Origin of the sequence: uncultured Microbacterium sp., assembly GCF_963528945.1 — a bacterium.
Lineage (GTDB): Bacteria > Actinomycetota > Actinomycetes > Actinomycetales > Microbacteriaceae > Microbacterium.
This window is the reverse complement of record NZ_CAURWX010000001.1, coordinates 115,344-230,686: the sequence shown is the minus strand read 5'-3', so window position 1 is coordinate 230,686 and position 115,343 is coordinate 115,344. Positions and strand designations below refer to the sequence as shown.

The 115,343-nt window shown below is 70.7% G+C and carries 95 protein-coding genes and 3 tRNA genes (1 of these 98 only partly in view); 35 read left to right on the top strand and 63 right to left on the bottom strand.

Going from position 1 to position 115,343, the window contains the following annotated elements; translation table 11 throughout:
• Nucleotides 1-140: 140 nt before the first annotated feature.
• The 7 genes from RWS82_RS00990 to RWS82_RS00960 form a co-directional block, all read right to left on the bottom strand.
• Nucleotides 141-214: transfer RNA gene (locus RWS82_RS00990), tRNA-Met, on the bottom strand.
• A 34-nt stretch (nt 215-248) separates the two neighbouring features.
• A tRNA-Thr gene (locus RWS82_RS00985) sits at nt 249-320 on the bottom strand.
• A gap of 68 nt (nt 321-388) precedes the next feature.
• A complete protein-coding gene (locus tag RWS82_RS00980) occupies nt 389-1,636 on the bottom strand; it encodes a M23 family metallopeptidase (RefSeq protein ID WP_314645940.1) in 1,248 nt (415 codons plus the stop codon).
• Between the two features lie 122 nt (nt 1,637-1,758).
• Entirely contained in the window at nt 1,759-2,556 is a 798-nt protein-coding gene (locus tag RWS82_RS00975; RefSeq protein ID WP_314645938.1) for an inositol monophosphatase family protein, read from the bottom strand.
• Nucleotides 2,553-3,596, bottom strand: a complete 1,044-nt coding sequence (locus RWS82_RS00970; protein ID WP_314645937.1) for a hypothetical protein — start codon at nt 3,594-3,596, stop codon at nt 2,553-2,555. Before RWS82_RS00970 ends, RWS82_RS00975 begins: the two co-directional genes overlap by 4 nt.
• A 115-nt stretch (nt 3,597-3,711) precedes the next feature.
• Complete coding sequence (locus RWS82_RS00965) at nt 3,712-4,509, bottom strand: enoyl-CoA hydratase/isomerase family protein (RefSeq protein WP_314645935.1); 798 nt, start codon at nt 4,507-4,509, stop codon at nt 3,712-3,714.
• A 45-nt stretch (nt 4,510-4,554) separates the two neighbouring features.
• Nucleotides 4,555-5,046, bottom strand: a complete 492-nt coding sequence (locus tag RWS82_RS00960) for an FBP domain-containing protein (RefSeq protein WP_314645934.1) — start codon at nt 5,044-5,046, stop codon at nt 4,555-4,557.
• Between the two features lie 99 nt (nt 5,047-5,145).
• Here RWS82_RS00960 and RWS82_RS00955 point away from each other — a divergent pair, with 99 nt between their 5' ends.
• The gene (locus RWS82_RS00955) at nt 5,146-5,904 is read left to right on the top strand and encodes an SDR family oxidoreductase (protein ID WP_314645932.1); all 759 of its coding nucleotides are present in this window, start codon (nt 5,146-5,148) and stop codon (nt 5,902-5,904) included.
• Between the two features lie 40 nt (nt 5,905-5,944).
• On the opposite strand, the gene RWS82_RS00950 is transcribed toward RWS82_RS00955, so the two are convergent.
• The 12 genes from RWS82_RS00950 to RWS82_RS00895 form a co-directional block, all read right to left on the bottom strand.
• A tRNA-Tyr gene (locus RWS82_RS00950) sits at nt 5,945-6,029 on the bottom strand.
• Between the two features lie 86 nt (nt 6,030-6,115).
• Nucleotides 6,116-7,042 (bottom strand): PfkB family carbohydrate kinase, encoded by a 927-nt coding sequence (locus tag RWS82_RS00945; protein ID WP_314645931.1) that lies wholly within the window; start codon nt 7,040-7,042, stop codon nt 6,116-6,118.
• 96 nt (nt 7,043-7,138) lie between these two features.
• Nucleotides 7,139-11,014: a DNA-directed RNA polymerase subunit beta' gene (gene rpoC / locus RWS82_RS00940; RefSeq protein WP_314645929.1), complete on the bottom strand. Its 3,876-nt coding sequence runs from the start codon at nt 11,012-11,014 to the stop codon at nt 7,139-7,141.
• Nucleotides 11,015-11,092: 78 nt separating this feature from the next.
• The gene (locus RWS82_RS00935; protein ID WP_314645927.1) at nt 11,093-14,593 is read right to left on the bottom strand and encodes a DNA-directed RNA polymerase subunit beta; all 3,501 of its coding nucleotides are present in this window, start codon (nt 14,591-14,593) and stop codon (nt 11,093-11,095) included.
• 231 nt (nt 14,594-14,824) lie between these two features.
• Nucleotides 14,825-16,495 (bottom strand): ABC transporter ATP-binding protein, encoded by a 1,671-nt coding sequence (locus RWS82_RS00930; RefSeq protein ID WP_314645925.1) that lies wholly within the window; start codon nt 16,493-16,495, stop codon nt 14,825-14,827.
• Nucleotides 16,492-17,442 (bottom strand): ABC transporter permease, encoded by a 951-nt coding sequence (locus RWS82_RS00925; protein ID WP_314645922.1) that lies wholly within the window; start codon nt 17,440-17,442, stop codon nt 16,492-16,494. Before RWS82_RS00925 ends, RWS82_RS00930 begins: the two co-directional genes overlap by 4 nt.
• A gap of 34 nt (nt 17,443-17,476) precedes the next feature.
• Nucleotides 17,477-18,481, bottom strand: coding sequence for an ABC transporter permease (locus RWS82_RS00920; RefSeq protein WP_314645920.1), 1,005 nt, complete (start codon nt 18,479-18,481; stop codon nt 17,477-17,479).
• Nucleotides 18,482-18,562: 81 nt separating this feature from the next.
• Nucleotides 18,563-20,236: an ABC transporter substrate-binding protein gene (locus tag RWS82_RS00915; protein WP_314645919.1), complete on the bottom strand. Its 1,674-nt coding sequence runs from the start codon at nt 20,234-20,236 to the stop codon at nt 18,563-18,565.
• A gap of 218 nt (nt 20,237-20,454) precedes the next feature.
• Entirely contained in the window at nt 20,455-21,939 is a 1,485-nt protein-coding gene (locus RWS82_RS00910; RefSeq protein WP_314645918.1) for a glycoside hydrolase family 3 N-terminal domain-containing protein, read from the bottom strand.
• Entirely contained in the window at nt 21,936-22,769 is an 834-nt protein-coding gene (locus tag RWS82_RS00905; protein WP_314645916.1) for a carbohydrate ABC transporter permease, read from the bottom strand. Before RWS82_RS00905 ends, RWS82_RS00910 begins: the two co-directional genes overlap by 4 nt.
• Nucleotides 22,766-23,740, bottom strand: coding sequence for a sugar ABC transporter permease (locus tag RWS82_RS00900; RefSeq protein ID WP_314645913.1), 975 nt, complete (start codon nt 23,738-23,740; stop codon nt 22,766-22,768). Before RWS82_RS00900 ends, RWS82_RS00905 begins: the two co-directional genes overlap by 4 nt.
• A gap of 19 nt (nt 23,741-23,759) precedes the next feature.
• On the bottom strand, nt 23,760-25,055 hold the full coding sequence (locus RWS82_RS00895) for a sugar ABC transporter substrate-binding protein (protein WP_314645911.1): 1,296 nt from the start codon (nt 25,053-25,055) through the stop codon (nt 23,760-23,762).
• A gap of 182 nt (nt 25,056-25,237) precedes the next feature.
• On the opposite strand from RWS82_RS00895, the gene RWS82_RS00890 reads away from it, so the two are divergent.
• The 4 genes from RWS82_RS00890 to RWS82_RS00875 all read left to right on the top strand — a co-directional run bounded on the left by RWS82_RS00890 (nt 25,238) and on the right by RWS82_RS00875 (nt 28,581).
• Complete coding sequence (locus RWS82_RS00890; RefSeq protein WP_314645909.1) at nt 25,238-26,515, top strand: LCP family protein; 1,278 nt, start codon at nt 25,238-25,240, stop codon at nt 26,513-26,515.
• Nucleotides 26,516-26,545: 30 nt separating this feature from the next.
• The gene (locus RWS82_RS00885) at nt 26,546-27,406 is read left to right on the top strand and encodes a fused MFS/spermidine synthase (RefSeq protein WP_314645908.1); all 861 of its coding nucleotides are present in this window, start codon (nt 26,546-26,548) and stop codon (nt 27,404-27,406) included.
• Nucleotides 27,407-27,499: 93 nt separating this feature from the next.
• The gene (locus RWS82_RS00880; protein WP_314645907.1) at nt 27,500-28,027 is read left to right on the top strand and encodes a hypothetical protein; all 528 of its coding nucleotides are present in this window, start codon (nt 27,500-27,502) and stop codon (nt 28,025-28,027) included.
• Nucleotides 28,028-28,092: 65 nt separating this feature from the next.
• Nucleotides 28,093-28,581, top strand: a complete 489-nt coding sequence (locus RWS82_RS00875; RefSeq protein ID WP_314645905.1) for a SprT-like domain-containing protein — start codon at nt 28,093-28,095, stop codon at nt 28,579-28,581.
• Here the strand turns inward: RWS82_RS00875 and RWS82_RS00870 are convergent.
• The 11 genes from RWS82_RS00870 to RWS82_RS00820 all read right to left on the bottom strand — a co-directional run bounded on the left by RWS82_RS00870 (nt 28,566) and on the right by RWS82_RS00820 (nt 38,396).
• Nucleotides 28,566-29,057, bottom strand: a complete 492-nt coding sequence (locus RWS82_RS00870) for a DUF3054 domain-containing protein (RefSeq protein ID WP_314645902.1) — start codon at nt 29,055-29,057, stop codon at nt 28,566-28,568. The two genes, RWS82_RS00875 and RWS82_RS00870, sit on opposite strands and share 16 nt — an antisense overlap.
• 108 nt (nt 29,058-29,165) lie before the next feature.
• A complete protein-coding gene (locus tag RWS82_RS00865; protein WP_314645901.1) occupies nt 29,166-29,792 on the bottom strand; it encodes a 2-phosphosulfolactate phosphatase in 627 nt (208 codons plus the stop codon).
• A 135-nt stretch (nt 29,793-29,927) separates the two neighbouring features.
• On the bottom strand, nt 29,928-31,400 hold the full coding sequence (locus RWS82_RS00860; RefSeq protein ID WP_314645899.1) for an ABC transporter permease: 1,473 nt from the start codon (nt 31,398-31,400) through the stop codon (nt 29,928-29,930).
• Nucleotides 31,397-32,158 carry an ABC transporter ATP-binding protein gene (locus tag RWS82_RS00855; protein ID WP_314645897.1) on the bottom strand — a complete coding sequence of 254 codons (762 nt, stop codon included), beginning with the start codon at nt 32,156-32,158 and terminating at the stop codon, nt 31,397-31,399. Before RWS82_RS00855 ends, RWS82_RS00860 begins: the two co-directional genes overlap by 4 nt.
• Before the next feature lie 114 nt (nt 32,159-32,272).
• The gene (locus tag RWS82_RS00850; protein WP_314645895.1) at nt 32,273-32,908 is read right to left on the bottom strand and encodes a response regulator transcription factor; all 636 of its coding nucleotides are present in this window, start codon (nt 32,906-32,908) and stop codon (nt 32,273-32,275) included.
• The gene (locus RWS82_RS00845; protein WP_314645893.1) at nt 32,905-34,101 is read right to left on the bottom strand and encodes a histidine kinase; all 1,197 of its coding nucleotides are present in this window, start codon (nt 34,099-34,101) and stop codon (nt 32,905-32,907) included. The genes RWS82_RS00850 and RWS82_RS00845 overlap by 4 nt, the downstream gene beginning before the upstream one ends.
• Before the next feature lie 79 nt (nt 34,102-34,180).
• A complete protein-coding gene (locus tag RWS82_RS00840; protein ID WP_314645891.1) occupies nt 34,181-34,972 on the bottom strand; it encodes a methyltransferase domain-containing protein in 792 nt (263 codons plus the stop codon).
• A gap of 45 nt (nt 34,973-35,017) precedes the next feature.
• Nucleotides 35,018-36,160: an AMP-binding protein gene (locus RWS82_RS00835; RefSeq protein ID WP_314645889.1), complete on the bottom strand. Its 1,143-nt coding sequence runs from the start codon at nt 36,158-36,160 to the stop codon at nt 35,018-35,020.
• Between the two features lie 9 nt (nt 36,161-36,169).
• The gene (locus tag RWS82_RS00830; RefSeq protein WP_314645886.1) at nt 36,170-37,090 is read right to left on the bottom strand and encodes a 1,4-dihydroxy-2-naphthoyl-CoA synthase; all 921 of its coding nucleotides are present in this window, start codon (nt 37,088-37,090) and stop codon (nt 36,170-36,172) included.
• Nucleotides 37,091-37,099: 9 nt separating this feature from the next.
• Complete coding sequence (locus RWS82_RS00825; protein WP_314645883.1) at nt 37,100-38,062, bottom strand: permease prefix domain 1-containing protein; 963 nt, start codon at nt 38,060-38,062, stop codon at nt 37,100-37,102.
• A 1-nt stretch (nt 38,063) separates the two neighbouring features.
• Nucleotides 38,064-38,396, bottom strand: coding sequence for a helix-turn-helix transcriptional regulator (locus tag RWS82_RS00820; RefSeq protein ID WP_314645880.1), 333 nt, complete (start codon nt 38,394-38,396; stop codon nt 38,064-38,066).
• A 90-nt stretch (nt 38,397-38,486) separates the two neighbouring features.
• On the opposite strand from RWS82_RS00820, the gene RWS82_RS00815 reads away from it, so the two are divergent.
• Nucleotides 38,487-39,464 (top strand): o-succinylbenzoate synthase, encoded by a 978-nt coding sequence (locus RWS82_RS00815; RefSeq protein WP_314645877.1) that lies wholly within the window; start codon nt 38,487-38,489, stop codon nt 39,462-39,464.
• A gap of 3 nt (nt 39,465-39,467) precedes the next feature.
• Here RWS82_RS00815 and RWS82_RS00810 read toward each other — a convergent pair whose 3' ends face one another.
• The gene (locus RWS82_RS00810; RefSeq protein ID WP_314645876.1) at nt 39,468-40,088 is read right to left on the bottom strand and encodes a TetR/AcrR family transcriptional regulator; all 621 of its coding nucleotides are present in this window, start codon (nt 40,086-40,088) and stop codon (nt 39,468-39,470) included.
• Nucleotides 40,089-40,220: 132 nt separating this feature from the next.
• Between RWS82_RS00810 and RWS82_RS00805 the strand changes: the two genes are divergently transcribed.
• A complete protein-coding gene (locus tag RWS82_RS00805) occupies nt 40,221-42,989 on the top strand; it encodes an MMPL family transporter (RefSeq protein WP_314645875.1) in 2,769 nt (922 codons plus the stop codon).
• Nucleotides 42,986-44,935, top strand: a complete 1,950-nt coding sequence (locus tag RWS82_RS00800) for a YhgE/Pip family protein (protein ID WP_314645874.1) — start codon at nt 42,986-42,988, stop codon at nt 44,933-44,935. The genes RWS82_RS00805 and RWS82_RS00800 overlap by 4 nt, the downstream gene beginning before the upstream one ends.
• A gap of 166 nt (nt 44,936-45,101) precedes the next feature.
• Here the strand turns inward: RWS82_RS00800 and ccsB are convergent, their stop codons facing one another.
• The 5 genes from ccsB to RWS82_RS00775 all read right to left on the bottom strand — a co-directional run bounded on the left by ccsB (nt 45,102) and on the right by RWS82_RS00775 (nt 50,036).
• Entirely contained in the window at nt 45,102-46,079 is a 978-nt protein-coding gene (ccsB, locus tag RWS82_RS00795) for a c-type cytochrome biogenesis protein CcsB (RefSeq protein ID WP_314645871.1), read from the bottom strand.
• A gap of 4 nt (nt 46,080-46,083) precedes the next feature.
• Nucleotides 46,084-47,838, bottom strand: coding sequence for a cytochrome c biogenesis protein ResB (locus RWS82_RS00790; protein WP_314645868.1), 1,755 nt, complete (start codon nt 47,836-47,838; stop codon nt 46,084-46,086).
• A gap of 79 nt (nt 47,839-47,917) precedes the next feature.
• Entirely contained in the window at nt 47,918-48,685 is a 768-nt protein-coding gene (locus RWS82_RS00785; protein WP_314645867.1) for a cytochrome c biogenesis CcdA family protein, read from the bottom strand.
• On the bottom strand, nt 48,682-49,332 hold the full coding sequence (locus RWS82_RS00780; protein WP_314645864.1) for a TlpA disulfide reductase family protein: 651 nt from the start codon (nt 49,330-49,332) through the stop codon (nt 48,682-48,684). The genes RWS82_RS00785 and RWS82_RS00780 overlap by 4 nt, the downstream gene beginning before the upstream one ends.
• Before the next feature lie 74 nt (nt 49,333-49,406).
• A complete protein-coding gene (locus RWS82_RS00775; protein ID WP_314645861.1) occupies nt 49,407-50,036 on the bottom strand; it encodes a histidine phosphatase family protein in 630 nt (209 codons plus the stop codon).
• A 204-nt stretch (nt 50,037-50,240) separates the two neighbouring features.
• On the opposite strand from RWS82_RS00775, the gene aspS reads away from it, so the two are divergent.
• Entirely contained in the window at nt 50,241-52,019 is a 1,779-nt protein-coding gene (gene aspS, locus RWS82_RS00770) for an aspartate--tRNA ligase (protein WP_314645858.1), read from the top strand.
• A gap of 60 nt (nt 52,020-52,079) precedes the next feature.
• On the opposite strand, the gene RWS82_RS00765 is transcribed toward aspS, so the two are convergent.
• Nucleotides 52,080-52,907: a TSUP family transporter gene (locus RWS82_RS00765; RefSeq protein ID WP_314645855.1), complete on the bottom strand. Its 828-nt coding sequence runs from the start codon at nt 52,905-52,907 to the stop codon at nt 52,080-52,082.
• Nucleotides 52,908-52,981: 74 nt separating this feature from the next.
• Between RWS82_RS00765 and RWS82_RS00760 the strand changes: the two genes are divergently transcribed.
• The 5 genes from RWS82_RS00760 to RWS82_RS00740 all read left to right on the top strand — a co-directional run bounded on the left by RWS82_RS00760 (nt 52,982) and on the right by RWS82_RS00740 (nt 57,605).
• Entirely contained in the window at nt 52,982-53,497 is a 516-nt protein-coding gene (locus RWS82_RS00760) for a GNAT family N-acetyltransferase (RefSeq protein WP_314645853.1), read from the top strand.
• A 154-nt stretch (nt 53,498-53,651) separates the two neighbouring features.
• Nucleotides 53,652-54,791, top strand: a complete 1,140-nt coding sequence (locus RWS82_RS00755; RefSeq protein ID WP_314645850.1) for an ABC transporter substrate-binding protein — start codon at nt 53,652-53,654, stop codon at nt 54,789-54,791.
• Nucleotides 54,770-55,726, top strand: a complete 957-nt coding sequence (locus RWS82_RS00750; RefSeq protein ID WP_400190048.1) for an ABC transporter permease — start codon at nt 54,770-54,772, stop codon at nt 55,724-55,726. The genes RWS82_RS00755 and RWS82_RS00750 overlap by 22 nt, the downstream gene beginning before the upstream one ends.
• The gene (locus tag RWS82_RS00745; protein ID WP_314645844.1) at nt 55,723-56,517 is read left to right on the top strand and encodes an ABC transporter permease subunit; all 795 of its coding nucleotides are present in this window, start codon (nt 55,723-55,725) and stop codon (nt 56,515-56,517) included. The genes RWS82_RS00750 and RWS82_RS00745 overlap by 4 nt, the downstream gene beginning before the upstream one ends.
• Complete coding sequence (locus RWS82_RS00740) at nt 56,514-57,605, top strand: ABC transporter ATP-binding protein (RefSeq protein WP_314645843.1); 1,092 nt, start codon at nt 56,514-56,516, stop codon at nt 57,603-57,605. Before RWS82_RS00745 ends, RWS82_RS00740 begins: the two co-directional genes overlap by 4 nt.
• Nucleotides 57,606-57,675: 70 nt before the next feature.
• Here RWS82_RS00740 and RWS82_RS00735 read toward each other — a convergent pair whose 3' ends face one another.
• The 9 genes from RWS82_RS00735 to RWS82_RS00695 all read right to left on the bottom strand — a co-directional run bounded on the left by RWS82_RS00735 (nt 57,676) and on the right by RWS82_RS00695 (nt 62,295).
• Entirely contained in the window at nt 57,676-58,431 is a 756-nt protein-coding gene (locus tag RWS82_RS00735) for an amino acid ABC transporter ATP-binding protein (protein WP_314645840.1), read from the bottom strand.
• Complete coding sequence (locus RWS82_RS00730; protein ID WP_314645837.1) at nt 58,428-59,174, bottom strand: amino acid ABC transporter permease; 747 nt, start codon at nt 59,172-59,174, stop codon at nt 58,428-58,430. The genes RWS82_RS00735 and RWS82_RS00730 overlap by 4 nt, the downstream gene beginning before the upstream one ends.
• A 77-nt stretch (nt 59,175-59,251) precedes the next feature.
• Entirely contained in the window at nt 59,252-60,067 is an 816-nt protein-coding gene (locus tag RWS82_RS00725; RefSeq protein WP_314645835.1) for a transporter substrate-binding domain-containing protein, read from the bottom strand.
• A gap of 144 nt (nt 60,068-60,211) precedes the next feature.
• Nucleotides 60,212-60,514, bottom strand: a complete 303-nt coding sequence (locus tag RWS82_RS00720; RefSeq protein ID WP_314645832.1) for a Dabb family protein — start codon at nt 60,512-60,514, stop codon at nt 60,212-60,214.
• Complete coding sequence (locus RWS82_RS00715; protein ID WP_314645829.1) at nt 60,511-60,774, bottom strand: glutaredoxin family protein; 264 nt, start codon at nt 60,772-60,774, stop codon at nt 60,511-60,513. Before RWS82_RS00715 ends, RWS82_RS00720 begins: the two co-directional genes overlap by 4 nt.
• Complete coding sequence (locus tag RWS82_RS00710) at nt 60,771-61,073, bottom strand: rhodanese-like domain-containing protein (protein ID WP_314645826.1); 303 nt, start codon at nt 61,071-61,073, stop codon at nt 60,771-60,773. The genes RWS82_RS00715 and RWS82_RS00710 overlap by 4 nt, the downstream gene beginning before the upstream one ends.
• Before the next feature lie 101 nt (nt 61,074-61,174).
• Complete coding sequence (locus RWS82_RS00705; RefSeq protein WP_003792170.1) at nt 61,175-61,273, bottom strand: 30S ribosomal protein bS22; 99 nt, start codon at nt 61,271-61,273, stop codon at nt 61,175-61,177.
• Nucleotides 61,274-61,409: 136 nt separating this feature from the next.
• Nucleotides 61,410-61,601 (bottom strand): helix-turn-helix domain-containing protein, encoded by a 192-nt coding sequence (locus tag RWS82_RS00700; protein WP_046013605.1) that lies wholly within the window; start codon nt 61,599-61,601, stop codon nt 61,410-61,412.
• Between the two features lie 277 nt (nt 61,602-61,878).
• On the bottom strand, nt 61,879-62,295 hold the full coding sequence (locus RWS82_RS00695) for a metalloregulator ArsR/SmtB family transcription factor (RefSeq protein WP_314645823.1): 417 nt from the start codon (nt 62,293-62,295) through the stop codon (nt 61,879-61,881).
• A 101-nt stretch (nt 62,296-62,396) separates the two neighbouring features.
• Between RWS82_RS00695 and RWS82_RS00690 the strand changes: the two genes are divergently transcribed.
• Both RWS82_RS00690 and RWS82_RS00685 read left to right on the top strand, forming a co-directional pair.
• Nucleotides 62,397-63,827, top strand: a complete 1,431-nt coding sequence (locus RWS82_RS00690; protein WP_400190046.1) for a TrkH family potassium uptake protein — start codon at nt 62,397-62,399, stop codon at nt 63,825-63,827.
• A complete protein-coding gene (locus tag RWS82_RS00685) occupies nt 63,820-64,491 on the top strand; it encodes a TrkA family potassium uptake protein (protein WP_314645820.1) in 672 nt (223 codons plus the stop codon). The genes RWS82_RS00690 and RWS82_RS00685 overlap by 8 nt, the downstream gene beginning before the upstream one ends.
• Before the next feature lie 9 nt (nt 64,492-64,500).
• Here the strand turns inward: RWS82_RS00685 and proC are convergent, their stop codons facing one another.
• The gene (gene proC / locus RWS82_RS00680) at nt 64,501-65,340 is read right to left on the bottom strand and encodes a pyrroline-5-carboxylate reductase (protein WP_314645818.1); all 840 of its coding nucleotides are present in this window, start codon (nt 65,338-65,340) and stop codon (nt 64,501-64,503) included.
• Between the two features lie 59 nt (nt 65,341-65,399).
• On the opposite strand from proC, the gene RWS82_RS00675 reads away from it, so the two are divergent.
• Nucleotides 65,400-66,371: a cation diffusion facilitator family transporter gene (locus RWS82_RS00675; RefSeq protein ID WP_314645816.1), complete on the top strand. Its 972-nt coding sequence runs from the start codon at nt 65,400-65,402 to the stop codon at nt 66,369-66,371.
• Between the two features lie 66 nt (nt 66,372-66,437).
• Here the strand turns inward: RWS82_RS00675 and RWS82_RS00670 are convergent, their stop codons facing one another.
• Nucleotides 66,438-66,890, bottom strand: a complete 453-nt coding sequence (locus RWS82_RS00670; protein WP_314645813.1) for a nucleoside deaminase — start codon at nt 66,888-66,890, stop codon at nt 66,438-66,440.
• 153 nt (nt 66,891-67,043) lie between these two features.
• Here RWS82_RS00670 and RWS82_RS00665 point away from each other — a divergent pair, with 153 nt between their 5' ends.
• Both RWS82_RS00665 and upp read left to right on the top strand, forming a co-directional pair.
• A complete protein-coding gene (locus RWS82_RS00665) occupies nt 67,044-67,184 on the top strand; it encodes a hypothetical protein (protein ID WP_314645811.1) in 141 nt (46 codons plus the stop codon).
• 9 nt (nt 67,185-67,193) lie between these two features.
• A complete protein-coding gene (upp, locus tag RWS82_RS00660) occupies nt 67,194-67,826 on the top strand; it encodes a uracil phosphoribosyltransferase (RefSeq protein WP_314645809.1) in 633 nt (210 codons plus the stop codon).
• 15 nt (nt 67,827-67,841) lie between these two features.
• On the opposite strand, the gene RWS82_RS00655 is transcribed toward upp, so the two are convergent.
• The 3 genes from RWS82_RS00655 to nadE form a co-directional block, all read right to left on the bottom strand.
• Nucleotides 67,842-68,612, bottom strand: a complete 771-nt coding sequence (locus RWS82_RS00655) for a hypothetical protein (RefSeq protein ID WP_314645807.1) — start codon at nt 68,610-68,612, stop codon at nt 67,842-67,844.
• Nucleotides 68,613-68,622: 10 nt separating this feature from the next.
• The gene (locus RWS82_RS00650) at nt 68,623-72,096 is read right to left on the bottom strand and encodes a TM0106 family RecB-like putative nuclease (RefSeq protein WP_314645804.1); all 3,474 of its coding nucleotides are present in this window, start codon (nt 72,094-72,096) and stop codon (nt 68,623-68,625) included.
• 100 nt (nt 72,097-72,196) lie between these two features.
• Entirely contained in the window at nt 72,197-73,015 is an 819-nt protein-coding gene (nadE, locus tag RWS82_RS00645) for an ammonia-dependent NAD(+) synthetase (protein ID WP_314645801.1), read from the bottom strand.
• 111 nt (nt 73,016-73,126) lie between these two features.
• Here nadE and RWS82_RS00640 point away from each other — a divergent pair, with 111 nt between their 5' ends.
• The gene (locus tag RWS82_RS00640; protein ID WP_314645798.1) at nt 73,127-73,684 is read left to right on the top strand and encodes a nucleoside phosphorylase; all 558 of its coding nucleotides are present in this window, start codon (nt 73,127-73,129) and stop codon (nt 73,682-73,684) included.
• Nucleotides 73,685-73,738: 54 nt separating this feature from the next.
• Here the strand turns inward: RWS82_RS00640 and RWS82_RS00635 are convergent, their stop codons facing one another.
• The 3 genes from RWS82_RS00635 to RWS82_RS00625 form a co-directional block, all read right to left on the bottom strand.
• Nucleotides 73,739-76,729 carry an SMC family ATPase gene (locus RWS82_RS00635; RefSeq protein WP_314645795.1) on the bottom strand — a complete coding sequence of 997 codons (2,991 nt, stop codon included), beginning with the start codon at nt 76,727-76,729 and terminating at the stop codon, nt 73,739-73,741.
• On the bottom strand, nt 76,730-77,899 hold the full coding sequence (locus RWS82_RS00630) for an exonuclease SbcCD subunit D (protein WP_314645792.1): 1,170 nt from the start codon (nt 77,897-77,899) through the stop codon (nt 76,730-76,732).
• A gap of 112 nt (nt 77,900-78,011) precedes the next feature.
• On the bottom strand, nt 78,012-78,320 hold the full coding sequence (locus RWS82_RS00625) for a GNAT family N-acetyltransferase (RefSeq protein WP_314645790.1): 309 nt from the start codon (nt 78,318-78,320) through the stop codon (nt 78,012-78,014).
• A gap of 326 nt (nt 78,321-78,646) precedes the next feature.
• Here RWS82_RS00625 and RWS82_RS00620 point away from each other — a divergent pair, with 326 nt between their 5' ends.
• The gene (locus RWS82_RS00620; RefSeq protein ID WP_314095534.1) at nt 78,647-79,339 is read left to right on the top strand and encodes a winged helix-turn-helix domain-containing protein; all 693 of its coding nucleotides are present in this window, start codon (nt 78,647-78,649) and stop codon (nt 79,337-79,339) included.
• 43 nt (nt 79,340-79,382) lie between these two features.
• A complete protein-coding gene (locus tag RWS82_RS00615; protein ID WP_314645786.1) occupies nt 79,383-80,342 on the top strand; it encodes a DNA-3-methyladenine glycosylase 2 family protein in 960 nt (319 codons plus the stop codon).
• Nucleotides 80,343-80,452: 110 nt separating this feature from the next.
• Here the strand turns inward: RWS82_RS00615 and RWS82_RS00610 are convergent, their stop codons facing one another.
• Complete coding sequence (locus tag RWS82_RS00610) at nt 80,453-80,962, bottom strand: hypothetical protein (RefSeq protein ID WP_314645785.1); 510 nt, start codon at nt 80,960-80,962, stop codon at nt 80,453-80,455.
• 38 nt (nt 80,963-81,000) lie between these two features.
• Nucleotides 81,001-99,084 carry an LPXTG cell wall anchor domain-containing protein gene (locus RWS82_RS00605; protein WP_314645783.1) on the bottom strand — a complete coding sequence of 6,028 codons (18,084 nt, stop codon included), beginning with the start codon at nt 99,082-99,084 and terminating at the stop codon, nt 81,001-81,003.
• 185 nt (nt 99,085-99,269) lie between these two features.
• Here RWS82_RS00605 and RWS82_RS00600 point away from each other — a divergent pair, with 185 nt between their 5' ends.
• Complete coding sequence (locus RWS82_RS00600) at nt 99,270-99,479, top strand: hypothetical protein (RefSeq protein WP_314645781.1); 210 nt, start codon at nt 99,270-99,272, stop codon at nt 99,477-99,479.
• Between the two features lie 49 nt (nt 99,480-99,528).
• On the opposite strand, the gene RWS82_RS00595 is transcribed toward RWS82_RS00600, so the two are convergent.
• Both RWS82_RS00595 and RWS82_RS00590 read right to left on the bottom strand, forming a co-directional pair.
• Nucleotides 99,529-100,992: an MFS transporter gene (locus RWS82_RS00595; protein WP_314645780.1), complete on the bottom strand. Its 1,464-nt coding sequence runs from the start codon at nt 100,990-100,992 to the stop codon at nt 99,529-99,531.
• A 73-nt stretch (nt 100,993-101,065) separates the two neighbouring features.
• A complete protein-coding gene (locus RWS82_RS00590) occupies nt 101,066-102,406 on the bottom strand; it encodes a M20/M25/M40 family metallo-hydrolase (RefSeq protein ID WP_314645777.1) in 1,341 nt (446 codons plus the stop codon).
• 60 nt (nt 102,407-102,466) lie between these two features.
• On the opposite strand from RWS82_RS00590, the gene RWS82_RS00585 reads away from it, so the two are divergent.
• The 4 genes from RWS82_RS00585 (at nt 102,467) to RWS82_RS00570 (ending at nt 104,698) form a co-directional block, all read left to right on the top strand.
• On the top strand, nt 102,467-103,510 hold the full coding sequence (locus tag RWS82_RS00585) for an FUSC family protein (protein WP_314645776.1): 1,044 nt from the start codon (nt 102,467-102,469) through the stop codon (nt 103,508-103,510).
• 83 nt (nt 103,511-103,593) lie between these two features.
• Nucleotides 103,594-103,848 (top strand): hypothetical protein, encoded by a 255-nt coding sequence (locus tag RWS82_RS00580; protein WP_314645774.1) that lies wholly within the window; start codon nt 103,594-103,596, stop codon nt 103,846-103,848.
• Nucleotides 103,849-103,908: 60 nt separating this feature from the next.
• Nucleotides 103,909-104,175: a thioredoxin family protein gene (locus RWS82_RS00575; protein ID WP_314645772.1), complete on the top strand. Its 267-nt coding sequence runs from the start codon at nt 103,909-103,911 to the stop codon at nt 104,173-104,175.
• 109 nt (nt 104,176-104,284) lie between these two features.
• Nucleotides 104,285-104,698: a VOC family protein gene (locus RWS82_RS00570; protein WP_314645769.1), complete on the top strand. Its 414-nt coding sequence runs from the start codon at nt 104,285-104,287 to the stop codon at nt 104,696-104,698.
• Nucleotides 104,699-104,765: 67 nt separating this feature from the next.
• Here the strand turns inward: RWS82_RS00570 and thrC are convergent, their stop codons facing one another.
• The 4 genes from thrC to RWS82_RS00550 all read right to left on the bottom strand — a co-directional run bounded on the left by thrC (nt 104,766) and on the right by RWS82_RS00550 (nt 108,475).
• Nucleotides 104,766-106,169 (bottom strand): threonine synthase, encoded by a 1,404-nt coding sequence (gene thrC / locus RWS82_RS00565; RefSeq protein WP_314645767.1) that lies wholly within the window; start codon nt 106,167-106,169, stop codon nt 104,766-104,768.
• Nucleotides 106,170-106,273: 104 nt separating this feature from the next.
• Complete coding sequence (locus RWS82_RS00560) at nt 106,274-106,681, bottom strand: arsenate reductase ArsC (protein ID WP_314645764.1); 408 nt, start codon at nt 106,679-106,681, stop codon at nt 106,274-106,276.
• A gap of 16 nt (nt 106,682-106,697) precedes the next feature.
• The gene (locus tag RWS82_RS00555; RefSeq protein WP_314645762.1) at nt 106,698-107,300 is read right to left on the bottom strand and encodes a response regulator transcription factor; all 603 of its coding nucleotides are present in this window, start codon (nt 107,298-107,300) and stop codon (nt 106,698-106,700) included.
• The gene (locus tag RWS82_RS00550; RefSeq protein ID WP_314645761.1) at nt 107,297-108,475 is read right to left on the bottom strand and encodes a histidine kinase; all 1,179 of its coding nucleotides are present in this window, start codon (nt 108,473-108,475) and stop codon (nt 107,297-107,299) included. The genes RWS82_RS00555 and RWS82_RS00550 overlap by 4 nt, the downstream gene beginning before the upstream one ends.
• A 154-nt stretch (nt 108,476-108,629) precedes the next feature.
• Between RWS82_RS00550 and RWS82_RS00545 the strand changes: the two genes are divergently transcribed.
• The 3 genes from RWS82_RS00545 (at nt 108,630) to RWS82_RS00535 (ending at nt 111,198) form a co-directional block, all read left to right on the top strand.
• Complete coding sequence (locus tag RWS82_RS00545) at nt 108,630-109,163, top strand: small multidrug efflux protein (protein ID WP_314645759.1); 534 nt, start codon at nt 108,630-108,632, stop codon at nt 109,161-109,163.
• 122 nt (nt 109,164-109,285) lie between these two features.
• Nucleotides 109,286-110,167 (top strand): manganese catalase family protein, encoded by an 882-nt coding sequence (locus tag RWS82_RS00540; RefSeq protein ID WP_314645756.1) that lies wholly within the window; start codon nt 109,286-109,288, stop codon nt 110,165-110,167.
• On the top strand, nt 110,164-111,198 hold the full coding sequence (locus RWS82_RS00535) for an SDR family oxidoreductase (protein WP_314645754.1): 1,035 nt from the start codon (nt 110,164-110,166) through the stop codon (nt 111,196-111,198). Before RWS82_RS00540 ends, RWS82_RS00535 begins: the two co-directional genes overlap by 4 nt.
• Nucleotides 111,199-111,240: 42 nt before the next feature.
• Here the strand turns inward: RWS82_RS00535 and RWS82_RS00530 are convergent, their stop codons facing one another.
• On the bottom strand, nt 111,241-111,753 hold the full coding sequence (locus RWS82_RS00530) for a DUF2231 domain-containing protein (protein ID WP_314645753.1): 513 nt from the start codon (nt 111,751-111,753) through the stop codon (nt 111,241-111,243).
• Between the two features lie 84 nt (nt 111,754-111,837).
• On the opposite strand from RWS82_RS00530, the gene RWS82_RS00525 reads away from it, so the two are divergent.
• The 5 genes from RWS82_RS00525 to RWS82_RS00505 all read left to right on the top strand — a co-directional run.
• Nucleotides 111,838-112,443 (top strand): hypothetical protein, encoded by a 606-nt coding sequence (locus RWS82_RS00525; protein WP_314645752.1) that lies wholly within the window; start codon nt 111,838-111,840, stop codon nt 112,441-112,443.
• 114 nt (nt 112,444-112,557) lie between these two features.
• The gene (locus RWS82_RS00520) at nt 112,558-113,220 is read left to right on the top strand and encodes a copper resistance protein CopC (protein ID WP_314645747.1); all 663 of its coding nucleotides are present in this window, start codon (nt 112,558-112,560) and stop codon (nt 113,218-113,220) included.
• An 11-nt stretch (nt 113,221-113,231) separates the two neighbouring features.
• The gene (locus RWS82_RS00515; RefSeq protein WP_314645744.1) at nt 113,232-113,768 is read left to right on the top strand and encodes a copper chaperone PCu(A)C; all 537 of its coding nucleotides are present in this window, start codon (nt 113,232-113,234) and stop codon (nt 113,766-113,768) included.
• Nucleotides 113,768-115,006 carry a Dyp-type peroxidase gene (locus tag RWS82_RS00510; RefSeq protein WP_314645741.1) on the top strand — a complete coding sequence of 413 codons (1,239 nt, stop codon included), beginning with the start codon at nt 113,768-113,770 and terminating at the stop codon, nt 115,004-115,006. Before RWS82_RS00515 ends, RWS82_RS00510 begins: the two co-directional genes overlap by 1 nt.
• Nucleotides 115,003-115,343, top strand: partial view of a PepSY-associated TM helix domain-containing protein gene (locus tag RWS82_RS00505; RefSeq protein ID WP_314645738.1) — the 5' portion only. Its footprint extends 1,054 nt past the window's final position; the window shows 341 of its 1,395 coding nt (coding positions 1-341); the start codon lies at nt 115,003-115,005; its stop codon lies off the right edge, out of view. The genes RWS82_RS00510 and RWS82_RS00505 overlap by 4 nt, the downstream gene beginning before the upstream one ends.

The window sequence follows — 115,343 nt, the reverse complement described above, 5'->3', positions numbered from 1 at the left end:
ATCGCGCCGCCCTCCTGGCCAGCCAGTCGCGATACGTGCTCTCGATGCCTCGGTCTGCGGCGTCCAGGTCGCCGCCATGCGCGTCTTGAGGATGAACGCGCATACGACAAAATCCCCGGGGAACCGGGGGTTTCATTCTGTAGCAGGAGCGGGGCTTGAACCCGCGACCTCACGATTATGAGTCGTGCGCTCTGACCAGCTGAGCTACCCTGCCGCGACGCATCCGCGTTCTGCAGGCGGTTGCTGCGAGCCCCGAGTCAGGATTGAACTGACGACCCCTTCCTTACCATGGAAGTGCTCTGCCACTGAGCTATCGGGGCGTGCTGCCCCTCGCGGGGCAACCACACGAGAATACCATCACTGTGGCGTCCTCATGAAATCGAGTCGGTCAGTACTCGTATCGACCGGCATTCGCCTTGAGCCACGGCATCGGGTCGATGGTCGAACCGTTGACGATGAGCTCGAAGTGCATGTGCGCGCCGTACGAACGACCGGTGTTGCCGGTCTTTCCGATGACCGTGCCGACGGTGACCTTGTCGCCGGCCTGCACCTGGAGCGAGCCGTACTGCATGTGCGAGTAGTGGCTCGTGATGACCTCGCCGTCGATGACGTGGTCGATGTAGACGGTGACACCGTACGCGCCACCCTGCTCGGTGGCGATGCGCACCGTGCCGTCGGCGATCGCCTGGACGGGGGCGCCGTTGCCGGGCACGAAGTCGATTCCCTCGTGCAGACGGCCGCTGCGCATGCCGTAGCCATAGCTCATACCCACGCCCACGAGGAACGGCCACTGGATGGCGGCTTCGGGGTCGTTGGTGAAGATCTCGTTCGAGTAGTTGATGCCCTGCTCGGCAGCGACGTCGATCATCGAGATGGTGCTGAAGGCGTCGGACCGCGTGAGGGTCTGGTTCTTCACCTCGGACGAGGTGACGAACGCCTGGATCTCGTCGTCGGCGGCAGCCTTCTTCGTGTCGGCGGCGACCAGCGACGTCGAGGCGGAAGTCGTGCCCTGCACGGCGGCGACGGCCTCGGCGGGGAGGGTCATCGAGACGGCGAGGAGTCCGGCGATCCCCATGACCCCGACGGTGGCGCCGAGCGCGACGGCCTTGCGGAGGCGGGTGCGGCGACGAGCGACATGAGGGGTCGAGACGACGTCGCGAGGAGCGGCGGCGGGCTCATCCGCGGCCGCTGTGGAGTCCGCTCCGCCGACCTGCGCATCGGTCGAGGTCGTCGCGGCGGGGTCGAACGCCGACCCGCGCAGAGCGGCGCATGCCTGCTCGAACGCGTCGACGAGGCTGCTCTCCGCCGAAGCGGGGGCGTCGACGGGCGCCGCGGTCTCGGCGTCGGGGACGTCGGTCGGCTCGGGACTGGGCGTCTCGAGCACACCGACGTTCTCGATCTCGTCGACGACGTCTTCATTGGGAACGACGGCCGGCGGGGTCACCGAGGTGGCGAGGGCTGCGGCGATCAGCCGCTCACGGGCGGCTCGGCGGGAGGTCGGCGAGACGGCGGGCTCGGACGAGGATGCTGTCGCGTGCGTCGTCGCTCGCGCCGCGGGGGCCTCGACGGCCGCAGTGCGGAGTCGACTGGAGCGGCGCGTGGGCGCGGACTCAGCCTGGGGATTCTCGAAGGGCAAAACGATTCTCTCGGGGTCGTACGTCAAGCTCGGGGGGGTTCGTCTGGTCTTTCACCTTCGGGTGATGAAAGTAACGATCGCATAAACCCTACCCTGCGACGGCTGGGAAAGCCATGAGTCGTTCAACTTTGGGTGATCCTCGCGAGGATCACATCGTGGAGCGCCGCGGCACCGGCCACGACAAGGGGACGGGGAGTGTCGAGATCGGTCCGCGAGACGATGCCCCCGGCCTCGCGTACGAGCAGGGCGCCGGCGGCGAAGTCCCAGGGCTTGAGTCCCCGTTCGAAGTAGCCGTCGAGGCGGCCGGCCGCGACGTAGGCCAGGTCGAGGGCGGCCGCCCCCATCCGCCGAAGATCGCGGGCGATCGGCATGACCCGTCGCACGGTGGCGATGTCGCCGTCATGGGTGGCGGGGTCGTACCCGAACCCGGTGGCGAGCAGTGCGCCGGCCTCGTTCTGCCCCGACACCTCGAGCCGGACGCCGTCGAGCCAGGCGCCCTCACCCTGCGATGCCGAGAACATCTCGTCGAGAGCCGGGGCGAACACGGCACCCGCGAGGTACTCCCACGTCGCCGGGTCCGCTCCCCCGCGCACGGCGGCGATGCTGACGTTGTAGGCGGGGATCCCCGCGGCGTAGTTCACCGTTCCGTCGATCGGGTCGACCACCCAGGTGATGCCGCTCTCGCCCGCGGAGGCGTCGGACTCCTCGCCGAGGAAGCCGTCCTGCGGACGCTCGTCCGCCAGCCGACCGCGGATGAGCGCCTCGACCTCGCGGTCGGCGTCGGTGACGATGTCGGCGAGAGAGCTCTTCGTGGCCGCGAGCTGCACTCCCTCGCGTCGGCGCCGTCGTGCGAGCTCGCCCGCCTCGCGCGCCACGTCGACCGCGAGGTCGCGGAGAGCGACGGGGGTATCCGCACTCATCGCGGGGGCAGCGGTGCGGGCGGCGGCGGGAACGATCCGGGCTCGCCCGGGGCCGATCCCGTCGGCGGGGTGGGTTCGTGTTGCGCGGGCGCATCCGGACGCGGCGGCGTGGTCGGCGACTGCTGCGGCATCGGGGGCTGCTGAGGCCACGTGGGCTGTGCCGACTGAGGCTGCGGCACGGCGCGCTGCGGATCCATGTACGCCGTGGCCGGAGCGGGGGGCTCCGCCGCGACGGGGAAAGGCACCGCCGGAACGGCCGGGAGGGCGGCCTGAGCAGGGAACGGCGTGGGCTGCCCCGTGTAGTACGCGTTCCAGTCGGGCGAACCGTCGGGCAGCGCGGGGAGCGGGGTCACGCCGTCGGCGTAGGTCGGCCAGGCCAGCGGGGCGCCCGCGCGCGGAGCCGCGGTGGCGGGCTTCTTCGGGGCGAACAGCGCGTTCAGCAACGGCACCAGGGTGGTGCCCACCGCAGCGAGGATCGTGAGAGCCGTGACGATGCGCCAGTAGAGTTCGGGGTAGTCGAAGCTGTCGGGGAAGGTGAGGTAGAACACGAGCATCCCGACGAGCGCTCCGAGCAGTACCACCGTGACGATGTGGATCACCCGGTTGAACGTGCTCGGGTGGCGGTAGGCCGCGGGGGTGAACAGTCGCACGTGCAGCAGGGCGAGCTGCAGGATGCCCACGACCAGCAGCAGCTGGAAGAAGCGTCCGGCGCCGTCGAAGTAGTAGCCCTGCTCGGGAAGCCAGATCTTGAAGGCTCCGACGATAAGCGCGATGATCCACGTGACCATGCTCGTCAGCGCGAGCCAGTCCGGGCGCTTCGGGGCGAGACTCGCCTCGAGGATCGCGATGCCCGCGAACCCGGCGAAGAGGACGATCGTGAGGAACGCCCGTCCGATCAGTCCGTCCTGGTCACCGATCAGCACCCAGACGACGCATACGAGCGCCGCGGCGATCAGCGCGCCGATGGCGATCCAGATCGCTCCCCGGATCAGCAGGGATGTGTTCTTCTTCTCGCTGGCCACGGTCTCCGGCTGGGACATGACGATCCTCTCGTTCGGCGGCGATGCCCTCATCCTGCCATGCACACCGCACGCCGCGCGGCCGCACACCCGGCAGGAACCGAACCCGCCCGAAACGAAAGGTGTGGAGGACGAGTCAACCCGCGCGGCGCGCTGAGGCGGCCGCGAAGGCGGCGATGCGGGCCTGCGCGTCGGGAGTCTCGAGCGAAGCGCCGATCGTCTGCGCCTCCACCTCCAGCTGCTCGACGAACGTGCGCTCGGGGCGTGCGCGCACGAGCTGCTTCGCGCGGCCATAGGCCTCAGCCGCGCCCTTCAGCCAGAAGCGCGCCACCTCCTCCGCTCGCGCGCGCACCGCCGCCCCCTCGGTCTCGGCATCCGCTCCGGCCACCTGCTCGGCGACGAGCCCCCACTCCACGGCCTCGCCGGCCGAGAGCAGACGATCCTGCAGCACGAGTTGCAACGCCCGACGCTGGCCCACCGCCTGCGCGAGCTGCGCCGAGACCGAGAGGTCGGGTGTCAGGCCGATGTTCGCGTACAGACTGCCCAGTCGCGACCGCGACCCCACGACGGCGTAGTCACTGCTGAGCAAGATGCCCAGGCCGCCGCCCGCGGTCGTGCCGTGGGCGGCGGCCACCACGGGCACCGCCGACTCGGTGAGAGAACGGATGCCGTCGTTGATGACCCGGGCCAACGCGGTGATCTCGTCACCGGAGTCGCCGCGCGACGCCATGTCGATCACGTCGCCGCCCGCGCAGAACGACGGACCCGCGGCATCGATCAGCACCGCCCGTACGTCGTCTCGCCCGACGGCCTCCGCTGTCGCATCGCGCCACCCGTGCGCGAGATCGGCGTTGAAGGCGTTCAGGCGCTCCGGCCTATTCAGCGTGAGGCGGGCCAGCCCCTCATCGACGGACAGCAGGATGGCATCGCTCATGGCATCTCCTTCGAGCACGGGACGGTGCCTTCAGCGTATCCGCGATCAGGACTGCTCCCACACGTGCGAGACGAAGGTCTCCATGCGCCGCCGCGTGCCATCGAGACGGAAATCGACCTGCCCGGCGGCACGAACCTCGTTCGGGGCGAGGGGATGCGCCAGCCGCACGTTGTCGTGGCACGACAGGTCGGCGCACATGTAGGTGCCGAACGAGTTGCCCCGCTCCCCCGCCTCGCCCGCTCGACGGGCCGAGAAGAGGGTCACCTGGTTGCCGGGCTGCATGATCCGGCAGATGTTGCACATCCCCGAACGGCTGCGTCCGGGGTCGGAGGCGCGCAGCACCACCCCGACCACTCGCCCGTCATGCGGGATCAGCACGTAACCGCGGCGGGACGCACCAGGGTCGCGCCAGGCGAAGAAGTCGAGGTAGTCCCAGTCGACGAGAAGGAAGTCGTGCGGCATCTCCATGATGCGGAGGTCTTCGGCATCCGCGTTCACGAACGAGGCACGGACGTCGGCTTCGGTGAGCGGTCGCATCCCTCCAGTCTAGGAAGTCCACACCGGGGACGGGGCCGCCTGCCGCGGCCAGCCGCGTCGGGTCGGTCGACGGCCTAGCCTGGACGCGGAGGCACACACATGGCACACGCTCTCGTCACCGGGGCATCCCGGGGAATCGGACGGGCGACCGCGATCGCCCTCAGCGCACGCGGCGACCGCGTGGCCGTGCACTACGGCCGGGATCGCGACGCCGCTGAGCAGACACTGTCGATGCTGCAGGGCGAGGGCCACCACCTCGTGGGCGGGGACCTCGCCGACCCGGAAGCGGCGCAGGATGTCGTGGATGCCGCTTCCACCGCCCTCGGCACCATCGATCTGCTCGTCAACAACGCCGCCACCGCACCGAGTGCGGAGACGTTCCACCGCGTCGACGGCATCGACTATGCGGGGTGGCAGCGGGTCTGGCGACGCATGATCGACGTCGACCTGCTCGGCGTCGCGAACGTCACCTACCTCGTCGCCGACGCCCTGATCGCCGCGAAGCGACCGGGCACCATCGTCAACGTCGGTTCCCGCGGCGCCACGCGCGGCGAACCCGACTTCCCCGCCTACGGTGCGGCGAAAGCCGGGCTGCACGCCTTCGGCCAGTCGATGGCCGTGGCACTCGCACCGCACGGCATCTCGGTCGCGACCGTCGCCCCGGGGTTCGTCGCGACCGACCGGCAGCACGAGCGCCTGGCCGGACCCGACGGCGACGCGGTGCGCGCGCAGAGTCCCTTCGGCCGGGTGGGCACGCCCGAAGAAGTCGCCGCAGCGATCCTCTACCTGAGCTCCCCCGAGGCGCAGTGGGCATCGGGAGCCGTGCTCGACCTCAACGGCGCCTCGCACCTGCGGTGACGACGAAGCCCGGACCTCATAGGAGGACCGGGCTTCTCAATGGTGGCGAGTGAGGGATTCGAACCCCCGAATGCAGTGCAGTCTGATTTACAGTCAGATCCCTTTGGCCGCTTGGGTAACTCGCCAGAGCGCACCCGTCCGACTTGGACAGCCAACCGGGGGCACGAGAATTCATCATACCCGCCCAGGGCGAGCAGATGAAATCGAGACATCAGCTCCCGAAGACGCCGCGCTCCGACTCCGCCAGCGACTCGGGCGTGCGCAGCAGGCCACCCTCCGAACGGCAGGTCGCGGCGGCGACGTCCATCGCCCGCACGAGCAGCGCACGCCAATCCTCCGGCCCCCGCGGAGGCGCCGACACGAGCCCGGCGGCCACCGCCGCGAGCGTCGCGTCACCCGCGCCGACCGTGTCGACGATGCGCCCGGGAAGCTGCGAGATCGGGGCGGCTGACGTTCCGGCATCCGTCTCGATCACGGCCCCGTCCGCGCCGGCGGTCGCGAGCACCGCCGCGACGCCGGAGGCGCGCAGGCGCGAGCGCAGCGCATCGAGGTCGCCGTCGTACAGCAGCGTCGCGTCGTCGGCTCCGACCTTCACGAGCGCAGCCGACGCCGCGATGCGCTCGAAGCCCTGCACGAACGCCTCGGCGTCGCGCAGCATGCCCGCTCGGGGGTTCGGGTCGATCGCCAGATGGGCCCCAGCCACCGCCTCGGCCAGGGCGTCGACCTCGTCGTTCTCGTCGAACGGGAAGCAGCTGACGGCGACCAGCGCGGCATCGGCGATGGCCTGGCGCGCGTCGTCGGAGTAGCGGATGCTGCGGTTCCGGGCCGCTGCGTTGAACGCGTACTGCGGCTCACCCGAGGCGGAACGCTCGACGATCGCGCGCGAAGATCCGTGCGGGGCCTCCCCTGCGATCAGACGCACGCCGTGGTCGTCGAGGTACTCGCGGATGTGGTCGCCGGCCTCGTCGTCGCCGACCATGGCGATCAGCGTCGTCGGCACACCCAAGCGGCGCAGACCGACGGCGACGTTCAACGCCGCACCGCCCACCAGCTCGCGGATGCCGGATGCGTCGCGGATCTCGTCGATCAGCGCGTCTCCGATGACGACGGCCGACCCCGGGGAAGTCTCAGTGCTCACCCGCCGACACTATCGCGCCGCGCGGGTACGACGAAGGCCCCGAGCAGGAGCCCGGGGCCTTCGTTCACATCGTCACCTCCTCGGAGGCGCCGTCACTCAGTTGTAGGTGCCGGGGGTGATGTCGTCCGTCGAGAACGCGTCGAAGTCGACGTAGCCGAAGTCGCCGTCGGAGTACGCCCCGTCGGATGCGAAGATCCGGTTCGGGTAGCGCTCGCTCTTGGCCTCCTCGGTCGCCTCGACCGTGACGTTGCGGTACTTCGAGAGACCGGTTCCGGCGGGGATGAGCTTTCCGATGATGACGTTCTCCTTGAGACCGACCAGCGGGTCGCGCTTGCCCTCCATGGCGGCCTGCGTGAGCACGCGGGTCGTCTCCTGGAAGGACGCGGCCGACAGCCACGACTCGGTCGCGAGCGACGCCTTCGTGATACCCATCAGCTCCGGGCGGCCCGACGCGGGGCGCTTGCCCTCGGCCACGGCCTCGCGGTTGATCTGCTGGTAACGCTTCAGGTCGACCATCTCACCCGGGAGCAGGGTCGTGTCGGCGTGGTCGACGACGGTGACCTTGCGGAGCATCTGTCGCACGATGACCTCGATGTGCTTGTCGTGGATCGGCACACCCTGCGAGCGGTACACGCCCTGCACGCCGCCGACGAGGTACCTCTGCACCTCGCGGGCACCCATGACACGCATGACCTCCTTGGGGTCGAGCGTGCCGACCTGCAGGGGCTGACCGACCGTGACGTGCTGGCCGTCCTCGACGAGGAGCGTCGCACGCTTCAGCACCGGGTAGACCACTGCCTCGTCGCCGTTGTCGGGCGTGAGGATGACCTTCTTGGCCTTGTCGGTCTCGTCGATCGTGATGCGGCCATCGGCCTCAGCGATCGGCGACGCGCCCTTGGGGGTACGCGCCTCGAAGAGCTCCTGCACACGGGGCAGACCCTGCGTGATGTCATCCGCCGATGCCGAACCACCGGTGTGGAAGGTACGCATCGTCAGCTGGGTACCGGGCTCACCGATCGACTGGGCCGCGATGATGCCGACGGCCTCGCCGATGTCGACGGTCTTGCCGGTCGCGAGCGAACGGCCGTAGCACTGCGCGCACACACCGACGGCGGAGTCGCAGGTCAGGACCGAACGGACCTTGATGGTCTCGACGCCCGCGGCGACCAGACGGTCGATGAGCACGTCGCCCACGTCGTCACCGGCAGCGGCGAGAACCTCGCCCTTGCTGTCGACGACCTCCGAGGAGAGGGTACGAGCGAACACCGAGTTCTCGACGTTCGCATCGCGGACGAGAGTTCCGGTCGAGTCGACCGCGGCGATCGGGAGCTCGAGGCCCTTCGACGTGCCGCAGTCCTCTTCGCGGATGATGACATCCTGCGAGACATCCACCAGACGACGGGTCAGGTAACCCGAGTCGGCGGTACGCAGAGCGGTGTCGGCGAGACCCTTACGGGTACCGTGCGTCGCGATGAAGTACTCCGCCACCGACAGACCCTCGCGGTACGAGGAGATGATCGGACGCGGGATGATCTCACCCTTGGGGTTGTTCACCAGACCACGCATACCGGCGATGTTCCGGATCTGCAGCCAGTTACCACGAGCACCCGACGACACCATGCGGTTGATGGTGTTGTCCTCGGGGAAGTTCGCCTTCATCGCGGCCTGGACCTCGTCGGTCGCCTCGGTCCAGATCTTGATGAGCTCCTGACGACGCTCGGTGTCGGTCGTGAGGCCCTTCTCGTACTGGGACTGGACCTTCGCGGCCTGCTTCTCGTAACCCGCGACGATCTCGGCCTTGTTCGGCGGCGTGAGGATGTCGCTCAGTGCGACGGTCACACCGGAACGGGTGGCCCAGTAGAAGCCGGCATCCTTGATGCGGTCCAGCGACGCGGCGGTCTCGACCTTGGGGTACTCCTCGGCCAGCTTGTTGACGATCTGCGACAGCTTGTTCTTGTCGGCCTGCTCGCGCACGAAGGGGTAGCCCTTCGGCAGCGTGTCGTTGAAGATCGCCTGACCCAGCGAGGCGTCCACGAGACCGTGGCGCTCGTAGCCCTCGGGGGCTTCGCCCTCGAGGAACGTCAGACCGGGGATGCGGATGCGGATCTTCGCCTGCAGGTCGAGGGTGCCCTCGTCCTTCGCCAGGATCGCCTCGCCCACCGAACCGAACGCACGACCCTCACCGGCAGCGCCCTCCTTGACCGTGGTCAGGTGGTGCAGACCGATGATCATGTCCTGCGAGGGCAGGGTGACCGGACGGCCGTCCGACGGCTTGAGGATGTTGTTCGACGCGAGCATGAGCACGCGGGCCTCGGCCTGAGCCTCGACCGACAGCGGCAGGTGCACGGCCATCTGGTCACCGTCGAAGTCGGCGTTGAACGCCGCGCAGACGAGCGGGTGCAGCTGGATGGCCTTGCCCTCGACGAGCTGAGGCTCGAACGCCTGGATGCCGAGACGGTGCAGGGTGGGTGCACGGTTCAGCAGCACGGGACGCTCGCGGATGATCTCCTCGAGCACGTCCCAGACCTCGGGACGCGTGCGCTCGACGGCGCGCTTCGCGGCCTTGATGTTCTGCGAGTGGCCCAGGTCGATCAGGCGCTTGATGACGAACGGCTTGAAGAGCTCCAGAGCCATCTGCTTGGGCAGACCGCACTGGTGCAGCTTCAGCTGCGGGCCGACGATGATGACCGAACGGCCCGAGTAGTCGACGCGCTTGCCGAGCAGGTTCTGACGGAAACGACCCTGCTTACCCTTGAGCATGTCGCTGAGCGACTTCAGGGCGCGGTTGCCGGTACCGGTGACGGGGCGACCACGGCGGCCGTTGTCGAACAGTGCGTCGACGGCCTCCTGCAGCATCCGCTTCTCGTTGTTGACGATGATCTCGGGGGCACCGAGGTCGATCAGACGACGCAGACGGTTGTTGCGGTTGATCACGCGGCGGTACAGGTCGTTCAGGTCGGAGGTCGCGAAGCGGCCACCGTCGAGCTGCACCATCGGACGCAGCTCCGGCGGGATCACCGGCACCACGTCGAGGACCATCGCGGCCGGGCTCATGCCGGTCTCGAGGAACGAGCTGACGACCTTGAGGCGCTTGATCGCACGGATCTTGCGCTGGCCCTTGCCCTCCGAGATCTGCAGACGCAGGTTCTCGGCCTCGGCGGCCAGGTCGAACGACTCCAGGCGACGCTTGATCGACTCGGCGCCCATGTGGGCCTCGAAGTACTGACCGAAGCGGTCCTGCAGCTCGTGGAAGACGTCGTCCTCGGGGCGGAGGGCGCCGACCTCGAGCGTGCGGAAGTCCTCCCACACGCGCTCGAGCTTGGCGATCGCGTCGTCTGCACCCTTGCGGATGAGCGACATCTCCTTCTCGGCGGCGTCCTTGACCTTCTTCTTGGCGTCGGCCTTCGCACCCTCGGACTCGAGAGCGGCCAGCTCCTCCTCGAGGCGCGCGAGGCGCTCTGCGATCTTCGAGTCACGGCGGTCGCCGAGCGTCTTGATCTCGAGGCGGATGTTGTTCTCCTGCGTGCCCAGGTCGCGGTGACGAGCATCCTCGTCGACCGAGATCACCATGTACGCGGCGAAGTAGATGACCTTCTCGAGGTCCTTCGGCGCCATGTCGAGCAGGTAGCCCAGACGCGAGGGGACACCCTTGAAGTACCAGATGTGGGTGACGGGTGCGGCGAGCTCGATGTGGCCCATGCGCTCACGACGCACGGAGGACTTGGTGACCTCCACGCCGCAGCGCTCGCAGACGATGCCCTTGAAGCGGACGCGCTTGTACTTTCCGCAGGCGCACTCCCAGTCGCGGGACGGTCCGAAGATCTGCTCTCCGAAGAGGCCGTCCTTCTCGGGCTTGAGGGTGCGGTAGTTGATGGTTTCGGGCTTCTTGACCTCGCCGTAGGACCACGCGCGGATGTGGTCTGCGGTCGCCAGGCCGATGCGAAGCTCATCGAAAGTTGTGGACTCGAGCACTAGTTCTCCTGTGTCGGAAATTCTGTTTGAGAAGTCTGCGCCGGTGCGCCCGGGAATGGACCCGGGCGCACCCGCGGATTAGATCTCGTCGATCGAGGCGGCCTCGAAGCGGCTGGAGATGTTGATACCGAGTTCCTCTGCGGCGCGGAACGCCTCGTCGTCGGTGTCGCGGAGGTTCACCAGCGTGCCGTCGGCCGAGAGCACCTCGACGTTCAGGCAGAGCGACTGCATCTCCTTCATGAGCACCTTGAAGGACTCGGGGATGCCCGGCTCCTGGATGTTCTCGCCCTTGACGATCGCCTCGTACACCTTGACGCGGCCGAGGATGTCGTCGGACTTGATCGTGAGGAGCTCCTGGAGCGCGTACGCGGCGCCGTAGGCCTCGAGGGCCCACACCTCCATCTCACCGAAGCGCTGTCCACCGAACTGCGCCTTACCACCGAGCGGCTGCTGGGTGATCATCGAGTACGGACCCGTCGAACGTGCGTGGATCTTGTCGTCGACCAGGTGGTGCAGCTTCAGGATGTACATGTAGCCGACCGAGATGGGCGCAGGGAACGGCTCGCCGGAGCGGCCGTCGAACAGCTGCGTCTTGCCGGACGAGTCGATCAGGCGCACGCCGTCGCGGGTCGGGAGCGTCGAGTCGAGCAGACCGGAGATCTCCTCCTCCGACGCGCCGTCGAACACCGGGGTCGCGACCTTGGTGCCGGGAGCCGCCTCGAAGGCCTGCTCCGGAAGACGCACGGCCCACTCGGGGGTGCCCTCGACCTTCCAGCCCTGCTTCGCGATCCACCCGAGGTGCGTCTCGAGCACCTGGCCGAAGTTCATTCGACCGGGGATGCCGAGCGGGTTCAGCACGATGTCGACCGGGGTTCCGTCCGCGAGGAACGGCATGTCCTCGATCGGGAGGATCTTCGCGATGACACCCTTGTTGCCGTGACGGCCGGCGAGCTTGTCACCCTCGGTGATCTTGCGCTTCTGGGCGATGTAGACCACGACGCGGCGGTTCACGCCGGAGCCGAGCTCGTCGTCGCCGTCCTCGGCGTTGAACTCCTTGACGGCGATGATCGTGCCCTGCTCACCGTGCGGCACCTTGAGCGACGTGTCGCGCACCTCGCGGCTCTTCTCGTTGAAGATCGCGCGGAGCAGACGCTCCTCGGCCGACAGCTCGGTCTCGCCCTTCGGCGTGACCTTGCCGACGAGGATGTCGCCGGGGCGGACCTCGGCGCCGATGCGGATGATGCCGCGCTCGTCGAGGTCCTTCAGCAGCTCGGGGCTGACGTTGGGGAGGTCACGGGTGATCTCCTCCTTGCCGAGCTTCGTGTCGCGGGCGTCGACCTCGTACTCCTCGATGTGGATCGAGGAGAGGGTGTCGTCCTTCACCAGGTCCTGGCTGAGGATGATCGCGTCCTCGAAGTTGTAGCCCTCCCACGTCATGAAGGCGACGAGGAGGTTCTTGCCGAGGGCGAGCTCGCCGTTCTCGGTGGCGGGGCCATCGGCGATGACCTCTCCGACCTCGACGCGCTCACCGGCGCTGACGACGACCTTCTGGTTGTACGACGTGCCCTGGTTGGAGCGGTCGAACTTGCGCAGGTGGTACTCCTGCGTGCCGCCCTCGTCGAGCATGACGACGACGCGGTCTGCGGAGACCTCGGAGACGACACCGGCCTTCTCGGCGGTGAGCACGTCACCGGCGTCGATGGCCGTGTAGCCCTCCATACCGGTTCCGACGAGCGGCGAGTCGCTGCGCAGCAGCGGCACGGCCTGACGCTGCATGTTGGCGCCCATGAGCGCGCGCTGCGCGTCGTCGTGCTCGAGGAAGGGCACGAGCGAGGTCGCGACCGACACCATCTGGCGCGGCGAGACATCGATGTAGCCGATCTCCTCGGGCAGGAACAGGTCGACCTCCCCGCTACCGCCCTTGGGGCGCGCGAGCACGTGGCTCTCGCGGAAGCGACCCTTCGCATCGAGCGGCGCGTTGGCCTGCGCGATGTTGAAGTCGACCTCCTCCGACGCGGTGAGGTAGTCGATCTGCTCGGTCACGACACCGTCGACGACCTTGCGGTACGGGGTCTCGATGAAGCCGAACGAGTTGATGCGCGCGAACGTCGCGAGCGCACCGATCAGGCCGATGTTCGGGCCTTCCGGAGTCTCGATCGGGCACATGCGGCCGTAGTGCGACGGGTGCACGTCACGGACCTCGACGCCGGCGCGGTCACGCGAGAGACCACCGGGGCCGAGCGCCGAGAGGCGGCGCTTGTTGGTCAGACCCGCGAGCGGGTTGTTCTGGTCCATGAACTGCGACAGCTGCGAGGTTCCGAAGAACTCCTTGATCGCGGCGACGACGGGGCGCACGTTGATCAGCGTCTGCGGCGTGATGGCCTCGATGTCCTGCGTGGTCATGCGCTCGCGGACGACGCGCTCCATGCGGGACAGACCCGTGCGGACCTGGTTCTGGATCAGCTCGCCGACCGCGCGGATGCGACGGTTGCCGAAGTTGTCGATGTCGTCGGTGGCGATGCGGATGTCGGCCTTCTTGCCGCCGCGGATGCCCTCGAACGTCTCGGTGCCGGCGTGGATGCGCACCAGGTACTTGATGGTCGCGACGATGTCGTCGACCGTGAGCACCGAGTCGGTGAGCGCGGCGTCGAGGCCCAGCTTGTGGTTGATCTTGTAGCGACCCACCTTGGCCAGGTCGTAGCGCTTCGGGTTGAAGTAGAAGTTGTCGAGCAGCGCGCGTGCGGCCTCGGCGGCGACCTGCTCGCCCGGACGCAGCTTGCGGTAGATGTCGCGCAGCGCGTCTTCCTTGGTGACGATCGTGTCCTTGGCGAGCGTCTCCTCGATGGAGGGGAAGCCGGCGAACTCGGCGAGGATCTCCTCGCTCGTCATGCCCAGGGCCTTGAGGAAGACGGTGACCGACTGCTTGCGCTTGCGGTCGATGCGCACGCCGACCTGGTCGCGCTTGTCGATCTCGAACTCGAGCCACGCACCGCGGCTCGGGATGACGCGCGCCGAGACGATGTCCTTGTCGGACGTCTTGTCGGGGGTCTTGTCGAAGTAGACACCGGGCGAACGCACGAGCTGCGAGACGACGACGCGCTCGGAGCCGTTGATGATGAACGTGCCCTTGTCGGTCTGCAGCGGGAAGTCGCCCATGAAGACCGTCTGGGTCTTGATCTCACCCGTGAGGTGGTTCATGAACTCGGCCTCGACGTACAGCGGGGCGGCGTAAGTCTTGCCGCGCTCCTTGCACTCCTCGATCGAGTACTTCTCGGGCTCGAGGTACGGGTTCGTGAACGAGAGCTGCATGGTCTCGCCCAGGTCCTCGATCGGGGAGATCTCCTCGAAGATCTCGCCCAGACCGCTGACCTCGTTGACGTCGGTGCGTCCGGCGGCCTGAGCCTCGGCGACGCGGGCCTTCCAGGCCTCGTTGCCGACGAGCCAGCCGAAGGACTCGGTCTGCAGGGCCAGGAGGTCGGGGACAGTCAGCGTGTCGGAGATCTTGGCGAACGAGAGGCGGGAAGCTCCGCGTCCGTTCTTGGTGGTGGTGGATGTGGATGCGTTGCGAGCAGCAGCCAAGGGAATAACCTCCGTGAGCCCCGCAGGGCTTCTCGATTCCTTTGTCGTCAGGTGGAGTGTGCGCTCAGAAGCTCAGAGGAATGCCGACCACCATATGAGGGCATGGAGAAGCGAGCGCAACTACCAACTATAGACAGGAATCCGCGACATGGCAAGCGCAATCCTTGACCAATCTCGGATGCTGCGGTATTGGCATCCTGCCGCCCCGCTCCGCTGGGGAGCGGGGCGGGGTCAGGAGGCGATGTGCAGCTCGTTGCCCGGGATCGACGCCAGGAGGCGCCGCGTGTACGGGTCGCGCGGGTTCGTGAAGATCTCCTCCGACGATGCCGCCTCGACCAGCGCGCCGTCCTTCATCACGCACACGTAGTCGCTGATCAGACGCACGACGGCGAGGTCGTGCGAGATGAAGAGGTAGCTCAGCCCGTACTCGCGCTGCAGGTCGCCGAGCAGCGTGAGGATCTGGTCCTGCACCAGCACGTCCAGCGCCGACACCGGCTCGTCGCACACGATGAGGTCGGGCGAGAGCGCGAGCGCCCGGGCGATCGCGACGCGCTGCCGCTGACCGCCCGAGAGCTCGGACGGGTACCGGCGCAGCATCGACTGCGGCAGCGCCACGTCGTCGAGCAGCTGCCGCACGCGCGCGCGGCGCTCGGCCCCGCTCCCCCGTTTGTAGAAGTCGAGGGGCTCGGCGATCAGGCGCTCGATCGTGAACATCGGGTTCAGGCTCGAGTACGGGTCCTGGAAGATCGGCTGCACCCGCTGGCGGAAGTCGCGCGTCTCGGCTCGACTGAGCGACGAGACGTCCTTCCCCTCGAAGCGGATGAGACCGCTGGTCGGCTCGACCAGCTTCAACAGCATCCGCGCGGTCGTCGTCTTGCCCGACCCCGACTCCCCCACGATGGCCACGGTCTCGCCGCGGGGGATCGCCAGGGAGACGTCCTTCACCGCGACGAAGTCCTCGCCACGACCGCGCACCGGGTAGACCTTGGTGAGACCCTCGATCTCGACGATGTGGTCGACCGGGGCATCCGACGTCTGCTGCGCCGTCTCCGCCTCGACGACGAACGTCTCCGGACGCAGACGCGCGACGGCCACCGACGGCGCCGCCTGCACGAGCGACTGCGTGTACGGATGGCGCGGCGCCTCGAGGATCTGCCGAGCCGGCCCCTGCTCGACGACCTTGCCGCGGTGCATCACGACGACCCGCTCCGCGCGCTCCGCCGCGAGCCCGAGGTCGTGGGTGATGAGCAGCACAGCGGTGCCCAGCTCGCGGGTCATCGCGCCGATCTGGTCGAGGATGGTCTGCTGCACCGTCACGTCGAGAGCGCTGGTCGGCTCGTCGGCGATGAGCAGGCGCGGTTTGCAGGCCAGACCGATCGCGATGAGCGCGCGCTGCCGCATGCCGCCCGAGAACTCGTGCGGGTACTGCTTCGCGCGACGCTCCGGGTCGGGCAGCCCGGCGGCGGTCAGCGCCTCGACGACCTTCGACTGCACGTTCTGGCGAGTGGCGAGTCCGTGCGCGAGCAGCGTCTCGGCGACCTGCGTGCCGATCTTCGCCACCGGGTTCAGGTTCGACATCGGGTCTTGCGGGACGAGTCCGATGTCGCGGCCGCGGATCTGCCGCATCTCGCCTTCCGAGGCGTGCGAGATGTCGCGGCCGTCGAGGCGGATGCTCCCGCTCGCGACCTTGCCTCCGCCGGCGAGCAGCCCGATGATGGCCATCGCCGTGGTCGACTTGCCCGACCCGGACTCGCCGACGATGGCGACCGTCTCGCCCGGGCGGATCTCGAGGTCGACGCCCTCGACCGCGTGCACGACGCCGTCGATGGTGGTGAAGTCGACGGCGAGGCCCTCGACCGACAGCAGCGGCTCGCCGCTCATGGTGTTCTCCTGAAGGGTCATCGGGCACGCGTCCTCGGGTCCATGGCCTCGCGGAGCGCCTCGCCCAGCAGCGTGAAGCCGAGGGCGGTCACCGCGATGCAGATGCCGGGGAGGAACGCCAGCCAGGGGGCGATCGACAGCTCGGCCTGCGCGTAGGTGAGCATGCGGCCCCACTCGGCGGACTCGGGGCGTCCACCGCCGAGTCCGAGGAACGACAGCGCGGCGGCGTCGATGACCGCGGTCGCCAGCGTCAGGGTGCCCTGCACGATCACCGGGCCGATGGCGTTCGGCAGCACGTGCGACATGGTGATGCGGCCGCGACCGAGCCCGAGGGTCTGCGCCGAGAGCACGTAGTCGCTGGAGCGCTGCTGCAGCATCGACGCCCGCAGCAGGCGGGCGAAGATCGGCACCTGCGAGGCTCCGATCGCGATCATGACGGCGAACGGCGTCTGCCCGAGGATCGCCGCGATCGAGACGGCGAGCAGCAGGTTCGGCACCGACAGGATGATGTCGACCACGCGCATGATGATCGTGTCGACCCATCCGCCGAAGGTGCCGGCGACGAGGCCGAGCAGCATGCCGCCGACGAGACCCATCGCCGTCGAGATGACGCCGACGAGCAGCGACGCCCGCGCGCCCCAGATGAGCTTGGAGAGCACGTCGCCGCCGAAGCGGTCGAGACCGAGCGGGAACTGCGCGAGCTCCCCCGGGCCGGGGATGTACGTCGGGGTGATGAACTTCGCGCCGGGAAGGGCGGTCTCGGGGTACGGCGCGAGCAGCGGGGCGAGACCGGCGACGAGCAGGAACGCCAGCACGATGACGGCACCGATCCAGGCCGTCGGGTTGTGGCGGATGCGGCGGAACACGTCGCGCCAGAACCCGCCGGGTCCTTCCTTGATCCCGGCCTGGGCGACGGCGACGGTGTCGATGACCTCGCCGCCCTGGGCGGGTGGGAGTGCGACGCTCATGCGACGGCCTCCTTTCGATGAGTGACGATCGTCATCACTGCACCCTCACTCTCGGGTCGATGAGGCTGTACGACACGTCGACGGCGAGGTTGATGAGCGCGTAGGCGATCGCGATGAAGATGATGAAGCCCTGCAGCACCGGGAAGTCGCGGGTGAAGATGGCGCGGGCGAGGAACGACCCGATCCCGGGGAACGCGAACACCGTTTCGGTGAGCACCGCACCCGAGATCAGCAGGCCGGTCTGCAGACCGATCGTCGTGATGACCGGCAGCATGGCGTTGCGCAGGATGAACCGGTTGCGCAGGATCGACGACCCGACGCCCTTGGCCCGCCCGGTGCGCACGTAGTCGGCGTTCTGCACCTCGAGCACGCTCGCCCGGGTGATGCGCACGATGATGGCCAGCGGGATCGTGCCGAGCGCGAGCGCCGGCAGGATCAAGTGCAGGATCGCGTCCCACGAGGCGTCGAACTCGCCGGTGATGATGCCGTCCCAGACGTAGAACCCGGTGGCGTGGGTGGCGTCGATCCTCGGATTCTGCCTGCCGTCGGACGGGAGCCAGCCCAGCTGCACGGCGAAGACGTACTTGAGGATGAACGCGAGGAAGAACACCGGGATCGTGATGCCGATGAGGCTGAGCACGACCGAGGCGTGGTCGCTGAACTTGCCGTGCCGGCGCGCGGCCCAGTAGCCGAGCGGGATGCCGACGCCCACCGCGAAGATGAGCGCCGCCACGCTGAGCTCGAGCGTCGCAGGGAAGCGCCGCAGGAACTCCTCGACGACCGGACGGTTGGTCTGGATCGACGTGCCGAAGTCGCCCTGGATGAGGCGGGTGATCCACACGAAGTACTGCTCGAGGAGGGGGCGGTCGAAGCCGTAGAGCTCGTTGACCCTGGCGATCGCGTCCGGCGTCGCCTTCTCGCCGAGGAGGGCGACCGCGGGGCCGCCGGGGAGGGCCCTGACCCAGGCGAACAGCAGGATGCTGAGGCCGAGCAGGGTGGGGATGAGGAACAGCAGTCGCCCGCCGATGGTGCGCAGCACAGAGATCTCCGTAGATCGGTGCAGCACGGCCCCGGGGCCCGCCGTGCAGGCCGGGCCCCGGGTCGTGCGGCGTCGGTCGTGTTACTCGTTGAGGACGATGTCCGTGAAGACCTCGTCGTTCACCGGGCTGGCGGGGTAGCTGTCGACCCGGGGGTCGAAGGCCAGGGTGGGAGCCGGGTGCGCGAGCGGGACGCCGGGGATGAACTCGGCGACCATCTCGTTGATCTCCTCGTACAGCGCGGTCTGCTCGTCGAGGTTCGAGACGCCGCGCGCCTCGGTGAGCTTCTGGAACAGCTCGGGGTTGTCGAAGCCCCACTCCGAGCTCTGCTGGCCGAAGAAGACGCCGACGAAGTTGTCAGTGTCGTTGTAGTCGCCGGTCCAGCCGAGCAGGTGGATGCCGTGGTCCGACGTGCCCGTCGTGCGGTCGAGGTACTCGACCCACTCCTCCGACACGGGGGTGGTCTCGACGCCGACCTCGGAGAGCTGCGACGACAGCACGGTGAAGATCTGCTCGGGGTCCGGCATGTAGGGACGCGAGACGTTGACCGGGTAGTTGAAGGTCAGGCTCAGCGGGTTCGCCTCGTCGTAGCCGGCCTCGGCCAGCAGCGCCTTCGCCTTCTCGGGGTCGTAGTCGTAGGTCGTGACGTCGGGGTTGTAGCCGTTGACGACCTCGGGCACGAACTGCGTGGCCTTCTCGGTGCCCTCGGGGAGCACCTGGCTGATCAGGGCATCCTTGTCGATCGCGTACGACAGCGCCTCGCGCACCTTCGGGTCCTGCAGCTCGGGCAGGGCCTGGTTGAACGCCAGGTAGAGGATGGTGAACGGCGGGCGCGAGACCATCGTGAAGCCGTCGTCTTCGAGCGCCTGGGTGTCGGCGGGACCGACCAGGTCGTACCCGTCGATCGAGCCGGACTCGAGCGCCTGGCGACGCGCGGTGGGGTCGTCGATCGTGCGGAAGATGATCTCGTCGATCTGACCCGCCTCGCCCCAGTAGTCGTCGTAGGCCGAGAGGGTGACCTGCTCACCCGGCGCCCACTCGTCGAACTTGTAGGGTCCGGTGCCGACGGGGTGTCCCATCGCGTACTCCGACAGCTGCGGCGCCTCGGCGGAGCCGCCGACCTCGTCGGCGCCGAACTCCTGCATGGCCGAGGGGCTCTGCATCGAGAACGCCGGCAGCGACAGCGAGGCGACGAAGCCGGCGAACGGCTTGTTCAGCTCGATCGTGACCGAGTTCTCGCCGTCCGGCGTGCACGACTTGTAGACGGCGTCGTCGGGGGTGGAGGCGTAGCCCTTGTAGAGCTTGTTGTAGTAGTAGCCGAAGGCCTCGGAGGCGGCCAGGCCCTCCCAGTTGTACCAACGGTCGAAGTTCGCGCAGACGGCCTCGGCGTTGAACGGCGTGCCGTCGTGGAACGTCACGCCCTCCTTCAGCGCGAAGGTGTGCGACATGCCGTCTTCCGACGACTCCCAGCTCTCGGCGAGCAGGGGCGCGGGGTCGGCCGTGCCGGGCTCGGTGCCGACCAGGCCCTCGAAGATCTGACGCGAGACGCGGAAGCTCTCGCCGTCCTGGGCGAACGCGGGGTCGAGGCTCGCCGGGTCGGACGATGCCGCGAAGACGAACGTGCCGTCGACGTCGCCGGAGCCTTCGCCGCTGTCATCGCCGCGCTCGCTCGCGACGCAGCCCGCGAGGGCGAGGGCGACGACCGTCGCCCCGGTGAGGGCGGCGAGACCGCGTCGTCGGAGGTATGACTTGTGCATGGTGCGTGCCTTCCCGGTGGGGGATCTGGTGCGCGTGAGCAGAGCCTCGTCGCTCCGTCACGGTGATTTCTCGACCGTACCCAGCAAATTCCAAGATGCCAAGGGTTTGGCCGTCACCGATCGATTCCAATTCGGTATCGGCCGCCGCGGGACCGAGTCCCAGCCCCGGAGGGGTCGAGGAACAGCGGCCTGCGAGGGCCGAGGCACCAGCATCCGTCTCAGACGGTGGCGCCCACCAGCCGCTCGCGCGCGGCCGCGGCTCCGAGCCTGCTGGCCGCACCCACCTCGATGGTGGGCAGGGGCAGCGGCCGCTGCACGGCCAACCCCACGTTCACCACGACGGCCTGCGGGTCGCGGCGCGCCGCGTTCTCCACCAGGGCGCGCTGCGCGGCATCCGCATCCGGTCGATCGACGAGGATGACCGTCGCGCCCTCGGCGGCGACGGCCTCGTCGAGGGCGCGGTCCTGCTCCTCGGCCGTGCTGCGCGCGACATCGAGGCGCACCCGATGACCGCCCGCGGCGAGCACCTCGGAGACATAGCCGGCCGCACTGTCGACGGCGAGCGTCGAGCGACGTCGCGCGTCGACCACCGACAGGACGGATGCCGTCGGCGGAGTGCCGACGACGCGCAGTGCACGGCGCACGATCTCGAGCGCGTCGAAGACGGGAGCGGGGTCGTGCGACAGCGCGCCGGAGGCGGTGCGCAACGAGCGGGCGAGGGCCGCGACCCGCGCCGCCGCCTGCTCCACGCGCTCCCGCGGGAGCGAGCCGTCGCGGATCGCTGCGACGATGCCGTCTCGTGCGGCGCGGAAGTCGCGCTCGTCCTGGTCGGCGAGGGCCGCGTCGCCCGGGTTGGTGGGGTTGCCGATGCAGAGCAGGTCGGCTCCCGCGGCGAGGGCCTTCGCCGCTCCCCCGCCGATGCCGACGGTCTCGCGGATCGCGGCCATGTCGAGCGCATCGGTGATGATGACGCCCTCGAAACCCCAGTCGCGGAGCGTGCCGAGCACCCGCGGGTTGAGGGTCGCCGGCTCGTCGCCCCACGCGGGGACCACGATGTGCGCCGTCATGATCGTGTCGACCCCCGCGTCGATCGCGGCGCGGAAGGGCGCGAGGTGCACGCGCTCGTACTCCTCGACGTCGAGCTCGATCACCGGCAGGGCGTGGTGCGAGTCGAGGTGCGTATCGCCGTGGCCGGGGAAGTGCTTGATGCAGGCCGCGACGGCACCGTCCTGGATGCCGTCGACCTGGGCGATCACGTGCCGCGCGACGAGCTCGGGGTCGGAGCCGAACGAACGCACACCGATCACCGGGTTGCGCGGGTCGGTGTTCACGTCGGCCACGGGACCGAGCGCGACGTTCGCTCCGGCCGCCCGCAGACGCCGAGCGAGTTCCGCGCCGGTGCGCTCGGTCGCCGTGACATCGTCGAGGGCGCCGAGCTGCGCAGCACCGGGCAGCGTCGACCCGCCGGCCGACTCGAGCCGCGTGACACTGCCGCCCTCCTCGTCGACGCCGATGAGGGCATCCGGGTTCGCGTCGAGGATCTCGGCACTGAGGGCGGCGACGCCGTCGCCGACGTTCTGCGCGAAGTACACCACGCCGGCCAGACCGTCGCGCAGCTCCCGGCGGAGCCACGCGGGCGCGGTCGTGCCGAAGAAGCCCGGCCAGAGCACGCCGTTGGCCAGGCGCTCGAGCTCGTCGGTCATCCCTTCACCGCACCCGCGACCATGCCGGCGGAGAGGCGACGCTGCACGATCACGAAGAAGATCATGACGGGCACCGTGATGATCGTCGACGCGGCCATGATGCTGCCCCAGTCGTTGGCGTAGAGGCCGAAGAACGACTTCAGGCCGATCGAGACGGTGTACTGATCGGTCTGCGCGCCGAGGATCGTCATCGCGAAGATGAACTCGTTCCACGCCGTGATGAAGCTGAAGATGCTCGTCGCCACGAGACCCGGCATCACCAGAGGCAGCAGGATCGAGCGGAACATGCGCCACCAGCTCGCACCGTCGATGTACGCGGCCTCCTCGAGCTCGACGGGCACGGCCGCGACGAAACCGCGCAGCATCCAGATGCCGAAGGCCAGCGAGAGCGCGACGTAGACGACCATGAGGCCGATGATGCTGTTGAGCAGACCCAGGCTCTTGACCTGGAGGAACAGCGGGATGACGAGCGCCTCGAGGGGCACCATCTGCACCACGAGGATCATCATGAGGATCGTCGTGCGGAACTTGAAGCGGAAGCGCGCGACCGCGACGGCCGCGAGCAGGCACACGAGCGCACTCACGAGCACCGTGACCACGGCCACGATGGCCGAGTTGCGCAGGTAGGTGCCGAACCCGCCCTCGGTGAGCACGAAGGCGAAGTTGTCGAAGCTGAACTCCTGCGGCAGGAGCGACTGCCCACCGCTGGACGCCTTCTTGTCGAGGGCACTGGAGACCATCCAGTAGACGGGGAACAGCGTGAAGATCAGGACGGCGGCGACGCCGATCCCGACGCCGATCCGGGAACGGAGCCGGGGCTTCGGGTTCACAGCTCGTCCTCCTTCATGAGCGATCGGATGTACACGATCGTGATGCCGATCAGCACGAGGGTCAGGAGCACGGCGAGGGCCGCACCGAAGCCGTAGCGGTTCTGCCCGAACGACTCGACGTACGACCAGACGCCGAGGTTCAGCACCTGGCGGTTTCCGCCGCCGCCACCGGGCATGAGGTACACCTGCGCGAAGACCTTGAAGTCCCAGATGGTCGACAGGATGATCACGACCGAGAAGACGGGCTTGAGGGTCGGGAAGATGATCTTCCAGAAGCGGCGCCACGCGCCGGCGCCGTCGAGCGCTGCGGCCTCGAGCATCTCCTTCGAGACGCCGAGGAGGCCGGCGAGCACGGTGATCGCCACGAACGGGAAGCCGTGGTGCACGACGTTCAGCAGCACGATCGCGTAGAACGACCACTGGTTGGTGAACCAGTTCACCGCCCCGTCGATGAGGCCGAGGTCCTGCAGGACGCTGTTGAAGATGCCGCGGTCGGCATCGAAGATGAACGTCCAGACGTAGGTGCCGGTCACGGCGGGCATCGCCCACGCGACCATGATGCAGCTGGAGACGATGGTGCGCCAGAGCGTGCCGAGTCGGGCGAGCAGCAGCGCGACCAGCGTGCCGACCGCCACGGTGACGAAGACCGCCACCGCGGCGAAGCCGACCGTGTTCGGGAGCACGACCGTCCAGAGGGTCGGGTTGGTGAGCGCCTCGACGTAGTTCTGCAGGCCGATCCAGTTGCTCTCCCCGGTGTTGATCTCGCGCAGACCGTAGTCCTGCAGCGAATAGAGGAACACCTGGACGAGCGGCCAGAGCATGAGCACCGCGAGGATGATCAGCCCGGGCGCGAGGAGGAGCCAGGGGCGGGCCGCGACGATCGAGAGACCGCGACGCGGCCGGCCGCCGGCCACGGAGACGGAGGGGGACTCCGTCTTCGTGGCCGGCAGTGGCGCTTGCACCATCGACATGGAGGAAGTGCTTCCTTACTTACTGGTTGAGCAGGTCCGTCATCTCAGCGGCGGCGTCCTTCGTCGCGGTCGCGACGTCCTTCTGCCCGCTGAGGATGGCCTGGATCATGGAGTTGGTCGTCTTCTTGGCCTGCACGGCGCCGAAGTTCGGCGTGACCGGGACGGATGCTCCGCCGTCGACCATCTGCTCGGCGAACGGCGCGACCAGCGGGTCGGTCGAGGCGAGGGCCTCTTCCATGGCCGACTGCACGCCGGGGAAGTAACCGGTCTCGTTCGACCACTGCTCGGCGAACTCGCCGGTGGTCATGAGCTTCACGAACTCCCACGCCAGGTCGGCGTTCTTGGTCGTGTTGAAGACGGAGAGGTGCGAGCCGCCCAGCACGGAGGGGGCGATGCCGCCGTCCTCGCCCGGGATGACCGCGGCGCCGATCTTGCCCTCGAGCTCCGGGTTGGCCTCGATGAGCGACTTCGGCGTCCACGAGCCCGAGAGCATCATGGCGACGTTGCCCTGCGTGAAGGCGTCGCGGAGGTCGGTCTCCTTCCAGGTCGTCGCGCCGGCCGACGAGAAGCCGTGCTCGGTCGCGAGACCCGTGTAGAACTCGATGCCGGCCTGCGACTCGGTGCTGTCGAGCTCGCTGGTCCAGGTGTCGCCGTCCTTCGTGGCGACCTCGCCACCCGCGCCCCAGACCCAGGGGTAGACCTGGAACTCGGCGTCACCGGGAACCGGGAACGGGAGCATGTCGGGCTTGGCCGCCTTGATGGCGTCACCCGCGGCGACGATGTCGTCCCACGTCTTGGGGACCTCGAGGCCGAGCTCCTCGAAGACGTCGGCACGGTAGACGAGCGAACGGACGCCGGCATACCACGGCATGCCGTAGAGCTCGTCGTCGTAGGTGCCGGCGACCGCCAGGCCCTCGACCAGGTCGTCACGCAGACCGTCTTCGGCGTCGACGTACTCGTCGAGCGGGAGGAGCGCGCCGGCGTCGGCGAACTCGGCGGTCCAGGTGGTGCCGGTCTCGGCGATGTCGGGGGTCGTACCGCCGGCGATGGAGGTCACGAAGCGGTCGTGGGCGTCGGCCCACTGGATCTCCTCGATGTTGACCGTGGCGCCGGTCTCCTCTTCGAAGGCCTCGGAGACCTTGTCGTAGAAGGCGGTGGAGTCGGGGTTGGTGCCCTTCATGATCCAGACGGTGAGTTCCTGCCCCTCTCCGTCTGCTGCTCCGCCGCCGTTGTCGCCGCTGCCTCCTGCGCAGCCCGCGAGCGCGATCGAAGCCACGGCGCCGAGCGCCACGACCGGAAGAATGCGCTTGTGCATCAGTGGATCTCCTCTTTGAAACGTCCTGGGGGTTGGACGAGTGGGTGCTCGCCCTTTCGAATAAGTATCCACGACTAACTAATTGCCTGCAAGTGGTTCACACGATCGTCACATGCTTGTGACAATCGTTTCCGGGGCGGTCTCCCAGGCATCCTCGCCGGGCCCGTCGCTATGCTCGCGGGATGCCAGGACGCGCCCGAGACTCCGACCGCACGCCGGTCGCCCGCCACGCGACGCCCGCGCCCGCCCGACCGGTGCGCCGATTCCTCAAGCTCGGCGGCATCGTCGTCGCCGTCCTCCTCACGGCCTTGATCGCGGTCGCAGCGTTCGTGGCAGCCGACTACATCAACCGCCTCAACGACGGCGCCGTCACCCTGGAGGACGCTCCGGAGGTCGAGCCACCGGCGATCAGCGCCTACCCCGGCGAGTTCAGCGTGCTGCTTGTCGGCACCGACGAATGCGGGGAGGTCTCTTCCGGGCTTCTCGGCGTGCGCTGCTCGGAGGCCGACGGCGGCGTGCTCAACGACGTCAACCTCCTCGTGCACGTCTCGGCCGAGCCACGCGCCGTGACCGTCGTCTCCTTCCCCCGCGACCTCATGATCCCGACATCCGAGTGCACCCGCACCGACGGATCGACGGCATCGGCCACCGACAAGTCGCAGATCAACTCGATCTACGAGAACGCCGGGGTCTCGTGCATCGCGAAGACGATCACCGACCTGAGCGGGGTCGAGATCCCCTTCGCCGCGAAGATCGACTTCGACGGCGTCATGGAGGTGACCGACGCCATCGGCGGTGTCGAGGTGTGCATCGGCGGCGAGGGCATCCACGACGATCAGACCGCACTCGACTGGGAACCCGGCCCCCGCACCGTCTCGGGCTACGAAGCCCTGCAGTTCATCCGCACCCGGTACGGCGTGGGCGACGGCAGCGACATGGCGCGCGTGTCGAATCAGCAGCAGTACATGTCGCGGCTCGTGAAGAAGATCATGAGCGACGAGGTGCTGAGCGACCCGGGCAAGCTGCTGAGCCTCGCGAACACGGTGGTCGACAACATCGACCCCAGCACCGAGCTGGGCAACCCCGTGCGCATCGCGCAGCTCGCTCTGTCGATCAAGGACGTGCCCTTCGAGGACTTCGTCTTCGTGCAGTACCCCGTCTTCGCCGACCCCGACGACTCCGACCGCGTCATCCCCAACTACGACGCGGCGGAGACGCTGTGGAGCGCTCTCGCCGCCGGCCAGCCGGTGCAGATCACCGGCGACGCGTCGAACAACGGCGGCGTCGAACTGGTCGACCCGGGAACCGGCGCGACCGACGGAACCGATGCGCCCCCCTCCGATGATGCGCCCGCGACCGACGCCCCCGCCACGGATGCTCCGGCCCCGCGCGCCACGCTCGACCCGAGCATCTCGGGACAGACCGCCGATCAGGAGACCTGCGCCGGAGGCCGGGGCTGAGCTCGGGACGGAACGCGTAGGCTCGCACGCATGGGACGGATGCGGCAGCGCGACTCGGAGCATCCGCAGGCGCGGCTCGACCACGGCGGGCTCGCGAGCATCGTGCCATCGGAGTTCACGTCCGGGTTCGAGCTCATCGTCGACGGCACCCCGCAGTCGCACGTCGATCTCGACGACCCGACGCACCTGCACTTCGAATACATCGTGCGCATGGGCGCCGTGATCGACCAGCTGCCGGACGGGCCGCTCACCGCCGTGCACCTCGGCGCCGGGGCGTTGACGATCCCCCGCTACATCGATGCCACCCGCCCGGGCTCGCGGCAGCAGGTGATCGAGTGGGAGGCGCCGCTTGCCCAGCTCGTGCGTGAGCACCTTCCGCTGCCGCGCGCGGCGTCGATCCGCATCCGCATCGGCGATGCGCGCGAGGGCGTGGGCCGGCTGCCCGCCGCGCTGCGCGGCTCGTGCGACCTCGTCGTGTCCGACGTCTACTCCGGGGCACAGACGCCCGCGCACCTGACCAGCGTCGAGTTCTACCGCGAGGTCGCGGAGCTCCTCGCCCCCGGCGGCATCCTGCTCGTCAACGTCGCCGACGGACCAGGACTCGCCTTCGCCCGACGCCAGGTCGCCACCATCGCCGAAGTGCTGCCCGAGGCGGCGGTGCTCGCCGACACCCAGGTGCTCAAGGGGCGCCGGTTCGGGAACCTCGTGATCGCGGCATCCGCCACTCCCCTGCCCACGGCATGGCTCCCCCGCGTGCTCGCCGCCGGGCCGCACCCGGCGAAGATCGCCCGGGGTGCGGAGGTGCGCGCGTTCACCCAGGGGGCCACGGTGGTCACCGACGCGGATGCCGTGGCCTCGCCGCGACCCGACTCGTCGCTCTTCCTGCGCTGATCCGACGTCCGGATCGATGCTCGCGGGCGTGCCGCACTCCGGTCGGTCGCGGCCCGGGAGAGACTGTTCGGGGGACGCGGCGGAAGGAGAGCAATGAGTTTCATCCGGGGATACGACCGGGAGAGCCTCCGTGAACTGGTCGACATCGACGAGTGCGCGGTGCGCCTCGAGGAGATCGAGACGCAGCGCAGCCTCCCGGCCCTGCTCGAGCGGGTGTGGCTGCTGAAGGTTCTCGGGCGTCTCGACGAGGCGCTGGCGCTCGCCGAGACCGCCGTGCGTCAGGCGCGCATGGCCGGCACCCGCAAGGATCTGCTGCGGGCGCGCGTGCTGCACGCCACCGTGCTGCAGTACCGCGGCGCCCACGCCGCCGCCGATCAGGAACTCGCCGCCTGCGCCGAGGAGGCCGAGGGGCAGGGCTGGATCACGGTGGCCGCGTTCGCGCACCAGCACCAGGGTAAGAACGCCTTCGACGCGGGCGACTACGAGGCCGCCCGCGAGAGCTTCAAGCGCTCGCTGTTCCTGCGCCGGGAGGCCGGAGCGGAAGATCGGGAACTCGAAGTCGCGCTGCTCGCGATCGACGCGGTGGAGCGGCGGCGCACGACCGAGCTCGTCGCGGGCTGATCCGTCGAGGCGCCCCGCCCGGCGCTCCGGGCCGCGGTGTCGGCGGCATGTCTTAGTCTGAGCACATGGCCGATCTCGACCGGGTACGCGTCTGGGCCGAGGCGCTCATCGCGATGCACCTCGACGACTCCTGGTCGTTCGGTTTCGACAACGCCAAGCGCCGCGCCGGCCAGTGCGACTACACGCGCCAACGCATCACGGTGTCGCGATACCTGGCGGCGCGATTCGACGACGACGAGATCCACCAGGTGCTCCTGCACGAGGTGGCGCACGCTCTGGCCGGCCACACCGCCGCCCACGGGCCGGCGTGGAAGCGCACCGCGCGAGACCTCGGCTACGTCGGCGGCACCACGCACCGCGGCGAGACCGCCGTCGAGCTCGCCCCGTGGATCGGCCGCTGCCCGCGGGGCCACGAGACGTTCCGCCACCGCCGCCCCACGCGACCGACCTCGTGCGCCGCCTGCTCGCGCAGCTTCGACGAGCGCTACCTGTTCACCTGGGCTCGACGCGAGATCACCGCGGCGACGCGGCTCGCTGCTCAGTCCCCGCGCTGACCACGATCCCGATCGCCCGTGTCCGTGGGTGACGCCTCCGTGGCGAGCGGGGGTTCGGCCTCCGCACTTCCCTCGGCCGTCTCGGTCGCGTCGGGTCGTGCGCCCGAGTCGGCTGCTGCGGTGCGACGGCGACGAAGCAGGGCGGCCGCGGCCCGCCAGCCCACGAGCAGCACCCCGAGGGTGAGCGTCGCGACGATGATGAACGGCACCTGCGCCGTGTCACCGGTCGCGAGACGCAGCAGCATGCCGCCGGCGACCGTGACGACCCACACCACGGCGCCCCAGGCCACGGACCACGGGCGACGGGGACGCGACGGCAGCAGCGCAGCGAGGGCGTGGCCCACCAGCAGCGCCACCAGGAACGGCCAGGCGGTCAGGAGGAATCCGGCGGGGCCCTCGTCATGCGACGCGCGGCCGATGACCGCGAAGACCAGCACCAGCACGACGTCGACGATGACTGCGGGGAGGTACCTCATGCCCCGACCCTACGCGCGCGCCGCCCGACGGATGCCCGACCCGCCGCGGTGATTCGCACCACACGCCCCAGATGCCCCGTGTGACCGCGCACGATCGCGGTCTCGCGATCAGGAGAAGGCGGCGAAGGAGCGCTCGCGGAACACCGGCACCGCGGCGACCGCGTCGAGTCGCGCGGACGCGGCGACGGTCGCAGCGTCGTCGAGATGGCGACCGGAGCCGCTCGCCGAGACGAGGTGCCCGAGCGCTCGACGCAGCGCGCGGAAGCCCTCGGCCGCCACCGCGGCATCCGGCGCCGTGTGATCGATGCCAAGGTCGGTCAGCGCCGCCGCGATCGCTCCGGCCGCGAGCTGATCCTCGACCGTGAAGCGCACATCGTTCGACGCGTCGCGCTCCCCCGTCGGCACGATCGCCACCGACGTGCGGCGCTGGCGCGTCTCCTGGATGCGCTGGATCGCGTGGGCCACGGCCGAGGCGTTGCGCAGGCATCCGACCAGCACCGTCGAACCCGCCGCGTCGGCGGTGACCGCCAGCGCGGGGGCGACCGAGTCGGGCGACCACTCGGCGACATCGGCGAGCGCCACCGTCGAGCCGGCCGCCACCGCATCGGTCACTGCGGTCGAGAAGGTGAGCACGTCGACGATCACGACCACGTCGGCGTCGGCGAGGCGCTCGAGCCCCGCGAGCCCCCAGTCGAGACGGACCTGGTAGACGGACTGATCGAGGGGCGACGACATCCCTCCAGCCTATGTGTGTACCCCGCCCTCACCGCGTGCCCGCGCACGCGGTGAGGGGTCACGACACGCCGCATGCGCACCCTCCCGCGCGGCGTGTCGTGACCCCTCACGCGAGAGGGCCCCAGCCCGAGGAGCTCAGTCGGCGGCGAGCGCCTCGACCGGCGCCACGCGCGTCGCGAGCCGGGTGGGCGTCGCCGCGGCGACGAGGGTGAGCAGCGCGGTCGCAGCCACGATCGCGACCACGGGGATCCACGGCACCTGGGGCGCGATGAGGCCTGCCGGGGTGAACTCCGGCAGAACGGGCACCGACCCCAGCAGCGACTGCGCGGCGATCCACCCGTAGGCGACGCCGAGCACGAGCCCGGTCAGGGTCGCGGCGACGGTGATGTGCGTCGCCTCGAGCAGCACCATGCGGCGCACCTGCCGATTCGAGAGCCCGATCGAACGCAGCAGCCCGAGCTCGCGACGGCGCTGCACCACGCCGATCGTCAGGAGGTTCACGAGCCCGACCGCCGCGATCACGGCGGAGACGGCGACGAGCACCATCATGACCGACGCGAAGGCGTCGTACGGCGCGAAGAACTCCGGCGGGATCTCCTCCGTGGTCTGGCTCGTCATCAGCCGCTTGGCCGACTCCAGCGCGACCGCGAACATCGTCACGAGCGTCACGCCCATCACCACGCCGATCGCCATGCGCGACGAGCGTTCGGGGTAGCGCAGCGCGTTCTCCGCGGCGAGGCGGGCGGTCGCGCTCGACCCGAACATCCGGCCCACCAGTCGCAGCACGGGCGGCATGAACAGCACCGACCCGAGTGCGAGGCCGGTGAACGAGAGCAGCCCGCCGAAGAACGCCACCACCACCCCGAGGGGGGTGACGAGCCCGACCAGCACCCCGCCGACCAGCAGCGCCGCACCCGCGATGAGCAGCACCCAGGCGCCCACGTGCCGACGCGCGGCACCCGTGAGCTCGTCGTGGGTGCGCTCGACCGAGCCCCCGAGCGCCTGCAGCGGCGTGACCGAGAGCACGCGCCGCGATCCCACCCACGCGGCGAGCCACGTCGTGAGCGCGACGCCGACCGCCGGCAGCACGAGAGCGGGCTGGGCCAGCGAGAATTCGGCGGGCACGTTGTCGATCAGCATCCGTCCGACCTGCACGCCGATCGCCGAGAGGCCGACGCCGACGCCCAGACCGATGAGCGCCCCGATGACCCCGACCACGATCCCCTGGCGTCCGACCTCGGCGCGCTGCGACCGTGCGGTCGCGCCGATCAGACGCATCAGGGCGATGCGGCGGGTGCGGCCCGCGATGATCGTCGAGAAGGTGTTGGCCGTCACGATCGCGGCGACGTACATCGCGACGGCGGTGAGGAGCACCGACAGCAGGGCGACCACGACGGCGAGCGTCCCGCTGTCGCCGATGAACGGATCGTTCTGCAGCACGGCGCCGATGAACGCGGTGACCTCGACGAGCACCACGCCGAACCCCGCCGACAGCGCCGCCACGAGGATGCTCGCCCCCATGCCGCGTTCCCGCAGCCAGGCCAGCCGTGGCGCGGTGGCCGCGGTCTCGGGCACGACGGTCGAGACGGCCGAGGCGACGGCGGTCATGCCGACACCTCGGCAGCGAGCATGTACGCCGAGATCTGCTCGGCGGTCTGCCGGGGGTGGTCGGCGACGATGCGGCCGTCACCGAGGTAGAGCACGCGGTCGGCGTGGCTCGCCGCGATCGCATCGTGCGTCACCATCGCGATGGACTGGCCGTGCTCGCGACTGGCCGAGGCGAGCAACTGGAGCACCTCTCGGCCCGTCTGCGAGTCGAGGTTGCCGGTGGGCTCGTCGGCGAACACCAGGTCGGGGGCGGTGGCGAGGGCGCGGGCGATCGCCACGCGCTGCTGCTGACCGCCGGACAGCTGGTGCGGCCGGTGCCGCAGACGGGCGCCCAGGCCGAGGGTCTCGATGAGACCGTCGATGCGGGCGCGCTCGATCGCGCTGGGCCGACGGCCGTCGAGCTCGAACGGGAGCAGGATGTTGCCGAGCGCATCGAGCGTGGGCACGAGGTTGAACGACTGGAAGATGAAGCCCACCCGGCGGCGGCGCAGGATCGTGAGTTCGAGGTCGCCGAGCCCGGTGATCTCGGTGTCGCCGATGAACGCCTTGCCCTCGGTGGGCGTGTCGAGGCCGGCCATGATGTGCATGAGCGTCGACTTGCCCGAGCCCGACGGGCCCATGATCGCGGTGAACTGCCCGCGACGGATGCCGACGCTCACGTCGTCGAGCGCGCGCACGGTTCCCTCGCCCGAACCGTAGGTCTTCTTCAGGTGCTGGACGCGGGCGGCGAGGCCCAGGTCGGTGGTCGTGATCTCCATGTCCTCCACGCTAGGAAGCGGCGCGGGCCGGGTCGTCGGCCGCCGGATGCATCCGCGTACATCGCCAGGATGATCCGCGTGTGGCATCGCACCGCCCGGAGGAGGGGTGAATGCTCAGGCGAGCCCGTGCTCGAAGGCGAAGACGACGAGCTGCACCCGGTCGCGCAGGGCGAGCTTGGTGAGGATGCGGCTGATGTGCGTCTTGACGGTGGCCTCGCTGAGGAACTCGCGCGCGGCGATCTCGGCGTTGGACAGACCGCGGGCGGCCAGCGCGAAGATCTCGCGCTCGCGCTCGGTGAGCGCGTCGTAGGAGGGCGGGGTCGGACGCGGCGCCTCGGCGAAATGGGCGAAGAGCTCGCGGGTGGCCGAGGCGGCGATCACGCTCGACCCGGCGTGGACGGTGCGGATCGCGGCGAGCAGGAACTCCGGATCGGCGTCCTTCAGCAGGAATCCGCTGGCGCCCTGGCGGATGGCGCGAGCCGCCGCCTCGTCGAGGTCGAAGGTCGTGAGCATGACCACGCGCGGGGCATCGGGGCGCGCGAGGATCTCGGCGGTTGCGGCCAGTCCGTCCATCACGGGCATGCGGATGTCCATGAGCACGACGTCGGGGCGGGTCTGCGCGACGACGGTGAGCGCCTCGCTGCCGTCGCCGGCCTCGCCGACGACCTCGAGGTCGGGCTGCGAGGCGATGAGCATGCGGATGCCGGCGCGGAACAGCGCCTGGTCGTCGACGAGCACGACGCGGATCATGAGGGGGCTCCGATCGGGAGGCTGCCGTGGACGTGGAACTCTGTTCCCTGGCGCTCGGCCTGCAGGCTGCCACCGACGAGCTGAGCCCGCTCGCGCATGCCGATCACGCCGTGGCCCGATCCCTGCCCGAGCGGTGCGGTGCGGCCTTCGGCCACCGCATTGCGCACATCGATGTCGACCCGGTCGGGCAGCCACGACAGGCGCACGTCGACCGCGCCGTCACCGTGCCGGATCGCATTGGTGAGCGCCTCCTGCAGGATGCGGTAGACGGCGAGCTGCACCGCGGCCGGCGGTTCACCCGGCGGCATGGGGTCGACGGTGATGCGGGGGTCGACGCCCGCCTGCCGCACCTGGCCGAACAGGGTCTCGAGGTCGGCGAGGGTGGGCTGGGGGCCGTCGCCCTGGCGGTGCCGCAGCTGGGTGAGCAGCATCCGAACGTCGGAGAGGGCGCCGCGCGCGGTCTGCGCGATGGTGCCGAGCGCCTCGGTCGCCATCTCCGGTTTCACCGCCGCGGCGTACCGGGCGCCGTCGGCCTGCGCGATGACCACGGCGAGCGAATGAGCCACGATGTCGTGCATGTCGCGCGCGATGCGCACGCGCTCCTGCTCCTCCGCGGCCAGCAGCTCGGCCTGGGCTCGAGCGACCTGGGTCGCCCTGCCCGCGACGATCACGCGCCACAGCAGGCCGGCGCCCCACGACATGACCATCGCCAGCACGAACACCGAACCGAGCAGGGCGGCGGTCACGGCCGCGCGCATCGCGCTGGCCGCGTCGGTGACGAGCTCGCCCGACCAGGCCACGCCGAAGTAGACCCCGCCGATGAGGCCGCCGCCGAGCGCCGATGCCCCGCCGAGCCACAGCAGCCGTCGGCTCCCCCAGGCGGCCGTCGCGAACAGCACGATGAGGATCGCGGCGTCGTACGGCACCGGCGGAAGCCCCATGGCCATCTGCGCGATCGCACCGAACCAGGCGATGCTCAGGGCGAGCGCCGGCGACAGGCGCGAGATCGCCGCTGCACCCCACACCACCGCTCCGACGAGCACGTAGGCGGTGGCCGACGAGACGCCGTCGGCGATCCAGGCGCTGAGGCCCGCCGATCCGGGCACGAGCGGAATGCCCGCCGTGAGCACGAACCCGAGGATCGAGCACACGACGTCGGCGACGATCCAGGTGCGGGAGACGGGGCGGAACACCCCTCCACGCTACGCGAGCGCGGCGAGCGCCCGCGTCCGTCGAGAGATGTATCCCCGCTGATGCCGGGGCGACCCGCGGTCAGGCCCGGGCGAGGATCTCGCCGTGCGGCACGAGGTACCAGCCGTCCCCGGCATCCGCCCAGCGCTTCCAGGCGTCGCTGATCGCGCGCAGGTCGTCGCCCGTCGCCATGCCCGCGTCGACCAGCTGGCGCGCGAGCGCGGATTCGAGGATGCGGTCGGCCCACATGCCGCCCCACCAGGCGCGGTCGTCGGGGGTGGCGTAGCACCACGTCGATGCCGTCGCGGTGACGTCGGTGAAGCCCGCCGCGCGCGCCCAGGAGAGCAGTCGCCGGCCGGCATCCGGTTCCCCGCCGTTCGCGCGGGCCGCGGCGCGGTACAGCCGCAGCCACTCGTCGAGCTCGGGCAGGAGCGGGAACCACACGAACCCCGCGTAATCGGCGTCGCGCGCCGCCACCACCCCGCCGGGCACCGTCACGCGCCGCATCTCGCGCAGCGCCTGCACAGGATCGGCGACGTGCTGCAGCACCTGGTGCGCGTGCACCACGTCGAAACTGTGGTCCGCGAAGGACAGCCGATGCACGTCCTCGACCGAGAAGGAGATGTTCGAGATCTCCCGCTCCGCGGCGAGCGCCCGCGACAGAGCGAGGGCGCCCTCGTCGATCTCGGTCGCGGTGACGTGGGCGACGTGGCGGGCGAAGTCGACGGTGATGCTCCCCGGTCCGGCACCGACGTCGAGCATCCGGGTCTCGGGCGCGAGGTGCGGGCGCAGATAGGCGGCGGAGTTCGCGATGTCGCGCACGCTGTGCGAGCGGAGCACGGACTCGTGGTGTCCGTGGGTGTAGGTGGCCATGCTCCAGTCTGGCACCGCGGGACAGCCCGTCCGGACGCGTCCGGCTCAGTGCCGTTCGGAGGCCAGACGGCGGATGGCCTCCCGATCGGGCTTGCCCGAGGAGAGGGTGGCGATCTCGTCGACGAGCACGAGCCGCGACGGTCGCGCCGCCTTGCCGATGCCCGCCGCGACGGCCTCGCGCGCCTGCTCCAGCTGATCTGCCTCCGTGCGGCGCAGCACCTCTCCGCGCGGCGCGACGATGACGGATGCCTCGCCCCACCGGTCATCGGGCACACCGACCACGACCGCCTGATGCAGCCCGGGGATCTGCCGTACGAGACGCTCGACGCGGTCGAGCGAGACGTTGACGCCGCCCGAGACGATGACGTTGTCGGCGCGCCCGTGCACGCGCACGACGCCCTCGTCGACGAGCCCGAGGTCGCCGGTGCGGTACCAGCGGATGCCGTGCTCGTCGCGCACGAACACCCGATCGGTGAGCGCGTCGTCGCCGAGGTAGCCGTCGGCCAGCTGGGGCCCGGCGATGCGCAACTCGCCGTCGACCGCGCGCACCGAGACCGTGTCGAGGGGCACACCGTCGTACACGCATCCGCCGCTCGTCTCGGTGGAGCCGTAGGTGCGCACCAGACGCACCCCGAGGTCGGCCGCCCGCTCGCGCAGGGGCTCTGGGAGCGCCTGCCCTCCCACGAGAACCGCCCGGTACGCCTGCAGCGCCGCCCGCACGGCGACGTCGTCTGCGGCGTCGAGCAGCGTCGCCACCTGCGCGGGGACCAGCGAGGTGTACAGCGCCTCATCGCCGTGCCGCAGCATCGACAGCGTCGCCTCGGCGAACGACACGGGGGTGAAGCGCCCCTCGAGCATCACCGGCTCGGTGCGCGCGAGGATCGATCGGACGAGCACCTGCAGGCCGGCGACGTACCCGGTGGGCAGCGCGAGCAGCCACCGCCCGGCACCGATGCGGGTGGCCGTGGCGTCGGCGCTGGCCCGCAGCGCCTCGCCGCTGATCGCGACCCGCTTCGGGATACCGCTCGACCCCGACGTGGCGATCACCACCGCGGTACCCGCGGGCACCCGCGGGGGCACGTCGGCGAGCATGCCGAATCCGAGCGCCGGCCCCCCGTCGAGCGCACGTCGCAGGGCGAGACCCAGCGGCACCGGATCATCGGCCTCGACGGGGATCAGCGCGGTCATCGGCGGGCCTCAGTAATGCCAGGGAAACGACGACCAGTCGGGGTCGCGCTTCTCGAGGAACGAGTCGCGCCCCTCCACGGCCTCGTCGGTGCCGTACGCGAGACGCGTCGCCTCGCCCGCGAACACCTGCTGGCCGACGAGTCCGTCGTCGACCGCGTTGAAGGCGAACTTGAGCATGCGGATCGCCGTGGGCGACTTGGTGAGCACCGTGCGCGCCATCGTCAGCGCCTCGCGCTCGAGATCGTCGTGCGGCACGACGCGGTTCACCGCCCCCATCTCGTATGCGCGCTGCGCCGAGTACTCCTCGGCGAGGAAGAACACCTCGCGGGCGAACTTCTGGCCCGTCTGGCGCGCCATGTAGGCCGAGCCGTACCCGGCGTCGAAGCTGCCGACGTCGGCATCCGTCTGCTTGAAGCGGCCGTGCTCGGCACTCGCGATCGTCAGGTCGCAGACCACGTGCAGCGAGTGTCCGCCGCCGGCCGCCCACCCGGGCACCACCGCGATGACGACCTTGGGCATGAAGCGGATGAGGCGCTGGACCTCGAGGATGTGCAACCGGCCGACGGCCGCCTGCGACGCCCCGCTGACGACGGCCGTCTCGGTGTCGGAGTACTTGTAGCCGTCGCGGCCCCGGATGCGCTGGTCGCCGCCGGAGCAGAACGCCCACCCGCCGTCCTTCGCACTCGGCCCGTTGCCGGTGAGCAGCACGGCGCCGATGCGGGAGTCCTGTCGCGCGATGTCGAGGGCCCGGTAGAGCTCGTCGACCGTGTGCGGCCGGAACGCGTTGCGCACCTCGGGGCGGTCGAACGCGATGCGGGCGACGCCGCCGTCGCGCGAGACGTGCGCGGTGATGTCGGTGTAGTCCTCAGCACCGGGCGCGAGCACCCATTCGGCCGGGTCGAACAGGTCGGAGACGGATGCGCTGGTCACCTCTCCAGCCTATTCCCGCCCGGCCCGGCGCGTCCGGATCCACCCGTCGGCGATGTCCCACGCCGGGAACGCGACGAGGCCGGCCCCGGTGACGATCGCGAGGATGCGGAGCGTGTCGGCGCTGAGGCCGCCGTCGCCCGCGAGCACGTCGACGAATGCGGGGTTGACGAGCTGCCCCTGCGCCAGGAGCACGAGCCCCCACACGGCGAACGCCACCGCGAGAAGTGTGTTGACGACGGCGAGCGTGCGCGTCCAGCGACCTCGGGCGTAGACGGCGACGGCGAGCAGCGCCTCGGCACCGATCAGCACCAGCAGCACCGTGATACCCCACGGCCAGAGGTCGGGGTGCAGCACCGGGATCGGGGCGCCGTCGGTGGGGAAGAACCCGCGCAGCACGTCCCAGAACACGGCTCCGGCGGCGAGCACGAGGAAGATCAGCGAGGCGATGACGTCGGCACGGGCCGACCCTCGATCGGCGGACTCGGGCAGCTGGTCGATCGTCCACGCGGGGAGAGCCGCCGCGTTGCCAGTGCGTTCGAGGATGACGAACACGAGCGTCACCCAGAAGGCCACGTGCACGATCGTGCCGAGACCGGCGACGACCGCCGAGCCGATGACCTCGCCCACGGACGCTCCGGCGAGCGTCTGCCCCAGGGCGACCCCACCCATGGCGCAGATCGGGATGATCAGCAGCAGCACCTTCAACAGGCGCCACCAGGCGAGGTAGAACCGCGGCCCCACGAGGTGCAGGGGGCGCTCGGCGTAGCCGGCGGCGAGGATGCCGGGATCGCCGAGCTGTGTGAGCACCGCGCGCTCGGCATCGGTGCGATCGTCGCCCTGGTCGAGTCGGGCCTCGACCGCGTCGACGATCGACCCTTCGAGCTCGGTACGCACGTCGTGCTGCGCGCTCGGCGGCAGGCTGCGGATGACGGCGGAGATGTAGCGTTCGATGAGGGGGCCGGTGGCGGTCATGTCAATGCTCCTCTGCGGGGAGGTCGGCGATCGCCGTGGTGAGGGCGCGCCATTCTTCGGTCAGGGTGTCGGCCAGACGGATGCCCGCGGCCGAGGTGCGGTAGAACTTGCGGGGCCGAGCCTCGTCGGTGTTCCACTCGCTCGTGAGGTACTCCTGCTTCTCGAGGCGCCGCAGGAGGGGGTAGAGGGTGTTGGCGTCGGTGGAGAACCCCCGCGCCTCGAGCTCTTCGAGCAGGCCATAGCCGTATCCCGCCGTGCGCAGCAGCTGGAGGCAGGCCAGCACGACGGTGCCGCGCCGCAGCTCCTGCAGGTGCGTGTCCAACGTCTCGTTCATGTCCATCACATTACTGTGCGTCACACACCATTGTCAATGACACATTGTCGGATCACAAGCCTGGCCCCGGCGCGGGGGCATGATGGGGGCATGACGCCGGACCTCCAGGACATCGTCGCGAGCGCGCGCGTGGTCGCCCTCCCCCTGCACACCCGCTTCCGCGGCATCGACACCCGCGAGGCGCTGCTCTTCGAAGGACCCCGGGGGTGGGCGGAGTTCTCCCCCTTCGTCGAGTACGGCGACACCGAGGCAGCCACCTGGCTCGCCGCCGCGATCGACTTCGCCTGGACCGCGCAGCCGACGCCGCTGCGCGACCGCATCCGGGTGAACGCCACCGTGCCCGCCGTCGACGCCGCCGCGGTGCCCGACGTGCTCGCGCGCTTCGCCGGCTGCCGCACCGCGAAGGTCAAGGTCGCCGAGCGCGGGCAGACGCTCGCCGACGATGTCGCCCGCGTGCGGGCCGTGCGCGACGCCCTCGGCCCCGAGGGACGCATCCGGGTCGACGCGAACGGCCTCTGGAACGTCGACGAGGCCGAGCACGCCGTGCACGCGCTGAACGAGTTCGACCTCGAGTACATCGAGCAGCCGTGCGCGACCGTCGCCGAGCTCGCCGAGCTGCGCACCCGCGTGCGCTACCTGGGCATCCCCGTGGCCGCCGACGAGAGCATCCGCAAATCCGACGACCCGCTCGCTGTCGCTCGTTCGGGTGCCGCCGACGTGATCGTGGTGAAGGCCCAGCCCCTCGGCGGGGCCGTGCACGCCCTGCAGATCATCGCCGCGACCGGGCTGCCTGCGGTCGTGTCGAGTGCGCTCGACACCGCGATCGGCCTCTCGCAGGGTGCCGCACTGGCAGCCGCCCTCCCCACCCTCGACTACGACTGCGGCCTCGGCACCGCGTCGCTGTTCGCCGACGACGTGGCCGACCTGCGCCCCCGCGACGGCGCGATCCCGGTGGAACGCGTGGTACCGGATGCCGCAGCCCTCGACCGCCTCGCCGCAGATCGCGAGCGCCGGGAGTGGTGGCTCGACCGCCTCGCCCGGTGCCACCGCGTGCTGGCCGAGCGCTGACCCTTAGACGAGCAGCAGGTCGACGAGGCGGCCCAGCTCCTCGCTCCCCGAGCGGCGCAGCTGGGCGTCGTCCTGCCCGGCCATCGCCCCGCGAACGGTCATGCCCTCCCACACGATCATGAGGATGCGTCCGGCCACCTCCGCCGGCACGCGCAGTCGCAGACCGCCCGCCTCGACGATGTCCGCCACGATCTGCGCGATGCTGCCGATCATCTCGCCCTCCTGCGCGAGATAGGCCGCGCCGAACGACGGATCGCGGAGCGCGCGGATGCGGATCTCGCTCATCAGCATCACGCCCGCGCGGTCGTCGCTGCCGGAATCCATCACCTTCTGCAGCAGGTCGGTGGGGTCGCAGCCGGGCGCGAGTCCCCCCTCGGCGGTGATCTCGGCGACGCGCTCGCGCACCGCGTCGACCCGTCGCTGGGCGACGCTCGCTGCGAGCATGAGGAAGAGCTCGTCCTTCGACTCGAAGTTGGAGTAGAACGCGCCTCGCGTGAAGCCCGCGCGCTCGCAGACGGCTTCGACCGAAGCGCCGTCGAGACCGGCCTCGGCGAAGACCTGGGCGGCCGCCTCGATCAGACGGGCGCGCGTGTTCTCGCGACTCCGGGTTGCCGGCATCGACATCGAGACCTCCTGTGCTCGCGAACATCGATTCTCACACCCCGCACACAGATTTCCGAATGCGAGGGAACTTACGATACATCTATGTATTGAATACAGCTGTGTATCCAGTACACGACCCTGCGGAGGAATCGCGTGTCCACTCTCCTGTCGTCGCTCGGACGCTGGTCGTTCCGGCACCCCTGGCGTGTGCTCGCCTCCTGGCTGATCGTGCTCGCGCTCGCCGGTTCGGGCGCGCTCGTGCTCGGCGCCGGAACCGACAACACCTTCTCGATCCCCGGCACCGAGTCGCAGGCCGGCCTCGAGCAGCTCTCGCGGTCGTTCCCCCAGGTGAGCGGCACGAACGCCCAGTTCGTCGTGGTCGCCGCCGACGGCGACCGGGTCACCGACGAGACCTATCGCGAAGATATCGAGGATGCGGTCGACGGCCTGGGCGACCTCGACGGCGTGCTCGCCGCGACCTCGCCGTTCGACGAGAACGTCAGCGGCATGGTGAACGACGACGAGACGGCCGCCATCGTGCGGCTGCAATTCGACGGGCAGTCCACCGACGTGTCGGCCGAGACGAAGGACGAGCTGAACGCGGCGGTCGACGACCTCGCCGCCGAGCTTCCCGACGGCGCCGTCACGGCGCTCGGCGGGGACCTCTTCGCGGCTTCGGTCCCCGGGGTCACGCTCACCGAGGCGGTGGGCCTGCTCATCGCCCTCCTGGTGCTCGTCGTCACGTTCCGGTCGTTCGTCGTCGCGGGCCTCCCGCTCCTCACCGCGGTGCTCGGCGTCGGCATCTCGATGGCCGGCATCTTCGCCGCCACCGCTTTCGCCACCGTCTCGTCGACCACTCCCCTGCTGGCGCTCATGCTGGGCCTCGCGGTGGGCATCGACTACGCGCTCTTCATCATGGCCAGGCACCAGGACCAGGTGCGCGACGGGGTCGACCCGGAGGAGTCCGCCTCGCGCGCCGTCGGCACGGCCGGCTCGGCGGTGGTGTTCGCGGGCGTCACCGTGCTCATCGCCCTCATCGGACTCGGGTTCGCGGGCATCCCGTTCCTGACCACCATGGGGATCGCCGCATCCGTCGCCGTCGCCATCGCCGTCATGATCGCCGTCACCTTGACCCCGGCCGTGCTCGGATTCCTCAAGGGCAGGATCGTCGGCCGCCCCCGCCGCGCACCGCGTGCACGCACGGGTCGATCGACGGTCGCGCCCCGTCGCCCGTTCAGCGAGCGGTGGGTCGGCGGGGTCACCCGGCATCCCGTCGTGGTCTCGATCGCGGTCGTGCTCGGGCTCGGCATCGTCGCGGTGCCCGCCCTCAGCCTCGATCTCGCCCTGCCCAACGCCGGCGTGCTGCCGAAAGACTCCGAGGCCCGCCAGAGCTACGACATCGTCGGCGAGGAGTTCGGACCCGGGTTCAACGGGCCGCTGATCCTCACCGGCACGATCATCACCTCCACCGACCCGCTCGGCCTCATGGAAGACCTCGGCGCCGCCGTCGAGCGGATCGACGGGGTGAAGGAGGTCGCCCTCGCGACCCCCAACGAGACCGCCGACACCGGCATCGTGCAGATCGTTCCCGAGACCGCGCCGGACGACCCGGCCACCGCCGATCTCGTGCGCGAGCTGCGCTCCCACCACGACGAGTGGCTCGACGAGTTCGGGATCGACCTGAAGGTGACCGGCTTCACGGCGGTCGCCATCGACATCTCCGACCAGCTCGGCCGAGCGCTCGTGCCGTTCGGCATCTTCGTGATCGGTCTCTCGCTCATCCTCCTCACCATCGTGTTCCGCTCGATCTGGGTGCCGGTCACCGCCGCCCTCGGCTACCTGCTGTCGATCGTGGCCGCGTTCGGCATCGTGGGCGCCGTGTTCGAATGGGGCTGGTTCGCCGACCTGCTGCACGTCGCCAAGGTCGGACCGATCATCAGCTTCATGCCGATCGTGCTGATGGGCGTGCTGTTCGGGCTCGCCATGGACTACCAGGTGTTCCTCGTCTCCCGCATGCGGGAGGACTTCGTGCACGACCCCGACTCGAGGTCGGCCTCCCGCTCCGAGCGCCGCGCGACCGCCGTGCGCGCCGTGCGCAGCGGCTTCACCGGGTCGGCGAAGGTCGTCACCGCAGCCGGGCTGATCATGTTCGCCGTGTTCGTCGCCTTCGTGCCCGAGGGCGACTCCTCCCTCAAGCCGATCGCGCTGGGCCTCGCGGCCGGCATCGCGATCGACGCCTTCCTCGTGCGGATGACGCTGATCCCCGCGCTCATGGCGATCCTCGGCGAGCGGGCCTGGAGTCTCCCCGGCTGGCTGCAGCGCATCCTGCCGCACGTCGACATCGAGGGCGAGGCCGTGGAGCGCGAACGCCGGCTCGCCTCCTGGCCCGGAGACGGCTCCGTGATCGCCGCCGACTCCCTCGCGATCGACGGCGACGACCCCCTGCTGGCCGGCCTCTCGCTGCGGGTGCCCCCGGGGAGCGCACTCGTCGCCACCGGTGGAGACGCCGGCGCACGGCGCGCCCTCGCGCTCGCGATCGCCGGACGGGTGCCGGCCGAACACGGTTCGCTGCGCGTCGCCGGCCACCTGCTGCCCGGCCGGGCGGCATGGGTGCGGGCCCATGTCGGGTGCGTGCTCGTCGACGGATCGGATGCCCCGCTCGACGATCTCGTCGAGGCGTTGCGCGGACGGTCGGAGGTCGTCGTCATCGACGGGATCGACCGTCTCACCGGCAGCCGGCTCGATCAGGCCACCGCCCTGCTCCGCGACGCGGCATCGTCTCGCACCCTGGCTGTGCTCGCCACGGCATCCGACCCGGGCGCCGCCCGCGCGGCGCTCACCGCCGCCGGGTGGTCGGACCCCGCCCTTCTCGACATCACCGCCCCGATCCGGGCGACCGAAGACTCCGAGGTGACCGCATGACCCTCCCCCTCGAGCGCGCCCGCTCGCGCCGCCCCATCACCTGGCTCACGATCCTCGGCATCCTGCTGCTCCCGGCTGCGATCGGCGGCATCCTCGTGTCGTCGCTGTACAACCCGACCGAGCGACTCGACTCGATGACCGCCGCGATCGTCAACCTCGACGAACCGGTCGAGATCGACGGGCAGACGGCCCCGCTGGGTCGGCAGCTCGCCGCCGGGCTGGTCGAGGGCTCCGACGAGCTCGACTCGAACCTCACCTGGGTCATCTCGAACGAGGACGACGCCGCCGAGGGTCTCAAGGACGGCGACTACCAGGCGGTCATCACGATCCCCGAGAACTTCTCGGCCGCGGCGACGTCGGCGGGCACCGCGATCTCCGAGGGAGGCGGCGACGCCGAGAAGGCGACCATCGAGGTGTCGACCCCCGACGACGGACTCGTCGCCGACGACCTCATCACCGGACAGATCGCCGACGTCGCGGCATCGAACCTGGGCACGACCCTGTCGCAGGCGACGACCGAGAACATCCTCGTCGGTTTCACGACGATCGGCGACCAGATCGGCGATGCCGCCGACGGCGCGCTGGAGCTGGCCGAGGGGGCACGCAGCGCGGCCGACGGAGCGACGGCGATCCCCGACGGCGCCACGCAGCTCGCGACCGGGGCGACCGAGCTCGGCACCGGCGCGACCACGCTCGCCACCGGCCTCGACACCATCGCCGCCACCACGCGGCAGCTGTCGACGGGCGCGTCGACGCTCGGCGCGGGTCTCACCGCGGGTTCGACGGCGCTCACCGATCCGAACGGCGACTTCGCGAAGCTCGTCGGCGCGGCGACCACCGGCGCCCCGTACCTGACGGCGGCCTCGGCCGACACGCAGACCGCGGCCGTGTCGATCGGCACACTCGCCCAGAGCTGCGCGGCGTCGGGAGCATCCGCCGAGTTCTGCACCGACCTCGCCGAGGCCGCCGGGCAGGCCGGCACCGCGGCGACATCCACGGGCACCGCTGCCGCCTACCTCGGCCCCGTCGCAGCCGGTCTCCCCACAGCCGCGACCAGCCTCGCCACGAGCCTCAGCGACGCGGGCACGGGCGCCCAGCAGATCGCGAGCGGCCTCTCGCAACTCGCCACCGACGGCGTCGACCAGTCAGCGGCGGGCGCACGGGCCCTCGCCACCGGTGCCGGTCAGCTGTCGTCGGGGGCCACCGAGCTCGCGACGGGCGCGACCGACCTCGCCACCGGCCTTGACACGCTCGCCACGGGCACCGGCGACCTCGCGGGCGGCCTGCGACAGGCATCCGATGCGCTGCCCTCGTTCAGCGACACCGAGTCGGCGTCTCTCGCCTCGGTGATCGCCGACCCCGTCGAGACCGATTCGTCGATGGACTCGCTCTTCGGCCCCACCGCGATCCCGCTGCTCACGGCCGCGGTGCTGTGGTTCGGGTCGTTGGCGACCTTCCTCGTGCTGCGGGCGCACACCGCGCGCACCCTCACGTCACGGCGCACCTCGCTCGGCCTCACGCTGCGCGGGTTCTGGCCGGCGGCTCTGATCGGTGCCGTGCAGGGCGTGCTGCTGTCGATCATCGTGCAGTTCGTCGCCTCGTACGAGGCCGGCGCGTGGTGGGCGTTCGCCGGGACGGCCGTGCTGACGGGCGTGGCGTTCGCGGCCGTGCATCAGGCGCTCGTGTCGGTGCTGGGCGGCGTCGGCCGGTGGATCGGTGCGCTCGTGGGCGTGCTGGCGGTGGCGACCGGACTGATCTCGACGGTTCCCGGCTGGCTCGCGTCCCTCGGCGCCGCACTGCCGACCGCCCCCGCGTTCGCCGGCCTGATCGCCGCGAACGGCTCGGCCATCACGGCGCTCGTGGTCTGGGCGGTTCTGTCGCTCCTCGCCACCACCCTCGCCGTGACCCTGCGCCGCACCACCTCACCCCGGGCCCTCCCCGCCTGACCCGACGCCCCTCTCCGACCCCCGAAAACGGAGAGGTTCTGGGTTCGGGCCGGCGTGTCCCCGTCCGACACACCGCTGTCACAGCATCTCGTCTCCGTTTTCACCCACGGGGAGACGACGACGCCCCGCCCCTCGGGAGAGGGACGGGGCGTCGGAGGACGGATGCTCAGGACAAGCCGGAGTAGGCGTGCAGGCCCTTGAAGAACACGTTCACGATGGTGAAGTTGAACAGCACCGCCGAGAAGCCGACGATCGCGAGCCATGCCGACGGGTTGCCCCGCCAGCCGCGGGTCGCCCGCGCGTGGATGTAGCCCGCGTACAGCACCCAGATCACGAAGGTCCAGGTCTCCTTGACGTCGAAGCCCCAGAAGCGGCTCCACGCGTAGTACGCCCAGATCGATCCGGCGATGAGGGTGAAGGTCCACAGAATGAACCCGATGATCGTGAAGCGGTACGCCATGCTCTCGAGGCGCTCCGAGCCGGGGAAGGTGCGGAGGAACCCGGGGCCGGTCTTCTCGGCCCCCTCGCGCACGAGCCGCTCGCGGCGCGACTGCATGAGCTGGATGACCGACAGCGCGAAGGCCAGGGCGAAGAACGCGGTGCCGAGCGAGGCGACGAACACGTGGATGACGAGCCACACGCTCTTGAGCGGATCCATGAGCGGCGACACGTCGACGTAGAAGTTGGTGGCGGCGAGTCCGAGCAGCACGACCACCAGACCGGTGATGAAGGTGCCGAGGAAGCGCAGGTCGACCTTGACGAGCACGACGAGGTAGACGGCGACGATGAGGAGCGTGCCGATCATCGCGAACTCGTACAGGTTCGCCCACGGCACACGTCCGGCCGCGAACCCGCGCGTGAGCGTGGCTCCGAGATGGAAGATGAAGCCGAGCACGGTGAGCGACGTGCCGATGCGCCCCATCACGAACCGCGGAGCCGTCGTCGCAGCGGACTCTCCGGTGGCGACCGGCACGGACGACCCGCGCACACCCGCCCCGACGAGTTCCTTCTCGGCCGCCACCTTGGCGTCGGCGGAGAGCTGCGAACGGCGGGCGAGATCGAAAGCGAAGGCGATGAACGCGCCGGCGTAGATCGCGATCGCCGTCCACAGCAGGACGGGCGAGATCACTTCGAGATCGAGCATGATGTCAGTCTACTTTCGGGGTTCCGGATGCGGCCGGGTCGGCATCCACGGAGTCGGTCTCGGTCTCGTCCGTCGCACGGGCGACGGTGCGGCCGTCGGCGTCGAGCAGGCGTTCGTGACCGGAGACGAGGTCGTCGAGGGCGATCGCGATGGTCGGGTCCTCGCCGCGCGCCAGACCCGCGTATTCCAGCGACACGGCGGAACCGTCGGCCGTCGCCTTCACCCACATGCGGCGGCGCGGCACGAACAGCGCGAGCATGAGGCCGCCGAGGGCGAGCAGCGCGAACGCCAGCACCCATACGCCCGACTCGTCGCGGTGGATCTGCAGCGAGGCGAAGCGCTTCACCGACTGCGAGGCATCCGTCGCCCCCTCGGGCGATTCATCCTCGAAGGTGACCGTGCCCATGCCGTTCGGCAGGTCGGCGGTCTCGCCGGGCGCCAGCTCGATCGATTCCTTGCCGATGGCTCGGCCGGTGAGCTGGGTGAGGTCGGTCGTGTCGAGCACGTACACCGACCGGGGCACACCGTCGTTGATACCGAGGTCGCCGGCGAACACGTCGAGCGTGAGCGTGGGGTTGGTCAGGTCGGGGTAGGCCGAGAAGAAGGCGCCGCTCTCGAGCACGCCGGTCGTCGGGTAGAAGAAGCCGCGCAGTCCGAGCTGCTCGGGCAGGCCGTCGGTGATCTTCACCACCCCGAGGGAGGTCATCGCGTTGTCCTGCGGCAGGAACGGCACGCTGTTCGTGAACACGACATCGCCGTCGGCGTTGCGCACGGTGATGGTCGGCGCGTAACCGTTGCCGAGCAGGAACACGTCGTCGTCGGCCACCGCGAGGGGCTCGTTGACCTTCACCGCCCCGGTGCGCTCGGCGCCGTCCTCGCTCACGGTGACGTTCGCCGAGAAGTCCCCCGCCTGGCCGGAGCCGGGCTCGTTGAACGGCTGGTAGGTGACGTCGAACGAGTCGAGGCGCATCGAGTACGGGGCCAGGGCGTCGTCGCTCACGAAGCGGCCGCGGTTCATCGAGTCGTAGTCGACGAGCGTGTTCGCGAAGGTCTCCCCCTCGACGAGCACGCGCTGCCCGGTGTACGCGAAGCCGCCGCCGACGCCGACCGTGACGAGCACGCCGACGAGGGCGAGGTGGAAGAGCAGGTTGCCGGTCTCGCGCCAGTAGCCTCGCTCGGCCGACACCGAGAAGGTGCGGCCGCGGTCGTAGCGCTCGACGCGGTACCCGAGGGCCTTCAGCTGCTTCTGGGCGACGTCGATCGATGCTGCGGCCGCCGCCTCGGCATCCGCCTGTTCCGAGACGTCGCGCGTCGCCGCGCGGAAGTCGTCGAGGCGCTGCAGACGCGCGGGGGTGCGCGGGGGGCGGGCCCGCAGCGCCTTGGCGTGGTGGCGGATGCGCGGGATCACGCAGCCCACGAGCGACGTGAACAGCAGGAGGTAGATCGCCGAGAACCACGGCGAGAGGTAGACGTCGAACAGCTTGAGGCCGTCGAGGATCGGGAACAGATCGGGGTTGTCGCGCTGCCACTGCGTGACGCCGTTCGGGTCGGCCATGCGCTGCGGGAAGATCGAGCCGGGGATCGCGGCGACGGCGAGCACGAGCAGCAGGATGAGCGCGGTGCGCATCGACGTGAGCTGACGCCAGCCCCACCGCAGCCAGCCGACGAAGCCCAGACGCGGCTGGCTGATCGCCTCGTCGCCGTCGACGTGGTCGGACGGCCGCAGCGGATCGCTCGACCTGGTCTGGGTGTCGCTCACGTCGTCCTGGTTCTTCCGGTCGGGGATCTGGTCGGGGGTGCGCCGCGCCGGGTCCGAGGAGCCCTGCGCCGCGAGGCGGTCAGAGCGGGAGGATGACACTGCTCATCACCGCCGTCAGGCGCGACATGAGGTCGGTCCACAGCCCGGTGAGCATGAGGACGCCGAGCAGGATCAGCAGCACACCGCCGATGATGTTCACCACGCGGATGTGGCGGCGCAGGAAGCCGATCGTCGTCGCCGCCCAGCCGAAGCCGAGCGCGACGAGCAGGAAGGGGATGCCGAGGCCCAGCGAGTAGGCGAGACCGAGGAAGCCGGCACGCACCGGGTCGCCGGCGTTGAACGACAGGGCGAAGATGGCGCTGAGGGTCGGCCCGAGGCACGGCGCCCACCCGATGCCGAGGGCGACGCCGAGCAGAGGCGCCCCGATCATGCCGTACTTCGCGTCGACGTGGAAGCGCAGCTCGCGCTGCGCGAAGCCGAACAGTCCGAGGAACACCAGACCCATCAGCACGATGACCGCGCCGAGGATGCGCGTGACGAGGTCGCCCCACTGGATGAGGAAAATGCTCGCCACTCCCCCGAACGCGGTGATCGCGACGAACACGGCGCTGAACCCGAGGATGAACAGGAGCACGCCGAGCACCGTGCGCGCCCGCCTCGGAGCGACCGTTGACCCCGCACCCTCGCCGGACGCGGACCGCGGCGTGACCGATCCGCCGAGGAAGCCGAGGTAGCCGGGCACGAGCGGGAGAACACACGGCGAGAGGAAGGAGATGAGCCCGGCGAGCATGGCCACGGGGATCGCCAGCCACAGCGCCCCCGATCCGATGATCGCTTCGGGGTTCACGGGGTCTCCGCGAGCGCGTCCTTGACGAGCGTGGACAGGATCGAGGTGCCGTCGATGGGCCCGATGATGCGGGCGGCGACGCGACCCTGCTTGTCGAGCACGAGCGTGGTCGGCGTGGCTTGGATGGGCGTGGCCTCGGCGAACGCGAGCTTCGCCTGGGCGGTGTCGACGTCGATCAGGCTCGGGTAGGTGATGTCGAATTCGTTCGAGAACGCCTCCGCGGTGTCGGCCTGGTCGCGGGTGTTGATGCCGATGAACGACACCCCCTGGTCGCTGTACTCCTGCCAGACGGACTCGAGGTCGGCCGCCTCGACGCGGCACGGCGCGCACCCGGCGTACCAGAAGTTCACGACCGTGACCTGGCCGGCGATGTCGGCGCTGTCGAAGGCCTCACCGTCTTCGTTCACTCCCGCGAACTCCACGGGCTCCCCGCGCTCGGCGACCGGGATCTCGGTGATCGCACCGTCGGCGGCGACGTAGCCGGTGTTCTCCCCGTTCAGGAACGACTCGCTCACGGCATCCGGGGCGCAGGCGGTCAGGCCGACGGCGAGCACCGCGGCGAGCGCGGCTCCGATCGCACGCCGAGAGCGGCGGATGCGGGAGGGCCGGCTGCCGCGGATCGGGAACGTCCTCGAGGCGAGTGGCACGGTGATGAGTTTACGCCGAGCTTCCTATGGGTCGGCCGGATGCCGGGGCGCCGAAGCGGGCGACGGCGCGGCCGTCAGACGGCGCCGACGTCGATCGCGCCGCCGGTGGACGCCGGCTCGGCGTACTCGACCTCGCGCCACACGTCGCCGACGCGCTCGAACGACGTCACGCTCGACAGGGCGCAGCGCCGGGTGCGCGGATCGTGGCGCAGCGGCAGACCCGCGACCGACAGGTGCGTGATCCAGATGGGCGCCTGGTGCGAGACGATCACGGCGTCGCCGGCCTCGGTGCCGTGCCAGAGGTCGTTCATCGCACCGAGCATCCGGTCGGCGATCGATGTGTACGGTTCGCCCCAGCTCGGCAGGGACGGCTGCCGCAGGTGCCACCAGTTGAAGGGGTTGCGCAACGAGCGGCTCATGCGCGTGCCCTCGAAGACGTTCGCCGGCTCGATCACCCGCTCGTCGAGCACCGGTTCGAGGCGGAAGCGTTCGGCGAAGGGCGCCGCCGACTCCTGCGTGCGCTCGAGCGGCGAGCACCGCAGAGCCTCGACGTCGCGCCCGAGCGAGGCGACGTGCTCGGCGGCGGCCCGTGCCATGCGCTGCCCGTCGTCGCTGAGGTGGAAGTGCGGAAGGCGCCCGTACAGCACGCGGGTGGGGTTGTCGACCTCGCCGTGCCGTACGAGGTGCAGTCGCGATGCCGTCACGTCAGGCCTTGCGAGAGCGGGCGTCGCGGAAGCCCAGGACGACCGGCACGTCGGCGGCCGGGACGAGAGCGAGGTTCATGGATGCGCCTTCCGTTCCCTGCCACCCTACTGACCTCGAGCGCCGCACCCCCGACCGCGTGGCACCGGGCTGCGCCCGCGTAGACTGGGCGGGTTCACCATCCCCCAGATCAGGAGGAAAACTCCGTGCTTCGCACCCATTCGGCCGGCTCCCTGCGAGCCGAGCACATCGGTCAGACCGTCACCCTCGCCGGGTGGGTGGATCGCCGTCGTGATCACGGAGGGGTCGCGTTCATCGATCTTCGGGATGCCCTGGGCATCGCCCAGGTGGTCATCCGCGACGAGGAGATCGCGCATCCGCTGCGCAACGAGTTCGTGCTGAAGGTGACCGGCGACGTCTCGCGCCGCCCCGACGGCAACGAGAACCCGAACCTGCCGACCGGCGAGATCGAGCTCATCGCGACCGACGTCGAGGTGCTGAACGAGTCGGCGGCGCTCCCCTTCCAGGTGTCGACCGCGCTGGCCGAGACCGAGAACATCGGCGAGGAGGCGCGTCTCAAGTACCGCTACCTCGATCTGCGTCGCCCGGTCGCAGCCTCCGCCCTGCGTCTGCGCTCCGACGTGTACAAGGCCGTGCGCGACGTGCTGCACGGCGACGGCTTCACCGAGGTCGAGACTCCGACCCTCACCCGCTCGACCCCCGAGGGTGCCCGCGACTTCGTCGTGCCCGCGCGCCTGCATCCGGGCAGCTGGTACGCGCTCCCCCAGTCGCCGCAGCTGTTCAAGCAGCTGCTCATGGTCGGCGGCGTCGAGAAGTACTACCAGATCGCCCGCTGCTATCGCGATGAGGACTTCCGCGCCGACCGTCAGCCGGAGTTCACGCAGCTCGACATCGAGATGAGCTTCGTCGACCAGGAAGACGTCATCGCACTGATGGAGACGCTCGTCGTCGCCATGTGGAAGACGATCGGCGTCGAGGTGCAGACCCCGCTGCCGCGCATCACGTACGCCGACGCCATGGCGAAGTACGGCTCCGACAAGCCCGACCTGCGCTTCGGGCTCGAGCTGGTCGAGGCGACCGAGTACTTCGCCGAGACGCCGTTCCGCGTGTTCCAGGCCGAGTACGTCGGCGCTGTGCGCATGCCCGGCGGCGCGAGCCAGCCGCGCAAGCAGCTCGACGCCTGGCAGGACTGGGCCAAGCAGCGCGGCGCCCGCGGTCTGGCCTACGTGCTCTTCAACGAGGACGGGACGCTCGGCGGCCCCGCCGCGAAGAACCTGTCCGAGGCCGAGCAGGCGGGCCTCGCCGGCCTCACCGGTGCCGAGCCCGGCGACTGCGTGTTCTTCGCCGCGGGTTCGACCAAGGAGAGCCGTGCGCTCCTCGGCGCCGCGCGCGTCGAGATCGGACGCCGCCTCGGCTACCTGAACCCCGACGAGTTCGCGTTCACCTGGGTCGTCGATGCGCCGATGTTCGAGCCGGCGGCGGATGCCGTGGCCTCGGGCGACGTGGCCGTCGGCGCCGGCGCCTGGACCGCCGTGCACCACGCCTTCACCGGACCGAAGCCGGAGTTCGAGGACACCTTCGATACCGACCCCGGCTCGGCGCTCGCCTACGCGTACGACATCGTCTGCAACGGCTCGGAGCTCGGCGGCGGTTCGATCCGCATCCACCGCGAAGACGTGCAGAAGCGCGTGTTCGAGGTCATGGGCATCAGCGACGAGTTCGCGCAGGAGCAGTTCGGCTTCCTGCTCGACGCGTTCAAGTTCGGCGCCCCGCCCCACGGCGGCATCGCGCTGGGCATGGACCGCGTGCTGCAGCACCTCACGAAGACCGAGTCGATCCGCGAGGTCATCGCCTTCCCGAAGTCGGGCAACGGGTACGACCCGCTGACCGCCGCGCCCGCCCCGATCACCCCGGAGCAGCGGGCCGAGGCCGGGGTGGACTTCACCCCCGACGACGAGGCCTGACGCCGCCTCGAGGGCCCCGTGCGAGCACCCCGCTCGCACGGGGCCCTCGTGCATCCGGTGTCAGTGCACCAGTCCCAGAGCCGGGGCCAGATTCTCGTTCCACACGTCGACGCCGAGCTTCGCGATGAGCGCCACGACCACGACGAGGAAGACGACGCGGATGAATCGGGTGCCGCGCGAGATCGCCATGCGCGAACCCAGATAGCTCCCCGCCACGTTGGCGATCGCGAGGATGCCGCCGAGCAGCCACAGCACCGACCCGTGCGGGATGAAGAGCAGCAGCGCCCCGGCGTTCGTCGCGAGGTTCACGATCTTCGCCTTGGCGCTCGCCTGCAGGAAGTCGTAGCCGAGCAGGGCGACGAGCGCGATGACGAGGAACGTCCCCGTGCCCGGTCCGATCATGCCGTCGTAGAACCCGATGACGAGCCCCGCGGCGCCGGCCATGACGTGGTGCCGGTGCCCCTGGAAGCGCAGTCGGGTGGCGGCGCCCATCTGCGGACGCAGCGCGGTGAAGAGTGCCACGGCGAGCAGGGCCACGACGATGATCGGCTTGAAGGCGGCGGCGGGCAGCAGCGTCGCCACGGCGGCACCGCCGAACGACCCGGCGAGCGCGATGAGCGCCATGGGGATCGCCGTGCGGATGTCGGGTTTCGCCCGTCGGTAGTAGGTGACGCTGCTGGTGGCGGTGCCGAAGACCGAGGCGAGCTTGTTCGTGGCGAGCGCCTGGATCGGCGCGATGCCGGGGATGAGCAGCAGGGCGGGAAGCTGCAGAAGCCCTCCCCCGCCGACCACGGCGTCGATCCAGCCGGCCGCGAACGCGGCGATGACGACGAGCACGAGCGTCGCCCAGGTGAGCTGCTCGAGCCCGAGCACGGCGCCGATATCCACTCGCCCATGATTCCAGACGCGGGGCCGACGCCCGGCATCCGCTGACCGACGGTTCCCCCTGGCAGACTGGGCGGATGCTCGCCGCCCTGCCCCTGCCGCATCCGTTCGACTCGCGTCTGGGCGGTGCCGTGCTGCGCCGCGCGACCGCGCACGACACGGATGCCGTGATCACGCTGCTCTCCGACGATCCGATCAGCGCCGCCCGCGGCGACGTCGCATCGGACGGCGACCGCGACGCGTATGCGTCGGCGGCGCGGCAGATCCTCGAGGACCCGTCGAACGACCTGCTGGTGGTCGAGCTCGACGGCGACGTCGTCGGCACTCTGCAGCTCACCTCGATCCCCGGGATGGCGCGCCGCGGAGCGCGGCGGCTGCTCGTCGAGGCCGTGCGCGTGCGCAGCACCCTGCGGTCGTCCGGCATCGGCTCGTCGGTCATGCGCTGGGTCGCCGACGAGGCCGCACCGGCGCTCGGCGCCACGATCGTGCAGCTCACCTCCGACGCCGCGCGCACCGATGCGCACCGGTTCTACGAGCGTCTCGGCTACGCGGGGTCGCACCGCGGCTTCAAGCTGACGGTCGCGCCGCGCTGAGCCGCCGGAGCACGTCGATCTCGCGACCCTTGCTCGGACGCGCCACCACTCGGTCACCTGTCGTTCACCGCGCTCGCTCCCTGCGGTCATCCGCGGCCCATATGTTCCTCTCGCAACCCGAACCGGCGCACCGCCGGACACCGAGAGGACACTCATGGCACGCTTCACCCGCCGCGCGCGCATCGGCGCCGGTATCGCACTGGTCACCACCGCCGCCCTGGCGCTCACGGCCTGCTCCGGCGCGGCTGACGCGACCGACGGAGCCGAGGGCTCGACCGACGCCGCCACCGCGACCTCCGTCGAGGACTTCGGCTCGTTCGCCGACCTCGAGGCCGCCGCCCGGGCCGAGGGCCAGCTCAACGTCATCGCCCTTCCCCGCGACTGGGCCAACTACGGCGAGATCCTCGACCTGTTCGCCGAGAAGTACCCCGAGATCACGATCAACGAGGCATCGCCCGACGTGTCGAGCGCCGAGGAGATCCAGGCCGCCGAGACCAACAAGGGCCTCGACACCGCCCCCGACGTGTTCGACCTGGGCCTCACGGTGGCCCTGCAGAACACCGACAGCTTCGCCCCGTACCAGGTGCAGACGTGGGACGAGATCCCCGACGCCCTCAAGGAGCCGACCGGCCTCTTCGTCGGTGACTACGGCGGGTACATGTCGATCGGCTACGACTCGTCGAAGTACGACGCCCCTGCCGATCTCGCCGACCTGCTCTCGGCCGACTACAAGGGCGCCGTGGCGATCAACGGCGACCCGACGCAGGCCGGCGCGGCCTTCGCCGCCGTGGGTCTCGCAACCGTGCAGTCGGAAGGCACGCTCGACGACTTCCAGCCCGGCATCGACTTCTTCTCGGAGCTGCAGAAGGCCGGCAACATGCTCAAGGTCGACGTCACGACGGCGACCGTCGCGAGCGGTGAGACGCCCGTCGTCTTCGACTGGGACTACCTGAACGCCTCACACACGGCCGACAACCCCGACTGGGAGGTCGTCGTGCTCGACGGCACCGGATACGCGGGCTACTACAACCAGGCCATCAACATCGACGCGCCGCACCCCGCGGCGGCGCGCCTGTGGCAGGAGTTCCTCTACAGCGACGAGGTGCAGAACCTGTGGCTCAAGGGCGGCGCCCGGCCTGCGCGCATGGAGGCCATGACCGAGGCCGGCACGATCGATGCCGACCTGGCCGCGGCTCTGCCCGAGGTCCCCGAGGAGACGGTCGTCCCGACCGAGGAGCAGTCCGAGAACGCCGGCACCCTGCTCGGCGAGAAGTGGGCAGCGGCGGTCCAGTGACCACGCTCGTCGACACGGGGGCGGATGCTCCGGCATCCGCCCCCGTCACCCCCGCCGGGTCCGCGCCCACCGCGCGGGCCCGGCGGTCCGCGCCGTCGTGGGCCGGGCTGGGACTGGTGCCCTTCGCGGCGTACGTCGTGCTGTTCCTCGCGGTGCCGACGTTCCTCGCGATCGGCTCGGGCTTCTTCACCCAGGACGGCTCGTTCACCTGGACGAACGTGGCAGCACTCGGCGATCCCGTCGTGCTGAACACCTTCGCGAACTCCGCCTGGCTGTCGCTGCTGACGGCCATCGTCGGCGCGGTCGTCGGCGCCCTCGTCTGCTACGCCCTGCTCGGGTTGAGCCCCGACGGCGTCGTGCGGCAGACGGTGGATGCCGCGGCCGGGGTGCTCGCCCAATTCGGCGGCGTCATGCTCGCGTTCGCCTTCATCGCGATGATCGGTATCCAGGGCGTGCTCACCGCGCTCCTGCGCGACACGTTCGGCGTGAACATCTACGAGAACGGCACCTGGCTGTACGAGCTCGCCGGTCTCGTGCTGCCCTACATCTACTTCCAGATCCCGCTCATGGTCATCACCTTCATGCCCGCCCTCGCCGCGCTCAAGCCGCAGTGGGCCGAGGCGAACCTCACGCTCGGCGGCACCCGCGGGAGCTTCTGGCTGCGCATCGGCCTGCCCGTGCTCGCCCCGTCGTTCCTCGCGAGCCTGCTCTTGCTGTTCGCCAACGCGTTCTCGTCGTATGCGACGGCCGCAGCGCTCGCCAGCCAGGGCTCCCAGATCGTGCCGCTGCAGATCCGTGCCGCGCTGACGAGCGAGACCGTGCTGGGCCGCGAGAATCTCGCCGGTGCACTCGCCCTCGGCATGATCGTCGTCGTCGGCATCGTGATGGCGCTGTACTCGCTCATCCAGCGCCGGGCCGCGAGGTGGCAGTCGTGAATCGTCTCGCTCCGTCTCGCGCCACCCGATGGGTCATCGGCATCGTCGTCGGTCTGTTCTTCGCCCTGCCGCTCGTCTCGACGTTCCTCTACACGTTGCGCGACCTCGACGGCGGTCCGTCGTTCGACCACTGGGTGGCGCTGTTCGATCCCGCCGCATCGGCCGCGATCAAGCCGATCTGGACGGGCCTCGGCAACTCCCTCGTCCTCGCCGCGGTCACCGTCGCGATCGTGCTGCTGCTGCTGGCACCGACGATGATCCTGGTGAACCTGCGCTTCCCGCGGCTGCGGCCCGCGTTCGAGTTCGCGGTGCTGCTGCCCATCTCCATCCCGGCGATCGTGCTCGTCGTCGGTCTCGCGCCCATCTACCTGCAGATCGGTCGCAGCATCGGCACGGGCACCTGGACCCTCGCGTTCGCCTATGGCATTACGGTGCTGCCGTTCGCCTACCGCTCGATCCAGGCCTCCATCGACGCCGCCGACCTGCGCACGCTCTCCGAGGCCGCGCGGTCCCTCGGGGCGAGCTGGCCGACGGTCGTGCTGCAGGTGCTCGCACCCAACCTGCGACAGGGCCTGCTCGCCGCGTCGCTGATCTCCATCGCCGTCGTGCTGGGCGAGTTCACGATCGCCTCGCTGCTCAACAAGCAGGTGTTCCAGACCGCGATGGTCGTCGTCCAGAAGCAGGACCCGTACGCGCCGGCGATCTTCACCCTGCTCGCCCTCGCGTTCGTCTTCCTCCTGCTCCTCCTCATCGGCCGCGCCGCCCGCGGCACCCGAAAGGCCCGCTCATGACCATCGACCACGCCCTCCCCCGAACGAAGGACAACGTGCTGCTCGCCGAGGCGGGCGACGGCACGCGGGTGCAGCTGCAGCGCATCGTGAAGAGCTACAGCGGAACACGGGTGCTGCACGGCGTCGACCTCGACATCGCGCCGGGCGAGTTCGTCTCGCTCCTCGGGCCCTCCGGATGCGGCAAGACCACACTGCTGCGGGTGCTCGCCGGTCTCGAGGGCGCCGACGAGGGCGCCGTGCTGCTCGGCGGTCACGACGTCTCCCGCGTGCCGACGAACAAGCGCGACATCGGCATGGTCTTCCAGTCGTACTCGCTGTTCCCGCACCTGCGCGTCGCCGACAACACCGCGTTCGGGCTCCGGCGGCGGGGCGTGGCCGCGCGGGAGGCCGCGAAGCGCGCGACCGACGCCCTCGCGCTCGTGGGTCTGGCCGACTTCGCCGACCGCTTCCCGCATCAGCTCTCCGGCGGCCAGCAGCAGCGCGTGGCCCTTGCCCGCGCGCTCGTCACCGAGCCGAAGGTGCTGCTCCTCGACGAGCCGCTGTCGGCACTCGATGCCAAGGTGCGCGTGCAGCTGCGCGACGAGATCCGCCGCCTGCAGCTGCGGCTGGGCATCACGACGGTGTTCGTCACGCACGATCAGGAGGAGGCCCTCGCCGTCTCCGACCGGATCGCCGTCATGAACGCGGGGCGCATCGAGCAGATCGGCTCGCCCGAGCAGCTGTACACGTCTCCGTCGACGGCCGGGGTGGCCGCGTTCGTGGGTCTGTCGAGCGTGGTGCCCGGTGTGGCCGACGGCGACCACGTCGTCGTGTGGGGCCAACGGCTGCCGCTGCAGACGCCCGCGGACGGCCCGGTCGACGTCTACCTGCGCCCCGAGAACGTGCGCTTCGCCTCGGAGGCGGATGCCGCGACCGACGCTCTGGTCGAGGAGAGCACGTTCCTCGGCAGCATGCGCCGCACGCTCGTGCGCACGGAGTCGGGCGACCTCGTGCGTGTGCAGCACGCCCCCGGCATCCACCCGGCCTTCGGCGACCGCGTGCGCATCGCGATCGCGCCCGAACCCGTCGCGGTGCATCCGCGCGGCTGACCTCCGCCTCTCCCACGGCACAGACGTGGCCCCCGGAGTACTCTCCGAGGGCCACTGTCGTGCGCGGTGATCAAAGCACGCGCGAGAGGAAGTCCTTCGTGCGCTGGTGCTGCGGGTTGCCGAGCACCTCGCGCGGGTCGCCCTCCTCGACGATGTAGCCGCCGTCCATGAAGATCAGGCGCGAGCCGACCTCGCGGGCGAAGCCCATCTCGTGCGTCACGACCAGCATCGTCATGCCCTCATCGGCCAGCGAGCGCATGACCTGCAGCACCTCGCCGACCAGCTCGGGGTCGAGGGCCGATGTGGGCTCGTCGAACAGCATCATGTCGGGGTTCATGCACAGCGCCCGCGCGATCGCGACGCGCTGCTGCTGACCACCCGAGAGATGGCCGGGGTAGGCGGTCGCCTTCTCGGCGAGTCCCACCCGCCCGAGCATCTCGTGCGCGATGCGCTCGGCCTCGGCCTTGCTGCGCTTCTTCACCCGCTGCTGCGCGACCGTGAGGTTGCCCAGCACGCTGAGGTGCGGGAACAGGTTAAAGCTCTGGAACACCATGCCGATGCGGGTGCGCACCCGGTCGATGTCGGTCTCAGGATCGGTGATGTCGATCCCCTCGATCCGCACCGTGCCGCCGGTCGGCTCCTCGAGCAGGTTCACCGAGCGCAGCAGCGTCGACTTCCCCGACCCGGAGGGGCCGATGATGCACACGACCTCGCCCTTGGTGACGGTGAGGTCGATGCCCTTGAGCACCTCGTTCTCACCGAAGGTCTTGACCAGTCCCTGCACATCGATTGCAGGGGCATGGACGTCGATCAGTTCCGTGATCATCGCTCCCTCGCCATCCGTCGCTCCAGCCACGCCGTGTACCGCGTCAACGGGATCGTCACCACCAGGTAGAGCAGCGCACCCACGATGAGCGGGGTCGCGTTCGCGTTGGCCGTGTTCGCGTCACGCACGAACGTCGTGAGCTCCTTCGACCAGATGAAGCTTCCCGCCACGAACACGAGCGACGTGTCCTTGAGCAGCAGCACCAGCTCGTTCGTCATCGGCGGGATGATGATGCGGAACCCCTGCGGGAGGATGATCCAGAACATCGTCTTCAGGGGAGACATGCCGAGCGAGCGCGCCGCCTCGGTCTGCCCCTTCGGCACCGCCTGCACGCCGGAGCGGATGACCTCGGCGATGTACGCCGAGGCCACCAGCATCAGGCCGAGGAGTCCGGCGCCGACGGGGCCGCCGGGCACCTTCCACCCGAAGACGATCGGCACGATGAACGCCACCGAGAAGATCGTCAGCAGGGCGGGCAGTCCGCGGAACAGTTCGATCCACGCCGTCGCCACCCACCGGAACAGGCCGATGCTGGACAGCTTCATCATCGCGAAGAGGATGCCCAGCAGCAGACCGCCGGTGAAGGCGATGATCGTGAACAGGATGGTGTTGCGCAGCCCGACCGTGATGACGTCGGGGAACAGCCGCGCCGCGACCTCCAGGTTGAAGAACTGCGGAATGGCCTTCTGCCAGTTGATCGACAGGGCGATGCCGATGATCACCGCGAAGAAGATCACGTACATCGCCAGGCGATACAGCCTGGACTTCGTCGTCCGTTTCAACGCCATCGTGAAGGACCTCCGACCTCTCTACTCGCCGGTCACTCGGCCGAGAAGTAGGAGTCGTAGATCTTCTGGTACTCGCCGCTGTCGCGCAGCTCCTTGAGCGCGTCGTCGACCGCCGTGCGCAGCGCGTCCTTCTCGCCCTTGGCGAAGGCGAAGCCGTACGACTCGTCGGTCTCGTAGGTCTCGACGATCTTGTACGCGCTGTCGGCCTTCTCGTGCTCGAGGTTCACGGGCTGGTCCTGCAGGATCGCGTCGATCTGACCCGCCTGCATGGCCGGCCACAGCTCGCCGTCGGAGGGGTACTGCACCAGCTCGGCGCCGGTCGCGTTCTCGGACGCGTAGGACTCGCCCGTGGTGCCCTGCTGCACGCCGACGTTCTTGCCGTCGAGGTCGTCGATCGACTCGATGCCGGAGTCGGTGCGGACGAGCAGCGACTGCAGCGAGTCGTAGTACGGCTCGGAGAAGTCGATGTTGGCCTTGCGCTCGTCGGTGATGGTCATCGCCGAGGCGCCGAGGTCGCACGTGCCGGCGACGAGCGTGGTGCCCGACTGGAGGGCGTCGAAGCCCACGTCCTGCACGGCGAGCTTGAGGTCGAGCTTCTTGGCGATCGCGTCGAGCAGGTCGATGTCGAAGCCGGAGTAGCCGCTGTCGGTGCTGGGGTCTTCGACCTCGAAGGGCGGGTAGGGCACGTCGGAGCAGGCCGTGAGCGTTCCGGCCGTGACCAGGCCGTAGTCGTCGCCCTCACCCGAACCGCCGGATCCGGCGTCGTCGGTGCCGCCGGCGCAGCCTGCGAGTGCGAGGGTGGCGGCGGCCGCGAGTGCGAGGCCGGCGAAGGTAGTGCGACGGTGCATAGCTGCTCCTGTGAGTCGATGGCAGGGTAGGACCCGCGCGGCGGGCCGATAGGTCATCATCTTGGCATGGCGCCGAAGAGATGCTCCCCCCAGAGTGCCCGATCGCCGATTACGGTTTTGTTTCGTTGCGTGACGGCGGTGTCGTCAGAGTTCGAAGTCGACGGCCACCCGGTCGGCGGCGACCGAGCGGATGTAGCCGGCGGCCTCGAGGTGAGCCGGATGCTTCTGGTACCCGTCGAGCGCCTCGATCGACGCGAAGTCCGCGACGAGGGCGACGTCCCAATTGGAGCCGGGCAGCACGGTGTTCGCGCCGGCGGTGATCGCGAGCATCCCCGGGACCTGACCGTCGAGGGCGACGAGACGCCGGGCGACCTCGGCCGCCTGCGCATCGCGCTCCTGCGCGTCGTCGGCGGCGAGCCGCCAGCTCACGATGTGACGGATGGTCATCGCAGGGCCTCCTCGAGGGCCGTGCGCAGCCGGTCGGGCGAGACCCGCCAGTGCGCGTGGAATTCACCGTCGATCAGCACGACGGGGATCTTCTCCCACCACAGTTCGTAGAGGGCGGGGTCGTCGGCGATCGACGCCTCGACGATCTGCAGGCGCTCGGCCGCGGCATCCGGAAGCTCGGCCACCACGGCGTCGACCACCTCGGAGGCGACATCGCACAGGTGGCAGTCGGGCTTGCCGATGAGCGTCAGCGTCGTCACGCCGATGGCACCTCGACCGCGCGCCCCTGGGCGATCCACTCGCCCGTGCCGCCCTCGACGTTGGTGGCGTCGTACCCGCGGGCCTCGAGCGCCTCGACGACGCGCGCCGACCGGCCGCCGGCCTGGCAGATCACGTCGAACGACTCGGCGGGCAGCTCGTCGAGCCGGTTGCCGATCTCGGACATCGGGATGTTCTGCGCGCCGGGAACGTGTCCTGCGGCGAACTCGTCCTTCTCGCGCACGTCGATGAGCGGCGTTCCCGTGCGCTCGGCGAGTTCGGTGACGGTGATCGACTTCATGTCGTCTTCCTTCGAGCTGATGATCTCGGGCCGCAGAGACACAAAGCGCCCCCGGTCGACATGCTCCGCAGAGCCGTCGGGGGCGCTCGTGTCTGGGCCGCTTACTTCTTGTTGCGGCGCTGGTGGCGAGTCTTGCGAAGCAGCTTGCGGTGCTTCTTCTTCGCCATGCGCTTGCGGCGCTTCTTGATGACAGAACCCACGGAAACCTCACTAAGTCAGGGGCTGGGCGTCGCGGATATCGGACGCCCGGGTACGGGCACGGAAAAAAATGCCTCGGAGCAGTCTAGCAAACCGTCGGACCCCGCCGTCACATCGACGGGCCGGACCGGCTGGCGGTCAGCCGACGTCGGCGATCGGACGCTGGAGTGCGTCGGCCACGGCCGACTCGGGCACGCGGTAGCTGCGACCGAAGCGGATCGCCGGCAGCTCGCCGGCATGCACGAGGCGGTAGACGGTCATCTTCGACACGCGCATGAGTTCGGCCACCTCGGCCACCGTCAGGAATCTGACGTCAGGAACTTCGGGCATCCCACGTACCCCTTTCTCGAATGAGCACACTCTATGGGGTGGCCGTGACGCGTGTAAACCCATGTGGCTGCTGTGATCCGGCACTCCGGCGACCACGCCGGGTCACAGCGCGGTCATAGGGATCGTCCCTCGTTCGTCCAGGCTGCGGTGCCACGCTGTGGGAACGGATCCGATCCCGCACCGAACGGATCCACGCGGGCGTGGGGCCCGCGGCTCTCGCCCCTGACGACGCCCCCCGGTCGTCAGGGGCGAAGTGCGTTCCGGACGCGACGAACGGTCAGGCGCCGAGGCGCTTGAGGGCGGTGGCGACGACGTGCTTCGCGGATGCGGCGGCCCGCCCCACCACCTCTGCGGCGTGCGCTGCACTCTCGGGGATCGGCGCCCCCGGGTACTCGATGTCGGGAGCATCGTCGCCGAACGCATCGACCAGGAACGGCACGAGCCAGTCGTCGACCTCGCTGAGCGGCTCGACCGCGAGGCTGTAGAACCGTCGCTGGCCGTCTTCGCGCACACGCACGAGCTCGGCATCGCGCAGCACCTTGAGGTGCTTCGACACGGTCGGCTGGCTGATGCCGAGCTCGGCCACGATCTGACTGACGCTCGTGCCGGACTCCCCTTCGTTCGTGCGGCCGAGGAGGAGCTGGAGAATGTCGCGCCTCGTCCCGTCGGCGATCACGTCGAAGATGTCGGTCATGTGTTCAGGGTAGTGGTCCCCGCCACGGAGTACCATGACGAGGGCTCGGCCGGAGGCGCCGAGCGCGCCGGCATCGGCGTCGGTGAACGGAAGGGGACGCGTTGTCCGGCATCGTCTCGGCATCGTCGCCGCGCCAGCGCCTCCGCAACGTCGCCTCGCAGGGCCGCCACCTCCTCACCTCGTCGCCGTCGCGCCTCGCGATCGTGGTGTTCGCCGCGCTCATCCTCGTCTTCACGGCGCTCCTCTCGCTGCCCATCGCCTCCGCCGATCGCACCGTCACGCCGCTGAGCGACGCGCTGTTCACCGCCGTCTCCACGATCTGCGTCACCGGCCTCGCCACGGTCGACATGGCCAACCACTGGTCGCCGTTCGGGCACGTGCTCATCTTCATCGGGGTGAACATCGGCGGCCTCGGCGTGCTGACCCTCGCCTCCCTGATGGGCATGGTGATCTCGAAGCGGCTCGGGCTGCGGGCCAAGCTCCTCGCCGCCGGCGACACCAATCCGATGCGCGCGCACGGGGGCGTCGTCAACGAGAGCCAGACCGTGCGACTCGGCGAGGTCGGGCAGCTCCTGCGCACCGTCGCCCTGTCGGCGCTCATCATCGAGGGCGCCCTCGCGGTGCTCCTCTACCCCTTCCTCGTGATGGCGAAGGTCGATCCGATCGCCGCTCTCTGGGAAGCCCCGTACTTCGCCGCGATGGCGTTCACGAACACCGGCTTCGCCCCGAACGACGGCGGCGTCGCCGTGTTCGCCGACGACTACGCCGTGCTCACGCTGCTCATGGCCGGTGTCTTCCTCGGCAGCATCGGCTTCCCGGTGATCTACTCCCTCGCTAAGCACGTCTGGCACGTCAAGAAGTGGTCGCTGCACACCAAGCTCACCCTCGTGACGACCGTGCTGCTCTTCATCGTGGGCGCGGCGGTCTTCCTCGTGCTCGAGTACGAGAACCCGCGCACGTTCGGATCGATGGATGCCGTCGACACCACCTTCCAGGCGTTCTTCCTGTCGGCCATGACGCGCTCCGGCGGATTCAACGTGATCGACATGGCCGACCTGAACGGCTCGTCGCTCGTCGCTGCGAGCATGCTGATGTTCGTCGGCGGCGGCTCGGCGTCGACCGCCGGCGGCATCAAGGTCACCACGCTCGCGGTGCTCGCGATCGCGGTGTGGTCGGAGGCGAAGGGGCGCCAGTCGGTCGAGGTGTTCGGTCGGCGCATCCCGAGCGACGTTCAGCGGGTCGCCCTCAGCGTCGTCGCGTGGGGCGCCACGATCGTCGCCCTGTCGACCATCGTGATCGCCCAGATCACCAAGGCCGACATCAGCCATGTGCTGTTCGACGTGATCTCGGCCTTCGCCACCGTCGGCCTCTCGACAGGACTCACCGCCGAGCTCCCCGACGCCGGATCGTACGTGCTCGCCGTCACGATCTTCATGGGGCGCATTGGTACAGTGACACTCGCCGCGGCAGTCGCCGCGACGTCGCGATCGCAGTATTACTCGCTGCCCGTGGAAAGGCCGATCGTTGGTTGAAGTCCTCCGGGGCGACGCTCCCGTCCTCGTCATCGGTCTCGGCCGGTTCGGCGCCGCCTGCGCGGGCGAGCTCGACCGCCTCGACCGCGAGGTGCTGGCGATCGACGGCAACCTCGAACTCGTGCAGAAGTGGTCGGACCGTGTGACGCACACGGTGCAGGCCGACGCGAAGAACATCGAGGCACTGCGCCAGATCGGAGCGCAGGACTTCCAGGTCGCCGTGGTCGCGGTCGGTTCGTCGATCGAGGCATCCGTTCTCATCACCGCCAACCTCGTCGACCTCAAAGTGCCGCAGATCTGGGCGAAAGCCGTCTCGCAGTCGCACGGCAAGATCCTGGCCCGCGTCGGCGCCAACCACGTGATCTACCCCGAGCGCGAAGCCGGTGAGCGGGTGGCGCACCTCGTCAGCGGACGCATGCTCGACTTCATCCGCTTCGACGACGACTTCGTGCTGGCGAAGATGTACCCGCCGAAGTTCATCCGCGGCATCGGACTCAACGAGTCGGGCGTGCGGTCGAAGTACAAGGTCACCGTCGTGGGCGTGAAGAGCCCGGGCAAGCCGTTCCGCTACGCGGAGGCCAACACGGTCGTGACGAACCACGACCTCATCATCGTCTCGGGCACCAACAGCGACATCGAGCGCTTCGCGGCCCTCGACCGCTGATCCGCGAGGTCACGCCCCGGCGGCCAGCTCCTTCGCGCGGGCGAGCGCCGCAGCCGAGGCATCCGCGAACAGGCGCTCGAGGTGGGCGTCCTGCAGAACGGCGATGGCCCGTTCCGTCGTGCCCTTCGGACTCGTGACGCGCCGCCGCATCTCGGCGGGGGTCTCGCCGGATGCGTCGAGCAGCGCCGCCGCGCCGATGAAGGTCTGCTCGGCCATGAGTCGCGCGTCGGCCTCGCTGAACCCGAGGCCGATGCCCACCTTCGTCCACTCCTCGATGAGCAGGAAGACGTAGGCGGGGCCCGACCCCGAGATGGTCGAGAGGGCGTCGATCTGCGACTCCGGCACCTCGATCACCGCACCCACGGTCTCGAAGAGTCGGCGGACGAGCGCCACGTCGTCGGCCGTGGCCGCGGCGCCCGCCGCCAACCCCGTGACGGCCTTGCCGACCGTGGCGGGGGTGTTCGGCATGGAGCGGACGACGTGCGCCGCCTCGCCCAACGCGTCGGCGAAGGTCTGCAGGGTGACGCCGGCGGCGAGACTCACCACGATCGCGTCGGCAGCGAGATGCGGGGCGATCTCGCGGAGCAGGTCGGGCACCATGGCCGGCTTCACGCCGACCAGCACGATGCGTGCGGATGCCACGGCGTCGCGGTTTCCGTGCGGATGCTCCTCGAGCGCGACACTCGTGACGTCGCGGAGGTCGGCGAGGTCGGCGGCGCTCACCCGTGAGCGGTTCGTGGCGACGATGCCGCCCTCGACGGCCACCCCCGAGGCGACGACCCCGCGGAGGATCGCACCCCCCATCGAGCCGGCACCGAGGAACGCGAGCGAGGGGAGGGAGTCAGCCATGTCGCCATCCTACGGCGGCGCACCTGCGCTCCTCGGAGAGGGCGTCCTAGACTCGACGCATGAGTGCATCCGGCGGCGGCAAGGCGATCATCGCAGCGTTCCTGGCGAACATGGGCATCGCCCTCGCGAAGCTCATCGCCTGGCTCCTCTCGGGGTCGGCCTCGATGCTCGCCGAGGCCGTCCACTCCGTCGCCGACTCCGGCAACCAGCTCCTCCTGCTGCTCGGCGGGCGCAAGGCGCGCCGCGAGGCCGACCGCTCGCACCCGTTCGGGTACGGCAGGGAGCGATACGTGTCGGCGTTCGTCGTGTCGATCATCCTCTTCTCGCTCGGCGGTCTGTTCGCCATCTACGAGGGCATCGACAAGCTCCGCAACCCGCACGAACTCGACCCCGCCTGGTGGTGGCTGCCGATCGTCGTGCTCGTCGTGGCGATCTCGCTCGAGAGCTTCTCGTTGCGCACCGCCGTGAAAGAGAGCAACCGGGTGCGCGAGAAGGGGCAGTCGTGGGTGTCGTTCGTGCGTCGGTCGAAGGCGCCGGAGCTCCCGGTCGTGCTGCTCGAAGACACGGGCGCTCTCGCCGGTCTCTCGTTCGCCCTGCTCGGCGTGGGACTCACCGTCATCACCGGCAACTCGGTCTTCGACGCGATCGGCACCCTGATGATCGGCGTGCTGCTCGTGCTCATCGCAATCGTGCTGGGCATCGAGACGAAGAGCCTGCTCGTGGGCGAGGGCGCCACGACCGCCGACCTCGACCGCATCGTCGACGCGATCACCAGTGGTCCCGAGGTCGAGAAGCTCATCCACATCAAGACCCTCTACCTCGGGCCGGACGAGCTGCTGGTCGCGGCGAAGATCGCGCTCACCGCCGACAAGACGGTGCGTGAGGCCGCCGACGACATCGACGAGATCGAGGCGCGCATCCGCGAGGTCGTCCCCGCCGCCCGAGTGATCTACATCGAGCCCGACGTGTACCGCCCGTCGCTCGACCCCGAGCCGCCGACCGACGTCTTCGTGCTCAAGTCGTCGGACTGAGCGCAGCGCTCCGCGGCCCTCTCCGCGGCGTGTTCCGCGCTGTGCCGGGTTCAGCGCCGTGCGGTGTCAGCGCCGTGCGGTGAAGAAAGCGCGCAGCAGCTCGGCGGAGGCATCCGCCTGCACTCCCCCGACGACCTCGGCGCGGTACGGCAGGCGGCGGTCGCGCAGCACGTCGTACATCGACCCGGCGGCGCCGGCCTTGTCGTCCCACGCGCCGAACACCACGCGGGAGATGCGCGCCTGCAGGATCGCGCCGGCGCACATCAGGCACGGCTCGAGCGTGACGACGAGGGTGTGCCCCTCGAGATTCCACGACCCGGCGGATGCCGCGGCCTGCCGGAGCGCGCGCACCTCGGCATGGCCGGTCGGATCGTGCGTCGTCTCGCGGTCGTTGCGACCCTCGCCGACGATCCGCCCCTCCCGGTCGAGCACGACGGCCCCGACCGGGATCTCGTCGGCCGCTGCGGCCTCGGCGGCGAGATCGAGGGCGCGGCCCATCGCGGAGCTGTCGACGGTCATGCGACGAGCCTATGACAGCGGCCGCGACGGTCCGCCGGGTTCTGCTGCACGCGGGGTCCCCCGAGCGGCGGATGCAGTCCTCCCGGGCGGCGACGCCCCAGGTCCACCCGCCGGGGGATCCGCCGACCGACGGCGGTGCGTAGCGTGAATCGCATGGAAGCTCCGCTCGTCATCGCCCTCACCCTCATCGGCCCCCTCGTCGCGGTGGTGACCAGCGTGATCGCCGCCCGGTACGCCCTTCGCAAGAAGGCGGCGGCGGCGTCGGATGTCGTGCGCGAGGGCGGGGCGCATTAGCCTGTATCCATGCGTGTTCACGTCGCCGACCACCCCCTCGTCACCCACAAGCTCTCGGTGCTGCGCGACGCGCGCACCCCGTCGCCCGTCTTCCGCCAGCTGACCGAAGAGCTGGTGACCCTGCTGGCGTACGAAGCGACCCGCAACGTGAAGGTCACGCCGATCGAGATCACCACACCGGTGACCACGACCATGGGCGTGAAGATCTCGGAGCCGCGGCCGATCGTCGTACCGATCCTGCGTGCCGGTCTCGGGATGCTCGAGGGCCTGGTGAAGCTGCTCCCGACCGCCGAGGTCGGCTTCCTCGGGATGGTCCGCGATGAGGAGACCTTCGAACCCACGACCTACGCCGAGCGCCTGCCCGACGACCTGAGCGACCGCCAGTGCTTCGCCATCGACCCGATGCTCGCCACCGGCGGCTCTCTCGCCGCGGCGATCCAGTTCCTCTTCGACCGCGGGGCGAAGGATGTCACGGCCATCTGCCTGCTCGGCACTCCGGAGGGCGTGGCCGCGATCGAGGGTCTCGTCGGCGACCGTGACGTCACGCTCGTGCTCGGAGCGCTCGACGAGCGCCTGAACGAGAAGGGCTACATCGTGCCCGGTCTCGGCGACGCGGGTGACCGGCTCTACGGCACGGTCTGATCGCGTCGACGCTCGCTACACCGCGAGTCGGTAAGCGCGCTCTTCTCCGACCTGTCGGAAGCCGGCCCGCGCCAGGATGGGAGCGGACGTCGAGACACGGCCTTTGACCAGGGCCGTGGTCGCGCCCTGTTCCATGCCGATCCGCAGGCGTTCGGCCAGCACGGCGCGATAGGCGCCGCGGCCGCGCGCAGCGGCGACGGTGGAGCCGCCCCAGAGACGCACGAAACCGCCGACGACGGTGCATCCGCCGACCGCCACGGGAGCTTCATCGAGGCGTGCGAGCACCTGGATTCCTGCGCCCGACTCGAGAGCCGCGACGACGTCGTCGAGCTCGTCGCGTGCGCCCTGTTCGTCGAGCGGCGTCTGGCCCCAGACCGGCACGTTGACGGCGTCGACGTCGCGCACCTGCGCGAGGGTGCGCACCACCTCGACCGCGAGATCGCTCGGGGCCTCGAGCGCCACGCTGTCGGCGGGGGCCGCGAGGACCGACACGGTGTCGACGAGAGCGGCCCCGCGGCGCCGCAGCTCCGGTTCGACGTCGGGCTCGTCCGACGGATTGGTCCAGAACGTGAGGCCGGTCGCCGCCCACTCCCGACTCCGGGCGAGGGCGTAGTCGACGACCTCCCCTGCATCGAGCCGCGATCGCACCCGTGAGGCGCGCACTCCCCCGCCGAGCCGGGCGGGATAGAGGGTGAGGCGCAGATGGGTGTCGTCGTGCCTGCTCTCCCGCGGGGTCCACGACCACTCCGCGGCCGCGCCGAGGATCTCGTCGAGGGAATGCGTCATCTCGATCTCCTCAGTCTGCGGCGCCGACCAGGCGGGCGAACGCACTCAGGCGCGCGACGCCTTCGGGGGTGCGGGGCAGGTCGTCGAGCAGCGCCGGGGAGTGGATGAGATAGGCGACGCACTGCGCCCGGGAGATCGCCACGTTGAGCCGGTTCTGCAGCAGCAGGAACTCGGGCCCGCGCGGGGCGTCCCTTCCGCTCGACGCCGCGAGCGAGGTGATCGAGACCACCGCTTCCTTGCCTTGGAAGTTGTCGACCGTGCCCACCGGCACGTCGTGGAACCCGGCCGCCGCGAGAGCGTCATGCACGAGCTGGCGCTGTGCGTTGTAGGGCGCCACCACGATGATGTCGGAGGGGCGGAGCGCCCGCACCGTGCCGGCCTCGTCGTTGTCGGTGAACGTCCGGCCCACGAGGTCTCGCACCAGCCGCACGACTTCCTCGGCTTCCTCCGGCGACTGAGTCGCGTTGCCGCGGTGCCGGAGCGGGATCACGTGCAGCCCCGGCTCGACACCGTCGATGGATCGTCTCTCGGTGCCCGGTGCCGAGGCCAGGCGACCGGCATACGCGAGTCGAGAGACCGGCGCGGCGACCGCGGGGTGCATGCGCCACGAGCGAGCGAGGAAGTAGCCGTACTCGGGCCGGACCACCGCATCGCCGTCCATCACCCAGCCCAACGCCGACGTGTCGACCGGCTCGGGATGCGCCCCCTGGCTGACCTGGGGAAGCTGCTGCGGATCGCCGAGGAGCAGCAGCCGCTTCGCGCCCGCGGCCACCGCGATCGTCGAGGCCAACGAGAATTGTCCTGCTTCGTCGATCACGAGGAGGTCGAGACCCTGACGGTCGACGCGGGCGGTGTTGCTGAAGTCCCACGCCGTTCCGCCGACCACGACGCCCTCGTTCGCGTGCTCGGCGAGATACGCGGCCATGCCGTTCTTCGGGATCGTGGTGAAGGCGTGATCGCCGTCGGGGTCTTTCGGCGCCTTCGCGACCTGCGACGGCGCGAGCCCGTCGCCGACGACGCGCTCCAACAGCGTCTCGATGATCGCGTGCGACTGCGCGACGACACCGATCGAGAAGCCGTGCTCGCCGGCCAGCCGCGCGATCACCTGCGAGCCCGTGTACGTCTTGCCGGTGCCGGGGGGCCCTTGGACGGCGAGGTAGCTGCGGTCGAGATCGAGGACGCCCCGGACGATCGCGTCGACGGTGTCGTCGCCCGCCGGAGGGAGCGAGGCCCCGGAGAGCGTGCGAGGCGGTACCCGACGGAGGATGTCGGTCGCCGGGTCTGCGGGGAACTCCGGAGCCGCCGCGTGCACGGCATCCGCCCACTCGTCGATCGCCCCCTGGAGGGAGACCACGCGGGGAGGGGCGGCGGGAGTGAGGGCGAGCGGCAACGCGTCCCACGTCTGGCCCTGGATCGCCGACTCGGTGACGAGGTATCCGTCGTCGAGCACCTCCGTGATCGTGACGGTGTGCGGCGCGTGCACGGCTCGCGACGTGGGCGCATCGACGTCGAACGGCGCCGGGGCCTCGTACAGGGCGAACGGCTGAGCGCCGGCGCCGAAGGTCGTTCCCGGCGACACCTCCCCGCGGACCTCGATGTCGCGCGACATCACCCGGCGCCCCTCGCCGATGCTCCAGTCGCGACGCACCTGCGACGCCCCGGCATCCACGCGCACGACGTCGCGGGTGCCCTCCCACATCGTCACCGGCTCGCGGAGGCGCTGGAAGTGCGAGACCCAGAAGCTCTTCGCCTCGCGCGGGAAGTAGTCGATCGCGGCCGCCGCGATGCGCTGCACCTGGCCGTCGGCGCCGACGGCTGACGCCTCGTCGGCATCGGAGAGCAGAGCGACCGAACGGGGCGAGGGCTCGTAGACGACCAGATCGGCCTCGTCGGGCGGGGCCGGGGCGACGCCCTCGCGTCGAGCGATGTCGATGAGCCAGTTGCGCAGGCGGCGCGTCGAGACGCAGTCGTAGCGGTTGTAGTCGGCGAGGTCGGCGAGCACGGCATCCGCCTCGTCGCCCGCCCCGGCCGCCGCCAACTCGCGGGCGGCCACGTACTGGACGATCGAGTCGTCGCCCTTCTGCACCTCGCTCGTGCGCACGTCATCACCCATGTAGAGCGGCTCGAGCTTCTTGATCGAGTACGAGCGCGAGCCGACGCGGACCGTGCGCAGCACCAGCGGGTAGAGGTCGACGAACACGCCCTCTCGCAGCAGCCGGTCGACCTCGGCCTCGCGCACGCCGTGCCGCGCGGCCATGGCCACGAGGTGCGACGTCTCGTACGGCGCGTAGTGGTAGATGTGCATGCCCGGATGCGCCGCCCGTCGCACCGCGACGAAGTCGAGGAAGGTCTCGAAGGCCCGGCGCTCCTCGGCGAACGTGTGGGCCCAGAGCGCCGAGTACTGATCGGCGTTGTCGACCCAGCCGAACAGGTAGTCGATGCCCCAGTGGGACTCTCCGACCGGTGCCGCCTCGGTGTAGAGCGGGTCGCCCTCGAAGTCGAAGAAGATATCGCCGTGGCTGGGCACCGGCAGCGTGTGGATCGCGGGGGCGTAGTGCACCTCGAACGTCGTCGCCCCCTCGACCTCGGCCCGCACCTGCAGCGCGGCCTGTGCGCGCAGGTTCGCGAAGGTGTCGCCGTTCATGCCCTGCGGCGGCTCGGTCGCCTCGGCGAGCTCGTCGATCGTGCGGATGCCCGCGGCGCGAAGCCGAGCGCGCTGCACCGGCCGCATGCGGGCGACCATCAGCAGATCGCGGTGCGCGGTCACCTGCTCCTCGCAGGTGGCGCAGCGACCGCACGCGACGACCTGCAGATCGCCGCGGTCGTCTCCCCACGCGAGCGGGGCGCCTGCGGCTCCCTCGGCGATGCTCCGATCGGCGATGAGAGCGCGCAGGCGCGCGCGGCGCACCTGGAACAGCGGAAGGAGGTCGTCGACGGCATGCGTGCTGAGGGTGCCGTCGCCGAGGATGAGGTCGACCTCGTCGGAGCGCGGCACGCCGAGTCGATCGAGCTGGTCGACGTATGCTGCCAGCTGCATGAGTGCGGTCACCCGCGCCTTGCGGGCGAGCTTCGAGTCCTGCACGCGCCAGCGACCGTCGACGTCTCGGCGCAGGAAGTCCGCGAATCCGACGAACTCGTCGGTCGCGAACGCCGCCTGGAAGACGACCTCCGCATCGGACCGCAATGCCTCGATGCTCTCGGCCACGGCGCGATCCAGCGCCTCCGGATCGCGCGACGAGACTTGCGCGACCTGATGCACTGCACCCTCACCCCACTCGTCGACGTAGCGGGCGAGCACGGCGCGCTCGTGCACGTCGCCGAGCAACGCGGCCCGGGCCAGCGTCGCGTCTTCGGGCTCCTCCACCGCCGGAACGCGTCCGAGCTTGGCATCGATCGCGCGCGACCACGCGAACTCGCACTCGGCAGCGGCCTTTAGGTCGCTGGCGCTCCAGATGACGCGTTGCGCCTGGGTGTCGATCCGCACGATGCTCCATTCCGTCGTGCTTCGACCCTAGCCGCGGCATCCGACATGGACGCCGCGGCCAGCTCACCCGCGTCTCAGCGCCGAACGCCGGCGTCGCGCGTCAGCGCCACCAGCTGTCGTCGGGCCCGACCGGCAGGTGCCTCTTGTGCCGGGTGGCCACGTACCGCTCCTCGATCCGCCTCGCCGCGTCCGCGTCGATCTCGCGTCCCTCGAGGAAGTCGTCGATCTGCTCGTAGGTCAGCCCGAGCTCGTCCTCGTCTGCACGACCCGGCTGCCCGTCGAGCAGGTCGGCCGTCGGCACCTTGAAGGTCAGGCGGTCGGGAGCGTCGAGCGACTGCAGCAGCGCGCGACCCTGGCGCTTGGTGAGCCCCGACAGAGGCAGAACATCGGCGGCGCCGTCGCCGAACTTCGTGTAGAACCCGGTCACCGCCTCCGCCGCGTGGTCGGTGCCGATCACGAGCGCGCTCTCATGGCCGGCCAGCGCGTACTGGGTCACCATGCGCAGCCGAGCCTTGATGTTGCCCCGGTTGAAGTCGCTGATGTCGCTGGTGACGGCGAACTCGATGTCCTCCTCGACGCCGTCGACGCCGTTCTGGATGTTCACCTCGACCGACGCGTCGGGAGCGATGAAGGCCAGCGCCGCCTCGGCATCCTCCGCGTCGTGCTGCACGCGGTACGGCAGGCGCACCGCGAGGAAGCGGGCTTCGCCACCCTCTGCACGCACGCGCTCGACGGCCAGTTGCGCCAGCCTGCCGGCGAGCGTCGAGTCCTGGCCGCCGGAGATGCCGAGGACGAACCCCTTCGCTCCGGTGCTGCGCAGGTAGTCGGCCAGGAACTGCACGCGGCGCTCCACCTCGGCCTGCGGGTCGATGTCGGCGCGGACGCCGAGGGCTTCAGAGATCTGCTTCTGCAGGGACACGGTTCCTCCACTCGTCTGGACCCCAGTATGGTCTCCCGCTGTTACGGCGTCATGACGGTTGACACGCGGCCCCGGTTCGCTCGTGTCCGTGACGCCTGGCAGGATGGCGGGGTGAAGCTCCTCGTCGCCGCCATGGCATCCGAACTGCAGGCCTTCCCCGAGGACCTCCCCGGATTCGACCGACTCGTCACCGGCGAGGGCAAGATGCAGGCGACGTACGCCCTCACCCGGGCGTTGAGTGCGGGCGACTACGACGAGGTCGTCGTCGTCGGGACCGCGGGCGGTATCGACCCGGGGCTCGCGGCCGACGTGCACGAGATCGGCAGCGCGCTGCAGCACGACGTCTTCGACCTCGACGGAGTGCCGGGGCAGCATGTCTCCCTGCCCGCGCGGGTGTCGACGGGCCGCGAGGGCGTGCTGATCGCGACGGGCGACAGCTTCGTCGGCGATGCGGGCATCACCGCGGTCATCCGCCCGTCGGGCGCGGGTCTCGTCGACATGGAGACCTATGCGTACATCTGGGTCGCCCAGCAGTTCGGGGTGCCGATCCGCGCATTCCGGGCGATCTCGGACCGCGCCGAGGACGGCGCGCTGGTCGACTTCCGCGAGGCGATCGCCCGATGCAGCGCGCAGCTGCGCGAGGTCGTCCGCCGCGAGTACGGCGTCTGAGCGTCGCCCTCGTGCTGTCTCCCGCGCGGCACCGGTGTGCCCGCCCCGCGAGCCTCAGCGGGTCTCGATGACGCTCGGGCCCTCGCTCGTCGCTCGCACCCGCAGCTGAGCGGGGATCTGGTCCTGCATCGCCTCGACGTGGCTGATGACGCCGACGGTGCGCCCGCCCTGCCGCAGCTCGTCGAGCGTGCGCATCGCGACGTCGAGGGTGTCTCCATCGAGCGATCCGAACCCCTCGTCGATGAAGAGGGTGTCGAGGCGGATGCCACCGGCGCGCGCCGTGACCACTTCGGCCAGTCCGAGAGCGAGCGCCAGGGAGCTGAGGAACGTCTCCCCGCCGGAGAGCGACTGCGCCGGTCGGGTCTGACCGGTGAATGCGTCGTGCACCACGATGCCGAGCCCGGAGGCGGCCCCGCGCGCTGCGAGCGCGTCGGAGTGCCGGAGCTGGTACCGCCCCGTCGACATGTCGTGCAGTCGGCGGTTCGCGGCCTCCACGATCTCTTCGAGCTCCGCGGCGAGCACGAAGGTCTCGAGCGTCATCTTGCGGGTGTTCGCGCCTCGGCCCGCGATGGCGTCGGCCAGCCCCTGGATGACCTCGTGCTCGGCTGCCTCATCGGCGCTCTTCGCGTGCTCGGCGGCCGCCGATGCGAGGAGCGCGGCCAGACGTTCGACGACCATCTGCGCCCGCCCCGCGAGGTCGACGGCCGTCACCCAGGCCGACCGTGCCTCGGCCGCCGCCGCTTCGGCGGGAGCCGGATCGATCGGCTCGTCGGGGAGCGCCCGCATCTCGAGCGGGAGGAGGATGCCCTTCTCGGTCTCGAGCTGCACAGCGAAGCGTCGGATGCGCTCCTCCCACGCCTCCCGCTCACGAGCGGGGCGGAGGGCCGTGCGCGCATCGTCGACCGAGGCGAGCGGCGACTCGGCGAGCGCGGCGTGCTGCGCCGCCACTGCCTCGTCGAGGGCGGTACGTCGTGACGCAAGAGCCTCTCTCGCGGCAGCCAGCGCACTCGCGGCGCTGATACCGACCGACGCGGCGGCGATGCGCTGCCGCACCGTCTCGGCGTCACCGCGCGACGCCTCGATCAGCGCCGCGGCGTCGCGCTCGCTCTGTTCGAGGGCCGCGAGGGCGGCCCTGGCCTCCCCCGCCTCCTGTTCGGCGCGGGCATGCTCGCCGTCGAGGGCGGACGACCGGGAGGTGAGCTGCGTGATCTCGGCGTCGAGCTCGTCTCGAGACGACGTGGCGGTGAGAGCGTCGCGTCGTTCCGCCTCGAGCGCGTCGAGTTCGTCGAGAGCGGTCTCGGCCGTGCGCCCCTCGGCCGCGGTCTCGGCCGCGGCGATGCGCACACGCACGTCGGACAGGCGCTCCGATGCAGAGCGTTCGAGCTGTGCGGCGGCGTCGCGCACGGCTTCGGCCCGAGTGATGTCGTCGGCCGACACCGGATCGACGTGCGCCGCCGGCGCCGGATGCTCGGTGGCCCCGCACACCGGACACGGCGCGTCGTCTGCCAGCGTCGACGCGAGCTCTCCGGCATAGCCGTCGAGCCGACGGCGACGCAGCGTCGCGAGGTCGGTCTGCGCGATGGCCACGGCCGCGCTGGCCTCGGCGAGGGCTCGTTCGGCGGCCGCGGACTCGTCTCGCAGTCGTTCGAGCAGCTGCACGGCCTCCCCGCGCACGATGGCCCGGTCGCGGCGTGCCGTCAGGTCGTCGAGACGGTCCGCCCGTCGACCCGCGTCGTCGCGTGCCGTGCGCACGCGCGCCAGCGCATCGGGCAGCTCGCCGCGCTCACGGCCGAGGTCGTCCAGCCGTGCGATCGCCGTGGCCAGGGCCTCCCGCGCCCCTGCGATCCCGGCGACGCGTGACGCCTGCTGCTCCTCGAGTCGCGCCGCATGCTCCCACTCGCCGCTCGCGCGCGTGCGCGCCGACGCCCACCCGCGCAGGGCATCGACCGTTTCTCCGGCGTCGTCGATCTGCAGGAGGTTCCAGGCCTCGGCCGCGGCGCTCTCGACGCGCTCGGCATCGTCGACATCGCGCCGAGCGCGGTCGACGAGGTCGATCACCCCGCGCAGCGTCTCGGCGGCGCGAGCGCGATCGAGGTCGGCGCGCAGGCGCTCGATCTGCGGTGCCTCGTCGTCGAGCGCCGCCAGCGCTGCGCGCGAGCGGTCGCGTTCGATCTGCGCGGCCCGCTGCTCCCGCACCTCCGAGAGTTGCGCCTCCGCAGCGGCCATGGCCCGCTCGGCGTCGTCGCGTTCCGCGAGACGTCGCTCGGCGCGATATGCCGCGCGTGCCTCCGCCCGTCGTAGCGCGTCGATCCTCCCCGCCGTGTCGAGACCCGAGAGGGCGGCGGCGGGGTCGTCGTCCGGCGGACCCAGACCCTCCGCCTCGACCAGCGCCTCGCCCTCGTCGAGGCGTGCCGCGAGCTGGGCCAGCCGCTGACCGAGCAGCTGCTCCGACGCCCGTCGGCGTTCTTCGAAGCGCCCCTGCACGTCTTCGAAGCGCTCGGTGCCGAAGAGTCGCCGCAGCAACGCCTGCCGTTCTTTGCTGCCCGCGAGCAGGAACTCGGAGAAGCGGTTCTGTGCGAGCAGGATCACCTGGAGGAACTGTTCGCGGGTGAGCTGGAGGATCTCCTCGAGCGCGTGCGCGACGTCGACCGCCCGGGCGGCGCGACCGATCCATCCGGCGTCCGTCTTCTCGTCGAGCGCGGCGGCCGCAGCCTGCTTGGTGAGTCCGGACCCTCGCTTCGCGGGCCTCAGGTATTCGGGGGAACGGGTGACCCGGTAGTGGCCCGCCGGAGTGCTGAACTCGACGACGACCTGTGAGAGGTCGTCGGGTGCGCAGTAGTCGCTGCGCAGTCGCTTCTCGCCCCCGTCGTATCGGGGCACGCCGCCGTAGAGGCCGAAGCAGACCGCATCCAGGATGCTCGACTTGCCCGCCCCGGTGCGACCCGCGATGAGGAAGATGCCGTCGTCGACGAAGTCGTCGAATTCGACCACCTGGCGCGATCGGAACGGGCCGAATCCCTCGACCTCCAGTCGGTGCAGGCGCATCTAGACGAGCGCCTCCTCGCGCACGCGGTCATCGAGCACGTCGCGAATCAGCTGCTGCTCGCGTTCGTTCGGCCCCATCCCCGCCCGAACGTGCGCGAGGAACGACGCGATGCGTTCGTCGTCGCTCTGCGCGGTGCGCAGCCGGGCGGCGTACGATCGCTCTCCCTCGTCGGCGACCTCGAGGGGAGCGTGCTGCACCATCGCGCAGTACGGGAATCGCTCGCGCAGTCGTCGCATCGGCTCGGTCTGCGGCAGTGTGTCGGTGTAGACGGCGCAGACCCAGGACTCGGCGTGCGCCCGCGCGTTGTCGTCGCTGAGGATCTCGTCGAGGGTGCCGGTGAGCGTGACCAGCCGGCGGGGCACCGGCAGGTCGAGCCATCGGACATCGGCGAGGCCGTCGGCGTCGAGGTCGACCAGCCACGACCCTCGCGGCTTGTGCTGCTCACCGAAGCTGTAGTGCAGCGGCGCCCCTGCGTAGCGCACGCGTTCGCTCAGCTGGTTACGACCGTGGATGTGCCCGAGCGCCACGTAGTCGGGTCCGTCGAAGACATCGAGCGGCACGACGTCGAGACCCCCCTGGCGCACCTCGCGTTCGAGTCCGAGCGTGGGGTCGACGCCGGCGGCGAAGCAGTGCGCCACGGCGATCGAACGTCCCTCGTGCTCGGCCATGCCACGACGGACGAGGTCCATCGCGTGCGCCATGGTCTGCGCCTGCGTGCGCAGGGGGCGCCCTGCCGCATCGCCCTCGGGCCAGTGCTGGCGCACGATCGCCGGCTCGAGGTAGGGGACGCCGAAGAAGTGCACGGGCCCGTGCGCATCGCTCAGCGTGACGGGGGTGGCGATGGCCGTCGGGTCGGTGAGCACGTGGATGCCGTCGCGGAGCAGGCGGGCCTGGAACCCGAGCCGCGCCGCGGAGTCGTGGTTGCCGCTCGTGACGACGACCGCCGCGCCCGTCGCATGCAGGTCGACGAGCGCATCGCCGAGCAGCGTGTAGGCGGCGGCAGACGGGGTGGCGGAGTCGAACACGTCGCCCGCGACGACGACCGCGTCGACATCGTTCTCCCGCACCTGCGCGGTGAGCGCACGCAGGACCTCGGCGAGGGCATCGAGCGTCGCATTCCCATGGAAGGTGCGCCCGATGTGCCAGTCGGAGGTGTGCAGGATTCGCATGCCCTCCACGCTACGGACCCCCTCCGACATTGCCGCCGCGGCGTGCCGTCGAAGCCATCGACGCGTCGATCGGCATTGCGGCGCGGCGTCATACGGCGTCACATGCGCGACGTCATCGCGAACGCAGCAGCGCGGCCTTCTCCGGGTGCGCCGAGAACCAGTCCGAGACGTACCAGCAGACCGCGGCGACCTTGCGATCGCCCCGCGCCTCGATCTCGGCCACCGCACCTTCGACGACGACGCCGGCGTAGCCGTGCCCGCGGAAAGTCGGCACCGTGAACGCCCGAGTGAGGGCGATCGTCCGCCCGTCGTCCCGGTAGTCCAGCACGCTCACGAGCTGCCCGTCGCGCGTCAGGGTGAAGCGCGAGGCATCCTTCTCGTCGGTGAGGATGAAGCCGGATGCGAGGGTCGAGGTCGTCATCGCATCCACGTTACGCCCGGCGCGCCGACCTGTCGTCGTTTTGACACGAACGGACACGATCGGACATAATCCCCCCATGACCACCAACGCACGCCCTTTGTCCGCCCAGGAGGCGAACGGGACTGCCGGGATGATGATGCCCGGTCGCGTTGGCATGTGTTGCCGAATGTGTCGCTGAACGAACAGCCACTCCGCCCGACTCGTTTTCGCGCTATCTGCGCGGCCTGAGTCCCCGAGCATCCACCCCCTGCTCGCTTCCCGGCTCGCCCGGTCATTCATGCAACGCATCCGAGCCCTTCGGCTCACGTCCTGAGGACCCCATCATCATGTCGAACACCGCCCTTCTCGAGCGTCCCGCCGTCCGCACCTCCGCACCTGCCGACGCCGCGCTGAACTCCGCCGCCGACCTCCCCGCCGCGCGTTCCCCGCGCGGCTTCGCCCTGTACGTGGGCCTCGACGAGATCAAGGCGGCCGAAGCCGGCGTGAGCCTGCCGCTGCTCGTCGACGCCCTGCGCCGCACCCTCGCCGAACTGGCACCCGGGGCCGAGACGCACGCCACCGTCGCGCTGGCCCCCCACGGCTCCGGTGGCCGCGACCTCGACGTCGTGCGCCTCGCCCTGCAGGAGCCGGGCGCGATCGCCCGCACGAAGGCCGCCGCCGAAGAGGAGCAGGCCGACGAGGACGGCGGCGTCACCGTCGACATCTCGCGCAAGCGCGTGCTCATCGACGGGGAATCAGCATCGTTCACCTACAAGGAGTTCGAACTGCTGCAGTACCTCGTGCTGCGCGAGGGACGGACCATCGAGCGCTCGGAGCTCGTCTCGGCCCTGTGGCAGGCGCAGGACGACGAGACCCCCGGCGAGCGCACGATCGACGTGCACGTGCGGCGTCTGCGCGCGAAGCTCGGGCGGTACGAGGACATCGTGCGCACCGTGCGCGGCATCGGCTACCGCTTCGACCGTCACGCCGACGTCGTCATCCGCTACGGCCACGGCACCCCCTCGCCCGACCGCTTCTGATCGCTCCCACGCGATTGTCGGACGCCCGACGTAGGGTGGGCGCATGACGATGATCGCGGATGCCGGGGCGGCCGATGCCGCGTCCTCCGGCTCCGCGCGGGAGACCGTTTACCGTCCGGCTCATGCGCTCGATCTGATCCGCTCGGTCGGCATGCTACGCCGCGGTCGAACCGATCCGACGATGGTGATCGAGAACGGCATCATCTGGCGGGCATTGCGCACCCCCGGCGGCATCGCGACCCTCGCGCTGCGCGCCGCCGTCGGCGAGGTCAGGGCCACGGCATGGGGTCCCGGCGCCGAGGAGGCGCTCGACCGGGTGCCGCGCCTCTGCGGTCGGGACGACGACTCCTCCGGGTTCGATCCGTCCGGGCATCCGTTGATCGCCGACGCCGCGCACCGCAACCCGGGCATCCGTCTCGCCCGCACCGACGAGGTGTTCGACGCTCTGGCGTGCGCGATCATCGAGCAGAAGGTCACGGGCATGCAGGCGTTCGGTGCGTGGCGATACCTCGTCGCCCGCTTCGGCGAGCGCGCGCCCGGGCCGACGCCGCGTGCGATGGCCGCCGCTCCCCCGGCTGCGGTCTGGCGCACCATCCCCTCGTGGACCTGGCAGCGGGCCGGCGTCGAGCCGCCGCAGTCGAAGACGATCGTGCGAGCGGCGCAACGCGGCGACAGCATAGAGCGAGCCGTGCGCGGCACCGAGATCGGCGCCGAGCGGGAGCGCATCCTCACGAGCCTGCCGGGGATCGGACCGTGGACGTCGGCCGAGACCCGCATCCGGGCGCTCGGCGATCCCGACGCCGTGAGCGTCGGCGACTACCACCTGGCCCACCAGGTCGGGTACGCGCTCACCGGCTCCCGCACCGACGACGACGGCATGCTCGCGCTCCTCGCGCCCTGGCAGGGACACCGTCAGCGCGTGCTGCGTCTCATCCACGCGAGCGGCGTGCAGGAGCCGCGTCGCGGTCCGCGCCTGGCCCCCGAAGATCACCGCGCTCGCTGAAGGGTCGCCCCCTCACCCTCCGTGGTCGGGCGTCACCGCGCGCGCTCCCCTGCCCGCAGCCGGGACCGGGAGCGGCGTGAGGGGAACGGCGCGAAGCTCGGCCCGATGACTCACCCCTCGACGGCGTAGCGCTCCACACGGAGGACGCAGGAGAGGTCCTCCTCGTCGAGATCGATCGACGTCGACCACTCGGTCTCGGCGCCGGCGTCGATCGGCTCGACATCGACCTGCGAGAGTGCACGGGTCTCCCCACCCGCGGTCAACAGCGAGACGTAGATCCGGTACGAGGCGGCCGCCTCCGACGAGTTCGTGACCGTGCCGGCCACATCCCACGCGCCGTCGCCCTGTTCGCACGTCTCGACCGTCGTGTCCGCGAGAGCCCCCACCAGGCCCTCTCCCGAACCCGGCGCGTCGGTGATGTCGGTCACCCCGGCAGACGCCTCGGTGGCGGTCGGAGTGGGCGTGGGATCGGGCTTCGCGTCTCCCGTGCAGGCGCTGAGGCCCGCGACGCCGAGCACCAACGCCAGCCCGGCGCCGAGCATCCGACGCGTCATCGTTCCGACGCGCGGCGCGGAGACGACGGAGGGGGACGGCGCGGGGAGGGTGCGGAGGAGGTGCATGCGAGGCCTTTCGAGTTCGGGACTGCCGGGGAAAAGTATCAGGACGCGGAGTGGTCGCGGCGGCGGCGCGCGACGAGGAGCACGACCAGGCCCGTCAGCAGGAACAGGCCCGCCACGCCGAGCGGGCCGCTCGGGTCGGCACCGGTGGCGGGCAGCGGGATCGGGAGGATGCCCCCGAGGCGGGCGGGGAGCTCGATCGACGCGGCCGCCGTATCGAGCACCGGCTCGGAGGTCTCGACCTCGACGCTCGTCACCTGCGCCTGCGAGGAGACGACGGTGCCCTCCATGGCCGGCGTGACCGTCACGCGGGCGATCGCCGTGACGGACTGCCCCGGCAGCAGGACACCGGGCTCGCCGGGCCACAGGTACTCGATGTCGGAGAGCCCCGGGTAGGGGTCGACGATCCGCACGCCGGTGAGAGTGGTCGTGCCCGTGTTCGTCGCCGTGTAGGAGAACACGAGCGTGTCACCGGCGAAGCCCGCCTGTCCGTCGGCGATGGCGATCGACATCCGCAGGTCGATCGCCGCGGTGCGCGGAACGGGGCGCACGTCGTCGTCGGACGCGGTGATCTCCGTACCGTCGGGGGCGGACGCCGTGCCGTCCGCGGTGTTGACGATCGAGCCTCGGTCGACATCGGCCTGGCTGATCACATACCGGGCGGAGAAGACCGCGGTCTCCCCGGAGGCGAGCCGTCCGGGCTCGCCGGGCCACACGACGGTGAGCGGTCCCAGACCGGCGAGCTCGTCGGTCACGGCGACATCCGTGAGGGTCACGTTGCCGGTGTTGGTGACGCGGATCTCGTACCGCACTCCCGCACCCTGCTGCGCGACGGTCTCGAGCGTGCTCGACTTCTGCAGCTCCATCGCGGGTGCGGCGTCGACGGCCACGGAACCGTCGGCGGTGTCGGTCGCGGCGGCGCCCCCGCCGAGTCCGCTGACCGTCGCGGTCGAGGCGACCCCGCCGGCGTCGACATCCGCCTGCTGCAGAACGTAGGTCGCGACAGCCGTGGCGGTCTGACCGGGGGCCAGCACACCCGGCTCGCCCGGCCAGATGATGCGGATGTCCGAGAGGCCCGGCTGCGCATCCGCCAGCGTCACCCCGGTGAGGGTCACGTTGCCGTCGTTGCGGAACGAGTACGCGTACTCCACGGTGTCGCCGGGACGTCCGGAGGCTCCGTCGGCCAGACGCTGCGTCTTGACCAGGTCGATGAGCGGCGCCGCGGCGACGGTCGGGACGACCGACTCCGGCGACTCGGCACCGACCGTCTCACCCTGAAGCGTGGCGCCCGAGGCGGCCGCGATGTTACGGACGGCTCCGGCATCCACATCGCCCTGCACGACGGTGTACGCGGCCGTCGCGGAGACAGACTCGCCCGGAGCGAGACGGCCGGGTTCGCCGGGCCAGGTGCCGTAGGCGATCGAGCCGAGACCGGGGAGGTCGTCGCTCAACGCGACCCCCGTGAGGGTCAGGGCGCCGTTGTTGGTGACCGTGAAGGAGTAGTCGATGCCGGAGCCGACCGTGCCGTCGCCCGTGGGCGTACCCGTCTTGGCCACCGTCAGCGATCCCACCGCGGCCGCCAGCTCCACGACCGTCGGTGCCGACGGGTCGCTGACCTCGCCGCCGCGCGGGCGCTCGCCCGAGCCGACGGCGGTGTTGCGCACGACGCCGGCGTCGACATCGGCTTGCGTGATGACGTGGATGGCGGTGATCGTCACGACCTGTCCCGGAAGCAGTCGGCCCGGCGCGGCCGGATCGGGCCAGCTGTACCGGAAGCCACTCAGTCCGGCGACGGTGTTGTCGAGCTCGACGTCGTCGAGGGTGAGGTTGCCGGTGTTGCGGATGGCGAACGTGTACTCGATGGTGTCGCCGACCACGCCCGTGGCCCCCGCTGCGAGCGCTGCGCGCTGGGTCGTCTCGATCGAGGCGCTGCCGGGCGCCGTCGGGGGCGCGGTGTCGATCTCGAACGGATCGGACGTGCCCGACACCACGGTGCCGCGCGGCGACGTGCCGAACGAGGTCGCGACGTTCACGATCGATCCGGCGTCGACGTCGGCCTGGGTGACCGTGTAGCGCGCGGTCCCGACGGCGCTCGCGCCGGGGGCGAGGATGCCCGTGACCGAGGGGAAGTCGAGGTCGGGCGTGCTGACGCCCTCGAGCTCATCGACGACGCGGATCAACCGCAACGTGACGTTGCCGGTGTTGGTGACCTCGAAGGAGTACTCGATGACGCTGCCGACGCCGCCCTCGCCGCTGATGTAGGTGCCGCCCTTCACGGTGCGGATGGCGGGCGCTTCGCTCGCCGTGGCGATTGGCGGCATCGTCGACGACGCCTGAACAGGGGTGCCGCCGGGAGTGTTCGCCCGCGCGGTCGCCGTGTTCACCACCTGTCCGCGGTCGACGTCGTCCTGGCTGATGGCGTACGGCGCGGTGCCGAGGGCCGTCTGCCCCGGTGCGAGCGTGCCGGGAGCGCCCGGCCAGTCGATGGAGATCGGGCCGATCCCGGTCAGCTCGTCGCTGATGCTGACGTCGCGGAGGGTCACGGTGCCGGTGTTCTCCAGCCGGAAGCCGAAGGTGACGCCGTCGCCGGGACCGTTGGCGCCTGCGGTGTCGAGGGTTCCGGTCTTCTGCAGGATCAGGCCCGAGACGGGCGTCACCGCCACGGTGGCGGCCGTGGTCGCCGAGGCGGGAGCTCCGGTCGGCGGCGTTCCCGCACCGGTCACGAGACTCGACACCGAGCCGGCGTCGACGTCGGCCTGCGTGAGCGTGGAGCGCGCGATCGCGGTGACCGTCTGTCCGGGGGCGAGCTGTCCGGCGACACCGGGCCACAGGTATTCCGGCGTCGGGATTCCGGGGACGGCGTCGGAGAGCACAACGTCCGACAGCGTGACGTTGCCGAGGTTCGCGAGGGTGTACGTCCAGATGACGGTGTCGCCGGCCTTACCGGTGGCACCGGGCGCGAGCTCGCCGCGATCGGTCACCGTGACGCGGGGTGCGCTCGGGGCGGTCTCGACGATGCTCGGGAGGGACTCTCCCATGACGTCCTCTCCGCCGGGGGTGGCTCCGGTCGCGGCGGCCACGTTGCGCACCGCCCCGGCGTCGACGTCGGCCTGCGTGACCGTGTACTCGGCGACCGCGGTGGCCGTCGCCCCGGGGGCGAGCACCCCGGGGGTGCCGGGCCAGGTGACGTCCGGCGTGCTCAGCCCGGGAAGCGGGTCGGACAGGGCGACGCCCGAGAGGGTCACGTTGCCGCTGTTTTCGATCGTGAAGGCGTAGTCGATCGTGTCGCCGACACCGCCGTCACCCGCGAGAGTGCCGGTCTTCTCCACCGACAGTCCGGGCGCAGGGAGGACCGTGTTCATGACCACGGTGTTGGTGTCGACCTCGATCAGCGCACCGGCGGGCGTGCGTCCGCCGACCGTGCCCGTGTTCACCACGGACCCGGCATCCACATCCGCCTGCGTGATCCGATACTTGCCCCGACCCGTCACCGAATCGCCGACCTCCAACACACCCGGAACACCCGACCACGCGATCGACACATCGAACAGACCCGGCATCGGATCGATCAGACCACCCTCCGAGATCGTCACATTGCCCGTATTCGTCGCCACGATCTCGTACTGCACCACATCCCCGACCTGCCCGATGCCCGCTCCCACGAACACCCCCGACTTCACCGCGGACAGCGCGGCGCTCTGCGGCACCGCGACGGTCGCCGCATCGGTGACGGGGGCGAGCTCGCCTCGGGCGGGCACGGCCGACGCGGTCGCGACGTTGCTCACCGCTCCGGCGTCGACGTCGCTCTGCGTGAGGATGTGGGTCGCCGTGGCCGTGGCGCTCGCCCCCACCGGGAGCACGCCATCGGCACCGGGCCAGTCGAACACGAGCTCGCCGAGGCCGGGCAGGGGGTCGGTGACCACGACACCGGTGAGCGTCTGGGTGCCGGAGTTGCGGACGGTGAAGGTGTACTGCACGCTCTCCCCGACGGCGCCGACCGCGCCGCCCTCCAGGGCGCCGGCCTTGTCGAGCTCGAGAGCCGGAGCAGCCGGAGCCGTCTCCGCCGTCGCGGTCGCCGTACCGACCACCGCGCCGCCGCGCGACGAGCCGGTCGCGGTCGCCGTGTTCGTCACGGTGCCCGCATCGATGTCGGCCTGCGTGAGCGTGTAACGTGCCGTCGCAGTCGCGACCTCGCCGGGCGCGAGCACGCCGGTCTCCTCCGGCCACACCACGGCGGGTGCGGAGAGGCCGGGCAACGGGTCGGCGAGCACGATGTCGCGGACCGTCACGTTGCCGGTGTTCTCGATCCGGAAGGCGTAGGCGATCTGATCGCCGACGGCACCGGGTCCCTCGACATCCGCGGTCTTCGCGACGCTCAACGCCGGAGCCGCGGGGGCCACGGTCGACTCGACCGCGGGGGTGGAGACGGTGATGAGGTCGCCGACGGGCGGCTTGCCCTGCGCCGTCGCGATGTTGGTCACCGTGCCGCGGTCGATATCGGCCTGGGTGATCCGGTATTCGGCCGTCGCGTCGACGGTCTCCCCGGGGAGCAGGACGCCCGGCTCTCCCGGCCATTCGAAGGCGGGGTCGGAGACGCCCGGAAGCGCGTCCCGCAGGTCGACCAGGGTCAGGGTCACGTTGCCCGTATTCGTGAGGGTGAAGGCGTAGTCGATACGGTCGCCGAGGGCCCCGGCGCCGTTCACCTCGCTCGACTTCGTCGCCTCGAGCGCCGGCCGTGCGGCGACGACCACGGACGCCGCGGCTTCACCCGTCACGTCGGCACCGCGCGGGGGCGTCGCCGTGCCGACGACGGCGCTGCCGACCGAGCCGCGGTCGACGTCGTCCTGGGTCAGCGCGTAGGTCGACGTCGCGGTGACCGTCTGTCCGGGGAGCAGCACGCCGGGGGCGGCAGGGTCGGGCCAGGCGTAGACCGCCGGGGTGGACGCCGTGAGCCGATCCACCAGGGTGACGTCGCGCAGGGTGACGTTGCTGGTGTTGCGCAGTGTGTACGACCAGTTCACGATGTCGCCCGCGATACCGGTCGACCCGGGTGCGAGCGCAGCGGCCTTGGTGACGTCGACGGAGGCCTGGATGCCCTGGGTCGGCACCGTCGCGATGCCGGCGGGGCTGGTCACCGTGCCGCCGCGGGCGCCGCTGCCCGTCGCCGTGGCGGCGTTCGACACGGCGCCGGCGTCGACGTCGGCCTGCGTGACGACGTAGCTCGCCGTCGCCACGGCCTCCTGGCCGGGCTGCAGCACGCCGTCGTCACCGGGCCAGTCGATGACCGGCTCGCCGAGACCCGGCAGCGGATCGGTGAGGGAGATGCCGCTGAGGGTGACGTTGCCGTCGTTACGGATGACGAACGTGTAGGCGATCGGCGAGCCGACTCCGCCGGAGCCTTCGATCACACCGCTCTTCTCGACGACGAGGGAACCTGCGGCCTGCACCGTCGCGACGCGGACGGTGTTCGTGGCGACGACGATGCGCGAGTCGTCGGGTGCCGTGCCGCCCACCTCGGCCGTGTTCTCGACGAACCCGCGGTCGACGTCCGCCTGGGTCAGGCGGTACTTCGCCCGCCCGGTGACGGAATCGCCCACCTCGACCACGCCCGGTCGCGTCGGGTCCGCCCACGCGATGGAGAGGTCGAACAGCCCCTCCATCGGGTCGACGAGCCCGCCCTCGGTGATGGTCACGTTGCCGGTGTTCGTGGCGACGACCTCGTACTGGATGACATCGCCGACCTGGCCGATGCCGCCGTCGGTGAGCACTCCGGTCTTCACCGCGCCGAGTCCGGGCGTCTGCGGCACGACGACGCGTGTCGAGGCCGTCCGCACGACGTCGTCCCCACGGGCGGGGTTCGCGGTGAGGGTGGCCGTGTTGTCGACGGCGCCGCGGTCGATGTCCGCCTGGGTGAGCGCGTAGACCGCGGACCCCGTGGCGGCACTGCCCGGTGCGAGAACGCCCGGCTCGCCCGGCCAGACGACGTCCACGGCCGACAGGCCCTCGAGGTCGTCGGTGAGCGCGACCTCCGAGAGGGTCACGTTGCCCGTGTTCTCGAGTCGGAAGGCGAACTCGACGGGGTCGCCGACCGCGCCGGTGGCGCCGGCCTGCAGTCGTCCGGTCTTGGTGAGCACTGCGTCGGGCGCCGCGGCGGGCAGCACGACGGTGTTCGGCGCGGACGCGTCGTCGATCGCAGGACCGGTGGGCGGAGTGCCCGCGGCGGTCGCGGTGTTGACGATCGAGCCGCGATCGATGTCGGCCTGGGTGATCACGTAGCGGCCGGCCGCGTTCACGATCTCGCCGGGGGCCAGCACGCCGGGTTCGGCGGGCCACGTCAGGTCGAGGGCGGACAGCCCCTCGAGCGGGTCGGTGACGGTCACTCCCTCGAGGGTGACGTTGCCGGTGTTCTCGACCGCGATCGCGTACCAGATCGTCTGCCCGACGGTGCCGACGCCATCGATCGCGGCGGACTTCGTCGTGGTGAGCTGCGGGTTCGCCGTCGCCGTGAGGGTGAGGGTGGTCGCCGGGTCGGAGGTCAGCGGCGTCCCTCCCGCGGCGGTCGCCGAGGCTGTCGCGCTGTTCCGCACCGCGCCCGCGTCGACGTCGGCCTGCGTGATCGTGTACGTGGCGGATGCCGTGGCGACCGCGCCCGGGGCGAGCACGCGGCTCTGGTCGGGCCAGTCGATGCTCGGCACGCTGAGGCCGGGGAGCGGGTCGTCGAGCACGACACCGGAGAGGGTGACGTTGCCTCGGTTCTCGATCGTGAAGTCGTAGGTGACGGTGTCACCGACACCGGGTGCGTCGGGCGCGGTCGCGGCCTTGGTGACGACGAGTTCCGGCGTGCGCACGATCGGCAGCGTGGCCGCGGTCGTGGCGACGACGCCCGCCCCCACCTGCGGCGTTCCCGAGCCGGTGACGACGCTCGTCACCGCTCCAGCGTCGACGTCGGCCTGGGTGAGGGAGTAACGGGCCGTGGCGGTGACCGAGGTGCCGGGGGCGAGTTCACCGACGGGGGTCGTCCAGGTGTAGGCCGGCGCGCCGACGCCGGCGAGAGCGTCGGTCAGCGCCACGGCGGAGAGGGTGACGTTGCCCGAGTTGGTCAGCACGTAGGTCCAGACGACCTCGTCGCCGGCGACGCCGGTGCCGCCCGCGGCCAGGGCACCGCTGTCGGTGACGGTGAGCGCGGGAGCCGCCGCGACCGTCGTGACCGTGCTCACCGGGGACTCCGCGGAGATGCGGTCGCCACCGCGCACGGGCAGGCCCGTCGCGGTCGCCGTGTTGTCGATACGCCCGGCGTTCACGTCGGCCTGCGTGATCGTGAGCAGGCCCGTGGCCCGGGCGACCTCGCCGGGCGCGAGGCGTCCCGGCTGCGCGGCATCCGGCCACACGATCTCCGACACGGCGACCGCGGGGAGCGTGTCGGTGAGGGAGACGTCGGTGAGGGTGACGTTGCCGGTGTTCCGGACCTCGAACGCGTAGGAGACGGTGTCGTCGACGGCGCCGTCGCCCGAGACCTGTCCGGTCTTCGTCACGGCGATGCCCGGTGCGGGGAGCACGGTGTTGATCGTGACGGTGTTGGTGTCGACGCGAACGGGCGCGCCGGCGGGGGTGCGCCCACCGACCGTGCCCGTGTTCACCACCGACCCGGCATCCACATCCGCCTGCGTGATCCGATACTTGCCCCGACCCGTCACCGAATCGCCGACCTCCAACACACCCGGAACACCCGACCACGCGATCGACACATCGAACAGACCCGGCATCGGATCGATCAGACCACCCTCCGAGATCGTCACATTCCCCGTGTTCGTCGCCACGATCTCGTACTGGATGACATCACCGACCTGCCCGATCCCCCCATCCAGGAACACCCCCGACTTCACCGCAGACAACGCCGCGCCGGGAGTGATGGGGACGGTGTGGCTGTCGCTGCGCTCGGCTGCCGGGGGCAGCTCGCCGCGTGCGGGCGCACCGCCGACGGTGACGGTGTTGGCGACCGAGCCGGCGTCGACATCGGCCTGGGTGAGCGTGTAGGTGGCGCTCGCCGTCGCCGTGCGACCGGGGGCGAGCACGCCCGCCGCATCCGGCCAGGTCACGGCGATGGGGCTGAGGCCCGCGAGCGGGTCGGTGAACTGCACATCCGAGAAGGTCACGTCTCCGGTGTTCGTCACCGAGAAGCGGTACTCGACCGCGTCACCGGCGCGGCCGGTGGAACCGGCGGCGAGAGCGCCCGTCTTATCGACCGACAGGGCGGGCGATGCATCCGCCGCGGCGACGTCGACGGCGTCGGTGGCCTCGACGGCTGCTCCCGTCGGAGGCAGCCCGCTGACACGGGCGGCGTTGCGCACGGTGCCCGCGTCGACATCGGCCTGCGTCACGGTGTAGCGGGCGAGGGCGGTGACGGTGTCGCCCGGAGCGAGCAGGCCCGCCTCCCCGGAGGGCCAGGTGCCGTACGAGATCGCGGAGAGGCCCGGGAGCGCATCGGCGACGGCCACCCCCGAGAGGGTCACGTTGCCGGAGTTCTCGACGGCGAACTCGTACTCCACGACGTCGCCGAGCACGACCGCATCCTGTGTCGTCGTCTTGTCGAGGGTCAGTTCCGGTGCGGCGGCCACGGTGTCGAGCCGCACGGCCGCAGTGTCCGAAACCGCGTCGCCCGTCGGCGGGCGGCCGCTCGCGGTGGCGCTGTTGTCGATCCCGCCCCGGTCGACGTCGGCCTGCGTGACGCGGTATGTCGCCGTCGCGGTGACCGTCTCGTCGGGCGCGAGCGTGCCGGCACGGCCCGGCCACGGGCCGTAGGTGACGGCAGAGAGTCCGGGAAGCAGGTCGGTGATGGCCACCCCGTCGAGGGTCAGCTCGCCGCTGTTGCGGATGGTGAAGGTGAACGTGACGACGTCGCCCTCGGAGAGATCGGCGGTGCGATCCGCGCTCTTCCGCAGCGTGATGTCGGCCGGGGCGGCGATCTGCACCGTCGCCGGCGCGGTCGCGGTGACCTCGGCGCCCACCACGGGCGCGCCACGACCGGTGACCACGCTGACGATCGCCCCGGCGTCGACGTCGGCCTGCGTGAGAATCGTCGTCGCGGTCGCCGTGACCACCTGGTTCGGCGCGAGCGAGAACGGCGTGCCGCCCTGCCAGTCGTAGGTCGGTGCGGACGTGCCCGCCAGCGCGTCGGTCAGCGTGACCCCGTTCAGCGTCACGTTTCCGGCGTTGCGCAGCACGTACGTCCAGGTGACCGCGGACCCCGCCGCGGCCCCCTCGGGGAGGACCCCGCTGTTGGTCACGACGAGCGCCGGCGCCGAACGCTCGGTCGCCACAAGACTCGCGTCGCTGACGACCTCGACCGCGACGGGTCCCTGAGGGCCGGGGGCCGTGCCGGCGGCGCGTGCGGTGTTCTCGACCGATCCGGCGTCCACGTCGGCCTGCGTGAGGACGTAGGTCGCGGATGCCGTGGCCGACTCTCCCGGGGCGAGCACGCCCTCGGTGACGGGCCACGTCGCCGGCGCGAGGACCACACCGGGACGGTCGTCGGTGAGGGTGAGACCGGAAACGGTGACGTTGCCGGCGTTGGTGAGCGTCAGCGCATACGTGACGGTGTCGCCGACCCCGGCCTCGCCTGGCAGCGTCGAGCCGACCTTCGAGAGCGTGAGCTGCGCGCGCTGCGCGCCCGTCGCCACCGAGACGTCGTCGGACGCGCTGACCGCCGTGCCCGCAGGGGTCCGGCCTGCCACGGTCGCGGCGTTCACCACGGTTCCGGCGTCGACATCGGCCTGCGTGATCGTGTAGTCCGCGGTCGCGGTGGCCGTCGCCCCCGGTGCGAGCACGCCCGGAGTTCCGGGCCAGACGGGCACCGGGTCGACACCGGCGATGCTGTCGGCGAGCTCGACTCCGGACAGGGTGACGTTGCCCGTGTTCGTGAACGAGAAGGAGAAGCGGATGGTGTCGCCCGCCTCACCGACATCCCCGTCGACGATGGCGCCCGTCTTGCTGATCGTGAGAGCGCCAGCGGCGACCACGGGCACGGTGACGGCGGCCGTGCGCTCGATCGTCGTGCCCGCAGGAGCGGATGCGGAGACGTCGGCGGTGTTGGTCACGCCGCCCGCGTCGACGTCGGCCTGGGTGAGGACGACCGATGCCCGAGCGGTGGCGGTCTGCCCCGGCGCCAGCTCGCCCGCGGCGCCCGGCCAGGTGAACGACACCGGCGAGAGACCGGGCAGAACATCCGTCAGTGTGACGTTCGAGAGCGTGACGTTGCCGGTGTTGCGCAGCGAGAAGGTGAACTCGACGGTCTCGCCCGCACGCCCGGTCGCTCCGGAGGCGGGCACGCCGCGCTTGACGACCTCGAGGTCGGGGGCTGCAGCCGCCGTGGTGATGCTCCGCGATGCCGAGCCGGAGACGGCGGGGCCCGACGGCGGGGTGCCGGTGGCGGTCGCGGTGTTCGCGATGGTGCCGGCGTCGACATCGGCCTGGGTGATGCGGTGGGTGGTCGTCGCCGACACGCTCTGCCCGGGCTGCAGCGTGCCGGTCGCGCCGGGCCACTGGCCGTAGGCGAGCGGCGTGAGGCCGGGAGCGGGGTCGGTCAGGGCAACGCCCGTGAGCGTCACGTTCCCCGCGTTCGTGGCGGTGAGCGTGTAGACGACCAGGTCACCCACTCCCCCGCTGCCCGACACGGTCGCCGTCTTCGCAGCGGTGATCGTCGGCGCTGCTGCCGCCGTGCCGAGCACCACGGTCGGGGAGACCGCGGTCACGGCGGCGCCGGCGGGCGTGCGCCCGGAGACGGTGGCCGTGTCGGTGATGGAGCCGACGTTCACGTCGGACTGCCGCACCGTGTACGTGGCGGTCGCCGTGACGGCCTGGTTCGGGTCGAGCGTGCCGGGCGTGCCTGACGGCCACGCGCCGTAGCTCAGCGCCGACAGGCCGTTGTGCGGGTCGGTCACCACCAGGCCCGTGAGGGTGACGTTGCCGGCGTTGCGCACGGTGTACGTGTAGGTGATCGTGTCGCCGACGGCACCGTCGCCGGCGGTGTAGGCGCCGGTCTTGTCGAGCACGAGACGCGGGGCAGCGGCGAGCGGCACGGTGGCCGCGCTCACGGCGGTCGCCGCCTGACCGCGAGCGGGGGCGCCCGTGGCGCTCACGGTGTTCGCCACGGAGCCGGCGTTCACGTCGGACTGCCGGACGACGCTGGTGGCCGTGGCGGTGACGGCGGCGCCGGGGGCCAGAGTCCCGCTGACGCCGCCGGGCCAGGGGCCGTAGGCGAGGGCGCTGATGCCGGGCAGCGAGTCCGCAGCGGTCACTCCCGTGAGCGTGACATTGCCGGTGTTGCGGAGCACGACGGTCCATGTGATGGTCTCGCCGGCGACGCCCGTGGCACCCGCGGGAAGCGCCCCGGACTTCGTCACCTGCACCTGCGGCACGCCCGCGGCGGTCGGTGTGGTGACCGCCGGGGATGCACCGCTCACGGTCGTGCCCCCGGGTGCGGTGCCGCTGGTGGTCGCGACGTTGACGAGGGTGCCGGCGTCGACGTCGGCCTGGGTGATGGTGTGCGAGGTGGTCGCGGTGACCGACTGCCCCGGTGCAAGGGCGCCCGCCGTGCCCGGCCAGGTGTACTGCAGCGGCGTGAGGCCCGGCAGCGTGTCGGAGATCGCGACCGACCGGAGCGTGACGTTGCCCGTGTTGGTGGCGGTGATCGTGTAGTCGACCACGTCGCCGACGGAGCCGGTGCCGTTGACGACGGCGGACTTGGTGGTCGCCACCGCTGGACCCGCCTGCGCGGTCGCGAGGACGACGGCGGGAGACGATGCCCCGACCGCGGGGCCGCTCGGCGGTGTGCCCGAGACCGTGGCGATGTTGGTGATGCTGCCGGTGTCGACGTCGGCCTGCGTGACGGTGTAGGTCGCCGTGCCCGTGACCTGCTGACCGGGAGCCAGGGTGCCGGCGTCGGCCGGCCACGCGAGGACGAGCGGGCTGAGGCCGGGGCGCGGGTCGGAGATCGTCACACCCGTCAGGGTGACGTTGCCGGTGTTCTGCGCGGTGAAGCGGTAGGTCACCACGCTGCCGACCGCGCCGCTGCCGCTCGTGTACGAACCGGCCTTGGCGAGCGTGAGCGCAGCGGCGGGAGCGACGGGGAGCGTGGCCGCGGCGGTCTGCTGCAGCGCCGCGCCCCCGGGGGCCGTCGCGGTGGCCGTGGCCGTGTTCGCCACCGCACCCGCGTCGACGTCGGCCTGGGTCAGGGGCCGGGTGGCGGTGGCGGTGACGCTCTGGCCCGGCTCGAGGGAGCCGGGCGCGCCCGGCCACGCGGCGACCGTGATCGGGGAGAGTCCCGGCAGGGCATCGGCGAGCGCGACGCCGGTGAGCGTCACGTTGCCGGGGTTGCGCACGGTGAAGGTGTACGTGACCACGTCGCCCGCGCGTCCGGTCGCTCCGGCGGGCAGCGCGGCGCTCTTCGCGAGGGCGAGCTGCGGGTTGGCGGCGATCGTCGCGGTGTCTCGGGTGGCCGCGCCGGTGACGGGCACCCCTCCGGGAGCCGTCGCCGTGGCGGTGGCGCGGTTGCGGATCGTGCCGGCGTTCACGTCGGCCTGCGTGATGACGTAGCTGCCCCGTGCCGTGGCGACCTGCCCCGGCGTGAGGGTACCCGCGGTGCCGGGCCAGGTGACCGCGAGTCCGGACAGCCCTGGGAGGTCGTCGGCGATCGCCACACCGGTGAGCGTCTGATTTCCCGTGTTCTCCACGCGGATGCCGTACTGCACGACGTCGCCCACACGACCGCCGCCGCCCACGGTGGCGGTCTTGGCGACGGTCAGGTCGGGGTCGGCCGCGACGGTCGGCACCGTCGCGGTGGAGTTCGCCGAGACGACGGTGCCGTTCGACGCGCGTCCGCTCACCGAGGCGGTGTTGCGCACGGAGCCGGCGTCGACGTCGGCCTGGCGCACCGTGTAGGTCGCCGTGCCCGTGGCGGTCTGACCGGGCGCGAGTGTGCCGACCGAGCCCGGCCAGGTCAGGGTCGGCGTGCTGAGGCCGGCGAGGGTGTCGCTGAGTGCGACGGAGCCGAGCGAGACGGTTCCCGTGTTGCGGATGCTGAAGGTGAAGGTGATGGTGCTGCCCGGACCGCCCGTGCCCGAGGTGATCGCACCGGTCTTCGTGACGGCGATCGCGGGCGCCGCGGCGATGGGCACGGTCGACAGTCCGGTGCCCGAGACGGCGGCACCGCGCGGGGGCTGCCCCGTCGCCGTCGCCGTGTTCGCGACCGCGCCGGCATCGACGTCGCTCTGGGTGAGCGTGTAGGTCGCGGTGCCGGTGACGGCGGCACCGGGGGCGAGCGTGCCCGCGGCTCCCGCCCACCCGGACAGCGGGATCTCGCCGCCGGCGATGAGCGGGTCGGCGAGCGCGACCCCCGTGAGGGTGACGTTTCCGGGGTTGCGCACGGTGAACGCGTAGGAGACCGTGTCGCCGGCGACGCCGGCGCCGTTCAGCGTCCCGGTCTTGGTCACGGCGATGCCCGGGGCGATCGGCGCCGTGGCGGTGACCACGGGACCAGAGGATGCCTCGACGGCGGTGCCCCGACCGGTGCCTCGCGCGGTGGAGGCGTTGGTGATCGACCCGGCATCCACGTCGGCCTGAGTGACGACGTAGGTGGCGGTCGCGGTGACGCTCTGCCCCGGAGCGAGGCTGCCCGCGGTGCCGGGCCAGGTGTAGGTCAGTGCCGACAGGCCGGGGAGCGGATCGCCGATCGCGACGCCGGTGAGGGTGACGTTTCCGGTGTTGGTGGCGCGGAAGGAGTAGGTCACGGTGCTGCCCACGCCGCCGCCCGCGCCGGTGGCGGACTTCGTGGTCGTGATGGCAGGCGCTGCCGCCACGGTGGCGACCGCCACCTCCCCCGAGCTGGCGGTGACATCGGCCCCCGTGGGTGGGGTGCCGCGGACGGTGGCCGTGTTCCTCGCCGCACCGGCATCCACATCGCTCTGGCGGATCGCGTACGTCGCGGTCGCCGTCACCGTCTGGTTCGGCTGCAGAGTGCCGGCGGTGCCCGGCCAGGTGTAGGTGAGCGCGGACAGGCCGGGGTGCGGGTCGTCGACGGCGACGCCGGTCAAGGTCACGTTGCCGGTGTTGGTGGCGCGGAACGTGTACGTGATGGTGCTGCCCACGCCCCCGGAACCGGCGGTCACGGCACCCGTCTTGGCGATCGAGAGACTGGGGACCGCGGCGAGCGAGACCGTCGACGGGGCGCTGGGGCTGGCGACCGCGGCGCCCGTCGGGGGCGTGCCCGACCCGGTGGCGGTGTTGCTGACTGCGCCGGCGTTCACGTCGGCCTGCGTGATCACCGACGTGGCCGTCGCGGTGACGACCTGCCCCGGCGCGAGCACGCCTGCGGTGCCGCTCGGCCACGTGCCGTAGACGGGGGCGGAGATGCCGGGGAGCGAGTCGGATGCCGCGACGCCGGTGAGCGTGACGTTGCCGGTGTTGCGCACGCTGATCGTCCACACGATCGTGTCGCCGGCGCGGCCGGTGGCGCCGCTCTGCAACGCGCCGCTCTTGGTGGCGACGATCCCCGGCGCGGCGGGGGCCGTGCTGGTGGTGACGGTCGGCGAGGAGCTCGTCGTGGTCGTCGTGCCGTACTGCGCGGTCGCGCTCGCGGTGTTGCGCACGGAGCCGGCGTCGACATCGGCCTGCCGGATCGTGTAGGTCGCGACAGCGACCACGGTCTGCCCGGGGGCGAGGCGCCCCGCGGTCCCGGGCCAGGTGGCGGTGAAGGCCGACAGTCCGGGGAGCGGATCGGTGACCGTCACGCCGGTGAGGGTGACGTTTCCGGTGTTGGTGGTCCGCACGGTGTAGGTGATGACGTCGCCGACGCGTCCGCTGCCCGACACGGCCGCGGTCTTCGTGGTGGACGTCGCGGGCGCCGCGGCGACCGTCGCGACACGGGTGGTCGGCGAGCTGCCGGTCACGGTCGCGCCAACCGGGGTGCGTCCGGTCGCCGTGGCCGTATTCGTCACCGAACCGGCATCCACGTCGGCCTGTCGGATGCTGTACGTCGCCGTACCGGTGACCGTCTGGCCGGGGGCGAGCGTGCCCGCGGTGCCCGGCCAGGTGGAGGTGATCGCCGAGAGACCGGGGAGCGGGTCGGCGAGAGCGACCTGGGTGAGCGTGACGTTTCCGTTGTTGGTCGCCGAGAACGTGTAGGTGACCGTGCTTCCGACGCCGCCGGTGCCCGTGGTCACCGCGCCGGACTTGAGCACGGTGAGCGCGCTGGTCGCCGTGATCGGCACCGTGGCCGACCGCGTCTGACTGAGGCGCGCCCCGATCGGCGGGCGGGCGGTCGCCGTGGCGGAGTTGGCGACAGCGCCGGCGTCGACATCGCTCTGGCGCAGGGTGTAGGTGCCCGTCGCCGTGACGACCTGTCCGGGGGCGAGGGTGCCCGCGGCCCCAGGCCAGGCGTAGACGAGAGCCGACAGTCCGGGCAGCGGGTCGGTGATGGCTGCCTCGGTGAGGGTGACATTGCCGGTGTTGGTCAGGGTGAACGTGTAGGCGACGGTGTCGCCGGCGCGGCCCGTGCTGCCCGGGATCAGCGCGCCCGATTTGGTGAGCGTGACGGCGGGCGCTGCGGTCGCGGTGGCGACGGTCGACTGTGCGCTCGGGGCGCTGAGGGTCGCCCCGGCCGGGGTGGTGGCGGTGCCGACGGCGGTGTTGCGCACGGCGCCCGCGTCGACGTCGGCCTGGGTGACGGTGTAGGTCGCGGTGGCGGTGGCGGCTTGGCCGGGGGCGAGACGGCCGGCCGTCCCGGGCCACGTGTAGGTGAGCGGCGACAGACCGGCGAGCGGGTCGGCGATCGAGACCCCGGTGAGAGTGGTGTTGCCGGTGTTGCGGGCGGTGAAGCTGTAGGTGATGACGCTGCCGACTCCGCCGGTTCCGGAGGTGAAGGTTCCCGACTTCGTCGTCGAGAGGGCCGGGGCGGAGGCGATGGTCGCGACCTGGACCTGCGGAGAGGTGCCGGTGGCTGTGGTGCCGGAGGGGGTGCGGGCGGTGACGGTGGCGGTGTTGCGGACGGATCCGGCGTCGACGTCTGCCTGTGTGATCGTGTAGGTGGCGGTGGCGGTGGCGGTCTGACCCACGGGGAGGACTCCGGCGGTCGCGGTCGGCCAGGTCACGACCGGGGGCGACAGTCCGGGGAGCGGGTCGACGAGGGACGCGTTCGCGAGCGTGACGTTGCCGGTGTTCGTGAACGTGAACGTGTAGGTGATGCGGTCGCCGACGCGTCCGGTCGCGCCGGAGGCGAGGGCACCGGTCTTCGTCACCGAGATGCCCGGCGCGGAGGCCAAGGGAGTGACGCGGTTGCTCGAGCCGACGGGCTTGACTCCCCCGTCGTTGTCGTCGGCGCTGACGGATGCCGTGTTCGCGACGGAGCCCGCGTCGACGTCGCTCTGCGTAAGCGTGTAGGTGGCCGTGGCGGTCACCGACTGCCCGGCGGTCAGCGTTCCGACCGTGCCCGGCCACGCTCCGAAGGTGATCGCCGAGAGGCGCGGCAACGGGTCGCTGATGGCGATGTTGGTCAGCGGTGCCTGACCGGTGTTCGTGACGGTGAAGGTGTAGGTGACGACATCGCCGGCGCGTCCGGTTGCGCCCGGCGCGAGCGAACTCGTCTTCGCGATCGAGATCGCGCTGAGCAGAACGGTCGTGCTGTCGCTGTCCTGCGCCAGGTAGTTGCCCGCGACGGTGTAGGCCGTCGCCTCCGCCGTCGAGGTGTATCCGGTCGACGAGGGCGCGGTCGCCGTGCAGGTGAAGCTCGTCGACTCCTGCGGCGCCAGCGTGATCGCCCCGAGGTTGCGCGCGCAGTCGGCCTGATCGTCGGTGACGGCGATGTTGCGGAGGGTGCCCGCCCCGGTGTTCGTGATGCGCACCGTGAAGGTCGCGAGCTCGCCCGCGGTGCGCGACTGCGTGTCGCTCGTGCCGTTGAACGTCTTCGAGATCTGCAGCCCCGCCGTCGGGACCGACAGCACCGCGTTGCGCAGGAGGTACGAGTCGCCGCTGGTACCGAGGCGCAGGTTGACGCGCGAGTCGCCGGCCACGACGTTCGCCAGCGAGGCTGTCGCGACGTCGACGCTCTGGTTGGTGAAGGCGGTCGTTCCCGTGCCGGTATACCGAACGGACCCCTCGGCCCGGCCGATGCCGAAGTTGTTCGTCGCGCCGGCGGGGTTCGCGATCGGCGTGAACGTCGTCGAGGTGCCGCGCGAGTACGACGCCGTGTCTCCGGTGATGTTGCGGTCGCCCTCGAACAGGGTGAAGCCAGCGCGGGTGCCCGGCGCGACGGCGGTGAAGCCGTTGAACGCGACGGTCAGATCGGGATCGGATGCTCCCTGACGCACGTGACCTTCGTAGTAGATGATGTTGTGCGGTACGGATGCCGTGTTGCCGGGGATGTAGGTGCCGAAGTCGTAGACCACGGTCACCGACCACCCGGCGTAGCATCCGGCGCCGGTGGGGGCCCAGATGTTGCCGGCGGACACCGTGATGTTCCCGCCCGTCGCCGCGTTCGCGAAGGCCGACGTCACATCCGCGCTCGCCGAGTAGTACCGGGCCGTCGCCTGCGTCGTCGGGTCGACGAGCACGTTCTGCGGCGACACCGTGGTGATGGCGTCGCCGCCGACCTTCAGCTGCACCGCCCTGTTGAGGTAACCCGTCGTCGAGCCCGCGGGGAGCGTGGCCACGCCGCGGGCCGCGGAGTAGGTCGTGCAGAGCGCGCGGGTGTCGCCGGTGAATGCGCCGGTGTTGCCGCTCCAGGAGAGGAACGCCTTGACCACGGTCGAGCCGGCCGGCACGGTGATCGTCGCGCTCGAGGAGTTGGTGGTGAACCCCGTGACCGTGTTGCTGTTCGACATCACGAAGTTGTCGTTCACGTTCTCCGCGTTGGTGCTGGATGCGGCGTGCAGGTCGTTGCAGGTGCCCACGGTCGTCGACGACGCCGTGGTGCAGGCCAGGACGCCGTTCCCCGCCATGAGGAAGTCGCCGTTCACGTTCGCCTGATAGTTCGGTGCGTCGCCCGAGTTCGTGCCCCATTGCACGACGACGGCCTCTGCGGGTGCGGTGTCGGCGAGGGTGAGTCCGACCGCGACGAGCGTCGCGGCGGTGAGCATGGCGACGAACGATTTCCATCGCGGGGCGCGCCGAACACCACCCTCCATGACAGCACCTCCCCCGCTGCACCACGCCCTCCGGCAGTTCTGGGGAACCGGTGGCCATGGTTTCCCACACCATAAGCAGACCTGTAGACAACCTTCAAGGCTTTTCTCAGAAAACCCCTCCGAACTAGAGTGAGGGGATGAACGGACCCCGACGGCGCCTCTTCCTGCGGCTTTCGGTCACCTGTTCGCTCCTCGTCATCGGAGTGGTCGTCGGCCTGATCCTGCAGAACGTCTGGCTCGGCATCCTGTTGGCCGCCATCGTCTGGCTCGGCTGGTTCCTCGGCTACGAGTCGCGCCGCGGGCACAACGCGGGCGTGAACGACGAGGACCACGGCATCGAGGTCTGATCCCGCACGCGCAGATTCGAGATCGACCGCGACGGACCGGCGCAGATCCTCACCGCAGTGGTGCCGCCTCGGGCTCGACGGAACGGTCGGTGAACGCGGTGCGGGGCACGAACAGCAGGCAGAACGCGGCGACCAGCGCCGTCACCCCGCACACGATCCACACCGTCATGTAGCCGGCGAGCGATCCGGCCGTGTTCTCGGCGGTCGAGCCCGCGACCTGCGCCGCCCCGCCGAGCAGGGCGATGCCGAACACGCAAGAGGCGACGGCACCGCCCACCGTCTTCACCGAGTTGGTCAGACCGGTGGCCACACCGGTCTGGGTCGCCGGCGCGGCGGATGCCGCAGCGGCAGGCAGCGCGGCGACCAGCGCCCCCGAGCCGAGACCGGCGATCATCATGTTCACGACGACCTGCGGATACGTGTCGTGGAAGGGCACGAAGAGCAGGAATCCCGCACCGACCAGCAGCGACGCGAGCAGCAGCGCACGCCGCGGGGAGATGCGCCGCGCCACGGCGGGGAAGAGCAGGGCACCCGCGATCATCGCGATGAGGTACAGCCCGATGATCAGCGACGTCTGGAAGCCGCTGGTCCCGAGGCCGTAGCCATTCACCCCGGGATCGGTGCGCGCGAAGGTCGACAGCGGCGCCTGGGCGCCGAGCACGCTCACACCGAAGAGGCCCGCGGTGAGGAAGACCGGGCCGAGGGCCGGCGAGCGGAACATCCGCACGTCGATCAGTGGATCCGGATGCCGCAGCTCCCACCGGGCGAACGGGACGACCAGCAGCACACCCAGCACGACCACGGCCCACGACAACGGGTTCGCGACCCCGCCGTCGAGGCGCAGCAGGCTGAGACCTCCCGTGAAGCAGAGCAGGGCCAGCGAGATCAGCACCAACCCGATGGTGTCGAAGGTCCCGCCGTTCTGATCCGGCGACTCCTTCACTCCGACGAGGATCACGAAGAAGCACACCACGATCAGGGCCGCCGGCACGAGGAGCACGACCGTGAGGGGCAGGACGTCGACGAGCTGTCCCCCGGCGAGCGCGCCGATGATGGCCCCACCCTCGAGCGCCGCGACGAGCAACCCCGCCGCCTGGGCGGTGATACCGGCTCGGCCCTCCAGCCGGCGGGATCGCGACCAGATGAGGGCGATCTCGAGGGGCAGCCAGACGACGTAGAACCCCATCAGCGTCCAGGCGACGAGGAACACCGCGAAGGAATCGGTGAAGGGCAGCACGAGAGCGGCGACAGCGGTGAGGGCCGTCGAGACCAGGAGCATCCGCTTGTGCCCGACCATGTCGCCGAGCTTGGCGAACGCGGGGACGACGAGCGCCGAGAGCATCAGCTGCGACCCCTCGAGCCAGTTCACATCGGCGTCGTGGATGCCGAGATGACGAGCGATGTCGGTCAGCATCGGCGTGTAGTAGCCCTGGAGCACCCCGCTCGTGAACTCCACGAACGCGAGATAGCCGACCACGGCGGCGAGAGCGCCGAGGGTGCGGGTGCGCGTCATCGCGACTCCTGCTTCTGTCCCGGCCCCGCCGGCACGGCATCCGGGTACGGCGTGCGCTGCGGGGCGTTTGCGATCACCCTAACCGTTCGAGGAGCGCGCGATGGAAGCGCTCGCCGCGCTCGAGGGCGGCGACCTCGACCCGCTCGTCGACACCGTGGATCGACGCGCGCTGCGCATTCGACATGTCGAGCGGGGCGAAGCGGTAGACCGCCGGGCAGAAGCGATGGAAATGACGGGAGTCGGTGGCGGCCATCATCACGTACGGCACGGCCGGAACCCCCGGGTGCGACACCTCGAGGGCCGTGGCGAGCAGGCCGAAGGCGGCGTTGTCGGTGGGCGACTCGGGCGACGGCTCACTGGCTTCGAGCACCTCGACGCGCACGAGCGGGTCGCGGATGCGTCGGCGCACGCGGAGCACCGCCTGTTGCGTCGTCTCGCCGAGGGCGACCCGGAGGTTGATCGTGGCGGAGGCCTGCGACGGCAGCACGTTCGCCGCGGTTCCGCCGGATTGCATCGTCGGCGCGATCGTCGTGCGCACCAGCGCCGCAGGTTCGCCGCCGAGCATCGCGAACAGACGCGCGGTGAGCAGAGGCGCGGCCGAAAGCAGGCGGAGGAGGTGGCGCGGCGCACCCGGAGTGCGGTCGGCGAGGCGGGCGAGCATCGTCAGTATCGCCTTCGGAGCGCGGGGCCGGAAAGTTCCCGGCCCGAGCCGCTCGACCGCCCGAGCGACGCGCCGCACGGCGGTGCGCGAGGGCGGTGCCGAAGCGTGGCCGCCGTCTCCCCGCGCCGACAGCCGCACGGTCAGCACGCCCTTCTCGCCCACTCCGATCATCGCGGCACGACCGGGGACGAACGGCAGCGGGGCGTCGACCACGGCGCCGCCCTCGTCGACGACGAGCCAGGGGACGATGCCCCGCGCCCGGAACACGGAGGCGATGGTGCGGGCGGCCTCCCCATAGGTCTCCTCGTTGCCCCCGAACGAGAGATACACGTCCCGCGGCGGGGCGAAGCCCGCGGCCAGCAGGTTCTCGACGGCCTCCAGGATGACGATCAGCGGGCCTTTGTCGTCGAGCGCGCCTCGTCCGTACACCAGCCCGTCGGCGATGACGCCGTCGAACGGCGGGTGCGTCCAGTCATCGCTCTCGTCGACCGGAACGACGTCGTAATGAGCCATGAGCACGAGCGGCGGGTCCGACGACTCCTCGCGCGCGGCCCAGCGGAACAACAGACCGTGATCGGTGATGCGCTCGCGCTCGAGGTGCGCGTGCACGAGCGGGTACAACTCGGCGAGCAGCGCGACGAAGTCCTCGAACGGGCCGGCGCCGCGCTCGTCGAGCTCGGCCGACACGGTCGGGAGCCGGATCATCCGCGCGAGACGCTCATCGATCCCGGGTCGTACGCTCGCAGCCGTCACGTCGCCATCGTATCGACCACCATGGTCGGAGGTGCCGTCGACCGGGAGGACAATGGGAGGGTGAGTCTGTTCGCCTTCGCCCCGTCACGCGGGAAGCGGTGGCATCTCGCACTTCAGGCCTCGATCGGCATCGCCGCGCCGATCGCCCTCCTCACCCTCCTCGGGCACGCTCCCCTCGGCTATGTCGCCGCGAGCGGCGCGTTCACGGTGCTCTACGCGGGATCGGCGCCGGTGGTGGAGCGCGCCCGCATGCTGCCGTTCGTCGCCGCGGGGCTGCTCGCGAGCGCGGCGCTCGGGGCGCTCGCCGCCGGAAGCACGATCGCTGCATCGGCGGGGGTCGTGGGCGTCGCGATCGCCAGTGCGGCGCTCGCGTTCGGCTTCCGCCTGGGCCCGCCGGGGCCGCTGTTCTTCGTGCTGGTGTTCGGGCTGACGGCGCACGTCATCGGCACGGGCGGGATCGGCGCTCCGGTGTATCTCACCGCATTCGCCGGGGGCTGCGTCTTCTCGTTCCTCGTCGCCCTCGCACCGCTCCTGCGGTCGCAGACGCGTGCGGCACGACCGCGCTCCCTCCGCGAGCTCTTCCCCGGGCCGAGCCTCGATGCCGACGGGCGGATGCTCCTGCTCCGGGTGGCGATCGTCGCGGTGGTCGGCGTGCTGCTCGGGCTCCTCGTCGACCCGGACCGCACCTATTGGATCGTGGGCTCGGCGGTGGCGGTGATCGGAGTGGCCGCGGCGCGACGGGCGGCGTTCCAGCGCGGACTGCATCGGATGCTCGGCACGGTCGTCGGCGCCGGCCTGTACCTGCTGCTCGCGCTGCTGCACCCCGCGGGGATCTGGCTCGCGCTGCTCCTGGGGACGTTGCAGTTCGCGATCGAGCTCGTCGTCGTGCGGCACTATGCGTTGGCGCTGGTGTTCATCACCCCCCTCGTGCTCCTGCTCACCGGCGCGGCGACGGGCACCATCGGATCGATCGACGTCGCCGGGGAACGCATCGTCGACACCCTCGTGGGCGCCGTGCTCGGAGCCGCGTCCGGCGTGCTGCATCGATCGCCGGAACGCCCCCTCGGCAAGGACGACACTCCCTCCACCGACGGCGAGAATTAGCGGTTATCCCCGGTTCCCGCACCGGCGTGACCGGGGACGGAGGGAGGCTTGGCAGCCTGATCTCCCACCCGCACAATAGGAGCATGCTCGCCGTGACCGAACCTCAGATCTGGACGATGATCGGAGCCTTCATCGCCACCACGATCGGCATGATGACGATCGTGTCGACCCTGTTCGTCCGCGTGCTGCGCGCCGAGATCGGCGGCCTGCGTGCCGAGATCGGGGGTCTCCGCGAGGAGATGCAGGGCCGTTTCGAGGCGGTGGGCGTGCGGATCGACGGCCTCGACCGGGACGTGCAGGCGCTCGTGAAGCGCACGTTCGGCCTCGATCGGGAGTAGGCGAGGGAACATCGACGTCGCCTCGCCGGTTGCACTGCACACAGCATCCGGAAGGCTCGCATGGAACTGACGCTCGTGTCATCGTCGTTCTGCGGCGCGTGCGCCCGCACCCGCGCCGTGCTGCACGACGCCGTGCGCTTCCTGCCCGACGCCGCCGTCACCGAGATCGACGTGGCCCGCGATCCGGATGCCGCCGAAGCGCTCGACATCCGCTCGACGCCGACGGTCGTCATCCGCGACGACGCGGGGGCGATCGTCTTCCGCGCCGAGGGCGTCCCCTCCGTGCCGCAGGTGCTGGCGGCCGCGGTGCGCGCGCTCCCCGACTGACACCGCGCGACACGGGAGATATACCGCTCACGGTGTCTTGTGCGGTGCTCGACCCCCGCGCAGAATGTTGCTGCCTCGGCCCGCAGGCATCCGTCGATCAGGAGTAACCATGGCCTTTCTGAACCCGTATCTGTCCTTCCGCACCGAAGCGCGCGCGGCGATGGAGTTCTATCGCGACGCACTCGGGGGCGACCTCGAGGTCACCACCTTCGGCGACTACCCCGGGATGGTCGAGAACCCCGACCAGCAGTCGCTCGTGATGCACGCGCGACTCACCACCTCCGACGGTCTCGTGCTCATGGGCGCAGACACCCCCGACGGCGTGCCCTACGAGAAGCCCGCCGGCATCTCGGTCTCGCTGAGCGGCAACACGAAGGCGCGTGCTCAGGAGGTCTGGGATGCGCTGTCCGACGGCGCCACCATCACGATGCCGCTCGACACCCCGCCGTGGGGCGGCACATACGGCATGCTCGTCGACCGTTTCGGCATCGCCTGGATGGTGCACAGCGACCCGGAGGCCTGACTCCGATCGCACGAAGGGTCGGTATCCCGCGGGATACCGACCCTTCGTGCGACGGGAGCCGGGCGACTCAGTGCAGCGCGTGCTGCTCGATGAAGGCGCGCAGCGCGTGCTCGTCGTCGGCCATCTCGACGACGTGCTGCGGAGCTCCGAGCATGTCACGCAGGTCCTTCGAGTAGTCGAGCTCGACGCCGATCGCCTCGATGATCGTCTCGGCGAACTTCTGCGGCTTGGCGGTCTCGAGCACGAGCATCGGCACGCCCTCCTCGACGTGCTGATGCGCGACCTTGACCCCGTCGGCCGTGTGCGGGTCGATGATCTCCTGGGTCTCGGCATAAACGGCGCGGATCGTCTCGAGGCGGTCGGCATGCGTCGACGTGCCGCTGACGATGCCGAACTCCTCGACGAAGCGCGGCTGGTCGGCCGCGAAGTCGACATACCCCTGCTCGTCGAGGTCGCGCCAGGCGCCGACGACGCGCTCGGGGTCGCGGCCCACGAGCTCGAAGATGAAACGCTCGAGGTTCGACGCCTTCGAGATGTCCATCGACGGGCTGGACGTCGCCAGGGTCTGCGCGGCGTTCCGGGGGCGGTAGATGCCGGTGCGGAAGAACTCGTCGAGCACGTTGTTCTCGTTGGCCGCCAGCACGAGGCGGCGGATCGGCAGGCCCATCTGCTTCGCGAAGAAGCCGGACAGGATGTTGCCGAAGTTGCCGGAGGGCACCGTGAACGACACCTCGGTCGCCCCGTCGGCATCCGTCGCGCGCAGCCACGCCCAGAAGTAGTAGACGACCTGCGCGGTGATGCGGGCGAGGTTGATCGAGTTCACCGCGCCGAGGTTCTGCGCGCGCTTGAACGGCAGGTCGCCGGCGAGGTGCTTGACGAGGTTCTGGCAGTCGTCGAAGACGCCTTCCACGGCGATGTTGTGCACGTTCTCGTCGTCGAGCGAGAACATCTGCGCCCGCTGGAAGGCGCTCATCCGCCCCTGGGGCGACAGCATGAAGACTGCGACGCGCTCTTTGCCGCGCAGGGCGTGCTCTGCCGCAGAGCCGGTGTCGCCGGAGGTCGCCCCGAGGATGTTGAGCACCGAATCGGTGCGCTCGAGCGTGTACTCGAGCACCTGTCCGAGGAACTGCATCGCCATGTCCTTGAACGCGAGGGTCGGCCCCTCCGACAGTCCGACGAGAGTGAGACCGCCGCTGAGCGGCCGCAGCGGCACCACGTCGCCGGGGAAGGGCTCGTATGCCGCCTCGGTCATGCGGGCGAGGTCTTCGCGGGGGATGTCGGTGGCGAAGAGTCCGATCACCTCGGTCGCCAGCTGCGGGTAGGTGAGCGCGCGCCACCGTTCGAGCGTCTCGGCGTCGACCGTCGGCATCTCGGCGGGCACGGCCAGGCCGCCGTCGGGCGCGAGGCCCTCCAGCAGCGTCTCGCTGAACGGCTGCGGCTGCATGCCGCCGCGGGTGGAGATGAACTGCACGTCTGCTCCTCGGCTCGGGACTCGGCCCGTCCATTCTCGCAGGAGGATCCACGGCCCGTTGACGCATGACGCACCGCGGGGAATCGCGGGACTGCGGGGAGTGCTCAGAGCAGATCGGCGAGCAGAGCCTCGATGCGGGCGCGGATCTCGTCTCGGATCGGCCGAACGGCCTCGATCCCCTGCCCCGCCGGGTCGTCGAGCTTCCAGTCCTCGTATCGTTTCCCCGGGAAGAACGGGCACGCGTCGCCGCAGCCCATCGTGACGACGACGTCGGATGCCTGCACGGCCTCGGTCGTGAGCACCTTCGGCTGCTCGCCGGCGATGTCGATTCCGACCTCGGCCATCGCGGCGACCGCGACCGGGTTGATCGCGTCGCCGGGCATCGAACCGGCCGAGCGCACCTCGACGCGCCCCTGACCGAGCTCGCGCAGGAAGCCGGCGGCCATCTGCGAGCGGCCGGCGTTGTGCACGCACACGAAGAGGACGGAGGGCTTCGCGGCAGCGGTCGTCACGCCTCCAGGATAGGCGTCAGATCCAGCCGCGCTCCTCGGCGAGGAGTACCGCCTGCTGCCGCGTGCCCACCGCGAGCTTGCCGAGGACGGCGGAGACGTGGTTCCGCACGGTTCCCGGCGCGAGCGAGAGGGCGCGGGCGATCTGCCCCGTCGTCTCGCCACGGCGGCCGGCGCGCAGCACGTCGAGTTCACGGTCGGTGAGCGGTGAGCGTTCGTCGCTCAGGGCATCCGCGGCGATCTCCGGATCGACGTAACGGCCACCGGCGGCGACCTTGCGGATCACGGCCGCGACCTCGTCGGCTCCCCGGGACTTGGGCAGGAAGCCGCTGACGCCCGACGCCAGGGCGCGCCGCAGGACCCCGGGTCGCGCATGGCGGGTCACCACCACGCAGCGGGTCGGAATGGCGCGGTGCAGACGCTCGGCGACCTGCACCCCGTCGAGTCCGGGCATCTCGAGGTCGAGCAGGCACACGTCGGGCTCAATGCGCATCGCCTCGGCGACCGCCTCGCTGCCGTCTGCGCACTCGGCGACGACCTCGATGTCGGGTTCGAGACGCAGCAGGGCGGCGAGCGCGGAGCGGATCATCCCCTCGTCGTCGGCGAGCAGCACACGGATCATGCGGGCTCCTCGGCCGGGACGGTGACCGTGATCGAGAACGAGGCGCCATCGCGCTCGACGGCGAGCGATCCACCCGCGTCGGCGATGCGACGCCGCATGCCGGCGATGCCGGACGCGGCGTCGTCGACCGGAGCGACTGCGCTCGCCGGGTCGGCGTCGTTCGCCAGCGAGTAGCGCCACACGGCGCCGTCGCGGTCGAGCGCGATCCGCGCCCGTTCCCCATTCCCGTGCCTCAGCACGTTGGTGGTCGTCTCGCGGATGATCGGTCCGAGGGCGGATGCCGGGGCACGATCGGCGTCGTCGGCGATGCGCGCCTCGACCGCGAGCCCGGCCGCCTCGAGGAGGTCGCGGGCGTTCGCCAACTCGTCGCCGAGCGGCACGGAACGGTATCGCGTCGCGAGGTCGCGGGTCCCCTGCCGCGCGTCGTCGACACTCACGCGCGCGGCGCGCAGCTGCTCCATGCCGGCGGCGGGATCGGCGGGCATCAACCGCTCGGCGAGTTCGAGCTGCAGCGCGATCACCTGCAGGTGGTGCCCCTGCAGGTCGTGCACGTCGGTCGCCACGCGCAACCGTTCCTGGGTGGCGGCGAGACGGGCTTCGGAGGCGCGCGCACGGTCGAGCGTCATGAGCACGTCCCACCACCAGAGGGTGCTCACCGTCATGACCGGCAGGAGCGACGTGTAGACGATCGGCATCCACCACGTCGTCTCGCTGTACTGCTGGGCGTCGATGAATCCAAGCACCACGAGCAGCAGCACGGCGGCGATGGTGACCCGGTAGCGCACGCCGGCGGGCCAGTTCAGCAGGGTGAGCGACTGCACGACCGGCATCAGCGCGAGCTGCCAGCTGCCGAGCAGGGCCCCGGCGGTCGCGCCGAACGCGACGGCGACGGCGATCGGCAGCAGGATGCGCCGCCAGGCCACCCCCGGTCCCGCATCGACGCGATGACGGTAGTCGCGCAGCAGCAGCATCGTCGAGGCGCACCACAGAACGCCGCCGACGGCCACAACCACTCCGATCGCGGTCGTGTCGGGGAGCGTGAAGGCGATCAACGTCCAGAACAGCACGAGCATCAGCTGCAGGAACATCACCCCGCCCGCCGTGTACCACCAGGTCGCGACGACGCCGCGGGCGAGCCGGCGGGAGCCGGGGGTGGGGTCGACGGATGCGCTCACCCCACCACCCTAGGGCCGTGACACATGTCACCCGTCGCGCGTGCAGACCGCCCGGACACCGGTGACACCGCGGCACTTCTGCGCTCGCTGCCGCTCGGCTGGACTGGGGTCATCGCCACGGACCGCCCGTGGCCCGACACGTCGGGAAGACCCCATGAACCTCATCGAGACGTTCCAGGATCTGGTCGCCCAGGTGCCCGAACTCATCCAGCCCCTCATCGTCGCGCTCGCCGGCGCGGTGCCCTTCATCGAAGGCGAGGGCGCCGCGGCCATCGGCATCATCGGCGGCATCCACCCGGTGGTCGCCGCGATCGCGGCCATCGTCGGCAACTTCGCGTGCGTCGCCGTGCTGGTGCTCGCGAGCTCCGGTGCCCGCAAAGCGATCGTCGACCGCACCCGCACCCGCCAGCTCGCGGGCGCCGACGGAGCCGTCGTCGTCGAGGAGACTCCGGTCGACGACCGCCGCACCGCGCGGCGCCAGAAGTTCCAGCGGGCCTTCGAGCGCTACGGCGTGCCCGGGGTGAGTCTGCTCGGCCCGCTCCTGCTGCCGACGCATTTCACCGCCACCATGCTCGCGGCCTCCGGCATCGGCAAGGGCCGCATCCTCATCTGGCAGGCGGTCGCGATCATCGGCTGGACCACCGTCATCACCCTCATCGTCGGTGGCGCGGTGTCGGTCATCCACTGACCCGCGGGAGCGGCGCGCGCAATTGTCGCAGGCGGTTCCCGATTTGGAAAGCCCCTCCGTCGATCACGGGGTCGAGGCGCTGGATGGACATTCACCGACAGCAGATCAGAAAGGTAGGACTCATGTTCTTCCACCGACAGGAACTGCAGTTCTCGGCGACACCGGAGAAGCCCGATGCCGTCTACGCACGCAAGCTTCAAGAGGTGCTGGGCGGCCAGTACGGGGAGATCTCCGTCGCCATGCAGTACCAGTTCCAGGCCTGGAACATGCACATCCCCGGCAAGTACCGCGACCTGGTGTTCGGCATCGGTGCGGAGGAGATGGGTCACGTCGAGATGCTCGCGGTCATGATCGCCCAGCTGCTCGAGAAGTCGCCGCTCGGCATCACCGAGGAGGCGGTGCAAGACGACCCGACGGTCGCGGCCGTCATCGGCGGCACCGACGTTCAGCACGGGATCGTGGCGGGTGCCGGCGCACGCCCGGTGGACAGCAACGGCAACCCGTGGCAGGGCTCGTACATCACCGCGAGCGGCAACCTGCTCGCCGACTTCATGGCGAACGCCAACGCCGAGATGCAGGGCCGGGTGCAGGTGGCACGGCTCTATCACATGACCGACGACCACGGCATCCGGGACATGCTCGGCTTCCTGCTCGCCCGCGACACGATGCACCAGAACCAGTGGCTGCGCGCGGTGGAGGAGCTCAAGGAAGAGGGCGCGGAGGAGCTGCCCGTGCCGAGCAACTTCCCGCTCAACAAGGAGCACCGTGAGGTCTCGTACCAGTACCTGAACTTCAGCGACGGCGCCGCCGCCGCCGAGGGGTCGTGGGCATCCGGCCCCACGCCCGACGGCAAGGGCGAGTTCAGCTACCACGATGGACCCACGACGACGGCCGAGATGCCGCCGCCCACCCACCCCGACGCGCGCTTCTACGGCACCACCGAGCTGCCGAATGTGGTCGAGAAGGTGGCCGGCGCCGCACAGGACGCGTTCAACAAGGAATGACCGGGTTCCGCTGGGGAGGAGGGGGCGCAGCCGGTCGACGGCTGCGCCCCCTCGACGCCCAGGTCGCGGTGATCACCGGGGGTTCGCGCGGCATCGGTCGCGCCGCGGCCCGGCGTCTCGCGCGTGAGGGTGCCCGCGTCGTCGTGCTCGCCCGTGACGAGGAGGGCCTGCGCGAGACGGTGCGGCTCGTCGAGGAGGACGGCGGCACGGCCCGCCATCTGGTCGTCGACGTCACCGATGCGGATGCCGTGCGCACCGCGGTCGACCGGGTCGAGGAGTGGTTCGGACGCATTGACACCTGGGTGGGCAATGCGGGGGTGCTGCTGTACTCGCGGGTGGCCGACACGCGACCGCAGGAGTTCCGCGACGTGCTCGAGGTGAACCTGATCGGGCAGATCCACGGCATCCAGGCGGCGCTTCCGGCCCTGCGTCGCGCCGGCGGCGGCGCACTCGTCATCGTCTCCTCGGTCGAGGCGGTCGCGGCTCTGCCGATGCACGGCGCCTATGCGGCGTCGAAGCATGCGTTGGAGGGAGCCCTCGACGCCCTGCGCCGGGAACTCGGGGACGAGTATCCGCAGATCAGCATCACTTCTGTGCGGCCGGCGGTCATCGACACCCCCATCTATCGGCACGCGCGCAACCGCATGGTGTGGCGGCCGACCGCGCCTCCGCCCACGTACGCGCCCGAGGTCGTGGCCGAGGCGATCGCCTTCGCGGCGACGCATCCCGTGCGCACCATCCATGCGGGTGGGGGCGGCCGTCTGCTGGTCGCCGCGCAGCAGGCCGCTCCGGGCATCGTCGACGCCGTCTTCCGCCGGCTCGGCACCGACATCATGCACACCGACGACCCCGATGGCACGGGCGGCGGAGATCTGCGCGTCGGTGCCGCAGACCGCTCGTCCACCGGCGCGCTCCCCCGCCGGGGTCGCGCGGTGAGCATCTATACCTGGCTCGCGGTGCGTCCGCGAGTGCGCCTCGGGCTCACGGCGGCGGCGCTGGTGTGGGCCGGTTCGCGTCTGCGGCGGAGGTAGCGGCGGGGGGCGACCCTGCGGAGGGACCGCGGGTGCGCCCTCTCACTGGTGCAGACGGAACCCCTCTGCCTGCGTCTGCTCGTCGGCGACGCGGATGCCCCACCGGTAGGCGAGCTTGCCGCCGAGGTATCCCGACGCACCGACCAGCAGGAAGGCGATCGCGCTGAGGATGAAGGCCGGCAGATGCGGATGGTCGGCGCCGTCGACGAGACGCAGCACGAAGCCGAGCCCGAAGAGCGCCGTCGCGAGCAGGTTGAGCGTCATGTGCACGAGCGCGGTGCGGCGCGCGACGGTGCCCCGGGCGATCTGCGACAGGTCCATGATGCCGAGCACCGCGGCGAGGAGCGCCCCGGCGATGCCGATGCCGACCAGGAGCGTCGCCCCCTGCGCGAAGGCGGAGTCGTCACCGACGAGCGCGATCACGTCGAAGATCAGCGCGGCCGTCCATGCCCCGATCGGGATCGTGACCGCGACGGGGTGGAACGGATGCCCGTACGGCCCCGCGACGATCGATCGCGGATGCTTGGCCCGGTGGATGCGCTGCGCTGTGTCCATGTCGCGACGGTAGAGGGCGGCCACCGATCCCCGCAGGGTCTTGACAGGACCGTCCGCGGTCGGCGGGCCTGACACAATGGGACCGTGCACCCGTCCCGGAGACCCGCCGTTCTGCGCGGGTTCGCGGCATCCGCCGTGGCGATCTTCGTCGCGCTCGCCGGGCACGTCACCGCCGGCGGGGCGATGCCCGGGCCACTGGGCATCCTCGTGCCCTGGGTGCTGTCGTTCATGGTGTGCGTGCTGCTGGCCGGGCGTCGACTCTCGGTCACCCGCCTCACGCTCTCGGTCGCCGTGAGCCAGTTCCTGTTCCACGTACTCTTCGTGCTCGGCACCATCACGCCCACCGCGAGCGCCGCCCCTCACGTGCACGGCGGTCCGCTGGTGCTGCCCGATGCCGCCGGCGTCCCGGCCGCGGTCGTGGCGGACGGCGGGATGTGGGTCGGGCACGTGTTCGCCGCCCTGATCACCGTCGCCGCGCTGCACCGCGGCGAGCGCCTGCTCATCGGGCTGCGCGATCTCGCTCAGCAGAGCATCCGCTGGGTCCGTCGCCGGACCGCCGTCTCCGTCTTCTCCCCGCGCCCCCGACCGGTCGCCGTTCCTCGCCTGCGTGCGGACGCCGTCGTTCTGCGTGGCGCCCTGCTGCTCTCGCCCCTGCGCGGGCGCGCCCCACCTCTCGTCGCCGCGGTCTGATCTCCGCCCCGGGCCTGCGCCCGTGGGCGTTCACGCCTGCGCGCGCCCGATGCCGCGCGGGCCGGCAACGCACCGTCCGGCGCCCTTCGCGGCGCCCGTCGAGAGGTATTCCCCATGTCCCCTGTCCGCAGAATCGCGGTCGGGCTGGCCGTGGCGGCCGTCGCCGTGCTGGCGACCGCCGTGCCGGCATCCGCTCATGACTCGCTCGTCCACAGCACTCCGGAGGCCGATCAACGGCTGGCCACCCCGCCGGAGTCGATCACTCTGACCTATTCCGGCGACCTGCTCGTGCTCGGCGACTCGACCGAGGGCGCCGTCGTACTCGTGGTCGACGCCGACGGCCACGACTGGGCGACCGGCGAGGTCGACGTCGACGGTCGCACCGTCACGGCCCTCCTCGACCCCGGCATGCCCGCCGCGGGGTACCAGGTGCGGTGGCAGGTGGTGTCGGAGGACGGGCATCCGATCTCCGGCGTCGTGCCGTTCACGGTCGGCGATGCGGAGCCGATGCCCGCCTCGGCGTCCGCCGGCACGGACAGCTCGCCGGACGAGACGGTCGCGCCGTCGGACGGCGGTTCGAACGCCGACCCCGGCGACACCGACGCGGATGCCGCGGAGCAGACCCCGACCCCGACCGACGACGGCGCCCGTGTGCTGCTCGTCGGCATCGCCGGCGCAGCGATCGCCGCTGTCGCCCTTCTCCTCTTCCGAATCCTGCGCCGTCCTCGCACGGCCCCCGCCGCCTCGGCCGATGCCGACGCCGCGGAGAACGACTGAAAGGCCTCACCATGACCTTCTTCACGAACACCCCGCTCCCCCGCCTCGCCGCCCTCGCCGCGGTGTCGCTCCTCGCGCTCACCGGCTGCGCCGGCACGCCCGTCGAACCGGCGGCCTCCGCGTCGCCGGCCGGCGACTCCGTGGGGATCGAGGACGCCTGGATCAAGGCGACCGACGACGACATGTCCGCCGCGTTCGGCACGCTCACGAACGACAGCGGTCAGGCGGTGACGGTCGTCTCGGCGTCGACGGATGCGGCAGGCATGGTCGAGCTGCACGAGACCGTCGAGAACGAAGCCGGCGAGATGATCATGCGCGAGATCGAGGGAGGGTTCTCGATCCCGGCCGAGGGAGAACTGGCCCTCGAACCCGGCGCCGACCACATCATGCTGATGGGTCTCACCGGCCCTCTCGCCGCGGGCGATGAGGTCACCGTCACTCTCACCTTCTCGGACGACTCGACCTACGCCTTCACCGCCCCGGTGAAGGACTACTCGGGCGCCAACGAGAACTACGAGGGCGACGACCACGAGGGCATGGACCACTGATGCGCGCGCGCACCGAAGGTGCGCGCTCCGATCGCCCCGGGTCGACCCGGCGGCAGTTCCTCCTCGGAGGAGCTGTCGTCGGCGTCGGCGCGGCTGCGGCGATCGGAGTCGACCACGCCCTGAACCGGCCGGATGCCGGCAGCCCTCCCCCCGCCTCGACGCCGATGAACGGTGAGGAGACCGTGCCGTTCTTCGGCGCTCACCAGGCCGGCATCGACACCGCGGCGCAGGCGCACGGCCTCTTCCTCGCGCTCGATCTGCTCGACTCGACCGACCGGGAGGGGCTGCGGCGGCTGCTGCGCATCCTCACCGACGACGCCGCGCGTCTCACGCAGGGCCGGGCGGCGCTGGCCGACTCCGAGCCCGAACTCGCCCTCTCCCCCGCCCGCCTGACGGTGACGTTCGGGTTCGGCCCCCGTCTCGTCGCGCGGGCCGCCGGCACCGGTCCGAGCTGGCTCGCACCCCTGCCCGCGTTCTCGATCGACCGACTGCAACCGGAGTTCTCCGAGGGCGACCTGTTGCTGCAGATCGCCGCGGACGACCCCCTCACCGTGTCGCACGCGGCGCGGATGCTGCTGAAAGACGCCCGCAGCTTCGCCTCGCTGCGGTGGAGTCAGCAGGGCTTCCGACGCGCGTACGGCACGGAGCGCCCCGGCACGACGATGCGCAACCTCTTCGGGCAGGTCGACGGGACGGCGAACCCGCAGCCCGGAACCGCCGAGTTCGACGAGGTCGTATGGGCGGGCGAGGGGTGGATGGCCGGGGGCACCGGCCTGGTCGTGCGCCGCATCCGCATGGACCTCGACACGTGGGACCGGCTCGACCGCAGCGGACGCGAGGCATCCGTCGGCCGCACTCTCGCGAACGGTGCGCCGCTCACCGGCACCGACGAGTACGACGAACCGGATCTCACCGCGACCACCGCCGTCGGGTTCCCGGTCATCCCGCAGTTCGCCCACCTGCGCCGGGCGCGAGGCGATGACGGGGTGAAGATCTTCCGCCGGGCGTACAACTACGACGAACGCCCGACCGGCGCCAGCGTGTCGGAGTCGGGGCTGATCTTCGTGTCGTTCCAGGCCGACGTCGCCCGTCAGTACACGCCCATGCAGCAGCGTCTCGCCGACCTCGACCTGTTGAACGAGTGGACGACGCCGATCGGCTCCGCGGTGTTCGCGGTGCCTCCCGGATGCCGCGAGGGCGGATTCATCGGCGAGACGCTGTGGGGAGGAGCGCCGTGAGCGGCGAGCCGGGATGGTTCGGGGCGCTGCTGCGACGGTTGCACTTCCTGGCCGGCGTGCTCGTGGGGCCGTTCATCCTGGTGGCCGCCGCGAGCGGTGCCCTCTACGCGCTGACGCCGACCCTCGAGCAGATCGTGTACGCGCACGAATTGCACGCCCTGGCATCGGACGAGACGCTCAGCCTGGCCGCGCAGATCGAGATCGCCGAGGAGCACGTCGCCGGAACCGCGACGCTCTCTGCCGTGCGGCCCGCACCGGAGCCCGGCGACACGACCCGGGTGATGTTCGCCGGCGACGGTCTCGGCGCGAGCGAATCGCGCGCCGTGTTCGTCGACCC

Coding starts and splice junctions, on each gene's coding strand:
- RWS82_RS00625 (WP_314645790.1), bottom strand. CDS start 78,320: ATGACGACCTCGACCCTCGCATCCGGCTTCATCCTCACCGACGAGAAG.
- RWS82_RS00800 (WP_314645874.1), top strand. CDS start 42,986: ATGACCCTCCCCCTCGAGCGCGCCCGCTCGCGCCGCCCCATCACCTGG.
- RWS82_RS00890 (WP_314645909.1), top strand. CDS start 25,238: ATGCCAGGACGCGCCCGAGACTCCGACCGCACGCCGGTCGCCCGCCAC.
- RWS82_RS00535 (WP_314645754.1), top strand. CDS start 110,164: ATGACCGGGTTCCGCTGGGGAGGAGGGGGCGCAGCCGGTCGACGGCTG.
- RWS82_RS00740 (WP_314645843.1), top strand. CDS start 56,514: ATGACCATCGACCACGCCCTCCCCCGAACGAAGGACAACGTGCTGCTC.
- RWS82_RS00730 (WP_314645837.1), bottom strand. CDS start 59,174: ATGTACGTGATCTTCTTCGCGGTGATCATCGGCATCGCCCTGTCGATC.
- RWS82_RS00580 (WP_314645774.1), top strand. CDS start 103,594: ATGCTCGCCGTGACCGAACCTCAGATCTGGACGATGATCGGAGCCTTC.
- RWS82_RS00720 (WP_314645832.1), bottom strand. CDS start 60,514: ATGACCATCCGTCACATCGTGAGCTGGCGGCTCGCCGCCGACGACGCG.
- proC (WP_314645818.1), bottom strand. CDS start 65,340: ATGGCTGACTCCCTCCCCTCGCTCGCGTTCCTCGGTGCCGGCTCGATG.
- RWS82_RS00955 (WP_314645932.1), top strand. CDS start 5,146: ATGGCACACGCTCTCGTCACCGGGGCATCCCGGGGAATCGGACGGGCG.
- RWS82_RS00755 (WP_314645850.1), top strand. CDS start 53,652: ATGGCACGCTTCACCCGCCGCGCGCGCATCGGCGCCGGTATCGCACTG.
- RWS82_RS00820 (WP_314645880.1), bottom strand. CDS start 38,396: ATGAACGAGACGTTGGACACGCACCTGCAGGAGCTGCGGCGCGGCACC.
- RWS82_RS00855 (WP_314645897.1), bottom strand. CDS start 32,158: ATGGAGATCACGACCACCGACCTGGGCCTCGCCGCCCGCGTCCAGCAC.
- RWS82_RS00815 (WP_314645877.1), top strand. CDS start 38,487: ATGACGCCGGACCTCCAGGACATCGTCGCGAGCGCGCGCGTGGTCGCC.
- RWS82_RS00810 (WP_314645876.1), bottom strand. CDS start 40,088: ATGTCGATGCCGGCAACCCGGAGTCGCGAGAACACGCGCGCCCGTCTG.
- RWS82_RS00575 (WP_314645772.1), top strand. CDS start 103,909: ATGGAACTGACGCTCGTGTCATCGTCGTTCTGCGGCGCGTGCGCCCGC.
- RWS82_RS00975 (WP_314645938.1), bottom strand. CDS start 2,556: ATGAGTGCGGATACCCCCGTCGCTCTCCGCGACCTCGCGGTCGACGTG.
- RWS82_RS00915 (WP_314645919.1), bottom strand. CDS start 20,236: ATGCACAAGTCATACCTCCGACGACGCGGTCTCGCCGCCCTCACCGGG.
- RWS82_RS00600 (WP_314645781.1), top strand. CDS start 99,270: ATGAACGGACCCCGACGGCGCCTCTTCCTGCGGCTTTCGGTCACCTGT.
- RWS82_RS00925 (WP_314645922.1), bottom strand. CDS start 17,442: ATGAGCGTCGCACTCCCACCCGCCCAGGGCGGCGAGGTCATCGACACC.
- RWS82_RS00910 (WP_314645918.1), bottom strand. CDS start 21,939: ATGACCGACGAGCTCGAGCGCCTGGCCAACGGCGTGCTCTGGCCGGGC.
- RWS82_RS00760 (WP_314645853.1), top strand. CDS start 52,982: ATGCTCGCCGCCCTGCCCCTGCCGCATCCGTTCGACTCGCGTCTGGGC.
- RWS82_RS00570 (WP_314645769.1), top strand. CDS start 104,285: ATGGCCTTTCTGAACCCGTATCTGTCCTTCCGCACCGAAGCGCGCGCG.
- RWS82_RS00530 (WP_314645753.1), bottom strand. CDS start 111,753: ATGGACACAGCGCAGCGCATCCACCGGGCCAAGCATCCGCGATCGATC.
- RWS82_RS00900 (WP_314645913.1), bottom strand. CDS start 23,740: ATGTCGATGGTGCAAGCGCCACTGCCGGCCACGAAGACGGAGTCCCCC.
- RWS82_RS00630 (WP_314645792.1), bottom strand. CDS start 77,899: ATGCGAATCCTGCACACCTCCGACTGGCACATCGGGCGCACCTTCCAT.
- RWS82_RS00825 (WP_314645883.1), bottom strand. CDS start 38,062: ATGACCGCCACCGGCCCCCTCATCGAACGCTACATCTCCGCCGTCATC.
- RWS82_RS00595 (WP_314645780.1), bottom strand. CDS start 100,992: ATGACGCGCACCCGCACCCTCGGCGCTCTCGCCGCCGTGGTCGGCTAT.
- RWS82_RS00865 (WP_314645901.1), bottom strand. CDS start 29,792: ATGTCGTCGCCCCTCGATCAGTCCGTCTACCAGGTCCGTCTCGACTGG.
- RWS82_RS00695 (WP_314645823.1), bottom strand. CDS start 62,295: ATGACCGACATCTTCGACGTGATCGCCGACGGGACGAGGCGCGACATT.
- RWS82_RS00840 (WP_314645891.1), bottom strand. CDS start 34,972: ATGGCCACCTACACCCACGGACACCACGAGTCCGTGCTCCGCTCGCAC.
- RWS82_RS00615 (WP_314645786.1), top strand. CDS start 79,383: ATGACGATGATCGCGGATGCCGGGGCGGCCGATGCCGCGTCCTCCGGC.
- ccsB (WP_314645871.1), bottom strand. CDS start 46,079: ATGCTCGATCTCGAAGTGATCTCGCCCGTCCTGCTGTGGACGGCGATC.
- RWS82_RS00965 (WP_314645935.1), bottom strand. CDS start 4,509: ATGAGCGATGCCATCCTGCTGTCCGTCGATGAGGGGCTGGCCCGCCTC.
- RWS82_RS00515 (WP_314645744.1), top strand. CDS start 113,232: ATGACCTTCTTCACGAACACCCCGCTCCCCCGCCTCGCCGCCCTCGCC.
- RWS82_RS00670 (WP_314645813.1), bottom strand. CDS start 66,890: ATGACCGTCGACAGCTCCGCGATGGGCCGCGCCCTCGATCTCGCCGCC.
- RWS82_RS00665 (WP_314645811.1), top strand. CDS start 67,044: ATGGAAGCTCCGCTCGTCATCGCCCTCACCCTCATCGGCCCCCTCGTC.
- RWS82_RS00850 (WP_314645895.1), bottom strand. CDS start 32,908: ATGATCCGCGTCGTGCTCGTCGACGACCAGGCGCTGTTCCGCGCCGGC.
- RWS82_RS00635 (WP_314645795.1), bottom strand. CDS start 76,729: ATGCGCCTGCACCGACTGGAGGTCGAGGGATTCGGCCCGTTCCGATCG.
- RWS82_RS00655 (WP_314645807.1), bottom strand. CDS start 68,612: ATGACGCATTCCCTCGACGAGATCCTCGGCGCGGCCGCGGAGTGGTCG.
- RWS82_RS00540 (WP_314645756.1), top strand. CDS start 109,286: ATGTTCTTCCACCGACAGGAACTGCAGTTCTCGGCGACACCGGAGAAG.
- RWS82_RS00835 (WP_314645889.1), bottom strand. CDS start 36,160: ATGACCGCGCTGATCCCCGTCGAGGCCGATGATCCGGTGCCGCTGGGT.
- RWS82_RS00930 (WP_314645925.1), bottom strand. CDS start 16,495: ATGACCCTTCAGGAGAACACCATGAGCGGCGAGCCGCTGCTGTCGGTC.
- RWS82_RS00880 (WP_314645907.1), top strand. CDS start 27,500: ATGAGTTTCATCCGGGGATACGACCGGGAGAGCCTCCGTGAACTGGTC.
- RWS82_RS00895 (WP_314645911.1), bottom strand. CDS start 25,055: ATGCACAAGCGCATTCTTCCGGTCGTGGCGCTCGGCGCCGTGGCTTCG.
- RWS82_RS00710 (WP_314645826.1), bottom strand. CDS start 61,073: ATGAAGTCGATCACCGTCACCGAACTCGCCGAGCGCACGGGAACGCCG.
- RWS82_RS00520 (WP_314645747.1), top strand. CDS start 112,558: ATGTCCCCTGTCCGCAGAATCGCGGTCGGGCTGGCCGTGGCGGCCGTC.
- RWS82_RS00970 (WP_314645937.1), bottom strand. CDS start 3,596: ATGTCCCAGCCGGAGACCGTGGCCAGCGAGAAGAAGAACACATCCCTG.
- upp (WP_314645809.1), top strand. CDS start 67,194: ATGCGTGTTCACGTCGCCGACCACCCCCTCGTCACCCACAAGCTCTCG.
- RWS82_RS00875 (WP_314645905.1), top strand. CDS start 28,093: ATGGCCGATCTCGACCGGGTACGCGTCTGGGCCGAGGCGCTCATCGCG.
- RWS82_RS00870 (WP_314645902.1), bottom strand. CDS start 29,057: ATGAGGTACCTCCCCGCAGTCATCGTCGACGTCGTGCTGGTGCTGGTC.
- RWS82_RS00610 (WP_314645785.1), bottom strand. CDS start 80,962: ATGCACCTCCTCCGCACCCTCCCCGCGCCGTCCCCCTCCGTCGTCTCC.
- RWS82_RS00675 (WP_314645816.1), top strand. CDS start 65,400: ATGAGTGCATCCGGCGGCGGCAAGGCGATCATCGCAGCGTTCCTGGCG.
- RWS82_RS00960 (WP_314645934.1), bottom strand. CDS start 5,046: ATGCGACCGCTCACCGAAGCCGACGTCCGTGCCTCGTTCGTGAACGCG.
- RWS82_RS00885 (WP_314645908.1), top strand. CDS start 26,546: ATGGGACGGATGCGGCAGCGCGACTCGGAGCATCCGCAGGCGCGGCTC.
- RWS82_RS00510 (WP_314645741.1), top strand. CDS start 113,768: ATGCGCGCGCGCACCGAAGGTGCGCGCTCCGATCGCCCCGGGTCGACC.
- RWS82_RS00620 (WP_314095534.1), top strand. CDS start 78,647: ATGTCGAACACCGCCCTTCTCGAGCGTCCCGCCGTCCGCACCTCCGCA.
- RWS82_RS00860 (WP_314645899.1), bottom strand. CDS start 31,400: ATGACCGCCGTCGCCTCGGCCGTCTCGACCGTCGTGCCCGAGACCGCG.
- RWS82_RS00735 (WP_314645840.1), bottom strand. CDS start 58,431: ATGATCACGGAACTGATCGACGTCCATGCCCCTGCAATCGATGTGCAG.
- RWS82_RS00555 (WP_314645762.1), bottom strand. CDS start 107,300: ATGATCCGTGTGCTGCTCGCCGACGACGAGGGGATGATCCGCTCCGCG.
- RWS82_RS00700 (WP_046013605.1), bottom strand. CDS start 61,601: ATGCCCGAAGTTCCTGACGTCAGATTCCTGACGGTGGCCGAGGTGGCC.
- RWS82_RS00545 (WP_314645759.1), top strand. CDS start 108,630: ATGAACCTCATCGAGACGTTCCAGGATCTGGTCGCCCAGGTGCCCGAA.
- RWS82_RS00605 (WP_314645783.1), bottom strand. CDS start 99,084: ATGCTCACCGCCGCGACGCTCGTCGCGGTCGGACTCACCCTCGCCGAC.
- RWS82_RS00725 (WP_314645835.1), bottom strand. CDS start 60,067: ATGCACCGTCGCACTACCTTCGCCGGCCTCGCACTCGCGGCCGCCGCC.